This is a genomic window from Kitasatospora sp. NBC_00458 (assembly GCF_036013975.1).
Classification (GTDB): domain Bacteria; phylum Actinomycetota; class Actinomycetes; order Streptomycetales; family Streptomycetaceae; genus Kitasatospora.
In genome coordinates, this window is record NZ_CP107904.1 from 6474384 (window position 1) to 6586688 (window position 112305).

The window sequence follows — 112305 nt, forward strand, 5'->3', positions numbered from 1 at the left end:
GTGTGGACTCGGTGGAGGTGCTCACGCCCGGCCCGTTCGGCGTGGGGACCCGCTGGCGGGAGACCCGGCGGATGCTCGGGAAGTCGGCCACCGAGGAGATGTGGGTGACGGTCTGCGACGCCCCGGCGCGGTACGTCACCGAGGCGGACAACTCGGGCATGCGCTACGTGGCGGAGTTCCGGCTCGCGGAGCACACCCCGGGGCGGACGACCGTGACCATGACCTTCTCGGCCCGGCCGCAGCACGGTGACAAGCTGCCGCTCGTGGCGCGGCTGCTGGGCGGGCTGGGGGCGAAGGCGGCGGCGAAGGCGATCGCCAAGGACCTCGCGGACGTGGCGGCCTCGGTGGAGCGCTCGCCCCGGGGCGGCGGCCCGGACGGGGCCTGAGCGGAGGCCCGCGGGCCGCGCGCCCACGGGCGGGCGGTCACCCCGCGTACTGTCCCGGGGCCGTCCCGGCCGCTGCTCCGACGGCGGTCCCGAGCGCGGTGAGGAACCGGTCCGTGGTCGGCTCGTCCCGGACGGCGATCCGCAGCCAGTCCGGCCCGAGGCCGGGGAAGGTGTCGCCCCGGCGGACGGCGAAGCCGACCTCCCGCAGCCGGGCCCGGACGGCGTCGGCGCCCGGCAGTTCGATCAGGACGAAGGACGCCGCCGGCTCGCCGTGCACCCGGACGGCGGGCAGGGCGGCGAGGCCCTTGAGCAGGTGGTCGCGCCGGAGGGCCAGCTCGTGGGCCGCCTCCTCGGCCTCGGCGAGGGCGGCCGGGGCGGAGCAGGCCTCGGCGGCGGCCAGCGCGGGGGTGGAGACCGGCCAGAGCGGCTGGGCGGCGGCGAGGGCGGCGATCAGCGGGGCCGGGCCGAGGGCGTAGCCGATCCGCAGGCCGGCCAGGCCCCAGGTCTTGGTGAGGCTGCGCAGGACGACCACCCGGCCGGGCAGGTCCCGCGCCGGGGCGAGGGACTCGGTCTCGCCGGGCACGGTGTCCATGAACGCCTCGTCGATCACCAGGGTGCGGCCGGGCCGGGCGAGGGCCGCGACGTCGGCGGCCGGGTGGAGGACGGAGGTCGGGTTGGTGGGGTTGCCGATCACGACCAGGTCGGCCTCCTCCGGCACCGCGCCGGGGGTGAGCCGGAAGCCGTCGGCGGGGGAGAGCAGGACGCGGTGCACGGTGTGTCCGGCGTCCCGCAGGGCGGCTTCTGGTTCGGTGAACTGCGGCTGGACCACGGCGACGTGACGGGCCGTCAGAGTGCGGGCCAGGAGGACGAACGCCTCCGCGGCCCCCGCGGTGAGCAGCACCTCGTCGACCGGGCGCCCGTGCCGGGCCGCGACCGCCGCCCGCGCGGACGTGCCGTCGGGGTAGGCGGCGAGGTCGGCGAGCGTGGCGGTGAGGCGGTCGCGCAGCCACTGCGGGGGCGTGCCGGTGCGGACGTTGACGGCGAGGTCGGTCAGGCCGGCCCCGTCGGCGCGCACCTCGGCGTCCCCGTGGTGGCGGAGATCGGGCTCGCCGGCCCCGGTCGCCCCGGCGGGGGAGCCCTGCGGGGCGGGGGAGGCGGGGGAGACGGGGCGCGCGGGGGTCATGGGAGGTCTCCTGCGGGGGCGGACGAGGCGGACGGGGAGGACGGGGAGGACGGGGTGGCGGGGTGGTGCGGCAGCCGGGCGACGGCGACGGTCGCGGCCGGGGACTTCCGCTTGGGTACGACGAGCTCCCCGCCGGGTGCGCTCGCCAGTGCGGCCGCCTCGGCCACGCCGGCCGCCCCGACCGCCGCGCCGACGAGGGCGGACGGATGCGGCACGGGGACGGCCGCCAGTGCGTCGGCCGGGTGCTCGGCCACCGGAACGCCGAGTTCGGCGGCGGCCGCGCGGACGGCGGGGTGGGAGGCCTTGCCGGCGAGGGTGGCGATCAGGGCGACGGTAGTGCCGGTAGTGCCGGGAGCGCCGGGCGGGTCGGCCTCGGCCAGTGCCCGGCGGATCAGCCCGAGCAGTTCGGGTGCCGTGGCCGAGCCGCGGGCGCCCACCCCGACGACCAGGAACCCGGCGCCGTCCGCGCCCGTACGGCCGACGCCGGAGCCGCCGACGCCGGTACCGCCGACGCCGGAGCGGTCCGCGTCCGCGCGATCCGCGTCCGCGCGGTCCGCGCCCGAACCGCCCGCCCCGGGACCGTCCACGCCCGAACCGTTCCCGACCGGACCGCTCACGCCCAGCTCACGTCCATCCCACGCCCTGCTCACGTCCGACTTCTCCGTGTCACCTGCCCGACATCCGGCCGCGGGCCCGGGCGGGCCGAACCGGGCCCGTCCGCACCGGTCCGCGCCGGCCACGGTCGGCGACCGTCCGTGGCGGTCGGTGAACGTCCGGCCGGCGGCGGCGCGAACGCCCACGTCAGAGCGGTCAGGGCTGCGGAAATCCCACCACGGTCGTCACGGACGGGTCAATCGGAGGGGCTGTGACCTGCGCTTGACTTTCGGCCGGGGGCTGCGGGCGCTGTTCGCCTTCTCTTCATGTCGCGGCCGGGGCCCGCGCCACCGTTCGGCTCCTACTGTTTGCGGCGCTCCGCCCCGGTGGTTCCGCACCGGGCAGTTCCCCGCCGGCAGTTCCCCCTCGCGGCCGGGCCGCCTCCCCGGCCCGGCCGCTCCCGACGCACGGAGGACACCCATGTCCGAGACGCCCCTGCCCCCCGAGTCGATTGACATGAGCGCGACCGGGTCGAAGCCCCGCCGCCGCACCCTGACCGCCCTGGCCGCCGGCCTCGGCCTGGTCGCCGGCTCGCTCGGCCAGTGGGCCGCCACCGGCACCGCCGCGCAGGCCGCCGCCCTCCCGGCGCCGGACCACGTGGTCGTCGTCGTCCTGGAGAACCACGCCTACTCGCAGATCATCGGCAGCTCCAGCGCGCCGTACATCAACAACACCCTGAAGGCCGGCGGCGCCACCCTCACCCAGTCGTTCGGGCTCACCCACCCCAGCGAGCCCAACTACTACCAGCTGTTCTCCGGCTCCAACCAGGGCCGCACGGACGACAGCTGCGTGCCGGTCGGCTCGATCAACAAGCCGAACCTCGCCTCCGAGCTGATCGCCGCCGGCAAGACCTGGGGCAGCTACAACGAGGGCCTGCCGAGCCAGGGTTCGACCGTCTGCTCCAGCGGCAAGTACGCGCAGAAGCACAACCCGTGGTTCGGCTTCACCAACGTGCCGACCAACACCGCGTACACCATGACGCAGTTCCCGACGGACTTCGCGAGCCTGCCGAAGGTCTCCTTCGTCGTGCCGGACCTCTGCAACGACATGCACGACTGCTCGGTCTCCACCGGCGACACCTGGATCAAGAACAAGCTCGGCGCGTACGCCACCTGGGCCAAGGCCAACAACAGCATCCTCGTCGTCACCTTCGACGAGGACAACCGGCTCTCCGGCAACCGCATCCCCACCGTCTTCTACGGCGCCCACGTGACGCCGGGCGCCACCACCGCCACCACCTACAACCACTACAACGTGCTGCGCACGCTGGAGGACCTCGCCGGGCTGACCGCCCACGCGGGCAACGCCGCCACCGCCACCACCATCACCGGCATCTGGAACTGACACCCGTGTACGTCGCGGACTCCCGCAGCTCCAAGGCCCCCGCCGCCCCGGCCGCCTCCCGGCCGGGGCGGCGGGAGGCCGCCGCCGAACCGGCACCCGGCACCCGCGCGGCCCGCGCCGCCGTGCCCGGCACCGTCCTGGCGCTGGGCACCGTCAGCCTGGTCACCGACGTCTCCTCCGAGATGGTCAGCGCCGTCCTGCCGCTCTACCTCCTCACCGGGCTCGGCCTCTCCCCGCTCGGCTTCGGACTGCTGGACGGCATCCAGAACGGCTTCAGCGCCCTCGTCCGGCTGGCCGGCGGCCACCTCGCCGACCGCCGCGGCCGGGACGGCGCACCGCGGCACAAGGCGGTCGCCGCGATCGGCTACGGCCTGTCGGCGCTCTGCAAGCCGCTCCTGCTGCTCGTCCACACCGTGCCGCTGATCGGCGCGGTGCTCGCCGTGGACCGCACCGGCAAGGGCCTGCGCACCGCGCCGCGCGACGCGATGATCTCGCTCGCCACCGAACCGGCCCACCGGGGGAGGGCGTTCGGCGTCCACCGGGCGATGGACACGGCCGGCGCGCTGCTCGGACCGCTCACCGCCTTCCTGGTGCTCCGGACGGCGGGCGGCCCGCTGCTCGCCGACGGGGGCCAGCAGCACGGCTACCAGGCGGTGTTCGCGGTCAGTGCCTGCGTCGCGGTGATGGGCGTGCTGGTGCTGCTGCTCTTCGTACCGAACCGCCGGGCCGCCGACGACCCGGGGACCGCCCACGACCCGGGGGCCGCCGACGGGCCGGGGACCGCAGCCGCTCCGCACACCGCCGACGGCCCCCCGCGCCTGCGGGACGGACTCGCGCTGCTCCGCCTGCCCAATCTGCGGCGCCTCACCCTCTGCGCCGTCCTGCTCGGCTTCACCACCGTCAGCGACTCCTTCCTCTACCTGCTCGTGCAGCGCCGGCTCGGCCTCGGGACGGAGTACTTCCCGCTGCTCCCGCTCGGCACCGCCGCCGCCTTCCTGCTCCTCGCCGTCCCGCTCGGCGCCCTCGCGGACCGGATCGGCCGGCGCCGGCTCTTCCTGGCGGGCCACGGGCTCCTGCTGCTCGCCTACGGGCTGCTGCTCTCGCCGTTCGGCGGGCTGCCGGCGGTGGTCTGCGTGCTGGTGCTGCACGGCGCCTTCTACGCCTCGACGGACGGGGTCCTCGCCGCCGCCGCGGCCGACGCCGTCCCCGCCGGGCAGCGCGGCGCCGGGCTCGCGCTCGTCGGCACCGGTCAGGCGCTCGCCCGGTTCGCCTGCTCGCTGGCGTTCGGCGCGCTGTGGAGCGCGGTCGGCGGCACCGCCGCGCTGGCCTGGTCGGCGGCTGCGCTGGCCTGCTGCGCGGCCGGGGCGGCGTACGTCCTCCGCGAGCAGCCGACTGCACCGGCCGCACCGGCCGCACCGGCCGCCACCCGCACTGCCGAAGCCGCCACCGCCCCCGCCACCCCCGGACCGACCGACCCCGAGGTGCCCTCGTGACCACCGCCCCCCTCCGGAACCGCACCCGGGTGCTGATCCTGCTGGCCGCCGTCGTCCTCCTCGGCGCCGTCGGCACCGGCGCCGTCCGCTACGCCGCCGACCGCTCCGCCGACCGCGACCGGGCGCGGCCCGGCGGTCCGGTCGTCACCCGCGGCGCGGTGTCGCTGCGGGCGCCCGCCTCCCGGGAGCTCGTCTTCCGCAACATGGCCTGGGGCCCGCACCGGGACGAGATCGCCACCGTCCCCGCCGAGCACCCGGACGGCCCGCGCACCGCCTCCGGCGTCCACTGCCTGCGCTTCCACGCCGCCGCCGGCACCGGCATCTGCCTCCAGGCCGAGCGCGGCGCCCTCCAGGACACCTACCGCGCCGTCGTCCTCGACGACCACCTCCGCGAGCTGCGCTCCTACCCCGCCGCCGGGATCCCGACCCGCTCCCGGGTCTCGCCGTCCGGCCACCTCGCCGCCTGGACGGTCTTCGTCAGCGGCGACTCCTACGCGGGCACCGACTTCTCCACCCGCACGTCGATCGTCGACGTCCGCGACGGGAACCTCAGGGACAACCTGGAGACCTTCGACCTGGTCAAGGACGGCAGGCCGTACCGCGCACCCGACGTCAACATCTGGGGTGTGACCTTCGCCGACGACGACGTCTTCTACGCGACCGCGGCCACCGGGGGCCGGACGTACCTGGTCCGCGGCGACCTCGGCGCCCGCACCCTCACCACGCTCCACCAGAACGTCGAGTGCCCGTCGCTGTCCCCGGACGGCACCCGGATCGCCTACAAGAAGCGCGTCCCCGGCGCCTCCGAGGACGCCCCCTGGCGGCTCTACGTCCTCGATCTCGCGACCATGGCCGAGACCGCCACCGCCGAGCAGCGCAACATCGACGACCAGGCCGTCTGGTCCGGCGGCGCCGACCTCCTCTACGCCCTGCCCGGCGACTTCGGCGCCGACCTGTGGACCGTTCCCGCCGACGGCACGGGCGCCGCCCGGCGGCTCCTGGACGCGGCGGTGGCCCCGGCCTATCTGGGCTGATCAGGCTGGTTGGTCCGACCCGGAACTTCAAGCGTAGGGTCCACGTCGAGCACTAGGAGTGGCGGTGCGACGCCGCGCCGCCACGTCGACGGACCGGGGGAGCAGGAAAAGTGAGCCAACGAGGGCCCGACGGCGGGCTGTCGCCGGAGCAGCGCATGTCCAGCGACTCCTGGCCGGCCCTGCACGGCCGTCCCGTGCTGCGCCGGACGATCGCGATGGGGCTCGTCCTGTTCGTCGCCGTCATGGCGGCCCTCGCCGTGCGCGGCGTCAACGCCCTCACCGTCGGCCGCGGGGTCGTCGAGACCGACCGCGACCGGGCCGAGCTGCTGGCCGGCCTGCACCCCTCCCAGCATCCGGGCGCCGGGCGCTACTACGTGCCGGTCGGCGCCGTGTACACGCGCACGCCGGAGGGCGTTCCCGTCGCGTACCTGCACTACCGGCTCGGCGGGGGGCGCGAGGTCGGCGTCGGCGACTTCCTGCGGACGTACGACCTGCCCGCGCCCGGGGCCACCACGGAGCTGCCCCCGGACCTCGTGGAGGCGCTGGGCGGTGACGAGCCGGATTCGGCGGTCGAGCTCTCGGAGCCCCTCGCCTGGCCGTCCGCGGGGCCCGTCCCGGAGCCGGGTGCCGGTCCGACGGCGACCCGCACCCCCGAGGGCGCGGAACCGGCCCCCGCGCCCTCGCCGACGCCCACCGGCACGGTGGCGCCCGAGGCCACGGGGACGGTCCTGCCGGAGGCCACCGCCGACCCGGCCGCTCCCGGTGGCTCCGCCGGTCCCGGCGGCTCCGGTGATCCGGGCGGTCCTGGTGATCCGGGCGGCTCCGTCGACTCGGACGGCTCCGCCGGTTCCGGGGCGGCCATCGGTCCGGAGGAGGACGAGGAGGACTACGGACCGGCCTTCCCGGGCGACGTCCCCGGCCCGGACCGGGCGTCCACCACCACCTCCGAACCGTCCCCGACGCCCGAGCCGTCGCCGACCCCGGTGCCCGAGCAGCCCCCGACGAGCCCCGCCGCGACCGCCACCCCGGCGCGCCCGTCGACGGTCCGCCGCATCTACGTGGCGACGGTGCCGGGCGGGCTCCCCGGCGCGGCCGACATCTACGTCCGCGCCACGGGCTGAGCCCGCCCCGCCCGACCGGCCCTCGGCCCCGACCGCCCCGCCCGACCGGCCCTCGGCCCGGACCGCCCCGCCCGACCGGCCCGACCGGGCTCGGCCCCTGCGCCCCGCCGTGCTCAGTCCGGGATGCGGCGGCTGGTGTCACCCGGGCCGTCGGGGCGGTCGGGGGAGCCGCTGATCAGCAGGTCCCCGCCGTGGGCGCTGCGCGGGGTCAGGGTGAACGACACCCGGTGCGTGCGGCCGCGCGACACCCCGGCCTCGGTCTCCGCGCCGACCGCCCACAGCTTGAAACCGGCCTTCGCCTTGGCGTCGGCCCTCAGCTCGACCTCGAACTCCATCTCCACGGGGCCGACGGCGAACACCACGTCCTGTCCCGCCCCGCGCGCCGCCGCCGCCATCAGTTCGTCGCGCACCGCCGCGACCGCGTCCACCAGCGGAATGTCCATCGGGCCCCCTCGTTCCACGTGTCCGGTGCCGGATCAACGCGCCCGCCGGGGAGCGGAGTTCCCGACCGGAACCCCGCCCGCCGCGAATCCGCCGGGGCGGCCCCGTGCGGCCCCGTGCCCCGTGCGGCCCGCGCCTGCCCCGCCCCGCCCCGCGCCCCTGGGCTCAGGACCCCTGGAGGACGACCACGACCCCGATCACGAGCCCGACGACGACCGTGAGGACGACCGAGAGGAGGAGCCCGGCCACCGCCGGAGTCAGCCGGTCCCGGGGGCGCTTCGGCGGCTGCACCCGCGAGGCCTCGTCGGTGCTCAGCTCCCACCAGTTGACGACGCGCCGGAAGTCGACGTCGAAGTCGGGGTCCGGGTACATCTCGCTGTGCTGGAGACCGGGGAGCGCGCGGCGCCGCCCGTCGGCGAGGAAGATCCTGGCCGCGAGCACGTCGCCGGACTGGCCCTCGGTCCTGCGCACGTCGATCCACCGGATCTCGTGCCACGGGTGGGTGCGGCCGCGCCCGAGGCCCCAGCAGACGGTGATCCCGGCGGCTCCGACCCTGGACCAGCTCCGGGACGCGATGTACACGACCGGGGCCAGCAGGACGGCGGTGCCCGCGATCAGCGCGCAGGTCCACGACGGGCCCAGGACGGTGACGGAGAGGGCACCCTCGACGACGAGGATGAGGAGCGCCAGGAAGAGGCGCGACTTCGACGTGCGGTGCCGGTCTTTCCCCCGGAAGATCAATTCGTCCACCGCGCGCACACTACGCTGCGGGCCGGCGGCCGTGAGAGCCGGGGCGGGGCGGCAGGCGACCCGGCGGTGCACGCGGCGCAGGGCGGCTCGGTGCGGCTCGGTGCGGCGCGGTCAGTGCAGTACGACGATGTCGACCCAGGCGGCGGCCGCGACGACGGCCGTCACGAGGACCGCGAGCACCGTGGGCGTCAGCCGGTCCCGGAGGCTTCTCGGCGGTCGCACCCGCGAGGCCTCGTCGGTGTTCAGCTCCCACCAGTTGACGACGCGCCGGAAGTCGACGTCGAAGTCCGGGTCGGGGTACAGGTCGCTGTGCTGGAGCCCGGGGAGCGCACGGCGCCGCCCGCTGGTGAGGAACATCCGGGCCGCGAGCGATTCGCTGCCCCGGTTCGTGGTCGTGCGCACGTCGATCCACCGGATCTCGTGCCACGGGTAGGTGCGGCCGCGCCCGAAGCCCCAGCAGACGGTGATCCCGGCCGGTCCGACCGCGGACCAGCACCGGACCGTCGAGTAGGCGAAGGGGGCCAGGAGCGCGATCGTGCCGCCGATCAGCCAGGCGCCCCCGACGGGACCGAGGCGGTAGGCGGCGAAGGCGCCCTGGGCGACGAAGACGGCGAGCAGCAGCACGAAGAGCGCCTTGGACGGACGGTACCGGTCTCTCCCGCGGAAGATCAGTTCGTTCACGGTCGCACACTACGTCTCCGGCCCCGTCCGGCACAGGGGGGTGCGCCGTTCCCTCTTCCTCAACGGCCTTGCGGGGCACCGCCCCGAGCGCCGGACCGGCGGACCCGCAGGGCACCCGCCAGCCTGGTGAGGCCGTAGCCGAGCAGCCAGGGGAGCACGGTGAGGCCGCCGACGTAGACGGCGAGGTAGCCGAGGAGGTCGCCCAGCCTGCCGGGTTCGTTCCAGGTGTCGGTGGGCAGGATCATCGCGGTGGCCGAGACCGAGACCGGGAGCACCGGGAGCAGCAGCGACCAGAGCCGCGGCGCCCGCTGCCCGGGCCGGCGGGCGCACCAGGTGCCCGTGGCCGCCATGACGAGGGGTCCGAACGGCACCCACAGCAGTACGGGGATGAACAGCACCGTCCACCACTCGCTCGAATACCCGAACATCATCGGCGCCCCCCGCGGCCGTCGCCCGCTCCTCCCGGCTTCCTGCCCGGCCGTGGCCGTCCGCGAAACGGGTCCGCCGCCGGAGCGGGAAGTCGGCCGGTCCGACTTCCCGTGCACCCTGGCTCCGGCCGCGCCGCCCGCTCCGTGCCCCGCTGCGCCGCCCGCTCCGTGCCCCGCTGCGCCGCCGGCTCCGCGCACCGGCGCACGGCCCGCTCCAGGAAGTCCGCGGCGCCCGGGGGCGGAGGGCCCCCGGGGGGCCGGGAACTGATCCGTCATCCGCTTGTGCTGTACTACCTCCTCGCCGCACCCGGGCAGTCCGCCCGCGCATCTGCCCGCCCGTCCGCACCAGGCTTGGAGAGAACCGCCCGATGACTGCCACCTGTCCCCAGTGCACCGCCTCCGACGAGGCCGTCGCCGTGCCGGAAGCCCTGGCCGACGCCCGGCGGCCGCTCGACGAGCCGGTCCGCGCGCAGCTCGCCGCGCCGCTCCTGCTGCCGCCGGAGCCGGAGGGGGTGGGCGGGGGCGCGATCACCTGCTACGTCCTGGCGGGGCTCGTCGGACTGCTGCAGCTGCGCTCGCTGGTGGCGGAGAAGAGCCGGGACGAGGAGGTGCGCGACGCGGCCTACCAGGCGGGCGCGGTGCTGGGCCCGTGGATCGTGGTGGCGCTGCTGCTCGGCATCGGTGTGGCCGTGCAGGTCGCGCGTCGCCGGCGCCGGGCCGCGAAGGCCCGGGCGGCCGGGCTTCCGACGCGGGAGGAGTGGTCGCCGGAGCTGCGGGACCAGCGGAAGCGGCAGTTCCGGGTGTGGGAGGCGGCGTGGCTGTGCCGTCGCTGCCTGGTGGCGTTCTTCCCGGACGGGGCGGTCCGCCCCGACTTCCCGGCCTCGCCCGCGATACCGGTGGGGGAGTTCCCGCTGTGGGTGGTGACCGCGGCCGAGCGCGCCTTCGGCCCGGAGGCGATGGCACCCCGGACCTGACGTCGACCGTCCCGCGCCCGCCCCTCCGTCCCGCGCCCGCGCTGGGCCGCTCCTCCGCGCCCGCGCTCTCCGTGCCGCGCCCCTCCGGTCAGGGGGCGGTGCCGAGTTCGCCGTTCCGGAGGGCGGTGACGAAGGCCCGCCAGGCCTCGGCGGGGAAGGCGAGCGCGGGGCCGTCGGGGTCCTTGGAGTCGCGGACGGGCACGGTGCCGGGGAGGTTGAGGGCGGCCTCGACACACTGGCCGCCGTTGTCGCTGTGGGTGCTCTTGCGCCACTCGGCGCGGGCCGGGTCGACGGGCATGGTTCCGAGGTCCCTTCTCTGCAACGGGCGGGTGGGCGTCAGGGGTGGTGTGCGGCGGTCCGCCGTTCGGCGACGGCCGACCAGACCCGGCGCGCGAGCGCGTCCGGGGCCAGCGCGCCGTCGACGACGAGGTGGCAGGTGTGCCGGGCCGGTTCGATGTGGCGCTCGTGCGCGTCGCGCCGGTGGTCGAGGTAGTTGCGGAGCAGGATCTCGACGGGGAAGCCGTCCCGGACGCACTTGCGCTGGATCTTGCGTGCGAGCCGGAGGTCGGCCGGCAGGTCGACGAAGACGTCGAGCCGGGTGCCCGCAGTCCGGGGCGCCACCCGGTGGGCGAACAGGCCGTCGACGATGACGACGGCCGCGGCCGCGAGGGCGGCGTCCGTGTCGCGGGCGAGGCGTTCGGCGTCGATGGACCGGGGGTCGCCGACGTCGAGGCGCGGGATCCCGGACTCGTCGGGCGCCCAGACGCCCCGGTCCTGCGCGGTGACGTAGTAGTGGTCGCCGTGCAGCACCGCGACCGGAGCGGTGGCGGTGGCGGCCAGGGCGGCGGCGAGGGTGGTCTTCCCCGCGCCGGCCCCTCCTGTCAGGGTGAGGAGCACCCGATCCCTCCCGGCCGCCGTCGGACGATGGACTGACGAGTCCTCATGGTGCCACGGATGCCGTCGTGTTCGGGGCGTTCGGGCGGGTCCGGGGCGGCCGGGCGAGGTCTCAGGCGGTGCCGACGCGGTCGGGGAGCGGGGCGGCGGGGCCGGGCCGGGCGGCGGCCGGGCGCACGGCCAGGACGAGCACGGCCAGCCCGGCGAAGACGGCCGCCGCGATGGCGCCGTTGACGTGCAGGCTCGCCGTGAACGCCTCCCGCGCGGTGTGCAGCAGTTCGGCGCCCCGGTCGGCGGGCAGGTCCCGGGCGGCGGCGACCGCGGCGGCGAGGGAGTCCGGGGTGCCGTCCGTCCGGCTGCGGTAGACCACCGCGGCCACCGCGCCGAGCAGGGCGAAGCCGAGCGAGCCGCCGAGGTAGTTGCCGGTCTCCGACATCGACGCCGCCGAGCCGGCCCGTTCCGGCGGCACGGATCCGATGACCAGCCCGGTGCCGAGGGCGAACAGCGGGCCGGTGCCCAGGGCGAGGACGGCGATGCCGGCCATCACGAGCGGCAGGCCGCCCGGGCGGCCGCTGTCGGCGGCGGTCAGCAGCAGGCCGCCCAGTGCCGACACGGCCAGTCCGGCGGCGATCGCGGTCGTCTGCCGCATCCGCCGGGCCAGCGCGGGTGCCGTCATGGTGCCGACCGCGACGCCCAGGCCCATGGGTGCGAACAGCAGCGCCGAGGCGACCGGCGAGAAGTCCAGCACGCCCTGGAGGTACTGGGTGACGAGGAGGCCGGTGCCGGCCATGGCGAAGCCGGCGAGGACGAGCGCGACGAGGACGGCGGTGAACGGGCGGTTGCGCAGCAGTCGCAGGTCCAGCAGCGGTGCCTCCACCCGCAGTTGCCGCCGCACGAACAGGAGGCCGAGGGCCGCGCCGAGGACGAGGGCCGCGACGGGCCCGGCGGACGCGCCCCCGCCGGACACGCTCCCGACGGCGAGCTGCTTGGCGCCGTGGAGGGTCAGCAGCACCGCGGCGAGCGAGAGCCCGACGCCGGGCAGGTCGAGCCGTCCGGTCCGTTCGCCGCGGGACTCCGGCAGCAGCACCGGCCCGGCGAGCACCAGCAGCGCCATCGCCGGCACGGCGGCCAGGAAGACCGAGCCCCACCAGAAGTACCGGAGCAGGAGGCCGGCGAGGACGGGCCCGAGCGCGCCGCCGGTGAACTGGCAGGTCGCCCAGACCGCGACGGCCTTCCCGCGCTGCCGCTCGTCGTGGAACATGCCGGTGATCAGGGCGAGGGTGGACGGTGCCAGGGTCGCCCCGGCGGCGCCCAGCAGTGCCCGCGCGACGATCAGCGTCAGCGGGTCGGTCGCGAGGGCCGCCGCGACCGACAGCACCGCGAACGCCGCGGCCCCGGCGGTCAGCAGCCGTCGGCGGCCGATCCGGTCGCCGAGCGTGCCCATCGTGATGACCAGCCCGGCCACCGCGAGTCCGTAGCCGTCGCTGATCCACAGCTGCTGCACGTCGGTGGCGCCGAGGTCGGCGCTCAGCCGGGGGAGTGCGAGGAGGAGGGCCGTGGTGTCCATCGCCACGATCAGTGTCGGCAGCATGAGGACGGCCAGTCCCAGCCGCGCCCGGGTCACCCGCATGGTCGAAACTCCCTGTTCTGTCGGTTCGTTCGGTGGTCCGCCGGGTGGTCGGAGCGGTCGCGGGGTTCTTGACACCGGTCGGTGGCGAGGTTGCGCGACGGATCGGCGGATCGGGGGCGCGGGGGCGCGGTGGCCGGCGAGTGGCGGGAGAATCGTGCGGGTTCTCCGGCGGAGGACGTCAAGAAGGCGCCGTCGGCTCCGACCGAGTGGTCGACGGGCCCCGCCGGGGTCCGCGAACCGCAGGGGAGTACGCGATGAAGTTCCTGATCAGCATGCACATCAACCCGGCCGTGATGGACGCGCTCACGGACGAGGAGAAGGCGGCGATCGGCGCCGGGCACGGCACGTTCATCGAGGAGTTGAAGGCCTCCGGGGAGCTGATCATCACGCAGGCGCTGGTCGACCCGTCGCAGGCCGCCGTGGTGTCGGTGCGCAACGGGCAGCCGGTGGTGACCGACGGGCCGTTCCTGGAGTCCAAGGAGTACCTGGGCGGCTTCTACCTGGTGGACTGCGAGGACCGGGACCGGGCGGTCGAGCTGGCGGCGCGGATCCCGGACGCCGCACTCGACGGCTTCGGCATCGAGGTGCGGCAGGTGATGTTCTCCGACGGACACTTGGAGGCATGACGGCACCCGGATTCGAGGACCTGCTGCGCGAACTCGTGCCGCAGGTCCTCGGCACGCTGGTCCGCCGGTACGACCGGTTCGAGGGGTGTGAGGACGCCGTCCAGGAGGCCGTCCTGGCCGCCACCCTGCAGTGGCCGGCCGAGGGCGTGCCGGACAGCCCGCGCGGCTGGCTGGTGACGGTCGCCCACCGGCGGCTCGTCGACCGGCTGCGCAGCGACCGGGCGCGCCGCGAGCGGGAGTGGGCGACGGCCGCCGAGGTGCTGCCGGAGGAGGTGCCGGGCACCGACGACACGCTCCTCCTGCTGTTCCTGTGCTGCCATCCGGCGCTGACCGGCGCCTCGCAGACCGCCCTGACGCTGCGGGCGGTCGGCGGCCTGACCACGGCCGAGATCGCCCGCGCGTTCCTGGTGCCGGAGGGCACCATGGCGGCCAGGATCAGCCGGGCCAAGCAGCGGATCAGGGCCGCGGGGAGTTCGTTCGTCCCGCCGGACGGCGCGGAGCGCGAGGAGCGGCTGAGGGTCGTGCTGCACGTGCTCTACCTGATCTTCAACGAGGGCTACACCGCCTCCTCGGGCAGCGAGTTGCACCGGGCGGACCTCGCGCGCGAGGCGATCCGGCTGACCAGGGCGGTCCACGCGCAGCTGCCCGGGGACGGCGAGGTGACGGGGCTGCTGGCGCTGATGCTGCTGACCCACGCGCGCCGGGAGGCGCGGACGACGCCGGGCGGCGACCTGGTGCCGCTGGACGAGCAGGACCGGACGGTGTGGGACGGCGCGCTGATCGAGGAGGGCACCGGACTGGCCAAGGCGGCCCTGGCCGCGCCGGTGCTGGGGCCGTACCAGTTGCAGGCGGCGATAGCGGCGACGCACGCCGACGCGGTGAAGGCGGAGGAGACGGACTGGCAGCAGGTGCACACCCTGTACCTGATCCTGGAGCGGATCGCGCCGAACCCGGTGGTCACCCTGAACCGGGCGATCGCGCTGGCCGAGACGGAGGGCCCGGGGGCGGGACTGGCGCTGCTGGCGACCCTGGACGGTGACGTGCGGATGGCGGGGCACCACCGGCTGCTGTCCGTGCGGGCGCACCTGCTGGAGCGGGCCGGCGACGCGGCGGGGGCGTACGGGCACTACCGGCGCGCGGCGAGGGCGACGGCGAGCATCGCCGAGCAGCGCTACCTGGAGTCCCGGGCGGAGCGGGTGCGACCCGACGGCTCCGACCGGTCCGCCGGGGACGCCCGGTCCGGTGGGGACGGCGCTCCCCGAGGCACTCTGGTGCCGCCGGAACGGCTCTGACACCATTTCAGCCGAGCTGAACGGACGGGGGCGAACGGTTCATCTCAGCTGCACCACCGTAGCCGTAGCGCGTCGAGAGGATCTGAGGCCGACAATGAAGACCATACGCAAGCACGTCCCGCATCTGGTGACGGTCGTGCTGATGCTGCTGGGCATGATGACCGCCGCGACCGCGCAGGCGCAGGCGGCCCCGCAACGGCTCACCGCCAGCGCGACCGTGTGCTCCAACTCCCCCATCCCGACCGGGTGGGTCATCACCAGCTCGTACAGCAGCAGCGGCTGTCCGGGCACCGGCGTCGCGTACACCATCGCCGACACGACCGGGCTGACCTACGCCACGGTGTGCTCCATGTCGCCGATCCCGGCGGGCTGGGCCGTGACCAGCTCGTACAGCAGCGGCGGGTGCATCGGCACCGGCTACGCCTACTCGATCGCCAACCTCGCCAACCAGAGGAACGCCACCGTGTGTTCGTTCTCGCCGATCCCGGCGGGCTGGGTCATCACGAGCTCGTACAGCAGCGGCGGGTGCGCGGGCACGGGCTACGCGTACTCGCTGGCCAACACGGCCGGGCTGTCGTACGCCACGGTGTGCTCGATGTCGCCGATCCCGGCGGGCTGGGTGATCACGAGCTCGTACAGCAGCGGTGGCTGCGCGGGCACGGGCTACGCGTACTCGCTGGCCAACACCGCCAACCTGACCAACGCCACGGTGTGCTCGATGTCGCCGATCCCGGCGGGCTGGGTGATCACGAGCTCGTACAGCAGCGGTGGCTGCGCCGGCACCGGCTACGCCTACACCATCGCCAAGCTCACCACGCAGACCTACGCCACCGTGTGCTCGTTCTCGCCGATCCCGGCGGGCTGGGTCGTCTCCGGCTCCGTCAGCACCGGCGGCTGCGCCGGCAGCGGCATCGCCTACAACATCCGCAAGGTCTGATCGTCCGCCGTCGAGGTCCTGCGCGAAGCCGACGGCCCGCACCGCACGGTGCGGGCCGTCACCCTTTTCCGGATTCCGGATTCCGGATTCCGGATTCCGGCTTCCGCCGCTTCGAGGGCGCGGAAATGAGGGAGACAGGGGTTCGCGGCGCGGGGTAGAAAGGCCGCGTCCTCCGGAAGGGGCCGGGGGCGGGAGCGTCGGAGGACGAATGCGGGCTGCGCGGTGAAGGTGAGGACCACGGTCCACCGGGTCAGGACGGGCCGGGGGGAGTACCGGGTGGTGTCCGTCAGCCCTCGGGAGGGCCGGGCCGCGCTGTACGAGAGCCAGTTCACGATGGAGATGTACGTCGACCGCGCGGGGGCCGGGGTCCTGGCCACGGCCTGGGCGCTGGCCGCACGATCACGGCGCTCGCTGGTCCACCTGCCGCTGCGGACCTGGGCCCGCGGACCGGCCGGCATGTCGGAGTGGGTGCACAGCGGGCTCGGGCTGGACCTCGTCCTGCTCCAGCGCGACCTGGGCTTCCCGCCCTCGCGGTGGAAGGAGGTCCGGGCCCGGCTGGGAGCGGGGGCGCCGCACACCGTCGACATCCCGGAGACGGACTTCCCGGCGGAGGACGCGATCGACTACGAGAGCCACCGGCACGCCGGGTGGCGGGACGGGCTGCGTTTCGCCCTCACCGCGCGGACGTTGTTCGTCTCGGGTACCGCCGAGGCGTTCCGCTGGTCGGGATCGCGGGTCAGGTCGCTCAGCACCGAGGCGCCCTCGGTGGCGGCTGGCCGCCCGGGGGCGGCCGGGCACGCGGGGGGCGTCCACTACTGCGTCGAGCTGGACCACGAGCCCGGTCAGGGCCGGGGCAAGGGGTTCTGGACGCCGGCGAAGACGGATCCCGGCATGCTCCACATCGAGTACGCCCCCGGCTGGCGGGCGGCCTGACGGGCGGACGGCGCCCGGGTGTTCTCGATTCGCCCCGCGGTGCCGGTGCACCGGTGTGGCACCCCGGCGCTCGCGGTGCCCTTCCTCAGGCCACCGGTCTCGTCCACCACCGGGACGGCGTCCTGGTTCCACCGGGCCCGGTCCACCTGCCGGCGGCCGGCGGAAGCCGACCTGCCGCCCCGAGGCGCCGTCCGCCCACGGGCCGAGACCGAGATCCGCAGCTGGTACTAGGTTCACCATGAGATCGGGTACAGGTTTCATGGCACCGTCTCCTGCGGTGCCCTAGCGTCGTGCCATGACGATTCCAGCCGGACTGAGACGCACGGTCCTCCGGGCACAGCGGGACACCGGCTTTCTTGCCGCCGGTGTGCTCCCGCACCTGGCGCTGGTGCCCGTGTGGGCCTGGGCGGCGGCGACCACCGCCAGGACGGGGGACTGGCTCCTCACGGTTTCCGTGTCGGCCGCCCTGGTCCTGCTCGGCACCCCGGTGCTGACGGCCGTTCAGCGGGTGCGCTACCGGGCGCTCATCGGTGTGGACGTCCCCCGGCTCACCCCCGCCGCGCAGGAACGGCGGACGTGGGCCTCGACCGCCCGGTGGCTCGCGGCGGCGCGGCCTTGGCGCAAGATCGGCTACCACCTCCTGCTGGGCCCGCTGCTCGCGCTGCTGGAGCTGCTGGTGCTCGCGGCGGCGGCGGCGTGCCTGGCGGGCGCCCTCGCCTGCGCCTGGTCGTGGGCGCTGCCGACCGGAATCCGCCGGGACTGGTTCGGCTACCTGACCCAGCTGCCGGTTTACACGGCGGCCGGACTCCTCCTCCTGTGCGCCCTGCCCTGGACCGCGCGGGCAGTGGCCCGGGCCGAGGCGCGGCTGGCGTCGGGCCTGCTCGGGCCCAGCCGGGCGCAGCGGCTCCAGAAGCGGGTCGATCAGCTGGCCGTGAGCCGGACCGACCTGATCGAGGCCGTCGACGCGGAGCGCCGCCGGATCGAGCGCGACCTGCACGACGGCACCCAGCAGCGGTTGGTGTCTCTCGCGGTCAACCTGGGTCTGGCCATCGCCACCCGCCCGGACTTGTCGAGCGATGCCCGCGAGGTGATCGCGAATGCGCACCTGGAGGCGAAGGAGGCGATCGCCGAACTCAACGACCTGGTGCGGGGGCTGCACCCGGCCGTGCTCGAAGACCGGGGTCTGGACGCGGCGTTGTCCGGGCTGGCCGCCCGCACGCCCCTGCCGGTGCGGCTGCGGGTCGATCTGGAGGAGCGGGTGGCGCCCAGCGTGGAGTCGGTCGCGTACTTCGTGATCTCCGAGGCGCTGACCAATGCGACGAAGCACGCCAACGCGATGCGTGCGGAGGTGATGGTCAGCCAGGTCGGCGAGGTGCTGCGAGTACGCGTGACCGACGACGGGCTGGGCGGTGCCGACGCCGCCGCCGGCACGGGGCTGACCGGGCTGGCCAAGCGGGTCTGCTCCCTCGACGGGGCCTTCCACGTCAGCAGCCCCGTCGGCGGGCCCACCACCATCACCGCGGAGCTGCCGTGCGCGCGGTGATCGCCGAGGATTCGGTGTTGTTGCGGGTCGGCCTGATCAAGGTGCTGGAGATGGGCGGCTTCCAGGTCGCCGCGGAAGCCGGCGACGCGGAGGGGCTGTTGGCGGCGGTGGCGGAGCACCGGCCCGAACTCGCCTTGATCGACGTCCGGATGCCGCCCGGCTTCACCGACGAGGGGGTGCGGGCGGCGATGGAGATCCGTCGGCGCTGGCCGGGGACGCCGGTGGTGCTGCTTTCGCAGTACGTGGAGGAGCGGTACGCGGCCGACCTGCTGTCCGCGAACACCAGCGGTGTGGGCTACCTGCTCAAGCAGCGGGTCGCCGACGTCGCCGACTTCGTGGCGGCGGTCCGGCGAGTGGCGGACGGGGGCACGGCGCTGGACCCGCAGGTCGTCGCCCAGTTGCTGCTGCGGCGCGACAGCGACCCGCTCGCGCGGCTGACCCCCCGCGAACGGGAGGTGCTGGGATTGATGGCCGAGGGGCGCTCCAACGCCGGCATCGCGCAGGCGCTGGTGGTCAGCGAGAGCGCCGTGGCGAAGCACATCAACAACATCTTCGCCAAGCTCGACCTGCCCGTGGTCGACGCGGACCACCGCCGCGTCCTGGCCGTGCTGCGGTTCCTCGGAGCGTCCCGGGCCTGACCCTCCCAGCCGTGATCACGGTCTACGGCCGGAGTGCCGGCTCCCTTCGGGCCTTCCGGGTCAGTGCCAGGGAGGCTTTCTGGGACAGCACTTCAGCCACTCGCGCAGGTCGGGGCGGGCGGGGGAGCGGGTGTCAGACGGTGCCGAACTCGTCGTCCTGGAGGGCGGTGACGAAGGAGTGCCACGCGTCGGCGGGGAAGACGAGGGCCGGGCCCTGGGGGTCCTTGGAGTCGCGCACGGGAACGGCGCCGGGGAAGCTCGCGGAGACCTCCACGCAGTTGCCGCCGTTGTTGGAGTGCGACGACTTGTACCAGGCCGCGTGGGACAGCTCGGGGTTCATGGGGCCAGCTCCTTTCGGGCCTTCCGGATCAGTGCCAGGGAGGCTTTCTCGGACAGCACTTCAACCACTCGCGCAGGTCGGGGCGGGCGGGGGAGCGGGTGTCAGACGGTGCCGAACTCGCCGTCCTGGAGGGCGGTGACGAAGGAGTGCCACGCGTCGGCGGGGAAGACGAGGGCCGGGCCCTGGGGGTCCTTGGAGTCGCGCACGGGAACGGCACCGGGGAAGCTCGCGGAGACCTCCACGCATTCACCGCCGTTGGTGGAGTACGACGACTTGAACCAGGCCGCGTGGGACAGATCGGGGTTCATGGGGCCAGCTCCTTTCGAGCCTTCTGGATCAGTGCCAGTGACGCCGCCTTGGGCAGCGCTTCAACCACCAACTGATCGTACTGCCTCTCCCATGCCGTGACCGTTTCGCGAGCGCGCTCAAGATGGCCACGTGCGTGCGACTCGGCGTAGCCAACGACTGAACCATCCGGAAGGTCCAGCAACGTCACCGGAAGTGCGAAGGGAAGGTTCTCACCCATCGAGAACGGCGCTACCTGAATGGTGATGTTCGGACGGGCGGCCAGTTCCTCGATGCGGTCCAGCTGTCTCAGCATGACGCCATGCCCGCCGACGGAACGAGCAATGCAGCTCTCGTCCAACACCGCATGGATGATGGGAGGCTTCTGGCGCTCAAGTAGGCGCTGGCGAGCAGCCAGCACGTCGACTCGCTCCTCAGCCTCGGCTTGCGTGATCGCCCCACGTTCAACGGATGCGCGAGCCAGCGCCTCGGCGTAGTCAGGTACTTGAAGAAGGCCTGTGACCACTGTCAAGGCGAACGTCCGTAGCCGTCGGCATCGCGCCTCGGCATCGGCGAACTCTGGGAAACCCTCCAGCAGACTTGCTTTGGCGTATCTGCGCCACAACTCGTAGAACGTGCCGCCTGTTTCGAACACGTCGTCGGCTTTAACCGCGAAGGCAGAGGTTACAGACTTCTTCGCTCGTTCTACGTACGAGACCATGGCGTTGGAGTACCCCATCCGCCGCCCGAGTTCGGTCTGCGACCAGCGCATGGCCCGCCTTGACCTGCGTAGTTCTATGCCGAAGCGGATGAGTGGAGTTGATGTCGCGTCAAGGTCGATGTGGTTCATGAGCGTTGCCACCAGATAACCCGTCGGAACGGTCAAGGTTAGACCCTGGTCATCGTAAGCACGGCCGGGCCACCATGGCTACACCCCGTGAGAGATCCGGGACCCTGCGCAACCAATGGAGCCAACATGTCCAGCTGCCGCCGTATGCCCGTTTACGCCCCCGTCGTCGGCGAAGTGGTGCGCGACCTCGGCCACCGCGCCCCCACCGGCGGGGTCGTCGAAGGGGTCTACATGGACACCCTCAACGGCCTCGCCTACCTCCGGCACGAGGCCGGCGGGTGTGAGTGGACCACCAAGCCCGAGCACGTCCAGGCCCTCCCCCAGCCCCGCTACCTCTCCGTCCAGCAGCCCAGCCGGCCGCGCGCCAACGACCGGGCATGAACCGGGCGTTCAAGCTGGTCGCCACCGCCGTCGGCGTCCCCGCCCTGAGCGCCCTCGCCGCCACCGCCGTCTGCTGGCCGATCCACGACGGGCCGCTCGGACCCCAGCTCCTGATCTTCGGCCTCATCCTCGCCACCGGCATCAGCGCGGGCCTGCCCGCCTGCTTCGCCTGGCTCTCGCCCGACGAAGCCGACGGCACCGACGCCGACCCCACCCCCTGAACTCCCGCGCGCCGGTGTGGTGCGGCGCACGGGAACCCCGGCCCGGCTCGCGACCCCAGCGCGAGCCGGGCCGGAACCACCATCACCACCCCCCGCCCCCAACTCCCCGAAGCCCCGGAGGCCCCCTTGCTGCACCAACTCCCCGACATCCTGACCAACCCGCCCCGCCGCCGCCACGGCCACCAGGCGCTCATCCTCAACCGCGACGGCGCCCTCCTCCTCATCGGCCGCTCCCACACCTCCGGCCTCCACCTTCCCGGCGGCGACGCCGAACGCGACGAACTCCCCCACCTCGCCGCCCGCCGACACACCGAGACCCAGACCGGCCTCGTCCTCCCCCTCCGCTCGATCCTCGCCACCGACCACACCGAAGCCGCCCTTCTCCCCGAAGCCCTCACCTTCATCCACTGGGGCGGCCGCCTCACCTCCGCACAGGAAGGCATCGTCGCCCGCCACCGCCCACCCCACACCGTCACCGCCGTCCACTGGCTCCACCGCGCCCAACTCCTCGACGCCATGCCCCCCGACCACTACCGCCGCACCACCCAGGCCCTCGACGCCCTCACCAGAGGCGCCCACCTCCCCTTCCTCCTCCGCGGCACCCCCGCCGACTGATCCCGAAGTGTCGGCCGGTGCCCCGCCGGCGCCGAGGGCGCGCGGCCGTCGCGGGGGAGCATCGGCCGGAAAGCGCTGGATATACGGCCGTTCGTCTGGACTATTCATCGGTCGTCATCACCTCGTATCGATGACGGCTGCGGCAGGTCGAATTCCGGGCACTTCTCCGGCCCCGGGAAATCGCCAGGTGAATCGCCGGCGGACGGTTCGTGTTCCGGTCCTCTGCGATCCTGGGGGGCCACCGTGGTCGAGACCGGCTTTCCGGTGTGACTTTCCGTCAACCCTTCGCGCACGCCCGCTGTTGTCGGCGGTGTCGGGTTAGCTTTGTTCTGCTCGCCGAGTGAACGCGTGACGGGGTTTCGAAAGCGTCGGCTCGTGCCTCGTTCTTCGTCGCGTCCTCGTTCACCCGGACCATGGTCGACCGAAGGAGATGTCTTGTCCGTCACGCGCAGGATTCTGCTCACGGCCGCTGTCCTGGCCAGCGCCGTCGTCATCGCCCCTCCGGCATCCGCCCAGCCTGCGGCGGCGCCCGCCGGGTCCGCCGGTGTCGCCCTGGCGCCCGGCTTCCACGCGTTCGCCTCCACGGGATTCTCGGGCCTGGACCGGTGGTTCAACGGCGCCGAGGGGGCGTGTAACTACGTCGGCGACAGCTGGAACGACAAGATCCGATCCGCCCGCACCGAGAGCAGCAACCGGGTGGAGCTGTGGGACAACGCCGACTGCACCGGTGGAGCGATCGTCATCGACGGCTCCGGCTACAACAGCATCGGCGCCTGGGTCAGCGCCTACCGCGCCTACAGCAGCTAGGGCCTCTCTTTCGGATCTTGTCGGGCGCCCGACGCCGGAGCACGCACCTCGCCGGCTTGTCGTCAGTCGCCGATGCTCCGCATGGACTCCATCCTCCGCACCGCCGATGCACGCACTCCAACGCCGCGCGCTGATCCGACAACATCCGAAAGAGAGGCCCTAGGCCTTTTCCGTCGGTCATCGGATCCGCCGGTCCGTTCGGTCCGTTCAGTCCATTCGGCTCGTTCGGTTCGTCGACTGACTTCCAAGGTGCGCACCGGGTGCGTCGGCCGTCCGTGGACGGCCGACGCACCCGATCGCGTTCGAGGAGGTCCCGGTGGCGGTGTGAGCGGTGCCGTCCGGGCGGCGGGGCGGAATTCCGGCGGGCCGGTTCCGGTGGATGGGACACGCGCGCTCGGCCGTGCCGCGCGAACGCCGCGAACCGTCGCTCCGGGGTCAGCCGGTGGAGCCGACGGCGTGCTCCCTGAGGAAGGCGCCCGCATGGGCGGCGGCCTCCTCGGTGGTCGCGTACCGGGTGCCTTCCCCGGCCGCGCCGGCCGACCCGTCGGCGCCGGTGGCGGCCCACCGCCAGCCGCCGGACTGCTCCTGCACCAACTCGGCCGTTCCCCCGAAGAGTTCGAGGACCCCCGGGGGCGTGGCGGAGGGCGCCGGGCGGCTGACGGCCTCGGGCCACTTCTTGCGGGCGCCCTGCCGGGTGATGCCCCAGACGGCGCCCAGCTGTTCGTAGCTCGCGCCGTACGATCCGGCGGTCGCCGCCGCGTGGGCGGTCAGCCGCTTGACCTCGGCGTCGACCACCTTCCAGGCGGCGAGGACGGACAGGGCCGTGTCGACGGGCTCGGCCGCCCACATCCGTTCCGGGGGGAGCCCGGTCTCCCGGGAGCGGATGGCCGTGGCGAGCGGGTTCAGGGCGTCGTACAGGGCCTTGTCGAGTTCGATCTGCTCTTCGTGCGTGATCTCAGGCGACGTCATGCGACAACCATAGTTCACGTCACCCTTTCGGCAACTGAAGTTACCGAAGAAAGTCCGGTTGTCGTCGCCGTGAGGGCGCCCGCACAGCCGCCCTCACGGTCGCCCGCACAGCCGCCCGCACAGTCGGCCGACCGGTGGGCGATGACCGGGACCGTCCGGAGCGAACCGGCACTCGCGATCGGGACCTCGGCGCAACCCGCCCCCGTCCCCGCCGGGTCTCAGGCCCGGCGCTCCCGCTCCGCCGCATGCTCGGCGGCCTGCGCGGCGTGCACGGCGGCGACCAGTGAGTCCTCGGACGCGATCCGCCGCAGGCGCCAGCCGGTCGCGCTCCAGGCGCCGAGGATCGGCAGCGTCAGCAGGCCCACGCCGACCGCGCTGCGGATGCGCTGGTCCACCACGGGGACGCATGCGTTGTCGCGGAGGTTCTCGATGGCGGCGTCGAAGTACACCGGCGAACCGCAGTTCAGCGGCCCGCTGCGGAGGTCGGCGGAGACGGGCAGGAAGGCCAGGCCGAGGGCCCACAGCCACCCGGCGGCCGCCAGGAGTCCGAAGATGTACAGGGGCCAGTGCCCGGCCCGCCACCGCGCGCGGTCGTCCTGGTCCTGTAAGTACTGGGCGATGTCCATGTGCTTCCCCGTCCTCTCGTCGACCGATGTCGGGGCCGAGCATGCCACCCCGGCCACGACTCGCCAACAACCCCACGCCCGAAGGAAGTTCGCGGGAGAAGCGGTCGGGATACGGGCCTCGGCGTGGTCTACACCAGGTCGGCGACGACGGGGTGGTCCGGAGAGGTCGGACAGGTGAACACCCGCATGGTCTCGTGGTGCCCCAGTGCGACGTCCGTCGGCTCCCGGCGCCGCCCGACGGCGCCCGGTCCCCCTGCGAGGGAGCCCTCGGGCGCCCGGCTCCCGGTGCCGCCGTCCCACTCCAGGCTCGCCGATGCCGCGACGAAGCGCATCGGAGTGGCGTAGGCGCGGCACCGCACCGGCCCGAAGCACCCCTGGTGGTTCCAGGGTTCGTGGCCGCCCAGCTTCCGGCCCGGGGCGACCGAGAGGTCCCAGGAGTAGCGGGGCTCGAACTCCTCCGGGTCCTCGGTATCGGCGAAGGCCACGCTCTCCCACTCCTCGACCCGGCCCTCGAACTCCTCGCCCGGCGCTCCCGGGTGCGGGTACTCGGCCACCGGCTCCGGCCGCAGGGCGCACGGGGTCGGCAGGTAGCCGGGCCCGCCGACGGCCACCGGCTCGGGCGGGGTCGGGAAACGTCGCCCAGATCGGCGGCGCGGCGGTGGCGTACCTCGACCCACGGCCCGGCGATGCCGTTGTCCGGCGCAGCCGGGTCCTCGTAGGAGTGCTGGAACGGGCACCACAGGATCTGGAGGAGGTCCGTGCCCTCCGGAAAGCCGCCGTACCAGGGCACGTCACGCGCGTACACCTGGAGCACGGGCAGCAGGGGCCACGACGTGACGGCCCCGAACTCCTCCGGGCTGATCCCGCCGTGGCACGCGAACGCCGTCGACCGCTCGCCCCGGATGTCGGCGGGCCGGTGGGGCCGGTCGTGCACCAGGTGGCGGCCGGCCGGGCAGGTCGGCCACGGCTCGGGAGCCGGCCAGGCGGGCGGCCCGGCGACCGAGCCGTCCCCCGGCCCGGGAGCCGCCGGGGCCGGGTGGAGGCGGACCGCCGTCCGCGCGTGGTCGGCCGGTTCGGGGAAGACGGCGGTGACGTCCATCGGCCGCGGGGGAGTGACGACGGGCTTCATCGCCGCCCCCGGTGGTCGGCCCGGTGGGCGATCCGGCCTGCGGCCCGGTCGGTGATCCGGTCGGGCCGGAGGCGCTTCGGACGGTCCGGCGGTCCGCCCCGGGCGGGGCGGCGTTCCCTCGATCACACGCGGCATCGTAGGGCGGCCGTTCCGGCGCGGAACCGGGGGCCACCACGCTTCCTCCGGCCCCCCGGGGGAACTCCGCCGGGGCTCCGGACGGACTGCCGTAGAGCCGGAACGCGGGAGCGCCACCGGCCCGGCACTCCGACGGTCCGGCGGGCGTCATGACGGCGGACGATCCGGTCCGGGGCCCCTGGTCCGCCCCCGGCCCGCGGGCGGGACCCTGCTCCCGGGCGCGATCCCCTCCCCGAGGCTGGACCCCACCGGCAGCCGCCGCTGTCGGCGCTGCCGCACCGGACGGCTGTGCGAGTCTGTCCCGTGGCCGAGAGGCCGGACGCAAGGGGAACAGACATGGCCAGCAGCCGACACGCCGGACCGGACGACGCCGAGGAGTCGCCGCACATCGGCGACGCCGAGCTGCCGTGGTCCCGCAACGACGCACTCGTGACCGCCGGGGCCTGCGGGCTGAACCTGCTCAGCTACGCGTTCTTCCAGGCCCCCGACGAGGCGCACGAGGTGAGCGTCGTCGGATTCGCCCTCGTCGCGCTCGCGGCGATGCCCCTGCTCGTCCGGCGCCGGTACCCGGTGGCGGCGCTCGCCGGTGTGCTGGTGCTCGACGCGGCGGCGTCCGTGGCGCTGTCGCTGCCCGTCCACTTCGGCGCCGTCCTGGTGGTCGCCCTGTACTCGGCCGCGAGGGTGTGTTCCGGCCGGGTGACGGCGGCCGCTGCCGTCGCGACCGCGTCGCTGACGCTGCTGAGCCAGAGCGGCGGCGGGGTCCCGTCCTGGGGGGACGCCGTCAGCCCGCCCCTCTCCACCCTGATCGTGGTCGGCGCCGCCCTGGCGGTCAACCGCTGGCAGCAGGAGGTGGAGGCCAACCGGCGGCTCCTCGCCGACCGTGCGGTGGCCGAGGAACGGCGCCGCATCGCACGGGAGTTGCACGACATCGTCGCGCACCACATCACCACCATGCAGCTGATGGCCGGGGGAGCCCGGGCCAACATCGGCAGGCCGGAGGTGGTCCGGGAGGCCCTCGTCACGCTGGAGTCCTCCGGGCGGCTCGCGCTGCGCGAGATGCGCCAGCTCCTCGACGTGCTGCGGGCCGACGACGAACCGGAGGGCACCCCCGCGCTGCCCCAGCCCGGCATCGAGGACCTCGGCCGCCTGGTGGACGAGTCGCGCCTCGCCGGACTGCCGACCGAGTTCACCGTCCGAGGGCCGGAGCGCCCGCTGCCGCCGACCGCCGGCCTCACGGTGTTCCGGATCGTGCAGGAGGCCCTCACCAACGCCCGCAAGTATGCGGGGAACGCCAGGGCGTTCGTCCGGCTGACGTACGGGCGGGACCGGATCACCGTCGAGGTGTGGGACGACGGCGGGGGCGTACCGCCGCGGACGGAGGCTCCGGCGACCGGATCCGGCGGATCCGGAGGCTACGGCCTGATCGGTATGCGCGAACGCGTCGCCCTGCACGGCGGCACCCTCGCCGTCGGCCCGCAGGCCGGCGGGGGGTTCGCCGTGCTGGCCGAGCTGCCGCTGGCGGCGGCCGAAGCGGTCGATGCGGTCGAGGCAGCAGGGGCAGCAGGGGCGGTCGAGGCGGCCGAGCCGATCGGGACGGCCGGACCGGCCGGACCGGCCGTTCCGGAGGACGCCGTGCGCCGGTGACCGGCAGCCGTCCCGGACCCGGCCGTCCCCGTCCCCGTGCCCGTGCCCGTGCCCGTGCCTGCGGAGCAGGAAGTCGGACCCGCCGACTTCCTGCTCCGCTGACACACCGCTCGCGAGCGCGGACCGGGACGCCGCCGTGCCTCAGCGCTGGGCGCGGACGTCCGGCGGCGGGGTGATGCCGAACTCGGACTCCAGCAGCTCCCTCACGCCGTCCGTGCCGTCGATCTCCTCGACGGCGGTCGTGCCGTCGGGCCCGGTCCGGGTGAGGGTCGTCGCGTCGAGGCTGAGGTGGCCGGTGGGGAGGGTGCGCTGGACGAACAGGCGGCGGAACGGCGAGCGCGGGTGCGTCGCCACGTGCCAGTTGGCGATCCCGACGTCGACGGCGGGCGCGCGGTCCAGGGTGAAGGAGACCAGCTCCTCCCAGGCGTCCGCCGCGTCCGCAGGGCCCGTCCTCGCCTGGAGCACCCAGACGGGTGCCGGGCCGTCCGCCTCCTCGACGACCAGGCGGTTGAACCGCCCGAGGCCCTCCCGCACCAGGCCGGGGATCATCGGCAGCGGCTCCAGCAGGGAACGGGCCGATCCGAAGCCGACGTCGGCCAGGTGGCGGCCGCTCTCGCCGGGCACCCGGACCTCCAGCACCATGTGGGTCCGCGGACGGACCTCCCCGGGGCCCGCACCGAGCCGGACCCGGCCGGTCAGCCGGGTGACCCCGAAGCCCAACTGCTCCAGGACGGCGGCGAACAGGGTGTTGTGCTCGAAGCAGTAACCGCCCCGGGAGCCTTCGACGAGCTTGGCCTGCAGGTCGGCGAGGTCCAGCGACGGGACCGTGCCGACGACCACGTCGATGTTCTCGAACGGGATGCCGAGGACGTGCGCGTGGTGCAGGGACCGGAGGGTCGCGACGGTCGGAGCCCGCTCACCGTCCCATCCGATGCGTGCGAAGTACTTCTCCAGATCAACGGTCATAGGGCCACGGTACGGACCGGCCCGGGAGTCGGGCCTCGGTCTCCGGTAGCGATCTTGGTGGACCGTGGGACCTAGGGCCTCTCTTTCGGATCTTGTCGGGCGCCCGGCTGGGCGTGCGCCCGGATCGTCCTCGTACCGGACGTACTCGGGCGAACGACTCGTGCAGGTCGGCCGTCCCGTCGGCTTCGCCCGCCCCGCACCACCCCGCCCTGTCCCGCCCCGCCCTGTCCCGCCCCGGGCCCGCCATCCCGGGGTCGGAACCGCCCGGCTTTCGAACCGCCGTGACACCTGGTCAGCTGGCCGCCCGGCCCGGTCGTGACACGGCCCGGACGCCGTTACACAGACGATGGGCGGCCGTGACACGACCGGCCGGGGACCGCGACACGGCGCTCCTAACGTCACTCACGACGCACCGGCCGCACCGGCCGGGACCCGCGTCACGATGAAGGAGCGAACCGAATGACCAGCCGTACCCGTCGTGCACCCGCCCGTCGCGTGCTCGCCGTCTGCGCCCTGACCGGGGCCGCCCTCCTGACCTCCCTCTCGGCCGGTCAGGCGTGGGCCGACGGCTCCCCCGCGCCCGCCACCCCCACCGCGGTCGCCCCGTCAACGCCCGCCGCGCCCGCCCCGGCGGCCCCGCACGTCCAGGTCACGCCCACCGTCGTCCCCTCGGGGGCCCCGGCCCCGGGCACCACGCCCAGCGGTGCCCCCGCGGTGAAGCCCGGCGGCGGCCAGGTCACCCCGGCCCACCCGGCCAAGGACGCGGGCGGCGGCCCGCCGCAGGTCCGTGAGGTGCCCAAGGGTGCCGCCCAGGCCGGCGACGGCTCCGGCTCGACCGGCTCCTCCGGCCTGATGCTGGCCGGCGGCGGCACCGTCGCGGCCGTCGGCGCCGCCGCACTGGGCTTCGCCGTCCTGCGCCGCCGGTCCGGTGCGCGCGGCTGACAACGGCCCCGGGCCCTCAGGGCGTCCCGTCGTCCCGGCTCCGGACACGACCGTCCGCAGTGGGGGCGACGGGGCCCCGTCGCCGAGCGGGCGGCCCGGGGTCGACGACGCGGCCGACGACGCGGCCGACGGCCGACGGCACGCCGGCCGGGCCGCCTCCCGCGGTGGCGGGCGCGGTGGCGGGCGCGGCCGGAGCAGCGGGGGGCACCGGCGCCCGCGCGCCGACGGACCGGGCGCGGCAGGGCTTCGCCGCACCGCCTTCGGCGCGGCGGGCCTGCTCTGCGTGGTGCTCGGCACCTCGATGGCGCTCAACAGCAGCCGCACCCCGGTGGTGCGGGTGGAGACCTCGGTCCGCGAGGCCACCGGCCCGGCGGCCACCGCCGGGAGCGCCGGGACAGCCGGGGCCGGGACCGCCCCGACCGGGGCCGTCACCGGGGCGGCGGCCACCTCCCCGGCCGCCGCCCCGGGCAGCTCCGCGTCCGCCGCGCCGCGGAAGTCCTTCGCGGCGTCCGCCCCGACCCGCCTCGTCGTCCCGGCGGCGGGCATCGACGCCCCGGTGACCGGCCTCGGCCTCAACGCGGACGGGACGGTCGAGGTGCCGGCGGCCGCCCGCGCCGACGAGACCGGCTGGTACCGCAACGGACCGACGCCGGGGGAGACCGGCCCGGCCGTCTTGATCGGGCACTACGACACCGCGCACGGCCCGGCGGTCTTCCACGGCCTGCCGAAGCTGCGGCCCGGCGACCCGATCCAGGTGCGGCGGGAGGACGGCAGCACGGTGGAGTTCCGGGTCCGTTCGATGCTCCAGGCCGCCAAGGACCGGTTCCCGACGGAGGCGGTCTACGGCGACACGGAGGCCCCCGAGCTGAGGCTGATCACCTGCGGCGGCACGATCGGCGCGGACGGCCACTGGACGGACAACATCATCGTCGTGGCGGACCTGGCCGACCCGGCGGGCGCCGCCGGCTGACCGCGCCGTCCGGGACGCCGGTCGCACCGGCGGCCCCGGCGGCCCCGGCGGCACCCGCGGCACCGGCGACGCCTGCGGCACCGCGACAATGATCACCAGGACGAACCTGCCCGACCTGCCCGACCTGCCCGACCTGCCCGACCTGCCCGACCGGGACGGCGACCGGTGGGGTGCCGGCCCCGCCCGGCGGCCTTCGAGCCGCCGGGCGGAACCGCCGACCGGCGTCGCGGCGACCTAGCTCCGGGGACGAACCGGTGCTCCGCCGCAGACCGGAGCAGACGCACGACCGCACGAGCAGACCGCACCGACAGACCGCACCAGCCGGGACCGGACCGGACCAGGAGGACGAGAACCGACCGTGGCAACACCGCCTCCACCCCGCCGCGGCCGGTCCGGCGCCGCGCCACGGGCGGCCGTGGCCGCCCTCCTCGCCGTTCTCGCCCTCGCCCTGCCGGTCGGCTGCGCCGCCCCCGGCGGCCTGCGCGACCACGGCGAGGCCCAGCCGGTGACGCCGCCCCCGGTGCCGCACCCGCTCTGGCCCGGCCTGGCGACCTTGCCGCCGCCGACCGCGCCCGCGGCCGGCACGGGCCAGGCCTCGGAGCCGCCGCCCCAGCCCGTCCCGGGCGTCACCGTCACCGGGCAGGACATCACGTCCGCCGACGTCCGCGACCTGCTCGCGAAGGACCCCGGGCTGGGCCAGGACGAGCGGAGGGCCCTCGACGCCTGTCCGGCCTGCGAGCTCCGCACCCCCGAGTACCGCGACCTCACCGGTGACGGCCGCCCCGAGCTGATCCTCGCCGTCGGCACGGCGGGCACCGCAGGACCGGTCGTCCTGCACGTCTACACCCTGACCGGCGACGGCCTCGTGCCCGTCCTGCGGGTGCAGGCGCTGGCGAGGTTCAGCGCGGAGACCGTCGGGACGGACCTGCGGCTGCACGAGTCGACCAGCGTGTGGGTCCGGACCACCAGCCGCTACCACTGGGACGGCGTGCGCCTCGTCCTGGTGGAGCAGACGAGCCAGGACCTCGGCCCCGTGCCGACGCCGCCCAGGCAGACCGCCCCGGACAAGCCGGTGCAACCGACGGGTGGGCCGGTCGTCAGACCTCCCGTGACGCCCTCCGGTCCGGGCCCGGCCCCCGCGGCGCCCACGCCGACCGTGCGGCCCACGACGGATCCCGGTGCGGTGGCCCCCTCGCGCCCCGGGGGCGCTCCGCCCGTGTCGACGCCACTCCCGCCCGCCCAGCCCACCCGTCCGTCCACCGTGGCTCCCTCGGAGGCCAAGCCGTGAACCGCGCAGCGCCCACCCACCCGCACATCCTGATCGTCGAGGACGACGAGGTGATCCGGGAGGCGACCAGGATGGCCCTGGAGCGCTACGGCTTCACCGTCTCCACGGCCGCGGACGGGCTGGAGGGGCTGGAGGTGTTCCACGCCGTCCGCCCCGACCTGCTGCTGCTGGACGTGATGCTGCCGCTGCTCGACGGCGTCGGCCTCTGCCGGCGGATCCGCGAGGAGAGCCAGCTGCCGATCCTGATGATGTCGGCGCGCACCGATCCGGTGGACGTGGTGTCCGGCCTGGAGGCGGGGGCGGACGACTACGTGGTCAAGCCGTTCGAGAGCGCCGTGCTGGTGGCGCGGATCCGTACCGTGCTGCGCCGGATCCGGATCGTCCCGGCCGCGGAGGCCCCGGTCGCGGAGGCCCCCGTGCCGGAGGCCCCGGCGGCGCCGACCGCCCCGGCCGGGCCCGGCGCCGCCCCCGCCCTCGCGCCCGCACCCGCACCCGCCGCCCCCGTGCCCGCCGCCGCGCCGTCGCCGAGGGCGGTCGTCCGCAGCTTCGACGGCATGGAGGTGGACACCGACTCCATGGAGGTCCGGGTGAACGGCCGGCTCGTCCCGCTGACCCCGACCGAACTGCGGCTGCTGCTGGAGTTCACCGCCGCGCCCGGCATCGTGCTGGAGCGGTCGAGCCTGCTGGAGCGGGTGTGGGACTACGAGTGGGGCGCCGACACCCGCGTGGTCGACGTCCACGTGCAGCGGCTGCGCGCCAAGATCGGCGGCGGGCGGATCGAGACGGTCCGCGGCTTCGGCTACAAGTTCCGGCGTCCCGAATGACGCTGCGCCGGCAGATCGCGACCGCCGTCGCCGCCATCTCCGTCCTGGTCGCGGTGGCGGTCGGGCTGCTGGTCCACCAGGCGATGGTCCGCCAGCACGTCGACCAGGCCCGCCGTTCGGCGCTCACCGCGCTCGACTCGGCACTCGCGTCCTACAAGCGCGGCGAGCCGGTCGGGGGCGGCACCGCACTGGACGACCCCGCGATGCCGGACCGGCTGCGCGCCCTCGCGGCGTCCGGCCGGCACGGCTCGCTGCTGGCGACCGGCCTGCGGGGCGGCGAGGCGATGTGGGCGGCGGGCGGCGTCCACGACGGCGTGCTCTCCGTCCGGGTCGACTTCGCGCAGGACCGGCGGGCGATCGCCGACCTGGACCGGATCATCCTGATCGCCGTCGTCGCCTCGGTCTTCACGACGGTGCTGGTCGGGGTGCTGGTCGCGGACCGGATCAGCCGGCGGCTGCGGACGGCGGCGACGGCCGCCCGGGGCATCGCCGCCGGGCGCACCGACACCCGGATCGGCGAACTGGTCGACGGCCGGGACGAGGTCGCGGACCTGGCGGCGGCCGTCGACCTGATGTCACGGGCCCTGCACCGCCGGCTGGAGGACGAGCAGCGGTTCACCGCGGACGTCGCCCACGAGCTGCGGACCCCGCTGACCGGGCTGATCACCGCCGCCGAGCTGCTGCCGCCCGGCCGCCCGACCCAGATGGTGCAGAACCGGGTGCAGGCGCTGCGCTCGCTGGTCGAGGACCTGCTGGAGGTGTCCCGGCTGGACGCCGACGCCGAGACGCCGGACCTGTCGGCCGTGCCGCTGGAACGGGCCGTGCGCCGCACCGTCACGCTCACCGGCCTGGACGTGACGGTCGACCTGACGGGCACGGCGGCGGCCGCGTCGGTGCGCACCGACCTGCGCCGCCTGGACCGCATCCTGGGCAACCTGCTGGTCAACGCCGACCGCCACGGCGGCGGCTCCGTCCTGCTGCACGTCGACGGCTCGCGGATCACCGTCCGGGACCACGGGCCGGGCTTCCCGGACGAACTGCTCAGGGACGGGCCCCAGCGCTTCCGCACCAGCGTGCGCGAGCGGGGGAAGGGGCACGGCCTCGGCCTCACCATCGCGCGGGGCCACGCCCGAGTGATCGGCGCGGAGCTGACCTTCGCCAACCATCCCGACGGCGGCGCGGTGGCCACCCTGCTGCTGCCGCCCTCGGCGACCCCCGACCCGGAGGGGTACGGGGACGGGGGCGGCGAGGGGCCCGCCGACGACGGGGCCGCGCGTGGAGCGGCGGAGCCGACGGCGAGCTGATCCCCCCCCCGGGGGGCGGGGCGCCCGCGTTCGGCGCCCGCGGCCCCAGGCGCCCCAGACGCCCCAGGGGTGGCCGGCGGAAGGGTCGGTAGAGTGCGCCGGGTTTCGGTGGACGATCGACGACGGGGTGGACCATGGACGGCACGGCGGTGCGAAGAACCGTGTACGCGGGGGTCGGCGGGGCACTGATCGGCGTGGCCGGCGTGGCGCACACCCTCGGGTGGAGCCTGGTCGCGGACGTCGGGGGCGGGTGCGGGGGGCGCAGGTACGGCCCGTGCCCGGAGGGGATGTCGCTGACCATCGTGCTCGCGTTCCTCTGCACGTTCGCAGGACCGGCGGTGCTCGCACTCGGGTTGAGGGGGTCCGGGGGGAAGGTGCGCGGCGTCGTCGCGGCCGTCCTCTGCGCCACCCTCGCGCTGCCCGTCGGCTGGCAGGGGTTCCGGAGTGTGCTGGGCCCGTCGGCCGTGCGACCGGTCTGGTCGGCGCCGGTCGACCGCCCGGCCGACAGCAGGGCGCGGGCGGTCTGGCAGGACGGCGAGACCGTCGTCCGGGCCCGCGGCGACCGGCTCGACGCCTACCGTGCGCAGGACGGGACGGTCGCCTGGAGTCTGCCCGCGCCGACCAGGCAGTCGCTGTGCGCCGCCTCTCCGGACTCGGTGGACGGCGTGGCCGTGGTGGGCCACGGGCGCTCCGGAGGCCCGTGCGAGCGGCTCTCGGCGGTCGATCTGAGGACGGGGCGGGAGCTGTGGCACAGGGAGGGGGTGCAGCCGCGGGTGCTCGCCCCGGCCGGTCCGCTGCTGGTGGTCCTCGACGGGGAGCGGCTCAGCGCCTTCGCCCTGCGGGACGGCGCCCCGGCCTGGTCGGCCTCGCCGACCGAGGGGTGCCGGATCCGTTCGCTGCGGGCCGTCGCCGCGCGGGTCATGGTCGTCGAGTACTGCCCGGCCCCCGGCGGTGACGCGAGGCTCGGGCGCACCTGGGCACGGGCCTACGACGCGTCCGGCCGGGACCTGTGGCGCACCGACCTCGGGGCGGAGACCGAACCGGCCCGGGCCGAACTGCTGCTGACCGACCTCCCGGTCGTCCGCCTCGCGGAGTCGGACGACCGGGGCGTCGACGCGGTGATCGCCCTCGGTGCGGACGGCGCGCTCCGGGCCACCGTTCCGATCGGCGCGGCCGACCTCGACCTGACCGGTCTCGCGCGGGGCGAGGCCAGGCGGTTCACCCTCGTGCCGGTGGGCCGGTTCACGGTGGTCGGCGATCTGCTGGTCGTCGCCGCCAAGCGGCCGGGCGACTCCGCCGCCCGCGACGTGGTGGCCCACTCGCTGACCGACGGCTCCCGCCGGTGGACCCGTCGGCTTCCCGGCAAGGTGGCCGCCATCGCCGGAACGCCGGACGGCCCGCTGGTGGTGGTCGACCACGGCCTGGAGACCGTCTACCGCCTGGACCCCGCGACCGGGGGCGAGGCCGAGCGGACCGCGGGCCGCAGCACCGACTTCGCCGCCGGCTTCTGGCTCGGTCGCACCGACACCCGCTACGTGGTCGTCCACGAGGACGGCACCCGCCTGTTCGCTCCCGCGATCGGCATTCCCCGCCGCTGAGCCGCCGCGGCCCGTGAGCGCGGCCGCGCCCGGCGCCGGATCCGCCCCGCTCCCGGCCACCGTCGCCGCGGCCCTCGTCATCGTCGGGGACGGGTCCGGTTGCGGGCGTCGTCGCGCCCGCAACCGTCTGGAATCCGGGGGAGTCGACGGCGCACCTCGCCGAGCTGCCCGTCGGGGGGCGGGGCGGGGCAGGCGGCAGTGCGGGCGGAACGGCGCCGCGGCTGCCGCCGGAGCCGTCAGGCGGGGTCGAGTGCCGGGGCGAGGACGGCGAAGGCCTTCTCGGTCAGCGCGGTCGGGTCCGCCGTGCCGTCGCTCTCGCTCCAGCGCTCCAGTACGGCGCTGAAGGCGGTGAGCGCCATGCCGGCGGCGAGGCGCGGGTAGAGGTCGGTGCGGGCGTCGAGCCCCACCCGGCCGGCCAGTTCCTCCGTCAGCTCGTCGCGCCACTGCGCCTGGTGCGCGAGGAAGCGGGCGTTCAGCGGCGGGGTGCGCAGGATCAGCTGCACGACCCGGAGCGGGCGGTCCCCGTGGTCGCCGCAGGCGGCGAGCGGGGCGCGGACCGCCTCGCGCAGCGCGGTCGACGGCCGCTCGTCGGCGGGGCGGGCCGCCAGTCCCTCGCGGATCCCGGTGCCGAGGTCGGCCAGGAACTGCACCACCACGTCCTCCTTGGACGCGAAGTACCGGAAGAACGTCCGCTTGGACACGCCTGCGGTGGCGGCGATCTCGTCCACGGTGACGGCGTCGAACCCCTGGGTCGTCAGCAGCTGGAACGCGGCCTCGGTGAGCTCGTCCACGACGAGTTGCCGTTTGCGCTGGGCCAGGCTGACCGCGGGTGTGGAGCTCATTCGGCGATGGTATGCCATGTCGCCGTCGACACCAAGGGGCATAGTGGCATAGAGGTTCTCCATGGCATCAAGTTTCGCCTTGACACCGAGTGACACGCTCGGCAGCATGTGTCGCATGACAGTGGAACCGGAACGGCGACCAGAGTCAGGGCGGCAGGGGCGGAAGAGGCGGTGGGGGAGCGGCGACATCCCGGACCAGACCGGTCGGGTGTTCGTGGTCACCGGGGCCAACAGCGGTCTCGGGCTGGCGACCACGAGAGCACTGGTCCGGCGGGGCGCGCACGTCGTCCTCGCCGTGCGCGACGAGGAGAAGGGCCGTCGGGCGGCGGCCGACCTCGTCGCCGGACTCCCCACCGGCACCGGCCGGGGCGCCGCGGCCACCGCGGACACGGCCTGGTCCGCCGCCCCCGCCCCCACCGCCGAAGCCCGGGCGCCGCTGGCGGAGCGCCTGGAGGTCCGCCGGCTCGACCTGGCCGACCTGGACTCCGTCCGCGCCTTCGCCGACCGGCTGCGCGCCGACCACCCGAGGCTGGACGCGCTCGTCAACAACGCGGGCGTGATGGCCCCGCCCCGGACGCTCAGCCCGCAGGGCCACGAGCTCCAGTTCGCCGCCAACCACCTCGGCCACTTCGCGCTCACCGGACTCCTGCTCGGCACGCTGGCGGCCGCGCCCGATCCCCGCGTGGTCACCGTCAGCTCGGTCAACCACCGCAAGGGGAGCATCCGCTTCGACGACCTCACCGGCGCGCGCGGCTACTCCCCGATGACGTTCTACGACCGGTCGAAGTTCGCCAACGCCGTCCACGGCCACGAGCTGCACCGGCGGCTGACCGCCGCCGGAAGCCCGGTGCGCAGCCTGCTCGCCCATCCCGGCTACGCCGCGACCGGCCTCCAGACCGGTGCGCCGACGGGCCTGGTCCGCCTGCTCTTCGGCTACGTCCTGCGGCCGCTCGCCCAGACGGCGGAGGACGGCGCGCTGCCGCAGCTGTACGCGGCGACCGCGCCCGGGGTGCAGGGCGGCGCGTTCATCGGACCGGACGGGCGCGGCGAACTGCGCGGCTCGCCGACCGGCGTGCGGATCGCCCCGGAGGCGGCCGATCCGGACACCGGCCGCCGCCTCTGGGACGTGTCGGAGGAGCTGACCGGCGTGCGGTACGGGCTCCCGGCCTGACCGGGGCCCGCCCCGCCACCCATGCCGCCGCCCGCCGCCCGCCGGATGGTCAGCCCGCCGGATGGTCCGTCAGGCGGGACGCGCCACCGCCACCACCGGCTCGTGCCGGACCGGGAAGTTCACCGAACTCGCGATGAAGCAGGCCCGGTGCGCGTCCGCGTGCAGGGCGAGGGCCTTCTCCGTCATCCCCGCGTCGGAGACCTCGACCTGCGGGTGCAGCACCGCCTCGGTGAAGCGGCCGCCCTCCGCGGTCTCGGCCATCGTGCCGGTCGGACGGTCGGTGTACGCGGTGACCACGACGCCGTTCACGGCGCACAGGTGCAGGTACCAGAGCAGGTGGCACTGGGAGATCGAGGCGAGGAGCAGCTGCTCGGGGTTCCACCGGGTCGGGTCGCCCCGGAAGGCGGGGTCGGAGGAGCCGGGGATGGCCGGCCGGCCCTCCGCCGCGACCTCGTGGTCCCGGCGGTACGAGCGGTAGTCGCTGGTGCCGGTGCCCTGGTTGCCGGTCCAGGTGATCTCGGCGGTGTAGGTGTGCAGCCTGGTCATCGGGTGCCTCTCCGCGGGTCGGTGGGGGAGCTCGGACACCAAGTCAACAGCAGCCCCCGGCGGCCTGGTGCCGCCCCCCGCCCGCCCGGTGCCGCTCAGCCCGCCCGGTGCGCGGCCGCGGCCGCCGCGAACGAGGCGGCGAGCTGCGGGGACCCGGCCCAGTGCAGGTGCAGGTACGAGGCGTGGACGTTGCCGGCCGCGAACCCCTCGGTACGCGGGCCGGTCGGCAGCCGCCAGCCCCAGGCGGGCCGTTCACCGGCCCCCGGCTCGCAGACCGTCCGGTGGAACTCGTGCCCGCGCACCCGGGTGCCGACCGGCGCCAGCGGCGACTCGTGCAGCGCCACCGCCTCCCGGTACCCGAGGGTCAGCCGCTCGGTCATCCGGGCCGAGGTGTCCAGCACGCCGCACATCGGCAGGCCGTCCAGCTCCCGCCCGAGGTAGAGCAGTCCGGCGCACTCGGCGGAGACCGGCCCGCCCGAGGCGGCGAACGCGGCGATCGCCGAACGCAGCGGCCCGTTGGCACTGAGCTCGCGGACGTACAGCTCGGGGAAGCCGCCGCCGATCACCAGGCCCGCCGTGCCCTCCGGCAGCCCGTCGGCGTGCAGCGGGTCGAACGGGACCACCTCGGCGCCGGCGGCGGTCAGCAGCTCCGCGTTCTCGGCGTACGAGAAGGAGAACGCCGCGCCGCCGGCCACCGCGATCCGCGGCGCCGCGCCCCCGGCGGCCGGGAAGCCGTCGGCAGCCGGGAGGCCCCCGCCGGCCTCCCGCACCGCCGCGATCTCCGCGGCCGGGTCCCACGGCTCGGCGTCCAGCGGCGGCGCGGTCCGCGCCAGCGCCAGCACCGCGTCCAGGTCCACCGAGGCGGCGACCAGCTCACCCATGTCGGCGACCGCCCGCAGCGCCTCCGCCGAGCGCTCCACCGCCGGGATCAGGCCGAGGTGGCGGGACGGCGTGGCGACCGCCGCCGAGCGCCGGACCGAGCCCAGTACCGGCACGCCGGAGCCCTCCTCCAGCGCCTCGCGCAGCAGCTGCTCGTGCCGGTCCGAGGCGACCCGGTTGAGGATCACCCCGGCCAGCCGGACCTCCGGGTCCCAGGACGCGAAGCCGTGCACCAGCGCGGCCACCGACCGGGACTGCGAGGAGGCGTCCACCACCAGCACCACCGGCGCCCGCAGCAGCTTGGCGACGTGCGCGGTGGACGCCAGCTCGCCGCGCCCGGACGCGCCGTCGTACAGGCCCATCACGCCCTCGACCACCGCCACGTCCGCCCCGGCCGCGCCGTGCAGGAAGAGCGGTGCGATCCGCTCCGGCCCGCACATGAACGCGTCCAGGTTGCGGCCCGGCCGGCCGGCGGCCAGCCCGTGGTAGCCCGGGTCGATGTAGTCCGGGCCGACCTTGTGCGGCGAGACGGCCAGCCCGCGCGCGGCGAGCGCCGCGATCAGGCCGGTGGCGACGGTGGTCTTGCCGGCGCCGGAGGACGGCGCCGCGACGACGAGACGGGGGATGTTCACGTTCAGGGGTTCCGGTCTACCACTCGATACCGCGCTGGCCCTTGCGGCCGGCGTCCATGGGGTGCTTGACCTTGGTCATCTCGGTGACCAGGTCGGCGAACTCGGTGAGCGCCTCGGGCGCGTACCGGCCGGTGACGACGACGTGCTGGCTGCCCGGACGGTCCTTCAGGACGGCCACCACCTCCTCCGGGTCGACCCAGCCCCAGTGCATCGGGTAGGTGAACTCGTCCAGCACGTAGAAGCGGTAGGTCTCGGCGGCGAGGTCGCGCTTGACCTGCTCCCAGCCCTCCTTGGCCGCCGCCTCGCTGTCCATCTCCATCTCGGACGAGCGCTGGATCCAGGACCAGCCGGAGCCCATCTTGTGCCAGTCGACCGTGCCGCCCTCGCCGGAGGCGCCGAGCACGCGCAGCGCGTTCTCCTCGCCGACCTTCCACTTGGCGGACTTCACGAACTGGAACACCCCGACCGGCCAGCCCTGGTTCCAGGCCCGCAGGGCCATGCCGAAGGCGGCGGTGGACTTGCCCTTGCCGGGGCCGGTGTGCACGGCCGTGATCGGCATCGTGCGTCGCTGGCGGGTCGTCAGACCGTCGTCGGGGACACTCTCGGGAACACCCTTGGGCATGTCGGCTCAGGCCGCCTTTCGCGTCGTGGTGGTGGGGCGTCCGCCTGTGGGGCGTCCGCCGGTGGGACGTCCGCCGGTGGGGCGGTCGGCGGTGCCGGGGATGCGTCGTTCGGAGCCGGCGGCCGGGCGCCCGCCGGCCGGCCGGCTGTCGCGGACGAGCGAGGCCACGCCCTCGGGCCGCAGCTCGTCCAGGGTCACGGCGGTGGCGCGGAGCCGGGTGGCCAGCGTGCGGGCCAGCCCGAGCCGGACCGGGCCGGACTCGCAGTCCAGCACCACGCTCGCCACGCCCTGCCCGGCCAGCAGCCCGGCCGCCCGGTGCGACTGCGCGACGGCGTCGCGGGCGCCGGTGGCCCGGCCGTCGGTCACCACGACCAGCAGCGGGCGGCGGTCCGGGTCGCGCATCCGCTCGACCCGCAGCACCTCGTGGGCGCGCAGCAGTCCGGCGGCCAGCGGGGTCCGGCCGCCGGTGGGCAGCGACTCCAGCCGGGCCGCGCCGACCTCGACCGAGGAGGTGGGCGGCAGTGCCAGGTCGGCGGCGCCGCCCCGGAAGGTGATCATGCCGATCTTGTCCCGGCGCTGGTAGGCGTCCATCAGCAGGGACAGCACCGCGCCCTTGACGGCGGTCATCCGCTGCCGGGCCGCCATCGAACCGGAGGCGTCCACCACGAACAGCACCAGGTTGGACTCCCGCCCCTGGCGCACCTGCTCGCGGAAGTCGTCCTTGTGCAGCACCAGCGCGCGGGACGCCCGCCCGCGGGCCACCTGGTGCGGCGCGGCGGCCCGCAGGGTGGCGCTCAGGTGCAGCCGGGCGAGCCGGCCCTGCGGGCGGCGGGCCCGGATGGTGTGGCCGCTGTCGGTCTCGGCGGGGGAGCGGCGGCCCTGCGCGCCGCGCCCGGTGCCGTCGACCGCGAACAGCCTGGTCCGGTACGGGTCGCCGGCCGCCACCGGCGCCGACTCCCGGGCGGGGGAGGGGTGCTGGGCCGGGACGGGCTGCGGGCCGGCGGGCTCCTCCTCGGGGGCGGTGCCCTCGGCCCCGGCGGGCGGGCCGTCCGGACCGGCCGGCTCGGGGGCTCCGCCACCGCCGCCGTCGGGGCCGTCGCCCTCGGGGCCGTCCGGGCCGTCGGGGCCGCCGTCCGGGTCCTCGTCCGGCTCCTCGGCCCGGCCCTCCGCCGCGGCCTCCTCCTGCTCTGCCTGCTCCTGGCGGGCCTGCTCCTCCAGGGCCTCTTCCTCCTCCTGGCGGGCCTGCTCCTCCAGCGTGCGGTCCAGCAGGTCCTCGTCCAGCCCGGGCGCGTCGAAGGGGTTGCGCCGGCGGCGGTGCGGCAGGGCCAGCTGCGCGGCCTTGCGGACGTCCTCCTCCAGCACCCCGGTGCGGCCCGCCCACGCGGCCAGCGCGACGGCGGTGCGCGCCATCACGATGTCCGCGCGCAGCCCGTCCACCTCGAAGGCGGCGCAGACGGCGGTGATCCGGCGCAGCGCCGCGTCGTCCAGCTCCACCTTCGGCAGCAGCTCCCGGGCGGCGGTGATCCGCTGCGCCAGCGCCCGCTCGTCCGCGGCGAACCGGTCGGCGAAGCCCGCCGGGTCGGCGTCGTAGGCGAGCCGGCGGCGGACCACCTCGGCCCGCTCCACCGGCTCCCGGGTGGCGGCGATCTCGACGGTCAGGCCGAACCGGTCGAGCAGCTGCGGGCGCAGCTCGCCCTCCTCCGGGTTCATCGTGCCGACCAGCAGGAACCGCGCCGCGTGCCGCACCGAGACGCCCTCGCGCTCCACGTACGAGCGGCCCATCGCGGCGGCGTCCAGCAGCAGGTCCACCACGTGGTCCTGGAGCAGGTTCACCTCGTCGATGTAGAGCACGCCGCGGTGCGCCTGTGCCAGCAGCCCGGGCTCGTACGCCTTGACGCCCTCGGCGAGCGCCCGCTCCAGGTCCAGCGAGCCGACGATCCGGTCCTCGGAGACGCCGACCGGCAGCTCGACCAGCCGGGCCGGGCGCTCGGACGCCCCGGCGCCGGCGTGCGCGCCGTCCGGGCACTGCGGGTCGGGCGCGGCCGGGTCGCAGGCGAAGCGGCAGCCGTCGACGGCGGCGATGGACGGCAGCAGGCCGGCCAGCGCGCGCACCATGGTCGACTTGGCGGTGCCCTTCTCGCCGCGCACGAGCACCCCGCCGACCGCCGGGGAGACCGCGTTGAGCAGCAGCCCGAGCCGCAGGTCGGCCATGCCGACGATCGCGGTGAACGGGTATCGGGCGTCACTCATGGTTCTCACTCACGATTCTCCCTTGGGGGCCTGTCCGGTCGGTCTTGGCGGATCAGCGCGCGGCGTCGGGCGCCCGGCTGGGCGTGCGGCCGGATCGTCCTCGTACTGGACGTACTTGGGTGATCCGGGCGTGCGTCCAGGCGGGATGCCCGGCGTCGCGCGCCCGTCAAGATCGGCCGGACAGGCCCCAGGGGCCCCGGGCGGCAGGAACGGCAGCGATCCGGCCGCCGGCACCCCGCCCTCGATCAGCTTCCACAGCGCGTCGGTGTCCGCGTGCTCCTCGATCAGCTCTCCCAGCCGGTCCAGCCGGGCCTCGCGCGCCTCGGCGAACGACACGTCCGGCGCGGGGACGAACGCCCGGCCCGCCAGCGCGGCGACGTCGCGCAGCAGTGCGCGCCGGAAGCCGTCGTTCTCCAGCGCCCCGTGCCAGGTCGTCCCCCAGACCGCGCCCACCCGGCAGCCGTCCAGGAAGGGCGTGCCGCCCTCCACGGCGACCACGCCGTGGTGGATCTCGTAGCCCTCGACCCGCTGCCCGTAGGCCTCGCCGACGGGGCGGCCGAGCACCTTCTCCACGCCGAACCGCACGTGCGTCGGCAGCAGGCCGAGCCCGTCCACGGCCCCGGCCTTCGACTCGACCTCGTCGACGATCGTCCGCGCCAGCATCTGGTAGCCGCCGCAGACCCCGAGGACCGGCAGTCCGGCCGCCGCCCGGGCCTTCAGCGCCTGCTCCAGGCCGCGCTCGCGCAGCCAGGCCAGGTCGGAGACGGTGGCCCGGGTGCCGGGCAGGACGACGAGGTCGGCGTCGGCGAGCTCCTCCGGCCGGGTGGCCCAGCGGACCAGCACCCCGGGCTCCTGGGCCAGCGCGTCGAGGTCGGTGAAGTTGGACAGCCGGGGGAAGCGCAGCACGGCCACCCGCAGCACGTCCGCGCCGAGCGGCCCGCGCCCGGCGGTGCGGTCGACCACGGTGGAGAGGTCCAGCGAGTCCTCGGCGTCCAGCCAGAGGTCCGGCAGCATCGGCAGGGTGCCGAGCACCGGGCGGCCGGTCAGCTCGCGCAGCATCTCCAGGCCGGGCGCCAGCAGCCGCGCGTCGCCGCGGAACTTGTTGACGAACCAGCCGGCCACGTGCCGCTGGTCCTCGGCGGAGAGCAGCGCCAGCGTCCCGTACATCGCGGCGAACACGCCGCCCCGGTCGATGTCCCCGACCACGACGACCGGCAGCGCGGCGGCGGTGGCCAGGCCCATGTTGGCGATGTCGCGGTCCCGCAGGTTGATCTCGGCGGGCGAGCCGGCGCCCTCGCAGACCACCACGTCGTACCGGCGGCGCAGGTCCGCCAGGCACTCCAGGGCCCGCTCCAGCAGCAGCGGCTTGCGCTCGCGGTAGTCCAGTGCGCCGACCTCGGCGACCGGCCTGCCGAGCAGCACCACCTGGCTGCGGCCGTCCGCCCCGGGCTTGAGCAGCACCGGGTTCATCGCCGCCTCGGGCTCCACCCGGGCCGCCTGCGCCTGCATCGCCTGCGCGCGGCCGATCTCGGCGCCGTCGGCGGTGACGAAGGAGTTCAACGACATGTTCTGCGCCTTGAACGGCGCGACGTGGACGCCCTGTCGGGCCAGCCAGCGGCAGATGCCCGCGGTGACCACGCTCTTCCCGGCGTCCGAGGTCGTCCCGGCGACCAGCAGTGCGTTGCTCATGCCCTTCCCCTCCTCCTGCCCAGGGCCGCGCGGAGCAGCAGGTGCCCGGCGACCGTCGTGCCCAGCGCCAGTGCGCCCACCCGCCGGGAGAGCACGCAGGCCCGCTCGATGTCGTCCACGCCGACCGGCCGCAGCCCCTCGCCGAGCACCGGGCGGTGCTCGGTGCGCTCGCCGTACTGCAGCGTCCCGCCCAGCCGGACGCCGACCGCGCCGGCGAAGGCCGACTCGGCCTGGCCCGCGTTCGGGCTGGGGTGCGCGGAGCCGTCGCGCCGCCAGACCCGCCAGGCGGTGCGCGGCTCGGGCGCGGCGGCCACCGTCAGCAGCGCGGTCAGCCGGGCGCCCGGCCAGCCCGCCACGTCGTCCAGCCGTGCCGAGGCCCAGCCGAACCGGGCGTACCGGGGCGAGCGGTGGCCGACCATCGCGTCCAGGGTGTTGACGGCGCGGAAGGCCAGCAGTCCGGGGGTGCCCGCCAGGCCGCCCCAGACCAGCGCGTTGACCACGGCGTCGGCGGTGTTCTCGGCGACCGACTCGACCACCGCGCGGGCCAGCTGGTGCTCGTCCAGCGCGCTCGGGTCGCGCCCGCACAGGTGCGGCAGCCGCTCCCGGGCGGCCGCGAGGTCGCCCGCGGCGAGCGAGCGGCCGACGGTCCGGGCCTCCCGGGTGAGCGAGGTGCCGCCGAGGACCGTCCAGGTCGCGGCGGCGGCCAGCGCGGCCCGGCCGAGCGGCCCGCGGCCGAGCAGCCGGTCGGCGGCCAGCGCGCCCGCGGCGACGGTGCCCACGCAGAGCGCGGTGTACGCGGTGCCGGCGGCGCGGTCGTCGCGCCAGATCCGCCGCTCCAGCCGGCCGGCGGCGGAGCCGAAGACGGCGACCGGGTGGCCGCGGCGCGGGTCGCCGAACCGGGAGTCGGCGAGGTACCCGGTGACGGCGCCCGCGGCGAACGCGGCGGCGCGGGTCAGCGGACGCACGGTCGGGGGCGCTGGCGGGTGGTCGAGGCCGGGGCAGCCTGCATCGCGTGCGTGTCCTCACTCAGGGTCCGCGCCCTGGATCGACGTACCGGGGGCGAGAGTCTCCTGGCTTCCGGGTCGAACGCACCTCCGGGCCTTCCAGCGGCTTCTGACGGCTCGCAGTGACCTCTTCCGGACGTGCTCCCCGGTGACAGTGGCGGGACCGCGCCGGACTCGCACCGGCTTCCTCTGCTTGCCTCCGTATTGGCTGAAGGATCCCATCACGCCCCGGAAGCGGGAGTCAACCGAGGTCACGGAGCGTTTGGTCACACCGCCGGGCCCCGCTCCGGCGCCCGCTCCCGGCGGCTCCGGAGCGTCCCGGCCCGGTGTGACCTTGCTCCCGAAGTGACCCGGACGGCCGTGTCCTACTGGCCACCGGCCGCCGCCGCTAGTGGACTGGGGCCAGAACACCGGCCGGCACCGGGACTTAACTGCGGGACTTAACTGCGGGGAGCGAGTATGCGTTGGGGAATCGCGGCCACCGTGGCCGCAGCCGCCGTCGGTACCGGGGCGGCCGTGCTGGTGATCGGCCGCCGGGCGTCCGAGCGGCTGGTGCACCCGGCCGCCGCCGTCCGGGCGCGGTCCGGCCCGGTGCAGGTGCTGGCCCTCGGCGCCGGGCGGGTCACCTTCACCCCGGGCCCGGCGGCCGGGCGGCCGGGCCGGTGGGCCGTCGAGTGGGGCGAGGACGGGCACGCGGTGGTCGGCGAGGTCCTGCACCGCGACGGGAAGGGCGTCACCCGCCGGCTGCTCCGCGCCGACCGGGGCACCCTGGCGGCCGGCACCGAGGTCCGCTTCACCCCCCGGGTCCACACCGGCGACCCGACGACCGCGCTCGGCCTGCCGTTCACCGCGACCGCCGTCGAGGGCGAGCTGGGCGCGCTGCCCGCCTGGCGGCTGGACGGCAAGCGGGGGACGTGGGTGATCCTGGTGCACGGCCCCGGCGCCGACCGGCAGCAGGGCCTCGCGGTGCTCCCGCTGCTGCAGCGACTGGGCCTCCCGGTGCTCGTGGTCGACTACCGCGGAGACGAGGGCGCGCCGGCTTCCCCGGACGGCCTGGGCCACTTCGGCGAGACCGAGTGGCGGGACGTCGAGGCGGCGGTCCGGCGGGCCCTGGACAGCGGGGCGGGCCAGGTGATCCTGTACGGCTGGTCGCTCGGCGCCACGACGGTGCTGCAGACCGCCGCCCGTTCCGGCTGGGCGTCCTCGATCAGCAGCCTGGTCCTGGACTCGCCGGTGCTGGACTGGCCGGCCGGCGCGCGGCGCAGCGCGGCCCGGGCCGGCTACCGGGGTGCGGCCGCCGAACTGGGCGCGCTCGCCGCCGAGGGGCGGACCGGAGTGGATCTGGCCGACTTCGCGCGCCTCGCGGAGGGCACCGACCTGCGCGTCCCCACCCTGGTGCTGCACGGCCCGGACGACCCGGTGGCGCCGTTCCGCGCCGCCGAGCGGCTCGCCGGGCTCCGCCCGGACGTGGTCAGCCTCCAGGCCTTCCCCGGTGGTGACCACGCCGCTCTCTGGAACACCGACCCGGACCGCTACGAGGAGACGCTCCGCCGCTGGCTCACCCCTTTCCTCTGAGCCCGCCCCGTCCGGGCCGCGGCGTCCCGCCGGTCGCCGCGGCAGGCTCCCTTCCCGCTTCCGCCCCGCTTCCCCTCGCTCCCCTCCCCGGCGCTCACCTGGCATGGACCCGCCACTAAGATCAAGCCAGTCGGTTTGGCCTCTGTTGCCCGATCTTGTGGAGGCCCCGCGCCCGCCGCCCGGCCCGCGCGTGCAACCGGATGTGACAGATGGCCGGTACAAGGGGAAGACTGCTCGACGTGACGTCTCGGAACCCGCGCGACCGTGATGCCCCGCTCCCGCCGACGATCGGTACCGGTGCGACGGTGACCCGTCTCCCGGGAACCGCCCACCGCCCCGCCGGCGCCAGGCCGGGCACAACCCCCGGCGTACCCCGCCGACGAGGCCCCGCCCCCGCACCCGGCCGCGGCCGGGTCCCCGTGCCGGAGGGCTTCCCCGCTCCCGCCGAACTCGCCCCGCTGGCCCGCCGCATGCTGGTCGACGCCGTCCGGATCGCCCGCTGGGCCGGCGACCTCGACGAGGTCGACAAGCGCGGCGAGCTGCTGCCCGACGACGCCCGCGCCGCCGGCCTCGCCCTCGCCATGACGGTGGGCGCCGCCGCCAAGGCGTGGGGCCAGGCCCTGCTGGTCGGCCTGGTCGAGGCCCGGGACGGCGGCTCCGTGCCGGGCTGGCGCCTGCACGCCTGGGAGCACGACGACGAGGCCGTGGTCCGCGGCTGGTCGGCGCTGTTCGACGCCTGGACCCTGCTCGCCCCGGTGCCGCCCGCCGCCCTGCGCGGCGTCTTCGCGCTGCTCGCCGGGCAGGCCGTCGACCAGGCCCCGCAACTGCTCTCCTTCCTGCACCTGGTGGACGGCCCGGTCGCCGACGTGGAGCTGCTGGAGCTGCTCCGCCGGGGCCTGGACGAGCGCCGGGTCGGCGGCGGCGAGGCCACCTTCGGCCTCTCGCCCGTCCCGCACGCGGCCTCGGCGATCTCGGCGGTCCGCGGCACCTGCCGCGAGCCCCAGATCGACACCCCGGCCTCGCCCGCCGACGTGGCCGCCGTCCTCGACTGGATGCTGGACGGCCTGGCCGCCGTCGGCGCGCTGGTCCGCCGGGACAACGCCGCCGAACTGTCGCCGCTCGGGCACTGGGCGGTGCGGGCCAAGCTGGAGGAGATCTGCACCGTCGCGCAGACCGCCGCCGGCCACATCGAGCAGAGCGCGACGGAGCTGCTGAGCGCCTGCGCCGACTACTCGCCGGGCCCGGCCCGCGCCGAGTACCGGGCCTGGGTGGCCGCCCGCCCGGCCGACCGGGCGGTGGCCGAACTCCTGGAGGCCGCGCAGGGCGAGGACGCGCTGCTGCGCGGCCTGGCCTTCGAGGCGCTGCGGGTGGCCGGCTCCACCGCCGAGCAGGCCGTCCGGGCCGCCGTCGACGAGCCGGTGCTGCGCCCCTACGCGCTGCTCTGGCTGGCCGAGCGCTCGGACGAGGGGGTCTCCCCGGCCGACGTGCTGGGCGCGGAGGACGCCGCCTGGCTCTGGGTGGACACCGCCGCCGCCGTCCTGGACCACGGGGAGACGGAGCTGCTGGTCGGCCACGTCGAGGGGGCCTCGGCCGGCGACCCGGTGCGGCTGTTCGCCCGCGCCCGGCAGTCCGGCCACCCCCGGGCGGCCTCGGTGCTGACCGCCGTCTCCGGGGTCCACCCGGACCCGGGCGTGGCCCGGGCGGCCCGCCGCTCGGCGTTCAGCGTCCACCGCGGCGGCGCCTGAGCACCCGCCCCACCCCGCCCCTCCGGGGGCACCCGCCCGGCAACGCGCGGCACGCACGGCGAAGGGCCCGGATCCCCTGCTTGGGTTCTAACGGTCCTCGCAACACCCGTGATCGATGGGAGTTGCGGGGACCGTGGGCGTTGGACGCGATGATCTTTCGGGGTTGAGGGAGCGTTTCCTTGCGCGGCTGGATGCCGTGGGGAACGTGACCGTGGTGGCGCGTGAGCTGGGGATGAACCGGAACACCGCCTTCGGCTGGGCCCGGAAGGCCGGACAGAGCTCGGTGCGCCTGCCACGGCGGCACCCCGGGCGCGACGAGTACGAGCGGCTCCGGGCCGGGGGTGTCGCGCGTCAGGAGGCGGCCCGGCGGGTCGGTGTGAGCGAGCGCACGGCCAGGGACTGGGACCAGGGCGTCAAGAAGAGTGCCATGACGCGGACCTATCCCGACGGCCGCCGTGTCGACTACGCCACCGGGACCGTCACGATGTGCGGTGTGACCACGGCACCAGTGGGCCTGACGGCCCTGGAACAGCAACTGCACCCGAGGTTCCTGACACTGGCCGAGCGCGAACGGATACGGGATCTCCAGGCACTCGGTCAGTCGTTGCGGGCGATCGGACGTGCCCTGGGGCGGCCGGCGAGCACGGTCAAGCGGGAGATCGACGCGAACTCGGGCAGCAAGGGATACCAGCCCTACGCGGCCCACCGGGCGGCCGCCGCACGCAGGCCCCGGCCCAAGGAGCGCAAGCTGCTGCGCGAGGGACGACTGCGCGGCTTCGTGCAGGACAGACTGCGCGTCCGGTGGTCACCGGAACAGATCTGCCACGCTCTACCGACGGAGCATCCCGACGACGAGAGCATGCGGGTGAGCGTGGAAACGATCTACCAGGCGCTGTACTTCCAGGCCCGTGGCGGCCTGAAACGGGAAGTACAGGCAGCCGTCCGCTCCGGCCGGACCCGCCGCAAACCCCGCCGCGACCCCGAGCGGCGCACCCCGCGGTTCATCGACCCGATGGTGATGATCAGCGACCGACCCGCCGACGTCGAGGACCGGGCCGTGCCCGGTCACTGGGAAGGGGACCTGATCATCGGCGCGGGCGGCCGCTCCGCGATCGCCACCCTGGTCGAGCGCAGCACCCGTTACACCATGCTGGTCCACCTGCCGGGCGGTGCCCACGACGCCGAGACCGTCCGCGACGGCCTCGTCCGCACCATCCAGACCCTGCCCGCCCACCTGCGCGGCTCCCTCACCTGGGACCAGGGCAGCGAGATGGCACGCCACAGGCAGTTCACCATGGCCACCGGCATGCCCGTCTACTTCTGCGACCCCGCCTCACCCTGGCAACGCGGTTCGAACGAGAACACGAACGGGCTCCTGCGGCAGTACTTCCCGAAGGGAACCGACCTCAGCCCGCACAGCCCCGAAGACCTCGAACACGTCGCCCAAGAACTCAACGGCCGCCCACGCAAGACGCTCGGCTGGGATACCCCAGCCGAGCGTCTACGTGATCTACTCACCACCTAAAACCAAGTGGTGTTGCGACGACCCCTTGAACCCAAGCTGGGGGAACCGGGCCCTTCCGCATGCCGTGTGCTCGTGCCGCCGGGGCGGACCGTCAGCCGATCCGGGACTCCGCGCGGCGGGCCCGCACGTCCCCGACCTTCTGGCCCACCTTGCGGCGGATGACCAGCAGCGGGGCCATCGCGGCCAGCGCGATCTGGCCGTAGGCGCCGATGTGCAGCAGGTAGTCGCCGCCCTTCAGGCCGGTCGCCCAGGCCGCCAGGCAGCCGATGGAGAGCACGATCCAGCAGAGCGTCGCGGTGGCGAGCAGCCCCTGCGGCTTCGGGTACTCGATCCGGCTCATCATCAGGTACGCGGTGCCCGCGATGGCCAGCAGACCCGGCAGGAACGGCGGGTCGAGCAGCACGATGGCGATCACCGTCATCGCGCCCATCGGGCAGGGCATGCCCTGGAAGACCCCCGGCCGCATCTTCACGGCCGAGAAGCGGGCCAGCCGCAGCACCACCGACAGCAGGACCGTCAGCGCGATCAGTGCCGAGAGCCGGCTGTCGGAGCCCGGCGAGACCATGCCCCAGACCGCGACGAAGTAGGCCGGCGCGATGCCGAAGCTGATCAGGTCGGCGAGGTTGTCGAGCTCCGCCCCGAGGGCGGAGGAGCGCAGCTTGCGCGCCACCAGCCCGTCGAAGAGGTCGCACATCGAGCCGATCAGCAGCAGCGTCACCGCGGTGGCGGCGCTGTGCTTGTCCGGAGCGGCGTCCGGGTTGGTGATGTGCGGGACGAGGACCCCGGTGGTGATCGAGTAGATCGCCAGGAAGCCGCAGACGGCGTTCCCCAGGGTCAGGAAGTCGGCGGTGGAGAGGTGCTGCGGCGAACGCGGAGCACGCAGCTCGCGGTCACGCGCCCAGCGGCGGCGGCGCAGGGCCGTCTCCTCGTCCTCCAGGCCGACGATCGTCTCAGGATCAGTCACGGTCAAGGCGCGTCACCCCGGCTGTGGTCTTCTGGCCGACCTCGACGCCGACCTCGACGCCGGCCGGCAGGTAGGTGTCGACCCGGGAGCCGAAGCGGATCAGACCGATCCGCTCGCCCTGCTCGACCTTGGTACCGGCGTCGACGTACGGCACGATGCGACGGGCCACGGCCCCCGCGATCTGCACCATCTCGATGTCGCCGAGCTCGGTGTCGAAGTGCCAGACGACCCGCTCGTTCTGGTCGCTGTCCTTGTTGAAGGCGGGCACGAAGCCGCCGGGCACGTGCTCCACGGACGTCACCGAGCCGGGCAGCGGCGCCCGGTTGACGTGGACGTTGAGCGGGCTCATGAAGATCGCGACGCGGGTGCGGCCGTCCGGCCACGCGTCGATGCTCTGGACCACGCCGTCGGCGGGGGAGATCACTCTGCCCGGGCCGATCTCACGCTCGGGGTCGCGGAAGAACCACAGCATGCCGGCGCCGAGCGCACAGGCGGGCACCGCCGCCAGGGCCCACTTGCCGCTGCGCCGGGTGAGGGCGGTGGTCACGGCGGCCGTGGCGAGGGTGGGGACGAACCAGGGGGTGGCTCCGCGCGCGACGGTCACGCGGGGTCGCCGACCGGCCGCCGGGGCTGCGAGGGCATCGCGGTCCGTGACGGAGGTGTGAGGGGACGGGCTGATGGGCATCGAAGACCTTTGTCGCGGGGGATCATGGCCGCTGGACGGGGGCCACCGCGGGATCGGGTAAGAGAGGGACGTCTGCTGTCCCGGTGGATGCTATCGGGAGCACACGGTGGGTGGGCAACCCGCCTGCTCGTTCATGTGTCCTGCCAGCGGCGCCGGTGCGCCTCTGTGTATACGACCGTAGCTCGACCCCGTCCGGTTCCCAAGGGACCTGGCAGAGCTGGTGACACTTGTCTCAGAGGTCCGCCCGGACGGGCATGCCGGAGCGGCCGCGGGGCGCGTGACAGCACCTGTACGCCCCGCGGCCGCTCAGGGGGCCGTGCAGGCCCCGGGCGGACCAGGCCCGGGACCCCCGCACGGCCCGGTGCCGGGACGGGCCCGCACGCCCGTCGACCGGCCGTCACCGGACCGCCGACCCGCCCTGCCGCAGGTCGCGCGGCACGGGTCGGGTGCGACGGGATCGGTCGGATCACTCCGCGATGCGGTACTCCTCCAGCAGCCGGCGTCCGACGATCATCTTCTGGATCTCCGCAGTACCTTCACCGATCAGCAGCATCGGGGCCTCCCGGTAGAGCCGCTCGATCTCGTACTCCTTGGAGAAGCCGTAGCCGCCGTGGATGCGGAAGGCGTCCTCGACGACCTCCTTGCAGTACTCGGAGGCGAGGTACTTGGCCATCCCGGCCTCCAGGTCGTTGCGCTCGCCGCCGTCCTTCTTGCGGGCGGCCATCACCATCATCTGGTGCGCGGCCTCGACCTTGGTGGCCATCTCGGCGAGCTTGAACTGGATCGCCTGGTGCTCGGCGATCTTCTTGCCGAAGGTGGTCCGCTGCTGGGCGTAGGAGATGCCGAGCTCGAAGGCGCGCCGGGCGACGCCGCAGCCGCGCGCGGCCACGTTGACCCGGCCGACCTCGACGCCGTCCATCATCTGGTAGAAGCCCTTGCCGGGGACGCCGCCGAGGACCCGGTCGGCCGGGATCCGGACGTCCTGGAGCACCAGCTCGGTGGTGTCGACGCCCTTGTAGCCCATCTTCTCGATCTTCCCGGGCACGGTGAGGCCGGGGACGGTCGGGTTCGGGCCGAAGCCCGCCGTCTTCTCGACCAGGAAGGTGGTCATGTTCTTGTACGGGGTGGAGCCGCCCTCGTCGGTCTTGCAGAGCACCGCGACCAGGGTGGAGGTGCCGCCGTTGGTCAGCCACATCTTCTGGCCGTTGAGGACGTAGTGGTCGCCGTCCCGCACGCCCTTGGTGGAGATCGCGGCGACGTCGGAGCCGAGGCCCGGCTCGGACATCGAGAAGGCGCCGCGGATCTCGCCGGCCGCCATCCTCGGCAGGAAGTGGTCCTTCTGCTCCTGGGTGCCGTGCGCGTTGATCATGTGCGCCACGATGAAGTGGGTGTTGACGATGCCGGACACCGACATCCAGCCGCGGGCGATCTCCTCGACCACCAGGGCGTAGGTGAGCAGCGACTCGCCGAGGCCCCCGTACTCCTCGGGGATGGTCAGGCCGAAGAGCCCGAGCTGCTTCATGCCCTCCACGATGGCGGTCGGGTACTCGTCCCGGTGCTCCAGCTCGGTCGCGACCGGGATGATCTCCTTGTCGACGAAATCCCGCACGGTGGCGAGGATGTCCCGCTGGATCTCGGTGAGGCCGTCGGTCTGTGCGAGGCGTCCCATCGTGCGGCTCCTGTCATGCCTGAGGAAGAAGGGGGTGGGGGTACGGGGGCTCCGCGGGCGTGGCTTCCGCGGAGCCCCCGTGTACCGGGTGGGGCAACGGCCGATGACGGCGGCCGGCCCGTCCGGGGTCCTGGGGGCGGGGTCAGGCCAGGGGGGTGGGACGGCCGGGCTGCTCGCCGCCGCGCGCGTCGGTGTACGTCGCGGTCGGCACCATCACCTTGCGGCGGAAGACGCAGACGACCGTGCCGTCCTGCTTGTAGCCCTTGGTCTCGACGTACACGATGCCGCGGTCGTCCTTGGACTTGGACGGCCACTTGTCGAGCACGGTCGTCTCGCCGTAGATCGTGTCGCCGTGGAAGGTCGGCGCGATGTGCCGCAGCGACTCGACCTCCAGGTTGGCGATCGCCTTGCCGGAGACGTCCGGGACGGACATGCCCAGCAGCAGCGAGTAGACGTAGTTGCCCACCACGACGTTGCGGCCGAAGTCGGTCGTCCGCTCCGCGTAGTTCGCGTCCATGTGGAGCGGGTGGTGGTTCATGGTGAGGAGGCAGAAGAGGTGGTCGTCGTACTCGGTGACCGTCTTGCCGGGCCAGTGCTTGTAGACCGCCCCGACCTCGAACTCCTCGTAGGTGCGTCCGAACTGCATGATCGATGCTTCCTTACCGGTCTCAGGCCTGCGGGGGCTCGAACTTGGAGGTGCGCCTGAAGCCCGCGGCGCGGCCCTTGCCGGCGATGACCAGCGCCATCTTGCGGCTGGCCTCGTCGATCATCTCGTCGCCGAGCATCGCGGAGCCCTTGGCGCCGCCCGCCTCGGAGGTGCACCAGTCGTAGGCGTCGAGGATCAGCTCGGCGTGGTCGTAGTCCTCCTGCGAGGGCGAGAAGATCTCGTTCGCGGCGGCGACCTGGTCCGGGTGGAGCACCCACTTGCCGTCGAAGCCGAGCGCGGCGGCGCGGCCGGCCACCTCGCGGTAGCCCTCCTGGTTGCGGATCTGCAGGTACGGGCCGTCGATCGCCTGGAGGTCGTTGGCGCGCGCGGCCATCAGGATGCGCATCAGGATGTAGTGGTAGGCGTCGGCCGGGTAGCCGGGCGGCTGCTCGCCGACCACCAGGGACTTCATGTTGATCGAGGCCATGAAGTCGGCCGGGCCGAAGATGATGGTCTCCAGCCGGGGCGAGGCCTGGGCGATCGTGTCGACGTTGATCAGGCCCTTGGCGTTCTCGATCTGCGCCTCGATGCCGATCCGGCCGACCTCGAAGCCCATGGTCTTCTCGATCTGGGTGAGCAGCAGGTCGAGCGCCCGGACCTGCTCGGCGTCCTGGACCTTCGGCAGCATGATGCAGTCGAGGTTGGGGCCCGCGCCCTCGACCACGGTGATCACGTCGCGGTAGGTCCAGTGGGTGGTCCAGTCGTTGACCCGGACGACCCTGGTCTTCTTGCCCCAGTCGCCGTTGTTCAGGGCGTCGACGATGGAGTGCCGCGCGCTCTCCTTGACCAGCGGGGCGCAGGCGTCCTCCAGGTCGAGGAAGACCTGGTCGGCGTCGAGGCCCTGGGCCTTCTCCAGGAACCGCGGGTTGGAGCCGGGCACGGCCAGGCAGGAGCGGCGCGGGCGCAGCCGGTCGAGGGGCGCGGCGGGAGACGGGTGGGAGTTGCTCATGACGGGTGGTCGGTTCCTTCCGGGGTCAGCTGCTGGACGCGGCGGTGCAGGACGTCCAGGGCTGGAGCCTGTTGGCCAGCCGGATCTCGTCCACGATCCGGCCGATGATGGTCGTGATGCCGAAGTCCTTCGGGGTGAACACGGCGGCGACGCCGGCGGCCTTGAGGGCCTCGCCGTCCGCTGCCGGGATGATGCCACCCACGATCACCGGGACATCCTCCACCCCGGCCCGGCGGAGCCGGTGCAGGACGTCGGGCACCAGCTCGGAGTGGGCGCCGGAGAGGATCGACAGGCCCACGCAGTGCACGTCCTCGGCGACGGCCGCCGAGACGATCTGCTCCGGGGTCAGCCGGATGCCCTGGTAGACCACCTCGAACCCGGCGTCGCGGGCCCGGACGGCGATCTGCTCGGCGCCGTTGGAGTGCCCGTCCAGGCCGGGCTTGCCGACCAGCAGGCGCAGCTTGCCGGTGCCCAGCTCGGCGGCGGTCGCGGCGACCGCCTCGCGGACCGCGGCCAGTTCGCCGCCGGGCTCGGCGGCCACCGCGACCGGGGCGCCGCCGACGCCGGTGGGGGCGCGGTACTCGCCGAAGACCTCGCGCAGGGCGAAGGCCCACTCGCCGGTGGTGACGCCGGCGCGGGCGCAGGCCAGGGTGGCCGGCATCAGGTTGGCGTCGGTCGCGGCGACCGCCTTGAGCTCCTCCAGCGCGCGCAGCGCCGCGGGCTCGTCGCGCTGCCCGCGCCAGGCCTCCAGGGCGGTCAGCACGGACTGCTCGGAGGCCGGGTCGACGACCATGATCGCGGTGTCGAGGTCGGCCGTGAGCGGGCTCTCCTCGGTGGTGTCGAAGCAGTTCACCCCGATGATCCGGTCCTCGCCGGACTCGATCCGGGCCCGGCGGGCGGCGTGCGAGGCGACCAGGTTGGACTTGAGGTAGCCGGACTCGACGGCCGGGATGACCCCGCCCATCTCCAGCACCTTGGCGATCTCGGCCTCGGCGCCGGCCAGCAGCTCGGCGGTCTTGGCCTCGATGACCTCGGAGCCGTTGAAGATGTCCCCGTACTCCAGCAGGTCGGACTCGTAGGCGAGCACCTGCTGGATCCGCAGCGACCACTGCTGGTCCCAGGGGCGGGGCAGGCCGAGCGCCTCGTTCCAGGCGGGCAGCTGGACGGCGCGGGCGCGGGCGTCCTTGGAGAGCGTGACGGCGAGCATCTCCAGCACGATCCGCTGGACGTTGTTCTCCGGCTGGGCCTCGGTCAGGCCGAGCGAGTTGACCTGGACGCCGTAGCGGAACCGGCGCTGCTTGGCGTCCTCGATCCCGTACCGCTCCCGGGTGACCTTCTCCCAGAGCCGGCCGAAGGCGCGCATCTTGCACATCTCCTCGACGAACCGCACGCCGGCGTTCACGAAGAAGGAGATCCGGGCGACCACCTCGCCCATCCGCTCGGCCGGCACCTGGCCGGAGTCGCGGACGGCGTCCAGCACCTCGATCGCCGTGCACATCGCGTAGGCGATCTCCTGGACCGGGGTGGCCCCGGCCTCCTGGAGGTGGTAGCTGCAGATGTTGATCGGGTTCCACTTCGGGATGTTCCCGACCGTGTAGGCGATCATGTCGGTGATCAGGCGCACCGAGGGCCCGGGCGGGAAGACGTGCGTCCCGCGCGACAGGTACTCCTTGACGATGTCGTTCTGGGTGGTGCCGGTGAGCCTGGCGATGTCGGCGCCCTGCTCCTCGGCGACCACCTGGTAGAGCGCCAGCAGCCACATCGCGGTGGCGTTGATCGTCATCGAGGTGTTGGTCTGTTCGAGCGGGATGCCGTCGAACAGGGTGCGCATGTCGCCGACGTGGCCCACCGGCACGCCGACCCGGCCGACCTCGCCGCGGGCGAGGATGTGGTCGGAGTCGTAGCCGGTCTGGGTCGGCAGGTCGAAGGCGACGGAGAGGCCGGTCTGCCCCTTGGCGAGGTTCTTCCGGTAGAGCGCGTTGGAGTCGCTCGCGGTCGAGTGGCCGGCGTAGGTGCGCATCAGCCAGGGCCGGTCGCGCTGCACGCGCCCGTCCGGCGCCGGCACGCCGGTGCGGCCCGTCATCAGACGTTCCGGAAGCGGTTGATGGCCGGCAGGTGCTTCTCGCGCAGTTCGCCGTTGCGCACGCCCAGGCCCTCCTGCGGGGCCAGGCAGAGCACGCCGACCTTGCCCTGGTGCTTGTTCTGGTGGACGTCGAGGGCGGCCTGGCCGGTCTGCTCCAGGGAGTACACCTTGGAGAGGGTCGGGTGGATCCTGCCCTTGGCCACCAGGCGGTTGGCCTCCCAGGCCTCCCGGTAGTTGGCGAAGTGCGAGCCGACGATCCGCTTGAGCGACATCCACAGGTAGCGATTGTCGTACTGGTGCATGTAACCGGAGGTCGAGGCGCAGGTGACGATGGTGCCGCCCTTGCGGGTGACGTACACCGAGGCGCCGAAGGTCTCGCGGCCCGGGTGCTCGAAGACGATGTCCACGTCCTCGCCGCCGGTCAGCTCGCGGATCCGCGAGCCCAGGCGCTTCCACTCGCGCTGGTCCTGGGTGTGCTCGTCCTTCCAGAACCGGTAGCCCTCGGCGGAGCGGTCGATGATCGCCTCGGCGCCCATCGCCCGGCAGATGTCGGCCTTCTGGTCGCTGGAGACCACGCAGATCGGGGTGGCGCCGCCGGCCAGCGCGTACTGGGTGGCGTACGAGCCGAGGCCGCCGCTGGCGCCCCAGATCAGCACGTTGTCGCCCTGCTTCATGCCCGCGCCGTTCTGCGAGACCAGCTGGCGGTAGGCGGTGGAGTTGACCAGGCCGGGGGAGGCGGCCTCCTCCCAGGTCAGGTGGGCGGGCTTGGGCATCAGCTGGTTGGTCTTCACCAGGGCCAGCTGGGCCAGGCCGCCGAAGTTGGTCTCGAAGCCCCAGATCCGCTGCTCCGGGTCCATCATCGTGTCGTTGTGGCCGTCCGAGGACTCCAGCTCGACCGAGAGGCAGTGCGCGACGACCTCGTCGCCGGGCTTCCAGGCGTTGACCCCGGCACCGGTGCGCAGCACCACCCCCGCGAGGTCCGAGCCGAGCACGTGGTACGGCAGGTCGTGGCGCTTGGCGAGCGGCGACAGTCGGCCGTAGCGCTCCAGGAACCCGAAGGTGGAGACCGGCTCGTAGATCGAGCTCCACACCGTGTTGTAGTTCACCGCGCTCGCCATGACGGCGACCAGCGCCTCGCCCGGCCCGAGCTCGGGCAGGGCGACGTCGTCGAGGTGGAGGGACTTCCGGGGGTCCTTGTCGCGGCTGTCGAGGCCGGCGAACATCTGCTCCTCGTCCTTGTGGAGCGTCACGGCCCGGTAGGACTCCGGCAGCTTCAGCGCGGCGAAGTCCGCCGGGGTGCTGTCGGAGCTGAGGATCGCGTCGAGGATTTCCTTCATGGCTGCCTCCGAAGGCGTACCTGTGTGAGGGGCACAGGGCGTCTGGGGGAGCCGGGAGCGGACACCGGCTTCGCTGGGACGGATGGTGGGTGGGACGTGGCTGATGGGCCTGGCACGCAGGGCGTCGCCCCCGGGGTGTGGGGGCGCCGGTACGACGGCGCGCCGAGGTGGGAGCCGCGGCGCCGCGACTGGTGGGTAACAAGGTAGTGGCACCCTGTGCCACTCGTAAAGACACCGGGTGTCATCATTCCGCTGGGCCGGACCCCTCCCGGGGGGCCTCGCGCGGGCGCGGAAAGGGCCCGCACCGGCACTCCGGTGCGGGCCCTCGAATCCACCGTGGCCTGCGGAAACCCAAGCCCTCAAGGCCGATTGACGGCCTCCAGGGCGGCTCTGATCGAGTCCACCACCACGTCCAGCGGGGCATCGGTGCGGGCCACTGTGATGAGTACCTCACCTCCGGGGCTGGCACTCAGGGTGCTGGCGGCCACCGCCTCCGGCACCGCCCCGCTGGCACCGGGTGCCACCAGCGTCCCGCGCCGGCGCACCCCCGGCTCGCTGGCGGCCCAGAAGGTCCGCCGGATCACCTCGAAGGAGTGGTCCAGCTGCGCCTCCACGTCCCCCCGGCCGCCGGCCCGCAGCCAGCGCCGCAGCACGTGGTTGTGCGCCGCGACGACCGCCGCCGCCGACACCTCGGCCAGCATCGAGTCGTCCTCGCCGCCGCGCTGCCAGCCCGTCGGGATCTCCTGGCCCGTGTCGAACCGGCCCAGCAGGTAGCGGGTGAACAGCCGCTCGTACCGGGCCACCACCGCGATCTCCCGCTCGCGCAGCGCCGGCACCTGACGGATCAACTGGTACCGGGCCACCGAGACCGCGGGCGTGGAGGCGTACATCCGCAGCACCTCCTTGATGCCCCGGCAGACCACGTCCAGCGGGTGCTCCTCCGGCTCGGCGCTGGCCAGCAGGTCGGCCACCCGGACCAGGGTGTCGTCGTGGTCCGGGAAGATCGCCTCCTCCTTGGACCGGAAGTACCGGAAGAAGGTCCGCCGGGCCACCCCGGCGGCCGCGGCGATCTGGTCGACCGTGGTCTCCTCGTACCCCTGGGAGGCGAACAGCTCCATGGCGGCGGTGGCCAGGTCCTGGCGCATCTGCTGCCGCTGGGCCGCCGCGCGGCGGTTGCCCGGGCCGCCCTCCTGGCCCGCCTGACCGGCCGAACGGGCGTCGCGCGGGAGGACGGACTGCTGCGGCGAGACTGACTGAACCCGATCCATGGCCGGAACGCTACACGTCCCGGGGGCCGGGGCAGCGGGCCTTCCCCGGCGCACCGGCGCGACCGGGCCGGTCACCGCCGGTCTGGGCCAGCGGGCGGACACCGCACCCGGTGTCCGGGCCGACCGGTCCGGTCCGGGCGGCGGCTGGCCGGGTTGCCCGTAGGACGGTTGCGTGGTCACCGGCGCGCGTGGTCGCGGAAGCCGCGGCCGGTCTTGCGGCCCAGGCAGCCGGCCGCCACGAGGTGCTCCAGCAGCGGCGCCGCCGCCAGGCCCGGCTCGCGGAACTCCTGGTGCAGCACCTGCTCGATGGTCAGCGACACGTCCAGGCCGACCACGTCCAGCAGCTCGAACGGGCCCATCGGGTAGCCGCAGCCCAGCTTCATCGCGGTGTCGATGTCGTCCACCGTCGCGTAGTGCTCCTGCAGCATCCGCACCGCGTCGTTCAGGTACGGGAAGAGCAGCGCGTTCACGATGAACCCGGCCCGGTCCCCGCACTCCACCGGGTGCTTGCGCACCTTCGCGCACAGCTCCAGCACGGTCGCCGTGACGTCCGGCGCGGTCAGCACCGTCGACACCACCTCGACCAGCCTCATCGCCGGCGCCGGGTTGAAGAAGTGCATCCCGACCACGTCCTGCGGCCGCGAGGTGGCCGTGGCGCAGCTGATCACCGGCAGCGAGGAGGTGGTGGTGGCGAGCACCGCGCCCGGCCTGACGACCTTGTCCAGGGTGGCGAACAGCTCGCGCTTGACCGCCAGGTCCTCGGCCACCGCCTCGACCACCAGGTCGACCTCGGCCAGCTCGCCGTACCGGTCGACCGGCGTGACCAGCGCGAGCGCCGCGTCCCGCTGCTCCGTGCTCAGCCGGCCCCGGGTCACCGAGCGCTCCAGCGACCGCGCCAGCTGCGCCTTGGCCTTCTCCGCCTTCTCCTGGCTGCGGGCCGCCAGCAGCACCGGGTACCCGGCCTTGGCGAACACCTCGGCGATGCCGGTGGCCATGGTGCCCGAGCCGCAGACGCCGACCGTGCGCACCTCCCGGCCCGGCACCGCGGGCTGCGCCGGTCCGGTGGCCGCGTCGACCGCCCGGGACGAACCGGGGGCCTCGTAGGTGTAGAAGCCGCGACCGCTCTTGCGGCCCAGGAGTCCGGCCGAGACCAGCTGGCCGAGGATCGGCGCGGGCGCGTGCAGCCGGTCCCGGGACTGCTCGTACATGGCCTCCAGGACGGTCCGGGCGGTGTCCACGCCGATCAGGTCGAGCAGGGCCAGTGGGCCCATCGGCAGGCCGCAGCCGAGCCGCATCGCGGCGTCGATGTCCTCCCGGGTGGCGTACTTGGACTCGTACATCGCGGCGGCCTGGTTCAGGTACGCGAAGAGCAGGCCGTTGACCACGAAGCCGGCCCGGTCGCCGGCGGCCACCGGCTCCTTGCCGAGGTCCCGGGCGAGGGCGGCGGCGTCCTCGGCGATCCGGGGGTCGGTCAGCACGGTGCGGACCACCTCGACCAGCTTCATGGTGTGCACCGGGTTGAAGAAGTGCAGGCCGAGCACCCGCTCCGGGCGGGCGGTGGCGGCGGCGATCCGGGTCACCGAGAGCGCGGTGGTGCCGGTGGCCAGCACCGTGTCCGGCGGGCATATCCGGTCCAGCTCGGCGAAGAGCTCCCGCTTCAGCTCCAGCTGCTCGGGCACCTCCTCGATCACCAGGTCGGCCCCGGCGGCCGCCTCCAGCGCGTGGCCCACCGAGATCAGGGCGAGCAGCGCGGTGCGCTCGTCGGAGGTGAGCCGCTCGCGGGTCACCGCGTACGCGGTGGCCTCCTCGATCCGGGCCAGGGCCCGGGCGGCCTGCTCCTCGCCGGCCTCGATGCCGATCACCCGGCGGCCGCTCCTGGCGACCGCCACCGCGACGCCGGCACCCATCGTGCCGAGGCCGACCACGGCGACCGTGGGAAAGGGACGCTCCATCTGTCCTGACTCCTTGTCATGGGTGGCCCGCGCGCGCTCCGGCGGACGCGCCGACGGAGGAGGGTCCGTGCGCGGGGCGGGGGAGAAGACGGTTGCGGCCACCGCGCAGCCGCCGGTCCGCTCCGGCGGTGCTGCGGGTGTGCCGTGGTACTCAGGCGCTCGGGGTGAAGGAAGCGACTCTGAAGCAGGGAGGCGAAGAAGAGAGAAACCCCGGTCTTCGTCCGCGATCCGCGGAAACGACCGGTGGGTGAACACACAGTCCGGGCGCCGACCGCTCCGTGCGGTCCCGCACGACGGTCGGCACCCCCCGCCGGTGCGGCTCCCGAAGCCCGGCGGTGGTGCGTGCCGACACTGTAGCGAAGCTACTAGCAGGTAGGAAGGGGGTGGGGGCGACGGATCCGAAGCCGTCCGCACGCCACGGGGCTCCGGGGGCGCGCCGGAGGGGATCCGCCACCCGGACCGGGCGGACCGGATCCTCCGGGTGCCGCGGTCCGGGACGCGCACCGCCGGGGCCGGGATTCACGTCGCTGGAACGGGTGACGGAGTGGACGGACGTCCGTTCGGACCACTCGATAGGGGAGTTACGCGGGCCGGCCCGGCCGGGGAGCATGGGGACATGAGCACCGGAACCGTGGCCACGGGGCGTGGCGAGTCCTCCGCCGAGCGGGCGGCCGCCGCCGCCGAGGAGGCCGGCCGCCCGGCGGGCGTCACACTGCCGCCGCGGGCCGACCGGGCGGAGCGCGGCGAGCGGGCCCGGGCCGCCGCCGAGCGGCTCGGCGCCGCCGGCGTCGAGGCGGTGGCCGTCACCTGGGTGGACAACGCGGGCATCGCCCGGGTCAAGGCCGTGCCGCTGACCGGGCTGGTGCACGCGGCGCAGTGGGGGGTCGGCACGGCGCCGTGCTTCGACGTCTTCCTGGCCGACGACACCATCGTCTCCAGCCCGCTGGCCGGCGGCCCCACCGGCGACCTCAGGCTCTACCCCGACGTCGACCGGCTCGTCCCGCTGGCCGCCCAGCCCGGCTGGGCCTGGGCGCCGGGCGACCGGTACACCCAGGGCGGCGCCCCGCACCCGGGCTGCCAGCGGCTCTTCGCCCGCCGGATGGTCGCGGCGGCGGCCGAGCGCGGGCTGGGCCTGAAGGCCGGGATCGAGGTCGAGTGGGTGGTCGCGCTGGACGGCCCCGCGGAGGAGGAGCCCCGCTTCCCGACGGCCGGCCCCGCCTACGGCATGCAGCGGCTCACCGACCTCTCCGGGTACCTGCGCGACCTGCTCCGCGCGCTCGCCGGCCAGGGGCTGAGCGTGCTCCAGATCCACCCCGAGTACGCGGCGGGCCAGTTCGAGGTCTCGGTCGCCCCCGAGGGCCCGGTCGAGGCCGCCGACACCTCGGTGCTGGTCCGGCAGACCGTCCGCGCCGTCTCCGCCCGGCACGGACTGCGGGTCTCCTTCGCCCCGGTGGTCGTGGCCGGCTCGGTCGGCAACGGCGGCCACCTCCACCTCAGCCTCTGGCGCGACGGCCGGAACCTCGCCCGCGGCGGCCCCGGCCCGCACGGGCTGACCGCCGAGGCCGAGGGCTTCCTGGCCGGCGTGCTCGGCGCGCTGCCCGAGCTGCTGGTGCTCGGCTCCTCCAGCCCGGCCGGCTACCTCCGGCTGGTCCCCTCCCACTGGGCCGGCGCCTACCAGTGCTGGGGGCTGGAGAACCGGGAGGCCGCGCTCCGGCTGGTCACCGGCTCCACCGGCGAGCGCTCCACCGCCGCCAACGCCGAGGTCAAGTGCTTCGACGCCACCGCCAACCCCTACCTGGCGGTCGGCGGGGTGCTCGCCGCGGGCCTCGCCGGGCTCGACCGCGGGCTCGCGCTGCCACCGGAGTCCACCGGCGACCCGGCGCAGGCCGAGCCCGGCAGCGTCCCCCGGCTGCCGAGCGCCCCGGCCGCGGCGCTCGCCGCGTACCAGCGCTCGGCGCTGCTCCGCGAGGCGCTCGGCGAGCCGCTGTACGAGGCCGTCCTGGCCGTCCGCCGGGCCGAGGGCGAGCAGTTCGCCGACGCCACCCCCGAGCAGCTGGTGGCGGCCACCCGCTGGCGGTACTGACCGGTGCCCCCGCCGGACGCCCCCGCCCTGCCCGGCCGCCGTCGCAGCGGCGCGCCGGCTGCCGGGGCGGTCCGCCCCGGGACCGGCGGGCGGAGCCGTGGCGTGCTGCCGGTCGCTCCGCGGGCCGGGGGCCTGCGCCGCACCGGTGCCGCCTGCCGGCCGCGGCGGCGGGGGTGCTGACCGGTGCTCCCGTCCGACCTCCCCGCCCTGGTCGACCACCACTGCCACAGCGTGCTGGCGGTCGACCTCGACGACGACGAGCTGGCGGGGCTGCTCACCGAGTCCGACCGACCGCCCGCGCCGGGCACCTCGCCGTTCGACAGTGCGCTCGGCCTCGCCGTCCGCCGCTGGTGCCCACCCGCGCTCGGCCTGCCCGCGCACGCCCCGGCCGCCGAGTACCTGGCCCGGCGCCGTGAGCTCGGCGCCCCGGAGGCGACCCGCCGCCTGCTGGCGGCGGCCGGGATCGGCACCTGCCTGGTCGACACCGGCCTGACCGCCGCCGCGGGCCGTCCGCTGCTGCCGCTCGCCGGGTTCGCCGAGGCCTCCGGCGCCCGCGTACGCGAGGTGGTCCGGCTGGAGCGGGTCGCCGAGGGGGTCGACGCCCCGGCCGGCGACTGGTCCCGGGCGGTGCGCGAGGCGCTGGCCGCCGCCGCCTCCGAGGCGGTCGCGGTCAAGTCGGTGGTGGCCTACCGGACCGGCCTGGCGGTGCCCGCCGAGCGCCCCGGCCCGGCCGCGGTGACGGCCGCCGCGGGGGAGCGGCTGCGCACCGGGGGCGGGCGGCTTTCCGACCCGGTGCTGCTGCACCACCTGCTCTGGACGGCCCTGGACGTCTGCGCCGAACTCGGCCGCCTGCCGCTCCAGTTCCACACGGGCTTCGGCGACCCGGACCTCACCCTGCACCGGGCCGACCCGTCGCTGCTGGCCGGCTTCGTCCGGGCCGCCGAGCCGTCGGGCGTCCCGCTGGTCCTGCTGCACGGCTATCCGTACCACCGGCAGGCGGCTTGGCTGTCGCACGTCTTCCCCCTCGTCCACACCGATCTCGGGTTGTCCGCCTCCTACACCGGCCCCCGGGTGGCGGCGGTGCTCGGCGAGATGCTGGAGCTGGCGCCGTTCGGCAAACTGCTGTTCTCCACGGACGCCTACGGCCTGCCGGAGCTGTACCTGGTCGGCGCGGCCCAGTTCCGGCACGGCCTGGGCACCCTGCTGGACGGCTGGCGGGCCGACGGCGCCTGTACGGCGGCCGACGCGGAGCGCCTCGCCCGGCAGGTGGCCGCCGGGAACGCCGGTCGGCTGTACGGGCTCTGACGGCTACCAGGGCGTGAGGTTGGCCATGTCGTTCCCGAAGGGGCGGAGCTCGGGCATCCCCTGCTTCTCGACGTCCATCCGCCAGTCGCCGTCGACCCAGCGCAGGTCCACCTGCACCGCCCCGTACATGGCGGGCAGCCCGCCGGGGAAGCGCACCAGCAGCATCACGTGGGACTGCTCAGGCGTGTAGGTCATCACCGAGAACGCGGCGACCTTGACCTCGCCGACGCCCTCCGGGTTGATCGGGTCCTTGAGCCGCTTGTCGGCGTAGCTCTTGGCGGCGCTCGGCGGGTGGATCTGGGCCCGGGCGGCGACCTCCCAGTCCTCGTGGCCGGTGTCGATGGCGGCGAACACGGCGGCGGCCCGCGCGGCGCCCTCGGGGGTGCGGGCGAAGCAGTGCCAGTGGCCGCCCTCGCGGATCAGCGGCCCGGCGGTGCGGGAGGTGGGTACCTGCAGCGAGCCGAGCGGCTTGAACTCCGTCCCGGGCGGGGTCCGCTCCAGCCGCTCCTGGTTGCCGTCGTCGGTCCGGCACCCCGGTGCCCGGTCCCCGGCGGGCCGAGGCGCCTCGGCCGGAGGGGCGGTCACGGCGGGTGCCGTCGACGAGGGCGCGGCCGGGGCGGCAACGGCCGGCGGGGTCGTCGCGCCGGGTGCGGCCGAAGCGGGCGCCGTCGGGGCGGGCGCCGTCGACGCGGGCGCCGTCGGGGCGGGTGCGGCGGGGGCGGGTGCGGCGGTCTCCACGGCGGCGGCGGACGGAGCGGTCGCCGAGGTCGTCGAGGACGCGCACGCGGTGCTCAGGGCGAGGAGGGCGCCCGCGGTGGCGGTGGCTGCCCTGGATCTGCTGGACATGGCTGAAGTGGTCCCCCCGTGATGGCACGTCAGTACGAGTTGATCATGCCAGTCCGCGCCGGGCTCTGATGGTCGTTCGGGCCGAATCGACCGCCGCCCGCCCCCCTCGGCGAAGGGCGTCCATTCACCGTATGGATTGGTGAAGTGCCGGTTTCCTCGGAAGTGCCGCCTTCAGAAGTGGCCGAACGGTGTCGATTAGATGACTACCCCTTGCGGATTGCGACACATGTTCACTAGCGTCCCGATCATTCCAGTGCACCTGCCACACGCAGTTGCATGACGACTCGGGAGGGCCAACCCCTATGAGTGTTCCTCGGATCAGCCGGACCCGGTTCGCGGCGGTGGGCGTCGTCCTCGCCACCGCCGGCGCCCTCGCGCTGCCGGCCGGCACCGCCTTCGCCGCCGGTGCGGAGTCGACGACCGGTCCGCTGCTCAGCTACGTCGTCAACACCAAGGCCAACCACGGCCAGGTGCAGAAGGTCGAGAGCGCCGTCAAGGGCCTCGGCGGCACCGTGGTGTACTCCTACGAGCAGATCGGCGTGGTGATCGCCCGCTCGACCGACACCCAGTTCGCCGCCAAGCTGCGCAAGGCCAAGGGCGTCGAGTCGGTCGGTGCGAGCCGCACCAAGGGCATCACGGCCTCCGAGGACCGGACCGCCGAGGTCGCCGCGGCCCCGTCCGCCGCCCCCGCCGCCGGCGAGGAGCCCTACTGGGCCAACCAGTGGGACATGCGTCAGATCGGTGTCGACAAGGCCCACAAGCTGTCGCTCGGCAGCCGCAACGTCACCGTGGGCGTCCTGGACTCCGGCATCGACGGCACCCACGAGGACCTCGCGGCCAACGTCGACGCCTCCAAGTCGGTCTCCTGCATCGACGGCGGCAAGCCGAACACCGCCTGGGACGCCTGGCAGCCCGGTGTGGACGGCGCCCACGGCACCCACGTGGCCGGCACCATCGCCGCCGCCAAGAACGGCAAGGGCATCGAGGGCATCGCCCCGAACGTCAAGCTGGCCGCGGTCAAGGTCGTCGACGACGGCGGCTTCATCTACCCGGAGTACGCCATCTGCGGCTTCGTCTGGGCCGGTGAGCACAAGTTCGAGGTCACGAACAACAGCTACTTCGTCGACCCGTGGATGTTCAACTGCCAGGAGGACGCGGACCAGGCGGCGATCACCACCGCCGTCCGCCGCGCCGTCGAGTTCTCGCAGCGCAAGGGCGTCCTCAACGTCGCCGCCGCGGGCAACGAGAACATCGACCTCGCCCACAAGACCAAGGACGTCGCCAGCCCGGACGACACCACGCCGGGTGAGCGCCCGATCAACCAGAACTGCCTCAACCTGCCGACCGAGCTGGACGGCGTCGTCTCGGTGTCCTCGGTGGGCGTCAACGGCGACAAGTCGTACTACTCCAGCTACGGCAAGAACAAGGTGACCGTCGCCGCCCCCGGTGGCGACCGCCGGTACCAGATCCCGGACACCCCGGACAAGAACGGCCGCGTGCTGTCCACCATCCCGGGTGGCGGGTACGGCTACATGCAGGGCACCTCGATGGCCTCCCCGCACGCCGCGGGTGTCCTCGCCCTGCTGGCGAGCACCTTCCCGTGGGCGAGCCCGGAGGAGCTGACCGAGCTGCTCACCAACCAGGCCGAGTCGCACGCCTGCCCGTCCGGCCCGTACAACCCGGGCGGCGCCGGCGAGTTCGCCGCCACCTGTGAGGGCGGCGTGGACGACAACGGCTTCTACGGCGCCGGCATCATCAACGCCGAGAAGGCGGTCCAGTGGTGGCGCTGAGCAGCTGACACGCTGATCGGCCGCTGAACCCACGACGGGGGCGGGACGCGAGTCCCGCCCCCGTTCCGCGTGTCCGGCCCCGTCCGTCGGGCCGGGGCGTCCTGCGCGGGCCCGCCGTCCGACCGCCGGCCCGCCGTCCGATCGCCAGCCGTTCGACCGCCGGCCCGCCGTCCGACCGCCAGCCGTTCGACCGCCCGTCACCGGCGGCCCGGCGCCGGGCCGCTCACTCGACGTGCTGCCCCCAGGCCGTCTCCACCGAGGGCTTGCCGTGCAGGTCCGGCACGTCCTGGAGCCAGGCCGGCCGGCCCGCCCTGGTCCGGTCCGCCCGCCGGCGCTCGGCCTCGCGCAGCTGCTCCGGAGTGGAGAACCCCTCCGGCAGCCATTCGGCGGAGCGCGCCGCCCGGGCGGCCAGGTGCGCGACGTAGGCGCGGCGCACCGCCGCCACCGAATCGAAGCCGGGCTCGTCGGCCAGCCACTCGTCCGGGACGAGCGCCAGCACCTCCTCCAGCACCGCGGCGGTGACCAGCGGCCCGAGCTCCTCGTCGGCGCGCCGGACGTCCGGACGGTACCCGCCGAGGGCGTGGGCGCTCAGGTCGTACCGCTTGCCGACGGCCGCCGCGGCGGCGGACCAGCGGTGGTGGAAGATCAGTGCGGCGCCGTTGTCGATCAGCCAGAGCCGGCCGTGCCAGACCATCAGGTTGGGGTTGTGCACGGTCCGGTCGACGTTGCCGGTGAGCGCGTCCAGCCAGACGACCCGCCCGGCCAGGACCGGGTCGACGTCGATCATGCCGGGCCTGAAGTCGCGGGCGCCGGGCAGCAGGTCCATGCCGAGGTTGAGCCCGCCGCTGGACCGCAGGATGTCCTGGACCTCGGGGTCCGGCTCCCCGTCGGCCACCGCCGGGTCGAAGTCGACCAGCCGCAGCTCCGGCACCGGCAGGCCGAGCCGCCGGGCCAGCTCGCCGACGATCACCTCGGCCACCACCGCCTTGCGGCCCTGCGCGGCCCCGGTGAACTTGACCACGTAGGTCCCCAGGTCGTCGGTCTCCACCACGCCCGGGACGGACCCGCCGGCCCGCAGCGGGTCGACGTAGCGCACTGCTGTCACCTGATCGAGCACACCTGCCACCCTAATGCCCGCCCCCGGCACGCAGGCCACCCGCGGGTGCGCCGGACGTCCTGTGGTTGGCTTGCCGGTGGCCCCGAACGATCGCGCGCCACCGGAGACCGTCCAGGCCGGTCGGCCGCGGACGCCGGGAGACCTCACCACACCGGACGACCTGACGAGGAGAGCACGACCATGGGACAGGTGCAGGCCACCACCGAGCGGGTCTACGACGCGGCCCCCGAGCGGGTGTACGAGGCGCTGGCCGACTACCAGGTGACCCGCCCCAAGCTGCTGCCCGAGCAGTACAGCGAGTACGAGGTCCGGGTCGGCGGCACGGGCGCGGGCACCCAGGTGCACTGGAAGCTGCAGGCCACCGAGAAGCGGATCCGCGACTGCCTGTTCACCGTCTCGGCGCCGCAGCCGGACCAGCTGGTGGAGCGGGACGCGAACTCCTCCATGGTGATCACCTGGACCGTGTCGGCGGTCGGCGAGGGCCGGTCGAAGGTCACCGTCTCGGCCGCCTGGCAGGGCGCGACCGGCATCGGCGGCTTCTTCGAGCGGACCTTCGCCCCCAAGGGCCTGAACCGGATCCACGACCAGGTGCTGGCCAACCTGGCCGCCGAGGTCCGCTGACCGTCCGGCCCGCCGACCGGCCGGGCCGAGCCGGGTCCGGCCGACCGCCGGCCGGTCGGCCGACCGGCGCCGACCGCCCGGGCGCGTCGGCGCCGGTCCCGGAGCGCCGCCCCGCCGGGGCGACCCCCGCCCGCCGGAACCGCCCCTCCGCTCGCTCGGGGATTCGACGGATCCGTCCACCCGTGCGAGCCGGAAGCCGTACGGGTGGACGGCCGCCACGTGCGGGTGACGACGGCCCCGCGGCACGGTGCGGCCACCCTAGGCTCGCCGCCGTGCATATGACGATCCTTCACATTTCGCAACCCGTCGACGGCGGCGTCGCCCGCGTCGTGGTCGACCTCGTCCGGGGCCAGCGCGAGGCCGGCCACCGGGTGCTGGTCGCCTGTCCGCGCGGCGGCCGGCTGGCCGAGGAGGCCGCCGCCGTCGGCGCGCTGGTCCAGGACTGGCCGGCCCGGCGCTCGCCCGGCCCGGCCACCGCCGCCGAGGCGTGGCGGCTGCGCCGGATCGTCCGGGCGGCCGCGCCCGACATGGTCCACCTGCACAGCGCCAAGGCCGGACTGGCCGGCCGGCTGGCCGTCCGGGGCGCCGCGCCGACCGTCTTCCAGCCGCACGCCTGGTCCTTCGCCGCCGTGGACGGCGCGCTGGCCGCCGCCACCCTGCGCTGGGAGCGCTACGCGACCCGCTGGGCGCACCGGCTGCTCTGCGTCTCCGTCCAGGAGCGGGCCGACGGCGTCGCGGCGGGCCTGCACGCCGACTGGGCGGTGGTGCCCAACGGCGTGGACGTCCGCCACTACGCGCCGGCCGACCGCCGGGCCGCCCGGATCGCGCTCGGCCTGGAGCCGGACGGTCCGCTCGCGGTCTGCGTGGGCCGGCTCTGCCGCCAGAAGGGGCAGGACGTGCTGCTCGACGCCTGGCCCGAGGTGCAGCGCCGGGTGCCGTCGGCCCGGCTGGCGCTGGTCGGCGGGGGGCCGGAGGAGGCCCGGCTGGCCGCGGTGGTCCGGGGGTCGGCCGAGCCGGCCCGGGTCCGGCTGGCCGGGGACGTCGCGGACCCGCGCCCGTGGCTGGCCGCGGCCGACCTGGTGGTGCTGCCCTCGCGCTGGGAGGGCATGGCGCTGGCCCCGCTGGAGGCGATGGCGTCCGGCCGCCCGGTGCTGCTGACCGACGTCCCCGGGGCCCGCGAATGCCTGCCGCCGGGGGAGCGGAAATCCGCCGTGGTGCCGCCGGAGGACGCCGCCGCGCTCGCCACCCGAATGGCCGAAGCGTTGTCCGATCCGATCGAGTGCGAGCGACGCGGTGCGCGCCTGCGCGAGCACGCGGCGGCCCGCCATGATGTTCGCTCGGTCGTCGAACAGGTGGACGCGCTCTACCGGGATCTGCTGGGGGCCGGTCCGGCGGCCGGACGCCGCCGCGCCCGTGTCCCGCAGCGGATCTGATCGTTTCACATGCCGTGAATGCCCCGCCGCTCCGGCGCTGTCGTATTCGCACCCTCAACCGGTTGTGGGCGAGGCGTGAAATCGGAAATACCTATTAATGGGCGGCTGGAATGAAATGGCAAGTCGACTTCCGGCATTCCAGGCAGCGTTCGGTATTGTCTGATTTTGCCTGCTCCATTTCGATTTCGCGCCGGGAATTCGCGAGAAAGCCGAAAGCCGCCAGCGGCAGCAGGTGCAGTCAGGACCGCGCCCACCGGGCCGGGACGGCCGCCCCGGGCCAACCGGTGCCGGACCGCCGTCACCCCGGGCACACAGCAGGGGAGTTCGTGCGCTGATGACCATTGACCACGACAGCGTGCCACGGCCCGGCCGGCCCCTCTCCGGCACGAGCCGGCCCGCCACCGGGCTGCTCGACCGCCCGGCAGGGTCCGCCCAGACCCGCAGCGCCCCGACGGCCCGGCGCCACCGCCGCCCGGTCCGCTCCCGGATCGCCCTGCCCGTCGCCCTGGTCGTCGTCGACGCCTTCGCCCTGTGCACCGCCACCGGGATCGCCAACCGCGCCCTCGACCCGGCCGTCCGGGTCGCACCACTGCTCGGCGTGGCCGCCCTGCTGCCACTGCTGATCCTCGTCAACCTGGCCGGCGGCCTCTACCGCACCCGGCTCACCCTGTCCGTCCTCGACGAACTGCCCGCGCTCACCGTCCGGGCGGGCGTCGCCACCGCCTTCGCCGTCACCCTGGCCGGCTGCCTCGAAGGCCGCTGGCCCGACTCCGGCCCGGCCACCCCGGCCCGGCTGACCGTCCTGCTCGGCACCCAGCTGGTGCTCGCCGTCCTCGCCCGCGCGGTGCTCTACCACCTGGTCCGCCGGATCCGCCGCAGCCGCCCCAGCCCCGTCCTGGTGCTCGGCGCCGGCCGGCTCGGCCGCCGGGTCGCCGCCGCCCTCAGCGAGCGCGGCGAGTACGGGATGCGCCCGGTCGGCTTCCTCGACCCCGACCCGCCGCTGCTCACCGGCGACACCGACCTCCCGGTGCTCGGCGGCCGCGAGGCCCTCGAACGCGAGGTCCGCCGCCACCGCGTCCACCACGTGGTCGCCACCGCCGGCGCCGCCGACGAGGCCGAGACCGCCGCCGCCCTGCGCGACGCCGCCCGGCTCGGCTGCCAGGTCTGGCTGGTGCCCGCGCTGCGCGAGTACGGCTCCCTCGGCGCCGGCCGGCTGGCCGGCGCCGACCACCTCTGGGGGTTCCCCTGTCTGCGCGTCGGCCGCGCGGCGATGCGCCGCCCCGGCTGGACCGCCAAGCGGGCCCTGGACGTCACCGCCGCCGGCCTCGGCCTGCTGCTGCTCGCCCCCGTCCTCGCCCTCTGCGCACTCGCCGTCCGCTTCGACACCGGCCCCGGCGTGCTCTTCCGCCAGCAGCGCACCGGGCTCGACGGCCGGGTCTTCACCGTCCTCAAGTTCCGCACCCTGCGCCCCAGCAACGAGCACGAGTCCGCGACCCGCTGGAACATCTCCCAGGACCACCGGATGGGCGCCGTCGGCCGGCTGCTGCGCCGCAGCTCCCTGGACGAGCTCCCGCAGCTGTGGAACGTCCTGCGCGGCGACATGAGCCTGGTCGGCCCGCGCCCCGAGCGCCCCTACTTCGTCATGCGGTTCAGCCAGGCCTACCCCGAGTACGCCGACCGTCACCGCGTCCCGGTCGGCCTCACCGGCCTCGCCCAGGTCAACGGCCTGCGCGGGGACACCTCGATCGAGGACCGGGCCCGCTTCGACAACCGCTACATCGAGAGCTGGAGCCTCTGGCAGGACGTCAAGATCCTGTGCCGCACCGCGGCGCTGATGCTCCACCCGGACGGGAGCTGACCCAGCGTGGCCCTGACCCTTCCCGCGCCCCCGCGCCCCGCGCACCTCTTACGGCGCGCGGGGGCGCTCCTCCGGGACCGCCCCGCCCTGCTCGCCGCCGCCACCGTCCTGCTGGTCTGCGTCCCCACCGGGGAGAAGGACGTCGCGGCCGCCGTCCACGTCACCGCCGCCGACCTCGCCTCGCTCGCCCTGGTCGCCCTCACCGCCGTCAACCTGCTGCGCGGCCGGACCCCGGCGATCGCCCGCGCCGACGCCGTCCGGTTCGGTGCGGTGGTGGCCGCCGCCGCCGTCGCCACCATCGGCTCGATCGACCCGGCCACCAGCCTCACCGGCTTCGTCCGGCTCACCCAGGTCTTCGTGCTCGTCCCCGCCGCCGTGCTCTGCGCCCTGCGCGACCGCACCGACCAGCGCCTCGTCCTCGGCTCCTTCGTGGCCGCCGCGCTGATCCAGGGCGTCGTCGGCGTCCACCAGTTCCTCACCGGTACCGGCGCCTCCTACACCGGCCGGCCGATCCGCGCCGTCGGCACCTTCGGCGCGCTGGACATCATGGCGATGTCCACCGTGGTCGGCTTCGGCCTGCTCGCCGCCCTCGCCCTCGCCCTCGGCGAACGCGGCCCGGCCGGCGACCCCCGGCTGCGGCGGGCGCTGTTCGCGGCCGCCGCCTTCCTCGCCCTCCCGCTCGCCGTCTCCTTCAGCCGCGGCAGCTGGATCGCCACCGCCGCCGGAGCCGCCGTCCTGCTGCTGCGCGCCGACGCCCGGCTCGCCGTGCGCAGCACCGTCCTGGGCCTGGCCGCCGCCGTCGTGCTGGTCGGCGGCCTCGGTCTCGGCGGCTCCGGCGTGACCGCCCGGCTCAGCTCGATCGGCTCCGTCTCCGAGGCCCCCGACCAGTCGGTCTCCGACCGGTACGACCTGTGGGCCACCGCCGGGCGGATCTGGCAGGACCACCCGGTCTCCGGCGCCGGCCCCAAGGCCTTCCAGCAACTGCGCGACGGCCACGCCCCGTTGCGGCTCTCCTCCGGCAGCGACGCCGCGGACGCCACCATCGGGTTCCAGCGCGAGCCGCTGCTCTCCCCGCACAACATGTACTTCCTGGTGCTCAGCGAGCAGGGGCTGGTCGGCATCGTCGCCTACGGCGTGCTCTTCCTCGGCCTGCTCCTCGGCTGCCTCCGGCACGCCCGCGGGCCCGGCCTCGCGGCGCTGGCCCTGCTCACCTGGGTCCTGGTCGACTTCCTCTACGCCGACATCGGCGGCACCACCACCGTGCTGACCTCGGTGGTCCTCGGACTCGCCGCCGCGGCCTCCCGCCCCACCGGCCCGCGGGCGGCCGCCCGATGAGCACCGACCAGCCCACCGCGCTCACCCCGGCACTGCCCGCCCCGCGGCCCGCGCCGGCCGACCCCGCCACCGGGGGCCCGGCCGCGGCACCCCGGCGCGGCTTCCTCGCCAAGGCCTTCGGCGTCACGGCCGTCCTCAGCGCCGCCGGCTCCGCGCTCGGCCTGCTCCGCGACCTCCTGCTGGCCCGCTACTTCGGCGCCAACCAGGGCACCGACGCCTTCCTGGTCGCCTGGACCGTCCCCGAGACCGCCGCGCCGCTGCTGATCGAGGACGCCATGTCCTTCCTCATGGTGCCCGCCTTCGCCCTCGCCCTGGTGCTCCGCGAGGAGCGCCCCGACGGCCCCGACCCGGTCCGCCAGCTGGTCCGCGCCACCCTGCCCTGGCTGCTGCTCGCGCTCTCCACGCTCTCCCTCGGCGCGGCGCTCGGCGCCCCCTGGCTCGTCGACCTGCTGGCCCCCGGCCTGGCCAACCCCGGACTCGCCGTCACCTGCACCCGGATCACCGCGATCACCGTGCTGCCGTTCGGCGTGGCCGGCTACCTCGCCGCCGCCCTGCGCGCCCACCACCGGTTCACCGCCCCGGCCGGCATCTACGTCGCCTACAACCTCGGCATCCTCGGCGTCCTGCTCAGCTGCCACGCGATCTGGGGCGTCCGCTCCGCCGCGGTCGGCGTCGCCCTCGGAAGCCTGCTGATGGCCGGCCTGCTGGTGGTCCCGTTCCTGCGCGGGCTGCGCGCCGGCGCCGGGAGCGGCCGCGCAGGCCGCGGCCGGCGCTCCCGCAACGCGCTGGTGCTGATCCCGTTCGCACTGCTGCCGGTGGCCGCCTTCACCCTGACCCGGCAGTCCCAGGTCTTCATCGAACGGTTCCTGGGCTCCGAACTGCCGCCCGGCACCATCTCGCACCTCAACTACGCCGCCAAGGTCTCCCAGCTGGCGATGACCGCCGGCATCCTGATCTGCACCGTCACCTTCCCGCTGGTCGCCCGGGCGCTCGCCGCCGGCGACCTCACCGCCGCCCGCGACCGGGTGGAGAAGGACCTCGGCCAGGCGGCCGCCGTCGTCCTGCTCGGCACCGCCTTCCTGCTCGCCTGCGCGCCGTCGGTGGTGGCCCTGCTCTTCGAACGCGGCGCCTTCGGCGCCCGGGACACCGCCGCCACCGCCGCCATCATCCGGGTCTACAGCTTCGGCCTGCCCGCCCAGGCGCTGATCGGCGTGATGATCCGCCCCTACTTCTCGCTCCGCCCGGTGGTCCGCCGGGCCGGCGACCCGCGCCCGGACGACGGCGGACGCCGGCTGCTCGACTGGTACCCGGCCGCCGCCATGGCGCTCGGCCTGGTCGTCACCGTCGTCGGGGGGCTGCTCGCCACCCCCAGGTTCGGCGCCCCCGGCCTGGCCGCCGCGAACGCGGTCGGCATCACCGCCACCGCCGCGCTGCTGCTGCACGGCCTGGTCCTGCGCGGCATCCCGCTGCGCCTGCGCCGCGTCCTCGGCGGCCACGCCCGGCTGCTGGCCGCCGCCGCGGGCGCCGTCGCACTCGGCACCCCCGCCGCCGGCCTCACCGCCGACCCCCTGCTCTCGACCGTGTTCGGGGGCCTCACCGTGGCGCTGGTCTTCGCCGCCCTGGGCACCGGCCTCGGCGCCCGTGAGGTGCGCGGACCGGTCCGCGCCGCAGCCCGGGCCCTGGGCCCGTCACCTGTCGCCGATGAAGGGAAGCCTCCCCATGGACGCTGAACGGGGATTCGTCCGGCCGGTCCTGTCGGGCGTCCGCCGCCCCGCCGCACCGGCGGCCGCAGGCCCGCACCCCGACGCCCGGCGCACCGACGCACCGCGCACCGGCACCCGCCGGCCGGCGGCACAGCTGCCCCGGAGCCGCCGCCCGCTCGCCGAGGCGCCCGTGCCGGAGACCTCCTCGCCGTGGATCCTGATGTACCACTCGGTGGCCGTCGAGGACGAGGACCCGTACAAGCTGACCGTCAGCCCCGAGCGGTTCGCCGAGCAGATCGCCTGGCTGCACCGGCGCGGCCGACGCGGCGTCTCGGTCCGCGAGCTGATGCGGGCCAGGGCCGCGGGCCGCGACGACGGACTGGTCGGCCTCACCTTCGACGACGGCTACGCCGACTTCGGCCGCTACGCCGTACCGATCCTGCAGGCCTACGGCTTCACCGCCACCGCCTACGTGGTCGCCGACCTGCTCGGCCGCGCCAACGACTGGGACACCGAGGGCCCGCGGAAGAAGCTGCTCACCGTCCAGGAGGTCACCGACCTCGCCGCGGCCGGCTGGGAGATCGGCTCGCACGGCCTCGGCCACCGCGCCCTGCCCGGCCTGCCCGCCGACGTGCTCGCCACCCAGACCAGGGAGAGCCGCCGAGCCCTGGAGGAGGTGGTCGGCGGCCCCGTCACCGGCTTCTGCTACCCGTACGGAGCCGTCGACCTGGCCGCCACCCACGCCGTCCGGGACGCCGGGTACGACTACGCCTGCGCCATCGCGCACTCCCCGCTCACCGGCCGGTACGCCCTGCCGCGCTGCTACGTCGGCGACCGCGACGGCGCCTGGCGGCTGCGCGCCAAGCGCGGCCGGCACCGCCTGCGCGACACCGTCACCGAACTGCGCCGTTCCCGCCTGGCCGCCCGCGCCCGCCCCGAACCGGCCGGACGCCCGGAGCCCAAGGGCCGCACGGCCGAGGGCGAGGGGCGCACCGGGGGCGACCCGGGCGCCCCCGCCCGGAGGCCGGGCGAGGGCGGCGGGGCGCGGGGACGCCACCCCGCCGCCGGACCGGCCGACGGCGCAGGCCGCGGGGCCGAGCGCCCCGGCGGCGGGCGGGCCGGCCACGGCAGGGCCGCCCGATGAGGGTGCTGCACGTCGTCACCGGCCTCGCCTCCGGCGGCGCCGAGCGCCAGCTCCAACTGCTGCTCCGGCACCTGCCGGCGCACCAGCACTGCGAGGTGGTCGCGATGACCAACCCCGGCACGGTGGCCGAGGCCCTGCGCGCCGAGGGCGTCACCGTCCACCACCTCGGCATGCGGGGCAACCGGGACCTCGGCGCGCTGCCCCGGCTGGCCCGTCTGATCCGGGCCGGCCGGTACGACGTGGTGCACACCCACCTCTACCGGGCCGGACTGTACGGCCGGCTGGCCGCCCGGCTGGCCGGGGTCCGGGCGGTGGTCTCCACCGAGCACTCGCTGCACGCCGGGGTGATCGAGGGCCGCCCGGTCACCCGCGGCGTCAAGGGCCTCTACCTGGCCGCCGAGCGGCTCGGCACCACCACCGTCGCGGTCTCCCGGCAGGTCGCCCAGACCCTGCACTCCTGGGGCGTCCCGCCGGCCCGGGTGGAGCTGATCCCCAACGGCATCGACTCCGCCCGCTACGCCGGCCCGGACGCCGACCGGGCCGCCACCCGCGCCCGGCTGCGCGCCGAACTCGGCCTGCCGCAGGGCAGCTGGGTGGTCGGCGGGGTCGGCCGGCTGGTCCCCGGCAAGCGCTTCCCGGTGCTGGTCCGGGCGCTCGCCGAACTGGACGGCGCGGCCCGGCTGGTGCTGGTCGGCGAGGGGCCCGAGCGCGCCGCGCTGGAACGCCTGGCCGTCGAACTCGGGGTCCGCGAACGCCTGCTGCTCACCGGCGAGCGCGACGACGTCCCCGAGCTGCTGACCGCCCTGGACGTGCTGGCCGCCCCCTCCACCGAGGAGACCTTCGGGCTCGGCGTGCTGGAAGGGCTGGCGGCCGGCCTCCCGGTCCGCCACAGCGCCTGTCCGGCCCTGGACGAACTGCCGCCCAGCGCCGCCCCGCAGGCCCGCCGGATCCCCTCCGAGGCCGCCGCGTACGCCGCCGCGCTGCGCGAGCTGCGCCACCTCGACGACCACAGCACCGACCCGCTGCCCCGGCCCCCCGCGGTCGGCCACTACGACATCGTCCGGGTGGCCGCCGACCTCGGCGCCCTCTACGACCGCCTGGCCCCCGCTTGAGCGGGCGGCTCCCCAGTCGCCGGGCCGCCGGCCGGGTGGCCCCCATACCCAAGGAGTCTCGATGACCGAACCGCGCCGAAGCGCCCGCCGCCTGGTCCGCCGCTGGTGGCCGGTGGCCCTCGCGGTGCCGCTGGGTGCCGCCGCCGGCGCCGGGTACGCCGCCGTCGCCCACCCCTCGTACGCCGCCGACTCCTACGTGATCGTGGTGGCGCAGAACCCGGGGGAGAGCGCCACGGCAGTCAACTTCGCCCAGGCGTACGGCCGGCTGGCCGGCCGGCCGCAGGTGCTCGCGGCGGCCGCCGCCGAGACCGGGCACGGCCGGTCCGAGCTGGAGGCCATGGTGCACGGCACCACCTCGCCGGACGCCCCCATGATCGAGATCACCGGCACCGGGGCGGACCCGCAGGAGGCCGTCCTGGCGGCCGACGCGGTGGCCCGCTCGCTGGTCGCCTTCGCCAACGGCAGCAGCAAGGAGACCGGCGTCCGGCTGGTCCCGCTCGCGGCCGCCGCCGAGCCCGACAAGCCGACCACCCCCTCGGCCGAGCTGGACGTGGCGGTCGGCGGCGCGGCCGGCGTCCTGATCGGCGCGCTGGTGATGATGACCCGCCGCCGGCCCGGGTCCGCGGCGGACACCGGGTCCGGGACGGAGTCCGCCGCCGGGGCGGGCCCCGCCCCGGCCGCCCCGCGCCCGCGCGCCGCGGAGCCCCTGCCGGAGCCGGATCCGGCGCCCGCGGCCGCCGCGGAGGCCCGGCCCGAGGGCGGGGAGAAGGGCAGGGGCGGCGACAAGGCCGCGACCGGGGCCGGGGCCGAGGACGACCGCAAGGCCGGGGCCGGGGCGTCCCCGGCGTCCGGGCCCGCCGCCGGGGAGACCCCGGGCAAGTCGGAGAACAGGACCAAGACCGCCGCCGGGAGTGGACGATGAGCACCGAGGCCGCCGCCCCGACCACCGGGTTCCCCGCCCAGGCCTGCGCCCCGCGCTGGACCACCGAGCTCCGCCGCGAGGACGACGCGCTCGACACCCTCGCCGAGGAGTGGGACGACCTGGTCACCCGCTGCCGGACCGCCACCTTCTTCCAGGCCGCCGTCTGGCAGCGCTCCTGGTGGCGCAACTACGGACGCCCCGGCGCCCTGCTGGTGGTCCTGGTCCGCCGGGACGGCCGGCTGGTCGGCGCGGGCGCGTTCCAGCGGCGCGGCGGCCCGCTGGGCGGCCTGACCGGGCTCGGCGCCGGACTGATCGACTTCACCGACGTCCTGCTCGACGACTCCTGCGCCGACCGGGCCGCCGCCGAGTTCGCCGCCGCGCTGCCGCTCACCCGGCCCTGGCACAGCCTGGACCTGCGCGAGGTCCACCCGGAGGCGGCCGTCCAGCGGGTCTTCGCGCACTGGCGCGGCCGGCGCAGGCGCTTCACCGACTCGCTCTGCCAGTACCTGCCGGCCGTCCCGATGGAGCAGCTGCTCAAGCGGGTGCCCGGCAAGACCGCCCAGCGCAGCCGGGTGAAGCTGCGGAAGATCGCCGAATCGGGCGTGGAGGTGCGGTCGACGCCGCCGGAGGAGGTGCCCGAGGCGCTGGCCGGGCTGCTGCGGCTGCACTTCCTGCAGTGGGCCGAGCGCGGCGTCACCGCGGAGCACCGCACCGAGCGGTTCGCCCGCCACCTGGACGAGTCGACCACCGGCCTGGTGGCGACCGGCCGGGCCGCGGTCCACCAGTACTGGCTGGACGGCGAGCTGGTCGCCGTCAACCTGCTGCTGCTCTGCCCGTCCTTCGGCGGCCTCTACCTGTACGGCGCGCACCCGAAGCTGCGCGAGCGGCTGGACATCGCCGGCCTGCTGTTCGGCGCGGCGCTGGACGAGACGCTCGACGCGGGCATCCCGGTGCTCGGCCTGCTGCGCGGCCAGGAGCCGTACAAGCAGCGCTGGCGGCCGGACGGGCTGCCCAACCAGCGGCTGCTGTTCGGCCCGCGGGGCCCGGCCCCGGCCGCGGCCGCCCGGGGCGGCGCGGTCCGTTCCCGGCAGGCCGCGGTGCGGGTGCTCAGCACTCGGATGCCGAAGCTGAAGGAGGCCCTGCTCGCCCGTCGCCGGCGCTGAACCGGACACCCGCTCAGCGCCGTGCCGGTGCGGCGGCCGGTGACGGGCTCGGCGACGGTACCGCCGTGGCGGAGGGTCCCGCGGTCGCCGCCGCGGTCGCGGGAGCCGTCGCCGTCGCGGACGCCGTCGCGCCGGCCGTTCCGGAGGCCGCAGCGGTGGGGGAGGCCGGAGCGGTGGGGGAGCCGGCGGCGGTGGCCGAGGGGGCGGACGGGGCCGGCGGTGCGGACGGCATCGCCGGCGCCTCCGGTGCCGGGGGCGCGGCCGCCGCCGGGGCCGGGGCCGGCGCCCCCTGGGAGCCGGCCATCAGCTGACGGAACCGGGCGCTGGAGCGCGGGTTCCGGTCGCACTGCCAGAAGCCGTGCGGGCAGTAGTCGGTGACGGTCTGGTACGCGGTGTCGTGGGTGCGGATCCACTCCACCATCCGCTGCACGAACTCCGGGTTGTCGCCGTTGCGGAACAGCCCCCACTCCGGGTACGAGACCGGCTTGCCGCGCTTGGCCGCGAACTCCACCTGGTCCTGCAGCCCGTAGGGCTCGTGCACGTAGTCGTCGAAGGAGCCGCCGGCGGGCTGGTCGTAGCTGTCCATGCCGATGATGTCGACCACGTCGTCGCCCGGGTAGCACTTGGTCCACGGGATCGCGTCGAGCCCCCGGTTGGGCGTGAAGTCGAAGCGGAACCGCTGCCCGGGCACCGACCGCATCACCGTGACGATCCGCCGCCAGTAGGTCTTCCAGGCGGCCGGGTCGGGCTTGCAGCGGTGGGTGTAGGTGACGCCGTTCATCTCCCAGCCGAGGGTGAGCACGGTGTCCGCGCCGCCGAGCGCCACCAGCCGGCGGGCCAGCTTGAGGAAGTGCCGGTCGAAGTCCCCGCGCGCGCCCTGGGCGAGCAGCTTCGCCACCTCGCCGTCCGGCACGTTCGCCTCGTTGGGGACCAGCATCGGCACCCCGAGGATGAGCATCCGGGACGGGTCGGCCAGCCGCCACTGCGACCACATGCCGAGCACCATCGGCTCGCCCTCGACGTCCGCCCAGCCGTTGCCCGCCAGGTAGGTGTGGCCGACCTGGAGGTTCGCGTTGTTCAGCCACTGGGCGTAGCGCCCGATCTGCGGGATGTACCGGTCCCAGGAGCCGACGAAGGCGCCGAACGGCGGCTCGTGCTTCGGCCGCTGGACGACCGGTCGCGGGGCGGCGCCGCGGGGCGAGATGGCGTCGGAGGAGAGCGCGTGCCGTTCGGTCTGGCTCAGCGGCGTGCCGGCGGGAACGCTGGCGGTGGTGAGCAGCAGCAGGGCGGCGGCGGCCAGCGCCAGGCGGCCGAATCGCATGGTCTCTCCTCGGGCGGGGGCCTCGGGCAGGGCGGGGCGGGAGGGCGACGCAGCGTGGTGCCCCCATCGCCGACAGTAGGCCCGCGAGGCGGAGGAAAAGCCGAATGTCACCCTAAAGTGGGCGGTATTCGAACGCCGTCCGGCGGTGTGCCGTGTATCACCTCTGTAACAGTCCCGGTGCGCCGGGGAGCCCTACCGCCGCGGCCCGCCCGGGCGGTGGCGGGGGCGTCACCGGGCCCGACGGCGCAGGTCGGTGGGCGGCGCCCGCCGGACGGCGCGAAACCGGCCGGCGGGGTTCCGCCGTCCGGCCCTACGGGGAAGTCCGGCTGACTCGCGCGGGCGGTGAAAGGTACGCTCCGCCCGTGTCCTGGAAGTCGCGCGCCCTCAGCCCCCGATCGATCCTGCCTGCCCTGGCGGTGCTGCTGGTCCTTGTGGCGGGTGCGGCCGCGCACGCCAACAAGCCCGTCCCGTTCGGCGACCGGGTGGCCGCGCCGGGAGCCACCGGCGCCCCGGACGCGAGCCCGGACGCCGTGCGGACGCTGGACGCGGCGGACCTCGAACTGAAGGTCGGGCCGGGCCTGGAGGCGTACCACAAGGCCACCGGGGAGCACGCCTGGTCCTACCAGCGGGAGGGCGCCACCGCGCTCTACCTGTCGATGGCGGGGGAGAGCGCCGTGGTCGTCTGGGACGACGGCCTGGTGACCTCCGTGCGCCCCGGCGACCACGCGGTGCGCTGGCACCGCGCGGTGCCCGGCCTGGCCGACTGGCTGCGCGGCGACGGCGAGCCGGGCGCCGACAAGCGCACCGAGGAGCAGCGCAAGCAGCTCGCGACCGAGCGGGCGGCCGCCTCGCTGCGCACGGTCCAGCAGTCCGCGCCCTGGGTCGCGGTGGTCACGCCCAACCTGACGATGGGCTTCCGGGACGCCGACGGCGACCTGCGCTACAACTCCAAGCCGGCCGGCAACTGCGTCTACGACCCGACCCGCACGGTGGCCACCGACTTCGCGGTGCTGGTTCCGCGCAGCTGCTCCAACAGCACCGGCCAGCCGGTCTCGGGCGGGATCTCCGGCTACCGCCTGGACAGCACCGGCTGGCAGCTCAACGCCGGCCCGGGCGCCTCGATGAAGGCGCTGGACGGCCACCGGGTGCTGATCTCGGACGGACCGATCGTCGCGCCCAAGGTCTTCGACACCCGGGCGGCCGCCCCCGAGGCGGCCTGCGGCAGCCCGGCCGAGCCGTTCGCCGCCGTCCGCCCGGAGGGCAGCTGTGCGGCTCCGGCGGACGGGCGGCAGCCCCGGTAGCCGGGCTTCCGGTTACCCCCGGCCGGTAATCCTCCGGGCCCGCTCGCGCGGCCCGGTAGACTTGCCGCCATGGCTGTTCTCTCCGGGCACTAGCGGGCGAGCGGCGCCGCGCCCGCGCGGTCCGCCGACCCTCCGCCGACGCCCCTTCCCCGCCGTCCCGGCCCGTGCCCCGTCCGGGCGCCCGCCCACGTCCCAGGAGTAGTCCCCAGCCATGATTTCCGTCAACGCCCTAGAGCTGCGCGCCGGTGCCCGGATCCTGATCGAGTCCGCGAGCTTCAAGGTCGCCCCCGGTGACCGGATCGGTCTGGTCGGGCGCAACGGTGCCGGAAAGACCACGCTCACCAAGGTGCTGGCCGGTGAGGGCATCCCCGCCTCCGGCACGGTGACCCGCTCCGGCGAGGTCGGCTACCTGCCGCAGGACCCGCGCACCGGCGACCTCGACGTCCTCGCGAAGGACCGCATCCTCTCCGCCCGCGGCCTCGACACCGTGCTGAAGAAGATGCGCGAGAACGAGGACCGGATGGCGAACGGCAAGGGCGCCACCCAGGAGAACGCGATGAAGAAGTACGCGCGCCTGGAGACGGAGTTCCTGACCAAGGGCGGGTACGCCGCCGAGGCCGAGGCCGCCACCATCGCCGCCGCGCTGGGCCTGCCGGACCGCATCCTCGGCCAGCCGCTGCACACCCTGTCCGGTGGTCAGCGCCGACGGGTCGAGCTGGCCCGGATCCTCTTCTCCGACTCCGACGTGCTGCTGCTCGACGAGCCCACCAACCACCTCGACGCCGACTCGATCGTCTGGCTGCGGGACTTCCTGAAGACCTACAAGGGCGGCTTCATCGTCATCTCGCACGATGTCGAGCTGGTCGAGACGGTCGTCAACAAGGTCTTCTACCTGGACGCCAACCGCTCCGCGATCGACGTCTACAACATGGGCTGGAAGCAGTACCAGCAGCAGCGCGAGGACGACGAGAAGCGCCGCAAGCGCGAGCGGGCCAACGCGGAGAAGAAGGCCGCGACGCTGAACGCGCAGGCGGACAAGATGCGGGCCAAGGCGACCAAGACGGTGGCCGCGCAGAACATGGCCCGCCGCGCCGAGAAGCTGCTCTCCGGCCTGGACCAGGTCCGGCAGAGCGACAAGGTCGCCAAGCTGCGCTTCCCGGACCCGGCGCCCTGCGGCAAGACCCCGCTGACCGCGAGCGACCTGTCCAAGTCCTACGGTTCGCTGGAGATCTTCGCGGGCGTCGACCTGGCCATCGACCGCGGTTCGCGGGTCGTCGTGCTCGGCCTCAACGGCGCGGGCAAGACCACGCTGCTGCGGATGCTGGCCGGGGTGGAGCGGCCGGACACCGGCGAGGTGATCCCGGGCCACGGCCTGAAGATCGGCTACTACGCCCAGGAGCACGAGACCCTGGACCCGGAGCGCACGGTGCTGGAGAACATGCGCTCCTCCGCGCCCGACACCGACCTGGTCCAGATCCGCAAGATCCTCGGCTCGTTCCTGTTCTCCGGCGACGACGTCGACAAGCCGGCCGGGGTGCTCTCCGGCGGTGAGAAGACCCGGCTGGCGCTGGCCTCGCTGGTGGTCTCCAGCGCCAACGTGCTGCTGCTCGACGAGCCCACCAACAACCTCGACCCGGCCAGCCGCGAGGAGATCCTCGGCGCGCTGCGCGAGTTCAGCGGCGCGGTCGTGCTGGTCACCCACGACGAGGGCGCGGTCGACGCGCTCCACCCGGAGCGGATCATCCTGCTGCCGGACGGCGTGGAGGACCTCTGGAGCCCGGCCTACCACGACCTGGTCTCGCTGGCCTGATCCGCCGGCGCGGTCCTTCGGCCGGATTCGCCGGCCCGATTCGCCGACCCGATCCTTCGGCCTGATCCCGCAGGCCCCCCCGTTGCCCGGTCGCCCGTACGGACGGCCGGGCATCGCTTTGTTCGTCCGGCCGGAACTAGACGTTCCATCCGCTTTCTGGACCAGGAAAACTAGTCCCTTCGGCGTGTCCGGGAATGAAGAGGTCCTGTATTCCGTTTGAGGAGCTCCCGTTAGCCCATCGCTCGATCGTGGCCGGGGCGACGCTGCTGATCAGCTCTTTCTCGCCGGACGGCGGTATCCGACCGGGGGCGTGCACTCTGCGTGAGCGCCCTTGTGCGCTCGGATCACCACCGAAGGACCGCGCATTCCCGACATGGACCTTGTCGAATGGGTGGCCAGGACGCGGTGGATGGGTGATCATGGGAATCTGACCGAGCAACGCTACGAGGAGGCACGGGTGGCCGAGACTCTGAAAAAGGGCAGCCGGGTGACCGGTGCCGCGCGTGAGAAGCTCGCGGCCGATCTCAAGAAGAAGTACGACTCCGGGGCGAGCATTCGCGCTCTCGCGGAGGAGACCGGTCGCTCGTACGGCTTCGTGCACCGGATGCTGAGCGAGTCCGGAGTGATCCTCCGGGGCCGCGGCGGTGCCACGCGGGGCAAGAACAAAGCTACTGCCGGGGCAGGTTCCTGACGCTCCGTCAGTCAACGGACGGATGACTCGGCGGCAGGGCGCCGACCGGGGAGACGACTGAGGATCGTCCTCCCCCGGTCAGGGCGGACCGGCCGCCGATCGTCATGTCCGCGACCGGCGCGCGGCGCGCTCGTCCACCCCCTTCGCGCAGCCCCCTGCCGCCGTCCCGCCAGTTTTGTTACTCTCCGGTAGCCAAGCACTCTCGCCACCGGAGGTCCCCTCATGACCGCGCCCGCCGCCGATCCGCAGACCCCGAGCCGGGAGCAGGACGGCGTCCGCCTGGAGATCGACGGCGCCCTCGCCGTCGTCACCCTCTGTCAGCCCAAACGGCGCAACGCCCAGTCGCCCGCCCTGTGGCGCGCCCTGGCCGCCGTCGGCCGCGACCTGCCCGGCACCGTCCGCGTGGTGCTGCTCCGCGCCGAGGGCGTTTCCTTCTCGGCCGGCCTCGACCGCGCGATGTTCACCCCCGAGGGGATCCCCGGCGAACCCAGCTTCCTCCAGCTGGCGGCCTCGGAGCCCGAGGAGCTCGACGGGACCATCGCCGGCTACCAGGAGGCCTTCACCTGGTGGCGCCGCCCCGACCTGGTCACCATCGCCGCCGTCCAGGGCCACGCCGTCGGCGCCGGCTTCCAACTGGCCCTCGGCTGTGACCTGCGGGTGGTCGCCGACGACGTCCAGTTCTCCATGAAGGAGACCTCGCTCGGCCTCGTCCCCGACCTCGCCGGCACCAAGCCGCTCACCGAACTCGTCGGCTACGCCCGGGCGCTGGAGATCTGCGCGACCGGACGCTGGGTCGGGGCCGAGGAGGCCACCGCGACCGGCCTGGCCAACCTGGCCGTCCCCGCCGACGAGCTGGAGGCCGCCGCCCGCGACCTCGCCGCCGCGCTGCTCGCCGCGCCGCGCAGCGCCGTGATCGAGACCAAGGCCCTGCTCCAGGGCGCCGGCGGCCGCTCCTACGACGAGCAGCGCTCGGCCGAACGGGCGGCCCAGGCCCGCCGGCTGCGGGACCTCGCGGGCATCGGCGACTGACCACCGTCGGGTACGACGAGGGCCCGGTCCCAGGGGACTCCCCCCTTGGGTTCTAACGGTCCTCGCAACACCCGTGATCGATGGGAGTTGCGGGGACCGTGGGCGTTGGACGCGATGATCTTTCGGGGTTGAGGGAGCGTTTCCTTGCGCGGCTGGATGCCGTGGGGAACGTGACCGTGGTGGCGCGTGAGCTGGGGATGAACCGGAACACCGCCTTCGGCTGGGCCCGGAAGGCCGGACAGAGCTCGGTGCGCCTGCCACGGCGGCACCCCGGGCGCGACGAGTACGAGCGGCTCCGGGCCGGGGGTGTCGCGCGTCAGGAGGCGGCCCGGCGGGTCGGTGTGAGCGAGCGCACGGCCAGGGACTGGGACCAGGGCGTCAAGAAGAGTGCCATGACGCGGACCTATCCCGACGGCCGCCGTGTCGACTACGCCACCGGGACCGTCACGATGTGCGGTGTGACCACGGCACCAGTGGGCCTGACGGCCCTGGAACAGCAACTGCACCCGAGGTTCCTGACACTGGCCGAGCGCGAACGGATACGGGATCTCCAGGCACTCGGTCAGTCGTTGCGGGCGATCGGACGTGCCCTGGGGAGGCCGGCGAGCACGGTCAAGCGGGAGATCGACGCGAACTCGGGCAGCAAGGGATACCAGCCCTACGCGGCCCACCGGGCGGCCGCCGCACGCAGGCCCCGGCCCAAGGAGCGCAAGCTGCTGCGCGAGGGACGACTGCGCGGCTTCGTGCAGGACAGACTGCGCGTCCGGTGGTCACCGGAACAGATCTGCCACGCTCTACCGACGGAGCATCCCGACGACGAGAGCATGCGGGTGAGCGTGGAAACGATCTACCAGGCGCTGTACTTCCAGGCCCGTGGCGGCCTGAAACGGGAAGTACAGGCAGCCGTCCGCTCCGGCCGGACCCGCCGCAAACCCCGCCGCGACCCCGAGCGGCGCACCCCGCGGTTCATCGACCCGATGGTGATGATCAGCGACCGACCCGCCGACGTCGAGGACCGGGCCGTGCCCGGTCACTGGGAAGGGGACCTGATCATCGGCGCGGGCGGCCGCTCCGCGATCGCCACCCTGGTCGAGCGCAGCACCCGTTACACCATGCTGGTCCACCTGCCGGGCGGTGCCCACGACGCCGAGACCGTCCGCGACGGCCTCGTCCGCACCATCCAGACCCTGCCCGCCCACCTGCGCGGCTCCCTCACCTGGGACCAGGGCGGCGAGATGGCACGCCACAGGCAGTTCACCATGGCCACCGGCATGCCCGTCTACTTCTGCGACCCCGCCTCACCCTGGCAACGCGGTTCGAACGAGAACACGAACGGGCTCCTGCGGCAGTACTTCCCGAAGGGAACCGACCTCAGCCCGCACAGCCCCGAAGACCTCGAACACGTCGCCCAAGAACTCAACGGCCGCCCACGCAAGACGCTCGGCTGGGATACCCCAGCCGAGCGTCTACGTGATCTACTCACCACCTAAAACCAAGTGGTGTTGCGACGACCCCTTGAACCCAAGCCCGGGGCCGGGCCCTCGTCGTACCGGACGGCTCCGGGAGCGGGAATCGTGGCGAAATGCCAGAGTTGGAGCGATTTGCGATATAGCTGGAGCCGTACGACGGGAGATGAGCCCATGCCTGACACTCCGACGCCCGCCACCCTGCACAAGAACCTCTCCGCCGGTCCCCACGCCGGAGCCTCCTCGGCCGCCGCCGGAACCGAGCAGGTCGGCGAGCGCGGCCGTACCGCGCTCGCCGTCGGCGTGGTCGAGAAGATCGCCGGGATGGCGGCCCGCGAGGTCAGCGGCATCCACTCGCTCGGCTCCGGCATCTCCCGGACCTTCGCCGCGATGCGCGACCGGGTCCCCGGCGGGCGGGCCAACGTCGGACGCGGCATCAAGGCCGAGGTCGGGGAGAAGCAGACCGCCATCGACATCGCGCTGGTCGTCGAGTACGGCGTCGTCATCCCCGACCTCGCCCGCCAGGTGCGGGAGAACATCATCGACGCGGTCGAGCGGATGACCGGACTGGAAGTCGTCGAGGTCAACATCGCCGTCAACGACGTTCACCTGCCCGACGAGCCGGACGTCGAGGAGGAGGAAGAGGAACTCCCCTCCTCCGGCCAGCGGCCCAAGCTGAAGTAGTCCCTGCGCGGCGGCCCGCCCGGAACGGCGGGCGGCGGAAGACGAGGTGGAGCGGATGAGCCTGGCCATCGTCGGCCTGGTGGTGGGAATGGCCCTCGGCTTCGCCGGTTACTTCGGCGGGTTCGCGGCGTTCCTGCTGGTGGCGGCCCTCGGGGTGGTCGGATTCGTGGTCGGGCGCCTGCTGGAGGGCGACATCGAACTCGGGGACCTCGGCGACCTGCTGCGCGGCCGCGACCGGCGCCGCTGATGGCGGCCGTCGTCCCCGTCCCCGCGCCCGCGGCCCGGGAGCCCGCCGCGCGCGGCCGGCTGCGCCTCGCCGACCGCGTCTACGCGCGGATCGCCGCCCGGGCGGCCCGGGAGGCGCTCACCGAGGCCCGGCGGGGCCGGGACGGGCCGGGCGAACCGCCGAGGGTCTCGGTCACCTCGACCGCCGCGTCCGTCTCGGCGGCGGTGTCCCCGGCCGCCGTCACCGTCCGGGTCGCCGTCGACCTGCCGTTCCCCGCCGACCTCGCCGCCCTGGCCCGGGCCGTCCGCGACCGGATCTCCGCGCAGCTCGGCGCGCTGACCGGCACCAGGGTCACCGAGGTGGTGGTCGTCGTCGAGCGGCTGGTCACCGAGGGCGCGGGATGACGCAGGAGGAGCCGGAGACGCCGTCGGCGGACCTCGTGGGCACCGCGGAGCCCGAGGACCCCGGCGCGTCCGGCGGGCCCGGCGCCGCCGCCAGGGCGCCGCGGCTGCGGGCGCCCCGGACCACGGCCGCGGTGGTGGTCGCCACGGTGGTGCTGATCGCCGCCGTGGCGCTGCTCTACGACGTGATCGCCGTCCGCACCGGGCACGCCGCCCGCCGCTGGCGCACCGAGGCCGCCGAGGCCCTCGCCACCCGGCACCTCGACGACACCTGGGTGCTGGTCGGGTCCGGCGCGGCCGTGCTGCTCGGCGGCTGGCTGCTCTGGCTCGCCCTCGCCCCCGGGCTGCGCCGCTGGCTCCCGCTCCGCCCGCACGGGGGCACCTCCGCCGCCATCGACCGGTCCGGCGTGAGCGCGCTGCTGACCGACCGCGCGGCCGGTCTGCCGGGCGTCGAGCACCTGAGGATCCGGACCGGCCGCCGCCGGGTCCGGATCGCCCTCACCGGCCCGGCCGACCCGGCCTCGGTGCAGCGGCAGCTGCGGGACGAGCTGGAACTCGTCACCCTGGCCCGGCCGCTGCAGCTGGACGTGCGGACCAGGCGCCGGAGCCGGCGCGGCTCCGGCGGGGCAACGGAGGGCACCGTCGTGGAGGGTGGTGGGCACGCGTGAGCCGGAGCACCGTCAACCGGGTGCTGGTGGGCGTGGCGGGGGCGGTCCTGCTGGCCGCCGGGCTGCTGGTGCTGGCCGGGGGCCTCGACCTGTACCGGCGGCTGGGCACCGACCCGCCGCACTGGTGGCCGCTCACCTCGCCGGACCGGCCGGTGGTCGGCGCCCGCTCGCGGACCCGCTGGGTGGACCAGGCCTGGTGGTGGCCGACGGTGATCGCCGGACTGGCCGTGCTGGTCGTCGGAACCGCCTGGTGGCTGGCCGCCCAGCTGCGCCGGAGCGGGCCGGCGACCGTCGTAGTGCCCACCCCCGGCACGCCGGGGCTGCGGCTGCGGCTGCGGACCGGGGCCCTGGAGGACGCGCTGGAGACCGGTACGGTCGCGCTCCCCGAGGTCGAGCGGGTGGGCGTCCGGCTGCTGCGCGGGACCGGGCACCTTCGGCTGCGGGCGGCCGTCCGGATGACGCCCGGCGGCGACCCGGCCGCGCTCGCCGAGCACTTCGAGACCGGCCCGCGCACCGACGCGCGGGTCAGCCTCGGCCTGCCCGACCTCCCCGCCGACCTGCGGATCCACGTGGTGGCGGCCAGGCCGGAGGTCACCAGGCGGCGGCGCCGCGGGCGCCGCCGCCAGCCCCGCGTGGTCTGACCGGCCGGCGGAGCCGGTCGGAGCAGGCCGGGCCTGCCCCGACCCGCCGGAGGCCCTCAGAGCCCGGGCAAAGCGCCGCCGTCGACCGGGACCATCACACCGGTCAGGTAGGAGGCGGCGGGGGAGAGCAGGAACGCGGCGACCCTGCCGAACTCCTCCGGAGTGCCGTAGCGGCCGAGCGGGATGGCGGCGCTGTGGTGGGCGCGGGCGGCGTCCGCGTCGCCGCCGAGCGCGTCCAGCTCGCGCACCCGGTCGGTGTCGATCCGGGCCGGGAGCAGGCCGACCACCCGGATCCCGCGCGGCCCGAACTCGGCGGCGAGCGACTTCGCGGCCATCGCCAGGCCGGGGCGCAGCCCGTTGGAGATGCCGAGGCCCGGGATGGGCTGGCGGACCGACCCGGAGAGCACGAAGCCGATCACCCCGCCCTCGCCGAGCGTCCCGGCGGCGGTGCGGGCGAGCCGCAGGGCGCCGAGGAAGACCGACTCGAAGGCGTCGCGCCAGGCCTCCTCGGGGACGGTGCTCACCGGGCCCGCCTGCGGTCCGCCGACGCTGATCAGCACGCCGTCCAGCCGGCCGAACCGTTCGACGGCCCCGGCGACCAGCCGCTCGGCGGTCTCCGGGGCGGAGTTGTCGGCCACCAGGCCGTGCACCGCGTCCGCACCGCGGGCGAGGGCGGCGAGCCCGGCGACGGCCGCGTCGACCGACTCCCGGCTCCGGCCGCTGACCAGCACCCGGGCGCCGTCGGCGACCAGCTCGCGGGCGGTCGCGAGGCCCAGGCCCCGGGTGGCGCCGGTGACCACGTACACCTTGTCCTGCAGTCCGAGATCCATGGGGCCATCCTGCCCGGTGGGGACGGGCGGGAGGTAGTGCGGACACGGCGGCGCGGACCGGCCGGGCGCAGGCGGCCCTGGCGTTGACGCGGACGTCAAGGTCTACCGTCGTTCCCGGCGGCCCCCGGACAGCGGCCGGAAGGGCGAGGATTCGGTCATGCGCATCGGTGAGCTGGCGGAGCGGGCGGGGACGACCCCCCGGGCACTGCGGTACTACGAGCAGCTCGGGCTGCTCCCGGCCAGGCGGGCCGGCAACGGCTACCGCGCGTACGGCGAGGAGGACCTGAGGCTGCTGCGGCAGATCCGCACCCTCCAGGACTTCGGGTTCGGCCTGGAGGAGACCAGGCCGTTCGTGGAGTGCCTGCAGGCGGGTCACCCGCACGGCGACTCCTGCCCGGCCTCGCTGGAGGTCTACCGGAGGAAGCTGGCCGAGCTGGACGAGTGCATCACCCGGCTCCAGGAGGTCCGCACCCAGGTGGCCGGGCAGTTCGCCCGGGCCGAGCGGGAGCGGGACGAACTGGCGGCGGGCGCCGGGGCCGGCGGGGAGCCGCCGCAGTGCGAGTGGGCCGCCCGGTCCGCAGTCGAGTGGGAGGAGAGCTAGGCCATGGTGCAGATCGCGGGAGTGGCGCAGGTCACGGACGAGACGTTCGCCGCCGAGGTGCTGGCGGCCGAGGGGCCGGTGCTGGTGGACTTCACGGCGGACTGGTGCCCGCCGTGCCGGCAGATGGTGCCGGTGCTGGCGGAGATCGCCCGGGAGGAGGCGGACCGGCTCACCGTGGTGAGCCTGGACGTCGACCGCAACCCGGAGACCCAGGCGGCGTACGGGGTGCTCTCGATGCCGACGCTGATGGTGTTCCGGGGCGGTGAGCCGGTGAAGTCCGTGGTCGGGGCCCGGGCCAAGGCCCGGCTGCTGCGCGACCTCGCGGACGTCCTGTAGGGCCCGTCGGGCCCGCGCGGGCGGCGGAGGTGACGGGGGCGGCGGCGGGTGCCCCGGCTCAGGCCGGGACGGCGACCGCGGCCACCTCGGCCTCGGCGGCCTCCTTGCGCCGGTCCTTCGCCTCGCGCCGGACCATCACCCAGAACCCGACCGGGATCATCGCGGTGAACAGCCACCACTGGATCGCGTACGCCATGTGCGGGCCGATGTCGGAGTGGTTGGGCTCGGGCAGCAGCTCGGGCTGGTCGGCCGGGGCCGGTGCGGTGGCGGTGAGCTCCAGGTAGCCGCCGAGCAGGGTCGCTCCGGTCTCCTTGGCCTGCTGGACGGTGCTGATCAGGTTGAACTGCCGGTCCGGCAGGCCGCCCCGGTCCTTGAGGCTGCCGCCGGCTGCCTCGTCGGCGCGCAGCCGGCCGGTCAGGGTGACCTCGCCGGTCGGCACGGCCGGGACGGACGGGTAGGCGGCGGCGGAGGCGCCGGACTCCACCCAGCCGCGGTTGACCAGCACGGTGCCCCTGCCGTCGGCCAGCACCAGCGGGGTGATCACGAAGTAGCCGATCTTGTCACCGCTGGAGTCGGTCCGCTTGCGGACCACGAACTCGTGCGCCGGGTCGTACTGCCCGGTGGCCGTCACGGTGCGCCAGGTGAGTGCCTTGGGAACCGCGAAACCGGGTGCCGCGGACAGGCTGTCGTACGGCACCGGCGGGTCGGTGAGGGAGCGGGCGATCAGCTCGTTGCGGTCCACCCGCGCCTCGTGGCGGTGCAGCTGCCAGAACCCCAGCCGGATGGTGGCGGGGATCAGCAGCACGGCGATCAGCAGGGTGACCAGCCAGCGCCGGGAGAGCAGAAAACGGTACACATGGGCACGGTACGCCCACCTCACAACCCGCTCACGCACCGGGGTGCGGGGCGACCTCGCGCAGCAGCTGGAGGAAGGCGTCCTCGCCGACTACGGGGGTGCCGACCTCGCGGGCCTTGCGGGCCTTGCCGCTCCAGCTGCCCGGCTCGTTGGTGACCAGCAGGCTGGTGAGCCGGCTCACGGAGGTGGCGATGTGCAGTCCGGCCTCGGCGGCGCGGTCCTCCAGCAGCTCGCGGTCGGTGGAGGTGTCGCCGGTGAACGCCACCCGCATCCCCTGGACCAGCGGCTTGCCGTCCTCCCAGCGCCCGGGGTTCGGGTACGGGCAGGCGGGGCGCTTGCGGGCCTGGCGGTAGGCGGCGCCGGTCCAGTTGCCGCGGGCGGGGGAGGCGGGCTGGTCGTCGCCGAGGTCGGTGACGGCCACGCAGGCCTGCAGCGGCAGCGGGACGCCGCCCTGGCGGGCCAGGTGCAGGCTGGGGCGGAACGCCTCGGCGAGCACCCGGGCGTCGTCCAGCGCGTTGTGCGCCTGCTGCTGGAGGACGCCGAAGTACTGGGCGAGCGAGGACAGCTTGCCGTTGGGCAGCGGCAGCCGCAGGTCGCGGGCCAGCACCATGGTGCAGATCCGCTGGTCGACCGGGGCGCGCAGACCGGCCCGGGAGAACTCGCGGGAGATCATGTTCCAGTCGAAGAGCGCGTTGTGGGCGACCATGACCCGGCCGCGCAGCCGCTCGGCGAACTCCTCGGCGATCTCCGGGAAGGTGGGCGCGGCGGTCAGCAGGTCGCTGGTGAGGCCGTGGATCCAGACCGGCCCGGGGTCGCGCTCCGGGTTGACCAGCGTGTACCAGTGGTCGGTGACGGTGCCGTCCTCGTCCAGCTGGTAGACGCCCGCCGAGATGACGCGGTCCGTGCGGCCGAGGCCGGTGGTCTCGACGTCCACCACCGCGAAGCCCTCGGCGGGGGCGGCGGAGCGCTGGGCCGGGACGGGAGCCGTCCGCGGTACCGCGCCGGGCGTCTCGGGCTGGATCGCGTACATGGTCCAACAGAATAAGGCCCGCGGGCGGTGGTGGACCGCGATACGGGTGGGGCCGGGGCGCTCGGAATGATGGACGGGGCCGGTCGGAATAGAGTGGGCGGAGTATTCGTCGTACATCTGGTCGAATATCTGCCGGCCGCCCGCAGCACCCCCGCGGGCGCCTCTCCGAAGGACGAACCCTCATGCGCGCCACCGTGATCCACGGCCCCAACGACATCCGGATCGAGCAGGTGCCGGACCCGGTCGTCCAGCAGCCGACCGACGCCGTGGTGCGGGTGGTGAACGCCTGCATCTGCGGCAGCGACCTGTGGGCGTACCGCGGTGTCGCGGCGCGGGTCGCCGGGCAGCGGATCGGGCACGAGTTCCTGGGCGTGGTCGAGGAGACGGGCGCCGAGGTGCGCGGCTTCAAGGCCGGAGACCTGGTGCTGGCGCCGTTCGTCTGGTCGGACGGCACCTGTGACTTCTGTCGCGAAGGGCTGCAGACCTCCTGCCCGCACGGCGGCTTCTGGGGCCAGGTCGGCTCGGACGGCGGGCAGGGCGAGGCGGTGCGCGTCCCGTTCGCGGACGGCACGCTGGTGCAGCTGCCCAAGGAGGCGCAGGGTGACGAGAAGCTGCTGCCGGGCCTGCTGGCGCTCTCCGACGTGATGGCGACCGGGCACCACGCCGCCGTCTCCGCGCGGGTCCGGCCGGGCTCCACGGTGGCGGTGGTCGGCGACGGCGCGGTGGGCCTGTGCGGCGTGCTGGCCGCGCACCGGCTCGGCGCCGGGCGGATCATCGCGCTCGGCCGGCACACCGCCCGGACCGACCTGGCCCGGCGGTTCGGGGCCACCGACGTGGTGGCGGAGCGCGGCGAGGCGGCGATCGAGGCGGTCCGGGAGCTGACCGGCGGGCAGGGCGCGCACGCCGTGCTAGAGGCGGTCGGCACCGAGGAGTCGATGCGCACCGCCGTCTCGATCGCCCGGGACGGCGGCGCGGTCGGCTACGTGGGTGTGCCGCACGGGGGCAGCGCCGGCGTCGACATCGGTCAGATGTTCGGCCGAAACGTTTCGCTGAACGGCGGGGTCGCGCCGGCCCGCGCGTACATCCCGGAGCTGCTGCCGGACGTCCTCTCCGGCGCCATCGAGCCCGGTCTGGTGTTCGATCGCACGGTGGACCTGGACGGCGTTCCGGATGGTTACCGGGCGATGGACGACCGTTCGGCGCTGAAGGTGCGTATCGCCTTCTGACGGCGCCTTGTTGACGACTTCCGAGGGGCGGCACCGCAGGTCGGTGCCGCCCTTCGGCATGTCCGGATACGTCGGTTTTCGGCCAATCGGCTAGTGCAACGGGGTGAACGGATGGCTGATCACGGTCAACCTCTTTCGGCCTGCGCGCCACCCTCCTAGCATTGCGCGGCGCGCATCCGGACTGTGACGCCGCTCACGTCCGATCGTTCCACTGGTGCGACCACTACGCCGAAGGAGTGAGGAGTCAGAGTGGAATCGCCGCCGATCACCACCACCGCTACGGAAACCCAACTCATCGAGGAGGGCGCGGAGTTCCGCGCCCTCCGGCGCTCGTTCCGGAACTTCGCGTTCCCGGTCACCATCGGCTTCGTGCTCTGGTACCTGCTCTACGTCCTGCTCTCCAGCTACGCCCCCGGCCTGATGGGCACCAAGGTCGTCGGGCACGTCAACATCGCCCTCGTGCTCGGACTGCTCCAGTTCGTCACCACCTTCGCCATCGCGGCCTGGTACGCGCGCTACGCGGACCGGAGGCTCGACCCACCCGCCGCCGCCATCCGCGAGGCGCGCGGCGCGGTGGTCCACGCCCCTCGGGAGGCCGCCGAATGACCCTGTCCGACAGTCATGCCGCGAGCACCGCGCTCGTCCACCCCGTCCACCACCTCGCCACCGCCGCCACCCAGCACCGCGGCCTCACGATGACCCTGTTCGGGCTCTTCGTGCTCACCACCCTCGGCATCACCGTCTGGGCCGGACGCCAGACCAAGGACGCCGCCGACTTCTACGCCGGCGGCCGCAGCTTCTCCGGCTTCCAGAACGGCCTGGCCATCTCCGGCGACTACATGTCGGCGGCGTCCTTCCTCGGCATCGCCGGAGCCATCGCGCTCTTCGGCTACGACGGCTTCCTCTACTCGATCGGCTTCCTGGTCGCCTGGCTGGTCGCCCTGCTGCTGGTCGCCGAACCGCTGCGCAACTCCGGCCGCTACACCATGGCCGACGTGCTGGCCTTCCGGATGCGCCAGCGGCCCGTCCGCACCGCCGCCGGCATCTCCACCATCGTGGTGTCGATCTTCTACCTGCTCGCCCAGATGGTCGGCGCGGGCACCCTGGTCGCCCTGCTGCTCGGCGTCAGCGGGGACGCCGCCAAGCGCTGGACCATCGTCGCGGTCGGCGCGCTGATGGTCGTCTACGTCGCCATAGGGGGCATGAAGGGCACCACCTGGGTGCAGATCGTCAAGGCCGTGCTGCTGATCGCCGGCACCGCCCTGATGACCGTCCTGGTACTGGCCAAGTACCACTTCAACGTCTCCGCGCTGCTCGGCGCCGCCGCCGACGCCAGCGGCAAGGCCAACGCCTTTCTCGAACCAGGACTCAAGTACGGCGTCACCGGCACCAGCAAGCTCGACTTCATCAGCCTCGGCCTGGCGCTCGTGCTGGGCACCGCCGGCCTGCCGCACATCCTGGTCCGCTTCTACACGGTCCCCACCGCCAAGGCCGCCCGGAAGTCGGTGCTCTGGGCCATCGGGATCATCGGCGGCTTCTACCTGATGACCCTGGCGCTCGGCTTCGGGGCGGCCGCGCTGGTCGGCCCCAAGGCGATCAAGGCGGCCAACGCCGCCGGCAACACCGCCGCCCCGCAGCTCGCCGAGACGCTCGGCGGCGGCGCGGGCACCACCGGCGGCGCGATCCTGCTGGCGGTGATCTCCGCGGTCGCCTTCGCCACCATCCTCGCCGTGGTGGCCGGGCTCACCCTCGCCTCCTCCGCCTCCTTCGCCCACGACCTCTACGCCAACGTCATCCGGCGGGGCAGGGCCACCGAACGCGAGGAGGTCAACACGGCCAAGTGGGCCGCCGCCGCGATCGGCGCGGTGGCGATCGTGCTGAGCCTCTTCGCCGACAAGCTCAACACCGCCGCCCTGGTCGCGCTGGCCTTCGCGGTGGCCGCCTCGGCGAACCTGCCCACGCTGCTGTTCTCGCTGTTCTGGAAGCGGTTCAACACCGTCGGCGCGGTCAGCTCGGTCTACGCCGGGCTGGTCTCGTCGGTGGTGCTGGTCGCCTTCTCCCCGGTGGTCTCGGGCGGCAAGAACTCGCTCTTCCCGCACTCCGACTTCCACTGGTTCCCGCTGGAGAACCCCGGCCTGGTCTCCATCCCGGTCGGCTTCCTGGCCGGCTGGATCGGCACCCTGCTCTCCCGCGAGCAAGCCGACCCGGCGAAGTACGCTGAACTGGAGGTCCGCTCGCTGACCGGACTGGGCGCACACTGACGGACGGCCGATGACTAAGCTGGCCCGGCCCGCCGAGACGGCGGGCCGGGCCGCCGCTTTCACGGGCCGCCACTCTCGGGAAGGGACCGCCGTGCTGCTGGACACCTTCGGCCGCCGCGCCGTCGACCTGCGGGTCTCCCTCACCGACCGGTGCAACCTGCGCTGCACCTACTGCATGCCGGAGGAGGGCCTGCAGTGGCTGGCCAAGCCGGAGCTGCTCACCGACGAGGAGATCGTCCGGCTGGTGACCGTCGCCGTCCGCGACCTCGGCGTCCGGGAGGTCCGCTTCACCGGCGGGGAGCCGCTGCTGCGGCCGGGGCTGGTCGGCGTCGTCGCCGCCTGCGCCGGGCTGGAGCCGCGCCCGGAGCTCTCGCTCACCACCAACGGCATCGGCCTGGCCCGGACGGCGGCCGCGCTGCGCGCCGCCGGGCTCGACCGGGTCAACGTCTCGCTCGACACCCTCGACCCGGACACCTTCCACACCCTCACCCGTCGCCGGCGCCACCAGGACGTGCTGGACGGCCTGGCCGCCGCCGAGGACGCCGGGCTGACCCCGGTGAAGCTCAACGCGGTGCTGATGCGCGGGGTCAACGACCACGAGGCGCCCGGGCTGCTCGCCTGGTGCCTGGAGCGCGGCTACGAGCTGCGGTTCATCGAGCAGATGCCGCTGGACGCCCAGCACGGCTGGGACCGCTCCGCGATGATCACCGCCGAGGAGATCCTGGAGCGGCTGGCCACCCGGTTCGCGCTCACCCCCGAACCCTCCGCCCGCCGGGGCGCCGCGCCCGCCGAGCGCTGGGTGGTGGACGGCGGCCCGGGCCGGGTCGGGGTGATCGCCTCCGTGACCCGCCCGTTCTGCCGGGCCTGCGACCGCACCCGGCTGACCGCCGACGGGCAGGTGCGCAACTGCCTCTTCGCGACCGGCGAGACCGACCTGCGGACGGCACTGCGCTCGGGGGCCGACGACGCCGAGCTGGCCGCGCTGTGGCGGGCGGCGATGTGGGGCAAGAAGGCCGGCGCCGGGATCGACGCCCCGGAGTTCCACCAGCCCGACCGCCCGATGTCGGCGATCGGCGGGTAGGGGGTCCCTTCGGCCCTCAGGTCCTCAGGCCCTCAGGCCCTCAGGCCCCGTCCTCGGGGGTCCAGTCGGCGAAGGCGACGACCTCCTTGAGGAAGCCGCGCACGCCCAGGAACTGGGAGAGGTGCTCGCGGTGCTCGGGGCAGGCGAGCCAGGTCTTGCGGCGGTCCGGGGTGTGCAGCTTGGGGTTGTTCCACACCAGCACCCACGCGGCGTCGGACCGGCAGCCCTTGGCGGAGCAGATCGGGGTCTGCGGCTGGGAGGCGTCCGGGAACAGCATCGGGGTGGTCCTCAGGCGGTCGGCGGGTGTCGTCACCGCCAGTCTGTCACGCGTCCGGACGCCGCCCGTACGCCGTCCGTACGCGGTCCGGAGGAGGGAGCCTCGTCGGGGCCGCGGTGTGCGTGCGGGCATGGCGACGCCGGGCAGCCACGGGGGGAGCCGCCCGGCGTCGGTCCGTCGCTCCGACGGGGGATGCGGAGCGCGTACGCAGTATGTCACGGTCCGACCCGTGCATGGGGAGGTCTTGCATGATTAATCTGAGCTTCTTCTGAGCTTTCCGTCGATCGAAAGGGTGGAGAACTACCCAAAACGGACAGTCAGTTCGACGTCTGTGAAGAATCGGTGGGCATGCGCTCCGCCACATCAGTACCGTGCGTCACATTCGACCCGCCCCCCGCGCCCCCGCCGCCGCTCCCTCCGGGGCCGAGCATCAGCGGAGTGGTGGGCGGCACGTCGAAGGTGGACGGCAGGCCCGGAGCCCGCTCCCGGCCGGCGTTGGCGATCAGCACCGCGAAGTAGGGCAGCAGCACCGCGCCCGCGAGGGCCGCGAACGCCACCCAGCGCTGGACGTCCCACAGCGCCACCGCGAGCAGCACGCAGACCGTCCGCAGCAGCATCGAGGCCACGTAGCGGCGCTGCCGCCCGCGGACGTCCTCGGAGAGGCTGCTGCGGGCCCCCGTGATCCGGTAGACCTCGCCATCACCGGCGCTCTTGCCCATGTCCAACCGCCCTCGTCCGTGCACCCGCGCGCCTCGCCGCGCGGCCTCCTCACGGTACGCCGCGGAGGCACCGGCGACGAGACCGGGGCGGGCCGGACACGCGTTCCTACGGCTGGGAGAGGTACTCCGGAGGCACCGCGTCGGTCAGCCAGACGCCGTTGGCGCTGATCCGGAACTCGTGGCCGGCCGCCGCCATCGAGGCCGCGTCGACCGTCAGCACCACCGGGCGGCCGTGCCGGGCGCCCACCCGGGTGGCCGTCTCCGTGTCGGCGGACAGGTGGACGTCCTGCCGGGCCATCGGCCGCAGGCCCTCGCTGAGGATCGCGCCGAGGCTCCGGGTGGCGGTGCCGTGGAACAGAACCGCCGGGGGCACGGCGGCGGCCAGACCGAGGTCGACCGCCACCGTGTGCCCCTGACTGGCCCGGATCGAGAGGCCGTCCTCCGAGTAGGCGAAGCGGCGCTTGTTGTTGGTCGCCACCACGTGGTCCAGCTCGGGCCTGGTCAGCCGGTTGCCCCTGGCCGCCAGTGCGGCCAGCAGCACGTCGACCCGGACCCAGCCGGCCGCGTCCAGCACCACCCCCACCCGCTCCGGCTCGTGCCGCAGGATGCGGGACAGCATCTTGCTCGTTCTGACCGTGCGCTTCTCGTCCATCTCCGTGATCCTTCCCCCCCGGGCCGCCCTGCTACGAGGCCTGGCTGACCGAACTCATGTTGAAGCCCTCGACCCGTACCGGCGGCATCGCCGTCCGGGTGAACCAGTCGCTCCACTCGCGCGGCAGGCAGCGCTCGGTGCGGCCCACCTCGGTGATCCGGCCGAGCAGCTCCACCGGCGACTCGTTGAACCGGAAGTTGTTCACCGCGCCGACCACCCGGCCGTTCTCCACCAGGTAGACGCCGTCCCGGGTGAGGCCGGTGAGCAGCAGCGTCGCCGGGTCCACCCCCCGGATGTACCAGAGGCAGGTGAGCAGCAGCCCGCGCTCGGTCCGGGCGATCATCTCGTCCAGGGTCGGCGCGGTCTCCTGGTCGGCCGTCTCCAGGACCAGGTTGTCCACCGCAGGGCGCAGCGCCAGCCCGGTCAGGCCGGCCGAGTGGCGGCTGGTGACCAGTCCGGCCAGCTCGCCGCGGCGGATCCACTCGGTCGCGGACAGCGGCAGGCCGTTGTCGAAGACCGAGGACTCGTCCTCGGTGGCGTGCGCCAGCACGAACGGCGCGGCCTCCAGGCCGGGCTCGGCCGGGTCGGAGCGCAGGGTCAGCGGCAGGGCGCTGAGCTCGTCGCCGATCCGGGTGCCGCCGCCGGGCCTGGAGAAGACCGTCCGGCCCTCGAAGGCGTCCCGGCCGCCGGTGGACCAGCTCAGGTACACCATCAGGTCGGCGACGGCGGAGGGCGGCAGCAGCGTCTCGTACCGGCCGGCCGGCAGGTCGATCCGCCGCGCGCCCCAGCCGAGCCGGGTGGTCAGCCCGGCGTGCAGGGCGGTGACGTCCACGTCCGAGAAGTCCCGGGTGGCGGCGCCCGCCCAGGCGGAGCCCGACAGGTCGGCGGTCTTGGCGTTCAGGTCGACCGTGCCGGTCGGCTGGTCGTGGCGCAGCCGCAGGCCGGTGGAGGTGCCCAGGTAGCTGGAGACCAGCTCGTGCCGGGCGAAGCCGTACAGCAGCTCGCCCTGCGCGGCGGCCCGGGCGAAGGCCGCGCCGAGGGCGGGTGCGAACTCCTCGAAGACCGCGATCGAGGTCTCCGCCGGCGGCTCGGTGAAGTCCGGTGACGCCTTCTGCTCGGCGGCCGCGACCAGCGGCCGGGCGTCCTCGGCGGGCCCGGCCGCCCGGGCGGCGTCCTCGGCGGCCCGGACCAGGCCGGCCACGTCGTCCGGCGTGACGGCCTCGCGGGAGACCACGCCGGAGGCGGTGCCCTCGGCACCGGCCACGGTGGCGATCACGGTGAGCCGGCGGCCCCGGGTGACGCCGTTGGTGGTGAGCGCGTTGCCCGCCCAGCGGAGGTTGGCGGTGGACTCCTCGTCGGCGATCACCACGCAGCCGTCGGCGCGGGAGAGGCCGAGCGCCAGCTCGACGAGTTCGTGGGGCTGCATCGCGGTCATCAGTGACCCGCCTCCTGCTGGGTGTTGAGCACGTTGACGTTCCGGAACAGGGCCGAGGGGCAGCCGTGGCTGACCGCCGCGACCTGTCCGGGCTGCGCCTTGCCGCAGTTGAACGCGCCGCCCAGGACGTAGGTCTGCGGTCCGCCGACGGCCGCCATCGAGCCCCAGAAGTCGGTGGTGGTCGCCTGGTAGGCGAAGTCCTTGACCTGGCCGGCGAGTTCGCCGTTCCGGATGGCGTACGCGCGCTGCCCCGTGAACTGGAAGTTGTACCGCTGCATGTCGATCGACCAGGACCGGTCCCCGACGATGTACAGGCCGTTCTCGACGCCCGCGAACAGGCCCTCGGTGGACGGGCCGTCCGCGACCGGCTGCAGGGAGACGTTGGCCATCCGCTGGACCGGGACGTGCGCGGGCGAGTCCGCGAAGGCGCAGCCGTTGGACCGCTCGAAGCCCTTCAGCTTCGCCATGCCGCGGTCGAGCTGGTAGCCGGTCAGGACGCCGTCCTTCACCAGGTCCCAGGACTGCGTGGCGACGCCCTCGTCGTCGTAGCCGATGGTGGAGAGGCCGTGCTCGGCGGTGCGGTCGCCGGTGACGTGCATCAGCTCGGAGCCGTACTGCAGCGAGCCGAGCTTGTCGAAGGTGGCGAAGGAGGTGCCGGCGTACGCGGCCTCGTAGCCGAGCGCGCGGTCCAGCTCGGTGGCGTGGCCGATCGACTCGTGGATGGTCAGCCAGAGGTTGGACGGGTCGATGACCAGGTCGTAGCGGCCCGGCTCGACGCCCGGCGCCTTCATCTTCTCGGCCAGCAGGACCGGCAGGGCGGCCAGTTCGGCGTCCCAGTCCCAGCCGGTGCCGGTCAGGTACTCGAAGCCGCGTCCGACCGGCGGGGCCAGGGTGCGCATCGAGTCGAAGGCGCCGGTGCGCTCGTCCACCGAGGTGGCCTCCACCACCGGGTGCAGGCGGATCCGCTGCTGGGTGGTGACGGTGCCCGCGGTGTCCGCGTAGAACTTGTTCTCCTGGACGGTCAGCAGGGTGGCCAGGACGTGCGAGACGCCGTCGGCGGCCAGCAGCCGGGAGCTCCAGTCGGCGAGCAGCGCCGTCTTCTCGGTGTCCGGCACCTCGAAGGGGTTCACGTCGTACGCGGAGACCCAGGTGGCGTCCGGGTACACCGGCTCGTCGGCCAGCTCGACCCGCTCGGCCGACCCGGCCGCGCGGCTGATCCCGCTGGAGAGCCGGGCCACCGCGACGGCCTGCTCGGCGACGTGCGCGGCCGCCTCCGGGGTGAGGTCGACCCCGGCGGCGAAGCCCCAGGCGCCGTCCAGCAGCACCCGGACGGCGAAGCCGAGCCGGACGCTGTCGGAGGTGCCCGCCGGGCGGGCGTCGCGCAGCCGCCACGAGGCGCTGCGGACCCGCTCCAGGCGGAAGTCGGCGTGCGAGGCGCCGAGTCGGCGGGCACGGTCGAGCGCGGCGTCGGCGAGGGTGCGCAGCGGGTAGCCGAGGAAGAGCGGGTCGACGGCGCGCGGGGCGCCGGAACTGCTGGTCGGGGGCAGCGGAGGCAATCGGGCTCCCTGGTCGGGGGGCGGGAAGGGCGGTGCGGGTACCCCGGGACACAGGGGTACCCGCACGGCATCATTTCCCGTCAAAGTGGTTTCGGCCAGCGCATTTCCCCCGGGACACGCGGTACCGGCCGCGTCACCGACCGTGCCGCCCGCCGCCCGGTCCGAGGCCCGGTCCGGCGTGCGCTACCCGACCGCCTCCCACCAGCCGTCCAGCTCCGGCGGGTTGTCGACGTCCACCCGCTCGCCCGGGCGCGGCACCGCGAGCCGCACGCCCTGCTCCTTCGCCTCGACCAGCAGCCGCTCGATCGGTTCGGCCCACGGGTGCAGGCCCAGGTTGAAGGTGCACCAGTGGACCGGCACCAGCAGGTCCGCGTCCAGCTCGCGGTGGGCGAGGACGGCGTCCTCCGGGGTCATGTGGATGTCCGCCCAGGCCGGGTCGTAGGCGCCGACCTGGACCAGCGCGGCGTCGAACGGGCCGTGCTCGGCGCCGATCCGCCGGTAGCCCTCGAAGTAGCCGGAGTCGCCGGTGTAGAAGACCCGGCGGGTCGGCCCGGCGACCACCCAGGAACCCCAGAGGGTGGTGTTGCGGGTCAGCCCGCGCCCGGAGAAGTGGTGGGCGGCGGTCAGCGTGAGGGTCAGCTCGCCGAGCGTGCAGGTCTCGTCCCAGTCCAGCTCGATGATCCGGTGCTCCGGCACCCCCCAGCGGCGCAGGTGGGCGCCGATGCCGAGCGGCACCGCGAACGGCGCGGACTGGCTGCGGACCAGCCGGCGGACGGTCGCCATGTCCAGGTGGTCGTAGTGGTCGTGGGAGATCAGCACCGCGTCGACCTGCGGCAGCTCCTCCAGCTCCACCGGCACCGGGTGCAGCCGGCGCGGGCCCACCTGGGCGGCGGGGGAGCAGCGCTCGCTCCAGATCGGGTCGAGCAGCACCCTCGACCCCTCGACCTCGACCAGCGCCGAGGCGTGTCCGTACCAGGTGATCGCGACGCCCTCGGCGGCCGGGCCGGCGCCGCCGGCCGGGCGGACGGTCGGCACCGGGCGGCGCGGCGTCCGGCCCTCGCGCTGGAACAGCATCCGGCGCACGGTGTCCCGGTCGACGGACGGCGCGCCGGCCGGCCTGGCCAGCTCGGAGGGCGCGTTGTGGAAGACGCCGTCGCGGTACTGCGGCGAGTTGCGCAGCCGCTCCTCCCGCTCGCCGTCCGGCCGCCGGCCGAACGCGGCCGGAAGGTCGCGCAGCGCCCAGGCCACCGCTCCCGCCCCGGCCGCCAGGGCGGTCAGGGCCAGCAGTCGTCCGCGCCGGTGGGTGCTCCCCGGCTGTGCCTCGCTCATCCGCGCTCTGCCTCCGCTCGTCGCCGGGGCCTTGTCCGGCGTCTGCGGTGCGGCGGCCCCGGCTCGTGCCACACCACGGGGGCAACGGGTTCACCCCGTCGCGGGGTTCCCGGGCCGGGACGCACCGGACACCACAATCCGGCCCGGACCTGCGGGTGGACCGGGCGAAAATGGCATGGCACGGATTGTCGGGTACCGACAGTTCCTTTGGTGAGGCGCTGTGGGAGACCGATTCGCCGCCGTGCCGGGCCGACCGATAGCGTCACACCGCGTACATGATTGCGACGTACGCGGACATCACGACGTACGCACACCACGGAGAGAGGTGGATCGTTGAGCCGCTCGGTTCTCGTCACCGGAGGTAACCGGGGCATCGGCCTCGCGATCGCCCTGGCCTTCGCCGAGGCTGGCGACAAGGTCGCCATCACCAGCCGGTCGGGAGAGGTGCCCGAGCAGCTGGCCAAGTACGACGTGCTCGCGGTCCGCTGCGACATCACCGACACCGCCCAGGTCGACGCGGCGCTGACCGCGGTCGAGGGCGCGCACGGCGCGGTCGAGGTCCTGGTCGCCAACGCCGGGATCACCCACGACACGCTGCTGCTGCGCATGTCGGAGGAGGACTTCACGTCGGTCCTGGACACCAACCTCACCGGCACGTTCCGCGTGGTCAAGCGCGCCTCCCGGCTGATGATGCGCGCCCGCAAGGGCCGCATCGTGCTGATCTCCTCGGTGGTCGGTCTCTCCGGTTCCCCCGGCCAGTCCAACTACGCCGCCTCCAAGGCCGGTCTGGTCGGATTCGCCCGCTCGCTCGCGCGTGAGCTCGGGCCGCGCAACATCACCGTCAACGTGGTCGCCCCCGGCTTCGTGGACACCGACATGACCGCGGTGCTCAGCGACGAGCGCCGCGCGGAGATCGTCGCCGGCGTGCCGCTGGGCCGCTACGCGGCGCCCGCCGAGGTCGCTTCCACCGTGCGGTTCCTCGGTTCGGACGAGGCCGCGTACATCACCGGAGCCGTCATTCCCGTCGACGGCGGATTGGGCATGGGTCACTGACATGAGCGGAATCCTTGAGGGCAAGCGGATCCTGGTCACCGGTGTGCTGATGGAGTCCTCCATCGCGTTCCACACGGCCAGGCTGGCCCAGGAGCAGGGCGCCGAGGTCATCCTCACCGCCTTCCCGCGGCCGAGCCTGACCGAGCGCATCGCCAAGAAGCTGCCGAACCCGGTGAAGGTCCTGGAGCTGGACGTCTCCAGCGAGGAGCAGCTGGCCGGCATCGCCGACCAGGTCCGCGAGCACCTGCCGAGCCTGGACGGCATCGTCCACTCGATCGGCTTCGCCCCGCAGGACGCCCTGGGCGGCAACTTCCTCAACACGCCGTGGGAGTCCGTGGCGACCGCCATGCACGTCTCGGCGTTCTCGCTGAAGTCGCTCACCATGGCGCTGCTGCCGCTGATGCAGGACGGCGGCTCGGTCGTCGGCCTCACCTTCGACGCCCAGTTCGCCTGGCCGAAGTACGACTGGATGGGCCCGGCCAAGGCCGCGCTGGAGGCCACCTCCCGCTACCTGGCCCGCGACCTCGGCCCGCGCGACATCCGCGTCAACCTGGTCTCGGCCGGCCCGATCGGCTCGATGGCCGCCAAGTCCATCCCCGGCTTCGGCGACCTGGCCGCCACCTGGGACAACCGCTCGCCGCTGAAGTGGGACGTCAGCGACCCGGAGCCGGCCGGCCGCGGCGTCGTCGCCCTGCTGTCGGACTGGTTCCCGAAGACCACCGGCGAGATCGTCCACGTGGACGGCGGTCTGCACGCCATCGGCGCCTGACGCACCCGTACGCCGCTGCCCGGCCCCCGCTCACGCGGCGGGGCCGGGCAGCGGCGTCTGCGCGGGGCGGGGCTCACGGCTGGCCGTTCCGCCCGAGGGCGCTCATGGCGTTCGCGTGGCCGGTGGTGTGGCCGGTCCCGAGTTCGGCCGCGACCAGGTTGCCCGCCCTCTCGTCCGCGTGCCCGGCCTCGGCCCAGCCCGCCGCCATGGCCTTGCTCTGGGTCAGGGCGGCGTGGTGGGCGTCGGCGGAGCGGGTGTCGCCCGCGTGCCGGGCGTCCTCCCTGACGTTCTCCGCCCACTCGCCGATGCCGGCGTCGACGATGGCGCCCGCCACGTCCCCGATCTCCGGGACGAAGCCGGTCGCGGTGCCGCCCACCACGGAGGCGAACCCGCCGGTCCGCTCGGCCCACTCCATCCGGTCGTCCTTCTCGTCCAGGACGACGTCCGACCGGATGGCGTCGAAGGCCCCGAGCGCGGTGCCGATCTGCCGGGCGGGGATCTGCCGGTCCTCCGCGTCGTCCCGCGGACCGGGCGGGATCGCCGCCAGCGCCTCGGCGGCCACGGCCCGTTCGGCTCCGTAGAGCGCGGCGTACGCCTCCGGGTCCCCGGAGGCGCCGCGCATCACCCGGACGACGTGGTCGGCGCTCCCGCCGAGCCGGCCGGCGCCGTCCTTCTCCCAGGCGCCGTCGTGCCCGGCGGTCGAGACGTGCTCGCCGAGGATCAGGTGGGTGTCGTGCGCGTAGTCGGACAGCGCGTTCGCCAGCGGTACGCGCAGGTCCCGGTGGACCTCGCTGCCCCTGCCGTCGGCGTCCAGGGCGTCGATCGCGCCCTGCATGACGCGCGCCTGCACCGGGGTGTGCGGGCCGCCGTCGTGACCGGCCCGGCCGGCGGGGTCGCCGGTGGCGGCGGCCTCCAGGGCGGCGGCGAGGCCGGTCCGGTGGGTGCTGGTGTCCCGCATCGGCGGGCCGACCAGGGTGGTGACGTAGCTGGTGGGCCAGGCGCGCTCGCGCAGCAGGTAGCCGAGGCGGTCCTCCGCCCCGGGGCGCTCCGGGTCGAGGAACAGGGCGGCGGCCCCGGGGTTGCGGCCCATCAGCGCGAGCACGCCGTCCACCGGGTCGTGCACCAGGCCCGGGCGCGGGCCGTCGAACTGGTGGAGCGGCCAGGGGCGGTCCCGGCGCTCGGCCGCGAGGACGTCGGTGCCGAGGTCGTCCAGGAACCGGGCGCCGTACTCGGCGCCGCCCTCCCGCAGCAGCGTGGCGAGCACCTGGTAGCCGTGGACGGGCGCCGGGCCCCGCTCGTCGGTGCTCCTGGTGCCCGCCTCCCGGAGGCCGGCGCGGAAGTCCCGGTAGAACCGGGTGCCGGTGTCGCGGGTGGCGGCGGCGACGGTGTCGGCGAGGCCGGTCCGCAACCCGGCGTACGCGTCCTTGTGCCTGCCGCCGCGGTCGTTGATCCGCAGGTCCAGCTCGTCGGCGAGCCGCAGGGTCCCCCCGGCCCCGAGGGCGGCGAGCAGGGTCCGGCCGTACACCGGGCTCCCGGCACCGGACTTCATCAGGTCGCCGAGTTCGGCGAGCTCCTCGGGGGAGAGTGTCCTGCCGTCCTTGAGGCGTGCGGCGAGTTCGGCGGCGCGGCTGCCGTCCGCCTCGTCCCCGCCGCCGAGGGCCTGCCCGTTGAACTCGTTCACGAAGTCGCCGACCCCGGCGGCGCGGCGGAGCCTGAGGGCGGCCCGGCCGTCGGCGGCGGTCGCCTCCTCCAGGTGGGCCCTGATCCGCTGCGCCCACCGGGCCGCCGCCTCGTCGCGCTCGCGCCGGTGGTCCGGCCCGTGGTGGCGGGCGGCCGGGTCCGCCGGGCCGGGGGCCGCGGCCTCGGGCACGACGGTGCCGGTCCCGGTGACCCGCATGCCGTCGGCCCCGGCCTCCGCGACGGTCCGCCTCAGCTTCTGCCGCGCCGCCTCGAAGTCGTTCCTCGCGTCGGCGATGACCGAGGCGACGGCCGCGGCCTCGGTCTGCGCGTCGGCGGCCTGCTGCCGGGTGCGGTCGACGTGCCGGTCGGCGGCGTGGGCGGTGGAGCCCAGCCAGAGGCCGCCGCCGGTGACGGAGAGCACCTCGTTCTCCAGCCGGTGCCGGACGAGCCGGTACCTGTGCGCCATCTCGGCCCAGTCGGCGGCGGCCTTCGCCATGGCGGACGGGTCCGCGTTCATGACGTCCTCGAAGCCGAGCACGCTCACGCCCCGCCCGTGAACGTGGCGGCGATGCCGTGCTCGACGTCCAGGTAGTTGGTGTGGGTCTGCCGCATCATCCCGGCCTCCTGGTTGAGCCGGCCGTTCAGCTGCGACACCTGCTCGTGCCATTCGCGGAGTGCCGCGCGCAGGGCGGCGGCGGTGTCCCACCCGCTGAGCTTCGTCGCGGCCGCCGCGGTCGACTCGTCGGCCGCCCGCCCGGCCGCGGTGCTGTCGTCGGCGATGCCGCCGAGCGCGGTGGCGGCCTTGTCGAGTGCCCGGGGCGACACCTTGGTCGGGGCCCCGCCGGCCGGTCCCGGAACCGGGCCGGGTGTTCCGGGGCCGGTCGCTCCCGGGCGGACGGGGCCGGTTCCGGCCGGTCCCGCGGTGAGCGGTCCGGTGCCGCCGGGGCGTGCGGTGGGCGGCCCCGTTCCGACGGGGCCCGCGCCGGGTGCCGGGTCCGGATCCGCCATCGCCACTCCCTGCCGTGAGCACATCCCGGCCGGGCACCGGCCGTCCTCGAATCGTCACGGGACGTTAGCATGCGGAGGACCGCCCCCCGGCGCGAGCGGGGTGCGGCAACGGCGTTTTGCGCGCGCGGTGTTGACGGTGCGGCAGGGTGTTGACGCTGCGGTGGGTGGGTGGGTGGGTGGTTCGGGGTCGCGGCCCGGTCAGGCCTGCTGGCGGTCGGCGCAGGCGCCGATGGCGCGGCCGGCCTCGTGGGAGGCGCGCTGGGGGTCGCGGGCGCGGATGGCGTCGACGATCTTGTCGTGGCCGAGGTAGCGCTCGGCGATGAGTTCGGGGCCGACGTCGTGGCGCAGGTGGGCGCGGGTGACCTCGCCGAGGTCGGCGTAGACGGCGGCGAGGACGTCGTTGTGGGCGGCGGCGACGACGGCCTGGTGGAAGGCGGCGTCGGCCTGGATGAAGTCCTCGGCGTCGCCGGAGCGCCAGGCGTCCTCGCGGCGGGCCAGGGCGGCGTCGAGGAGGACGAGGTCGCGGTCGGTGCGGCGGGTGGCGGCGAGGCCGGCGGCGGAGGTCTCCAGGGTGACCCGCAGTTCGGCGACCTGGGCCTGGTCGGCGTCGGCGAAGCGGCGGTGCATGACGCCGGCGAGCTCGCTGGTGGCGAGGACGTAGGTGCCGGAGCCCTGGCGGATGTCGAGCAGCCCGTTGTGCGCGAGGGCCCGGACGGCCTCGCGGACCGTGTTCCGCGCCACACCCAACTGGTCGACCAGGGCGGCCTCGGTGGGGATGCGGGAGCCGACGGGCCACTCGCCGGAGGTGATCTGGGCCCGCAACTGGGAGATCACCTGGTCGGACAGCGGGGTGCGCCTCGGCGAGGACAGCGCCACGGGGGACTCCTTGGGGTCGGGTGGGTCGGGCCATCATGCCAACTCAGGGGTGCGCTAATTCATCCCATCATTCTATGATGGCCCGCATGTCGTCCGCAGCAGACACCGCCGCCTCCCCCCGTGCCGGGACCCGACCGCAGGCCGAGCGGTCCGCCCCGCCCCGCCGCAGCCACCTCGGCTGGCTCTTCGCCGTCGCGATCGCCGCCGCCGCCTTCAACCTCCGTCCGGTGGTGACCAGCCTCGGGCCGCTGCTCGACCAGGTCCGGGCCGACCTCGGGATGAACCCGACGGTGGCCGGCCTGCTCACCGCCGTCCCCTCGCTCTGCTTCGCCCTGTTCGGCTTCGCCGCACCCGGACTGGCCCGCCGGTTCGGCCCCGTCGCGGTGGTCACCGCCGGGCTCGGCGCGATCACCGCCGGGGTGCTGGCCCGCTCCTTCGCCGGCGGCACCGCGGTCTTCCTGCTGCTCACCGCGCTGGCGCTGGCCGGCGTCGCGGTCGCCAACGTGCTGATCCCGGTGGTGATCAAGCGCTACTTCCCGGACAGGGTCGGGCCGATGATCGGCCTCTACTCGATGGCGCTGTCGGCCGGCACCGCGCTCGCCGCCGCCGTCACCGTGCCGCTGACCAGCGCGCTCGGCGGTGACTGGCGGTTCGGCCTGGGGGTCTGGGCCGCGCTCGGCGCGGTCGCCCTGCTGCTCTGGCTGCCCGTCCTGGTGTCCCGGCGGCGGGAGGCCGGCGGACAGGCCGCCGCCGGGGCGGCGGTGAAGCTGCCGATCACCCGCAGCCGCACCGCCTGGGCGCTGGCCTGCTTCTTCGGCTGCCAGGCCACCGGCGCGTACGTGGTGATGGGCTGGCTGCCGACGATCTTCCAGGACGCCGGCGTCTCCGAGGGCACCTCGGGCGTGCTGCTGGCGCTGACCATGGTGATCGGCGTGCCGGTCTCCTTCGTCCTGCCGAACCTGGCCGCCCGCCGCGGCGACCAGCGGCTCTTCGTGGTGGTCCTGGCCGCGTTCGGCATCGCCGGGTACTCCGGGCTGGCGCTCTCCCCGTCCGCCGCGCCGTGGGTGTGGGCGGTTTTGGTCGGCCTCTCCAACTGCGCGTTCCCGCTGGTGCTGACCATGATCGGGCTGCGCGCCCGGTCGGCCGGCGGCGTGGCCCAGCTCTCCGCCTTCGCCCAGGGCGTCGGCTACCTGATCTCGATCCCCGGGCCGATCCTGATCGGCCGGCTCTACCAGGCCACCGGCGAGTGGTACCTGCCGCTGGGCTTCCTGGCGCTGCTGCTGGTGCCGCAGATGCTGTTCGGCCTGCGGGCCGCGCGGGCCCGGCACATCGAGGACGAGGCGGTCCTGCCGGCGGTCCCGGCCGGGACCTGAGCGGCCGGGATCCGAGCGGTCGGGGCTCTGAGCGGTCGGGGGCCTGAGCGGCCGGTCCGGGGCTTTCCGTGCCCCGGCCGGCCACGGGCGGGACCCGCCCGGGCGGTCCGGGCCCGCCGCCCGGGTGCGCCGCCCGCGGCCCGTGCGTCCGCCGGCGTGGGGCCGGTGGCGGGCGGACGCGTCCGGGGTGGGAGAATCCGGTCATGCCCGTACTCGACCCGAACCCCACCGACGGCCACAAGAAGCTGGGCCAGCTCGCCGCCGTGATCGGCGGCATCGTCGTGCTCCTGGCGATCGTGGCGATCGTCGCCCGCAACCTGGGCTGACGCCCCGGCCACGTCCGGGTGAACCACGCATGATGGCACTCCCCACCCCTGAGGGTGGCGGCATCCGGCAGCGCCGCGCTCCCGCGCGGCTTTTCTGCCAAGCTTGCTGGGTATGAGCGCCGACACGCCCCGCAGGATCATCGTTCTCCGCCACGCCAAGGCCGACTGGCCGAACGGCGTCGACGACCACGAGCGGCCGCTGGCCGACCGGGGCCGCCACCAGGCCCCCGAGGCCGGACGCTGGCTCGCCGATTCCGGCATCAACCCCGACTACGTGCTCTGCTCCACCGCCCTGCGCACCCGCGAGACGTGGAAGCTCGCCGCCCACGAGCTGCCCAAGCGCTCCCGCAGGACGGTGTACGAGGACCGGGTCTACGAGGCCAGTCCCGGCGAGATCATCGCCGTCCTCCAGGAAACCCCGGAGGACCACGCCGACCTGGTGCTGGTCGGCCACAACCCCGGCGTGCTCGGCCTGACCCAGGTGCTGGCCGGCGACGAGGGCGACCGCGACGCGCTGGAGCGGCTGCGGCTCGGGGGCTTCCCGACGGCCGCCGTCGCGGTGCTCAGCTTCAGCGGCTCCTGGAAGAACGTCGAGCCGGGCGTGGCCGCCCTGGTCTCGTACTACACGCCCCAGGACTGAGCCGACGGATGCAGGAAGGGGCGCGCGGACCATGTCCGCGCGCCCCTTCCTGTTCCTACGCGTACGGGCCGCTGCGCGTACGGCCCCCGTGGCCGCGCGGGCTAGTCGGTCGGCAGGCCGTCCAGGACGTCGGCCGCCTCGACCTCCTCGCGGGTGATCCCGAGCAGGTACAGCACGGTGTCCAGGAACGGCACGTTCACCGCGGTGTCCGCCGCCTCCCGGACCACCGGCTTGGCGTTGAACGCCACGCCCAGCCCGGCCGCGTTCAGCATGTCGAGGTCGTTGGCGCCGTCGCCGATCGCCACCGTCTGGGACAGCGGCACCTTGGCCTGCTCGGCGAACCGGGCCAGCCAGCGGGCCTTCCCCGCCCGGTCGACGATGTCGCCGACCACCCGGCCGGTGAACCTGCCGTCCTCCACCTCCAGGGTGTTGGCCGCCGCGTAGTCCAGCCCCAGCTGCTCCACCAGGTGGTCGGTGACCTGGGTGAACCCGCCGGAGACCACCGCGACCTGGTAGCCCAGTCGCTGGAGCGTCCGGATCAGGGTGCGCGCCCCCGGCGTGAACCGGACCTCCGCGCGCACCTTCTCGGTCACCCCGGCGTCCAGGCCGGCCAGCAGGGCCACCCGGGCGCGCAGCGACTCGGCGAAGTCCAGCTCGCCGCGCATCGCCGCCGCCGTCACCTCGGCGACCTCCTGCTCGCAGCCCGCGTGGGCGGCGAACAGCTCGATCACCTCGTCCTGGATCAGCGTCGA

Annotated in this window: 109 protein-coding genes and 1 riboswitch (2 of these 110 running past the window's edge); of the genes, 61 read left to right on the plus strand and 48 right to left on the minus strand. The window is 74.7% G+C overall.

The window, feature by feature from the left end; genetic code table 11:
* Positions 1-386, plus strand: the 3' portion of a protein-coding gene (locus OG550_RS27045) for an SRPBCC family protein (protein ID WP_327681802.1). The gene continues 103 nt to the left of window position 1, outside the view; 386 of the gene's 489 nt are visible here — the last part of the coding sequence; its start codon lies beyond the left edge, outside the window; the stop codon is at positions 384-386.
* A 37-nt stretch (positions 387-423) separates the two neighbouring features.
* On the opposite strand, the gene cobC is transcribed toward OG550_RS27045, so the two are convergent.
* Complete coding sequence (gene cobC / locus OG550_RS27050) at positions 424-1569, minus strand: Rv2231c family pyridoxal phosphate-dependent protein CobC (RefSeq protein ID WP_327681804.1); 1146 nt, start codon at positions 1567-1569, stop codon at positions 424-426.
* On the minus strand, positions 1566-2156 hold the full coding sequence (locus OG550_RS27055) for a cobalamin biosynthesis protein (protein WP_327681806.1): 591 nt from the start codon (positions 2154-2156) through the stop codon (positions 1566-1568). Before OG550_RS27055 ends, cobC begins: the two co-directional genes overlap by 4 nt.
* 523 nt (positions 2157-2679) lie before the next feature.
* Here OG550_RS27055 and OG550_RS27060 point away from each other — a divergent pair.
* The 4 genes from OG550_RS27060 (at position 2680) to OG550_RS27075 (ending at position 7215) form a co-directional block, all read left to right on the plus strand.
* Entirely contained in the window at positions 2680-3567 is an 888-nt protein-coding gene (locus OG550_RS27060) for an alkaline phosphatase family protein (protein ID WP_327684174.1), read from the plus strand.
* A gap of 5 nt (positions 3568-3572) precedes the next feature.
* A complete protein-coding gene (locus tag OG550_RS27065; protein WP_327681808.1) occupies positions 3573-5060 on the plus strand; it encodes an MFS transporter in 1488 nt (495 codons plus the stop codon).
* Positions 5057-6094 (plus strand): TolB family protein, encoded by a 1038-nt coding sequence (locus tag OG550_RS27070; RefSeq protein WP_327681810.1) that lies wholly within the window; start codon positions 5057-5059, stop codon positions 6092-6094. Before OG550_RS27065 ends, OG550_RS27070 begins: the two co-directional genes overlap by 4 nt.
* Before the next feature lie 155 nt (positions 6095-6249).
* Positions 6250-7215, plus strand: coding sequence for a hypothetical protein (locus OG550_RS27075; RefSeq protein ID WP_327681812.1), 966 nt, complete (start codon positions 6250-6252; stop codon positions 7213-7215).
* A 113-nt stretch (positions 7216-7328) separates the two neighbouring features.
* Here the strand turns inward: OG550_RS27075 and OG550_RS27080 are convergent, their stop codons facing one another.
* From OG550_RS27080 to OG550_RS27095, 4 genes are all read right to left on the minus strand, one after another.
* Positions 7329-7658, minus strand: coding sequence for a trypco2 family protein (locus OG550_RS27080; RefSeq protein ID WP_327681814.1), 330 nt, complete (start codon positions 7656-7658; stop codon positions 7329-7331).
* 163 nt (positions 7659-7821) lie between these two features.
* Positions 7822-8406 (minus strand): hypothetical protein, encoded by a 585-nt coding sequence (locus tag OG550_RS27085; protein WP_327681816.1) that lies wholly within the window; start codon positions 8404-8406, stop codon positions 7822-7824.
* Between the two features lie 111 nt (positions 8407-8517).
* The gene (locus tag OG550_RS27090) at positions 8518-9087 is read right to left on the minus strand and encodes a hypothetical protein (protein WP_327681818.1); all 570 of its coding nucleotides are present in this window, start codon (positions 9085-9087) and stop codon (positions 8518-8520) included.
* A 59-nt stretch (positions 9088-9146) separates the two neighbouring features.
* Positions 9147-9518, minus strand: a complete 372-nt coding sequence (locus OG550_RS27095; protein WP_327681820.1) for a hypothetical protein — start codon at positions 9516-9518, stop codon at positions 9147-9149.
* A gap of 365 nt (positions 9519-9883) precedes the next feature.
* Here OG550_RS27095 and OG550_RS27100 point away from each other — a divergent pair, with 365 nt between their 5' ends.
* Positions 9884-10489: a hypothetical protein gene (locus OG550_RS27100; RefSeq protein WP_327681822.1), complete on the plus strand. Its 606-nt coding sequence runs from the start codon at positions 9884-9886 to the stop codon at positions 10487-10489.
* Between the two features lie 88 nt (positions 10490-10577).
* Here the strand turns inward: OG550_RS27100 and OG550_RS27105 are convergent, their stop codons facing one another.
* The 3 genes from OG550_RS27105 to OG550_RS27115 form a co-directional block, all read right to left on the minus strand.
* Positions 10578-10787, minus strand: a complete 210-nt coding sequence (locus tag OG550_RS27105) for a DUF397 domain-containing protein (RefSeq protein ID WP_327681823.1) — start codon at positions 10785-10787, stop codon at positions 10578-10580.
* 38 nt (positions 10788-10825) lie between these two features.
* Positions 10826-11386 carry a hypothetical protein gene (locus OG550_RS27110; RefSeq protein ID WP_327681825.1) on the minus strand — a complete coding sequence of 187 codons (561 nt, stop codon included), beginning with the start codon at positions 11384-11386 and terminating at the stop codon, positions 10826-10828.
* 109 nt (positions 11387-11495) lie between these two features.
* The gene (locus tag OG550_RS27115; protein WP_327681827.1) at positions 11496-13013 is read right to left on the minus strand and encodes an MFS transporter; all 1518 of its coding nucleotides are present in this window, start codon (positions 13011-13013) and stop codon (positions 11496-11498) included.
* A gap of 254 nt (positions 13014-13267) precedes the next feature.
* Between OG550_RS27115 and OG550_RS27120 the strand changes: the two genes are divergently transcribed.
* The 6 genes from OG550_RS27120 to OG550_RS27145 all read left to right on the plus strand — a co-directional run bounded on the left by OG550_RS27120 (position 13268) and on the right by OG550_RS27145 (position 18982).
* Positions 13268-13639 (plus strand): YciI family protein, encoded by a 372-nt coding sequence (locus OG550_RS27120; RefSeq protein ID WP_327681829.1) that lies wholly within the window; start codon positions 13268-13270, stop codon positions 13637-13639.
* Positions 13636-14931 (plus strand): RNA polymerase sigma factor, encoded by a 1296-nt coding sequence (locus OG550_RS27125; protein WP_327681831.1) that lies wholly within the window; start codon positions 13636-13638, stop codon positions 14929-14931. The genes OG550_RS27120 and OG550_RS27125 overlap by 4 nt, the downstream gene beginning before the upstream one ends.
* 94 nt (positions 14932-15025) lie before the next feature.
* On the plus strand, positions 15026-15868 hold the full coding sequence (locus OG550_RS27130) for a hypothetical protein (RefSeq protein WP_327681832.1): 843 nt from the start codon (positions 15026-15028) through the stop codon (positions 15866-15868).
* A gap of 279 nt (positions 15869-16147) precedes the next feature.
* Positions 16148-16801, plus strand: coding sequence for a hypothetical protein (locus OG550_RS27135; RefSeq protein WP_327681833.1), 654 nt, complete (start codon positions 16148-16150; stop codon positions 16799-16801).
* A gap of 295 nt (positions 16802-17096) precedes the next feature.
* Positions 17097-18344, plus strand: coding sequence for a sensor histidine kinase (locus OG550_RS27140; RefSeq protein ID WP_327681835.1), 1248 nt, complete (start codon positions 17097-17099; stop codon positions 18342-18344).
* Positions 18332-18982, plus strand: a complete 651-nt coding sequence (locus OG550_RS27145; protein ID WP_143600460.1) for a response regulator — start codon at positions 18332-18334, stop codon at positions 18980-18982. Before OG550_RS27140 ends, OG550_RS27145 begins: the two co-directional genes overlap by 13 nt.
* A gap of 133 nt (positions 18983-19115) precedes the next feature.
* On the opposite strand, the gene OG550_RS27150 is transcribed toward OG550_RS27145, so the two are convergent.
* From OG550_RS27150 to OG550_RS27160, 3 genes are all read right to left on the minus strand, one after another.
* Positions 19116-19322, minus strand: a complete 207-nt coding sequence (locus tag OG550_RS27150; protein WP_327681837.1) for a DUF397 domain-containing protein — start codon at positions 19320-19322, stop codon at positions 19116-19118.
* Positions 19323-19423: 101 nt separating this feature from the next.
* The gene (locus tag OG550_RS27155) at positions 19424-19630 is read right to left on the minus strand and encodes a DUF397 domain-containing protein (protein WP_327681839.1); all 207 of its coding nucleotides are present in this window, start codon (positions 19628-19630) and stop codon (positions 19424-19426) included.
* Entirely contained in the window at positions 19627-20493 is an 867-nt protein-coding gene (locus OG550_RS27160; protein ID WP_327681841.1) for a helix-turn-helix domain-containing protein, read from the minus strand. The genes OG550_RS27155 and OG550_RS27160 overlap by 4 nt, the downstream gene beginning before the upstream one ends.
* A 108-nt stretch (positions 20494-20601) precedes the next feature.
* Here OG550_RS27160 and OG550_RS27165 point away from each other — a divergent pair, with 108 nt between their 5' ends.
* From OG550_RS27165 to OG550_RS27180, 4 genes are all read left to right on the plus strand, one after another.
* The gene (locus tag OG550_RS27165) at positions 20602-20838 is read left to right on the plus strand and encodes a hypothetical protein (RefSeq protein ID WP_327681843.1); all 237 of its coding nucleotides are present in this window, start codon (positions 20602-20604) and stop codon (positions 20836-20838) included.
* On the plus strand, positions 20835-21059 hold the full coding sequence (locus tag OG550_RS27170) for a hypothetical protein (RefSeq protein WP_327675235.1): 225 nt from the start codon (positions 20835-20837) through the stop codon (positions 21057-21059). Before OG550_RS27165 ends, OG550_RS27170 begins: the two co-directional genes overlap by 4 nt.
* A gap of 126 nt (positions 21060-21185) precedes the next feature.
* The gene (locus OG550_RS27175; RefSeq protein WP_327681845.1) at positions 21186-21674 is read left to right on the plus strand and encodes an NUDIX hydrolase; all 489 of its coding nucleotides are present in this window, start codon (positions 21186-21188) and stop codon (positions 21672-21674) included.
* Between the two features lie 435 nt (positions 21675-22109).
* On the plus strand, positions 22110-22481 hold the full coding sequence (locus OG550_RS27180; protein WP_327681846.1) for a peptidase inhibitor family I36 protein: 372 nt from the start codon (positions 22110-22112) through the stop codon (positions 22479-22481).
* 435 nt (positions 22482-22916) lie between these two features.
* Here OG550_RS27180 and OG550_RS27185 read toward each other — a convergent pair whose 3' ends face one another.
* From OG550_RS27185 to OG550_RS27195, 3 genes are all read right to left on the minus strand, one after another.
* The gene (locus OG550_RS27185) at positions 22917-23450 is read right to left on the minus strand and encodes a hypothetical protein (RefSeq protein ID WP_327681848.1); all 534 of its coding nucleotides are present in this window, start codon (positions 23448-23450) and stop codon (positions 22917-22919) included.
* A gap of 218 nt (positions 23451-23668) precedes the next feature.
* Positions 23669-24076, minus strand: coding sequence for a hypothetical protein (locus OG550_RS27190; RefSeq protein ID WP_327681850.1), 408 nt, complete (start codon positions 24074-24076; stop codon positions 23669-23671).
* A 128-nt stretch (positions 24077-24204) separates the two neighbouring features.
* On the minus strand, positions 24205-24687 hold the full coding sequence (locus OG550_RS27195) for a hypothetical protein (RefSeq protein WP_327681852.1): 483 nt from the start codon (positions 24685-24687) through the stop codon (positions 24205-24207).
* A gap of 989 nt (positions 24688-25676) precedes the next feature.
* On the opposite strand from OG550_RS27195, the gene OG550_RS27200 reads away from it, so the two are divergent.
* The gene (locus OG550_RS27200) at positions 25677-26984 is read left to right on the plus strand and encodes a sensor histidine kinase (protein WP_327681854.1); all 1308 of its coding nucleotides are present in this window, start codon (positions 25677-25679) and stop codon (positions 26982-26984) included.
* A 141-nt stretch (positions 26985-27125) separates the two neighbouring features.
* On the opposite strand, the gene OG550_RS27205 is transcribed toward OG550_RS27200, so the two are convergent.
* Positions 27126-27950 carry an arylamine N-acetyltransferase family protein gene (locus OG550_RS27205; RefSeq protein ID WP_327681855.1) on the minus strand — a complete coding sequence of 275 codons (825 nt, stop codon included), beginning with the start codon at positions 27948-27950 and terminating at the stop codon, positions 27126-27128.
* 459 nt (positions 27951-28409) lie between these two features.
* Between OG550_RS27205 and OG550_RS27210 the strand changes: the two genes are divergently transcribed.
* From OG550_RS27210 to OG550_RS27240, 7 genes are all read left to right on the plus strand, one after another.
* Positions 28410-28892, plus strand: coding sequence for a hypothetical protein (locus OG550_RS27210; RefSeq protein ID WP_327681857.1), 483 nt, complete (start codon positions 28410-28412; stop codon positions 28890-28892).
* 286 nt (positions 28893-29178) lie between these two features.
* Positions 29179-29862: a class F sortase gene (locus OG550_RS27215; RefSeq protein ID WP_327681859.1), complete on the plus strand. Its 684-nt coding sequence runs from the start codon at positions 29179-29181 to the stop codon at positions 29860-29862.
* 88 nt (positions 29863-29950) lie between these two features.
* Positions 29951-30100, plus strand: a complete 150-nt coding sequence (locus OG550_RS27220) for a hypothetical protein (RefSeq protein ID WP_327681861.1) — start codon at positions 29951-29953, stop codon at positions 30098-30100.
* Positions 30101-30220: 120 nt separating this feature from the next.
* Complete coding sequence (locus OG550_RS27225) at positions 30221-31150, plus strand: hypothetical protein (protein ID WP_327681863.1); 930 nt, start codon at positions 30221-30223, stop codon at positions 31148-31150.
* A gap of 71 nt (positions 31151-31221) precedes the next feature.
* On the plus strand, positions 31222-31974 hold the full coding sequence (locus tag OG550_RS27230) for a response regulator (RefSeq protein WP_442906181.1): 753 nt from the start codon (positions 31222-31224) through the stop codon (positions 31972-31974).
* Positions 31971-33278, plus strand: a complete 1308-nt coding sequence (locus OG550_RS27235; protein ID WP_327681867.1) for a sensor histidine kinase — start codon at positions 31971-31973, stop codon at positions 33276-33278. The genes OG550_RS27230 and OG550_RS27235 overlap by 4 nt, the downstream gene beginning before the upstream one ends.
* A 134-nt stretch (positions 33279-33412) precedes the next feature.
* Entirely contained in the window at positions 33413-34876 is a 1464-nt protein-coding gene (locus OG550_RS27240) for an outer membrane protein assembly factor BamB family protein (RefSeq protein ID WP_327681868.1), read from the plus strand.
* A 236-nt stretch (positions 34877-35112) separates the two neighbouring features.
* On the opposite strand, the gene OG550_RS27245 is transcribed toward OG550_RS27240, so the two are convergent.
* Positions 35113-35718 carry an acyl-CoA-like ligand-binding transcription factor gene (locus tag OG550_RS27245; protein WP_327681870.1) on the minus strand — a complete coding sequence of 202 codons (606 nt, stop codon included), beginning with the start codon at positions 35716-35718 and terminating at the stop codon, positions 35113-35115.
* A gap of 115 nt (positions 35719-35833) precedes the next feature.
* Between OG550_RS27245 and OG550_RS27250 the strand changes: the two genes are divergently transcribed.
* On the plus strand, positions 35834-36889 hold the full coding sequence (locus tag OG550_RS27250; protein WP_327681872.1) for an SDR family NAD(P)-dependent oxidoreductase: 1056 nt from the start codon (positions 35834-35836) through the stop codon (positions 36887-36889).
* Between the two features lie 69 nt (positions 36890-36958).
* Here the strand turns inward: OG550_RS27250 and OG550_RS27255 are convergent, their stop codons facing one another.
* From OG550_RS27255 to OG550_RS27280, 6 genes are all read right to left on the minus strand, one after another.
* On the minus strand, positions 36959-37435 hold the full coding sequence (locus OG550_RS27255) for an OsmC family protein (RefSeq protein ID WP_327681874.1): 477 nt from the start codon (positions 37433-37435) through the stop codon (positions 36959-36961).
* A gap of 95 nt (positions 37436-37530) precedes the next feature.
* Positions 37531-38946: a cobyrinate a,c-diamide synthase gene (locus OG550_RS27260; protein ID WP_327681876.1), complete on the minus strand. Its 1416-nt coding sequence runs from the start codon at positions 38944-38946 to the stop codon at positions 37531-37533.
* Positions 38947-38962: 16 nt separating this feature from the next.
* Positions 38963-39568, minus strand: a complete 606-nt coding sequence (cobO, locus tag OG550_RS27265; protein ID WP_327681878.1) for a cob(I)yrinic acid a,c-diamide adenosyltransferase — start codon at positions 39566-39568, stop codon at positions 38963-38965.
* Positions 39569-39574: 6 nt separating this feature from the next.
* Positions 39575-41818 (minus strand): putative cobaltochelatase, encoded by a 2244-nt coding sequence (locus tag OG550_RS27270; protein WP_327681880.1) that lies wholly within the window; start codon positions 41816-41818, stop codon positions 39575-39577.
* A gap of 9 nt (positions 41819-41827) precedes the next feature.
* Positions 41828-43507, minus strand: coding sequence for a cobyric acid synthase (locus OG550_RS27275; RefSeq protein ID WP_327681881.1), 1680 nt, complete (start codon positions 43505-43507; stop codon positions 41828-41830).
* Positions 43504-44472, minus strand: a complete 969-nt coding sequence (locus tag OG550_RS27280; RefSeq protein WP_327681883.1) for a cobalamin biosynthesis protein — start codon at positions 44470-44472, stop codon at positions 43504-43506. Before OG550_RS27280 ends, OG550_RS27275 begins: the two co-directional genes overlap by 4 nt.
* A 78-nt stretch (positions 44473-44550) precedes the next feature.
* A riboswitch (cobalamin riboswitch) is annotated at positions 44551-44753 on the minus strand.
* 217 nt (positions 44754-44970) lie between these two features.
* Here OG550_RS27280 and OG550_RS27285 point away from each other — a divergent pair.
* The 3 genes from OG550_RS27285 to OG550_RS27295 all read left to right on the plus strand — a co-directional run bounded on the left by OG550_RS27285 (position 44971) and on the right by OG550_RS27295 (position 49356).
* Entirely contained in the window at positions 44971-46086 is a 1116-nt protein-coding gene (locus tag OG550_RS27285) for an alpha/beta hydrolase family protein (RefSeq protein ID WP_327681885.1), read from the plus strand.
* Positions 46087-46295: 209 nt separating this feature from the next.
* The gene (locus OG550_RS27290) at positions 46296-47831 is read left to right on the plus strand and encodes a hypothetical protein (RefSeq protein WP_442906080.1); all 1536 of its coding nucleotides are present in this window, start codon (positions 46296-46298) and stop codon (positions 47829-47831) included.
* A gap of 289 nt (positions 47832-48120) precedes the next feature.
* Positions 48121-49356 (plus strand): IS30 family transposase, encoded by a 1236-nt coding sequence (locus OG550_RS27295; protein ID WP_442906122.1) that lies wholly within the window; start codon positions 48121-48123, stop codon positions 49354-49356.
* A gap of 91 nt (positions 49357-49447) precedes the next feature.
* On the opposite strand, the gene OG550_RS27300 is transcribed toward OG550_RS27295, so the two are convergent.
* The 9 genes from OG550_RS27300 to OG550_RS27340 all read right to left on the minus strand — a co-directional run bounded on the left by OG550_RS27300 (position 49448) and on the right by OG550_RS27340 (position 60969).
* On the minus strand, positions 49448-50326 hold the full coding sequence (locus OG550_RS27300; protein ID WP_442906081.1) for a CDP-alcohol phosphatidyltransferase family protein: 879 nt from the start codon (positions 50324-50326) through the stop codon (positions 49448-49450).
* Positions 50313-51005, minus strand: a complete 693-nt coding sequence (locus tag OG550_RS27305) for a phosphatidylserine decarboxylase (protein WP_327681889.1) — start codon at positions 51003-51005, stop codon at positions 50313-50315. Before OG550_RS27305 ends, OG550_RS27300 begins: the two co-directional genes overlap by 14 nt.
* A gap of 466 nt (positions 51006-51471) precedes the next feature.
* Positions 51472-52674: an acyl-CoA dehydrogenase family protein gene (locus OG550_RS27310; protein WP_327681890.1), complete on the minus strand. Its 1203-nt coding sequence runs from the start codon at positions 52672-52674 to the stop codon at positions 51472-51474.
* Positions 52675-52816: 142 nt separating this feature from the next.
* A complete protein-coding gene (locus OG550_RS27315; RefSeq protein WP_327681893.1) occupies positions 52817-53320 on the minus strand; it encodes a MaoC family dehydratase in 504 nt (167 codons plus the stop codon).
* A gap of 22 nt (positions 53321-53342) precedes the next feature.
* The gene (locus tag OG550_RS27320) at positions 53343-54329 is read right to left on the minus strand and encodes an HpcH/HpaI aldolase/citrate lyase family protein (RefSeq protein WP_327681895.1); all 987 of its coding nucleotides are present in this window, start codon (positions 54327-54329) and stop codon (positions 53343-53345) included.
* 25 nt (positions 54330-54354) lie between these two features.
* The gene (locus OG550_RS27325; protein WP_327681897.1) at positions 54355-56412 is read right to left on the minus strand and encodes a protein meaA; all 2058 of its coding nucleotides are present in this window, start codon (positions 56410-56412) and stop codon (positions 54355-54357) included.
* Positions 56412-57749, minus strand: coding sequence for a crotonyl-CoA carboxylase/reductase (ccrA, locus tag OG550_RS27330; protein WP_327681899.1), 1338 nt, complete (start codon positions 57747-57749; stop codon positions 56412-56414). Before ccrA ends, OG550_RS27325 begins: the two co-directional genes overlap by 1 nt.
* A 359-nt stretch (positions 57750-58108) precedes the next feature.
* Positions 58109-59017 carry a TetR family transcriptional regulator gene (locus tag OG550_RS27335; protein WP_327681901.1) on the minus strand — a complete coding sequence of 303 codons (909 nt, stop codon included), beginning with the start codon at positions 59015-59017 and terminating at the stop codon, positions 58109-58111.
* A 176-nt stretch (positions 59018-59193) separates the two neighbouring features.
* Positions 59194-60969 (minus strand): 3-hydroxyacyl-CoA dehydrogenase family protein, encoded by a 1776-nt coding sequence (locus tag OG550_RS27340; RefSeq protein ID WP_327681903.1) that lies wholly within the window; start codon positions 60967-60969, stop codon positions 59194-59196.
* Between the two features lie 616 nt (positions 60970-61585).
* Between OG550_RS27340 and OG550_RS27345 the strand changes: the two genes are divergently transcribed.
* On the plus strand, positions 61586-63052 hold the full coding sequence (locus OG550_RS27345; protein ID WP_327681906.1) for a glutamine synthetase family protein: 1467 nt from the start codon (positions 61586-61588) through the stop codon (positions 63050-63052).
* Between the two features lie 183 nt (positions 63053-63235).
* Positions 63236-64357 carry an amidohydrolase family protein gene (locus tag OG550_RS27350; protein WP_327681908.1) on the plus strand — a complete coding sequence of 374 codons (1122 nt, stop codon included), beginning with the start codon at positions 63236-63238 and terminating at the stop codon, positions 64355-64357.
* A 3-nt stretch (positions 64358-64360) separates the two neighbouring features.
* Here OG550_RS27350 and OG550_RS27355 read toward each other — a convergent pair whose 3' ends face one another.
* Positions 64361-65203, minus strand: coding sequence for a hypothetical protein (locus tag OG550_RS27355; RefSeq protein ID WP_327681910.1), 843 nt, complete (start codon positions 65201-65203; stop codon positions 64361-64363).
* Between the two features lie 302 nt (positions 65204-65505).
* Between OG550_RS27355 and OG550_RS27360 the strand changes: the two genes are divergently transcribed.
* Positions 65506-66993 carry a S8 family peptidase gene (locus OG550_RS27360; protein WP_327681913.1) on the plus strand — a complete coding sequence of 496 codons (1488 nt, stop codon included), beginning with the start codon at positions 65506-65508 and terminating at the stop codon, positions 66991-66993.
* Between the two features lie 223 nt (positions 66994-67216).
* Here OG550_RS27360 and OG550_RS27365 read toward each other — a convergent pair whose 3' ends face one another.
* Positions 67217-68110 carry a HipA family kinase gene (locus OG550_RS27365; RefSeq protein WP_327681915.1) on the minus strand — a complete coding sequence of 298 codons (894 nt, stop codon included), beginning with the start codon at positions 68108-68110 and terminating at the stop codon, positions 67217-67219.
* Positions 68111-68290: 180 nt separating this feature from the next.
* Between OG550_RS27365 and OG550_RS27370 the strand changes: the two genes are divergently transcribed.
* The 9 genes from OG550_RS27370 to OG550_RS27410 all read left to right on the plus strand — a co-directional run bounded on the left by OG550_RS27370 (position 68291) and on the right by OG550_RS27410 (position 79401).
* The gene (locus OG550_RS27370; RefSeq protein ID WP_327681918.1) at positions 68291-68731 is read left to right on the plus strand and encodes an SRPBCC family protein; all 441 of its coding nucleotides are present in this window, start codon (positions 68291-68293) and stop codon (positions 68729-68731) included.
* 278 nt (positions 68732-69009) lie between these two features.
* Entirely contained in the window at positions 69010-70164 is a 1155-nt protein-coding gene (locus OG550_RS27375) for a glycosyltransferase (RefSeq protein ID WP_327681920.1), read from the plus strand.
* 334 nt (positions 70165-70498) lie between these two features.
* Positions 70499-72022, plus strand: a complete 1524-nt coding sequence (locus tag OG550_RS27380; RefSeq protein WP_327681923.1) for an exopolysaccharide biosynthesis polyprenyl glycosylphosphotransferase — start codon at positions 70499-70501, stop codon at positions 72020-72022.
* Between the two features lie 6 nt (positions 72023-72028).
* The gene (locus OG550_RS27385; RefSeq protein ID WP_327681925.1) at positions 72029-73357 is read left to right on the plus strand and encodes an O-antigen ligase family protein; all 1329 of its coding nucleotides are present in this window, start codon (positions 72029-72031) and stop codon (positions 73355-73357) included.
* Complete coding sequence (locus tag OG550_RS27390; protein WP_327681927.1) at positions 73354-75087, plus strand: lipid II flippase MurJ; 1734 nt, start codon at positions 73354-73356, stop codon at positions 75085-75087. Before OG550_RS27385 ends, OG550_RS27390 begins: the two co-directional genes overlap by 4 nt.
* Positions 75077-76204 (plus strand): polysaccharide deacetylase family protein, encoded by a 1128-nt coding sequence (locus tag OG550_RS27395; RefSeq protein WP_327681929.1) that lies wholly within the window; start codon positions 75077-75079, stop codon positions 76202-76204. The genes OG550_RS27390 and OG550_RS27395 overlap by 11 nt, the downstream gene beginning before the upstream one ends.
* The gene (locus OG550_RS27400; RefSeq protein WP_327681931.1) at positions 76201-77316 is read left to right on the plus strand and encodes a glycosyltransferase; all 1116 of its coding nucleotides are present in this window, start codon (positions 76201-76203) and stop codon (positions 77314-77316) included. The genes OG550_RS27395 and OG550_RS27400 overlap by 4 nt, the downstream gene beginning before the upstream one ends.
* Before the next feature lie 61 nt (positions 77317-77377).
* On the plus strand, positions 77378-78238 hold the full coding sequence (locus OG550_RS27405) for a hypothetical protein (RefSeq protein WP_327681933.1): 861 nt from the start codon (positions 77378-77380) through the stop codon (positions 78236-78238).
* A complete protein-coding gene (locus OG550_RS27410) occupies positions 78235-79401 on the plus strand; it encodes a GNAT family N-acetyltransferase (RefSeq protein WP_327681935.1) in 1167 nt (388 codons plus the stop codon). The genes OG550_RS27405 and OG550_RS27410 overlap by 4 nt, the downstream gene beginning before the upstream one ends.
* Positions 79402-79414: 13 nt before the next feature.
* Here OG550_RS27410 and OG550_RS27415 read toward each other — a convergent pair whose 3' ends face one another.
* Positions 79415-80722, minus strand: a complete 1308-nt coding sequence (locus OG550_RS27415) for a glycoside hydrolase family 26 protein (protein WP_327681937.1) — start codon at positions 80720-80722, stop codon at positions 79415-79417.
* A gap of 362 nt (positions 80723-81084) precedes the next feature.
* Between OG550_RS27415 and OG550_RS27420 the strand changes: the two genes are divergently transcribed.
* The 10 genes from OG550_RS27420 to OG550_RS27465 all read left to right on the plus strand — a co-directional run bounded on the left by OG550_RS27420 (position 81085) and on the right by OG550_RS27465 (position 89639).
* Positions 81085-82023: a hypothetical protein gene (locus OG550_RS27420; RefSeq protein ID WP_327681939.1), complete on the plus strand. Its 939-nt coding sequence runs from the start codon at positions 81085-81087 to the stop codon at positions 82021-82023.
* Positions 82024-82234: 211 nt separating this feature from the next.
* Positions 82235-83833: an ABC-F family ATP-binding cassette domain-containing protein gene (locus OG550_RS27425; protein ID WP_327681941.1), complete on the plus strand. Its 1599-nt coding sequence runs from the start codon at positions 82235-82237 to the stop codon at positions 83831-83833.
* 457 nt (positions 83834-84290) lie between these two features.
* Positions 84291-84524: a helix-turn-helix domain-containing protein gene (locus OG550_RS27430; RefSeq protein ID WP_030059940.1), complete on the plus strand. Its 234-nt coding sequence runs from the start codon at positions 84291-84293 to the stop codon at positions 84522-84524.
* 222 nt (positions 84525-84746) lie between these two features.
* On the plus strand, positions 84747-85553 hold the full coding sequence (locus OG550_RS27435; protein WP_327681943.1) for an enoyl-CoA hydratase/isomerase family protein: 807 nt from the start codon (positions 84747-84749) through the stop codon (positions 85551-85553).
* Between the two features lie 254 nt (positions 85554-85807).
* Entirely contained in the window at positions 85808-87043 is a 1236-nt protein-coding gene (locus tag OG550_RS27440) for an IS30 family transposase (protein ID WP_442906182.1), read from the plus strand.
* A gap of 150 nt (positions 87044-87193) precedes the next feature.
* Positions 87194-87703 carry an Asp23/Gls24 family envelope stress response protein gene (locus OG550_RS27445; RefSeq protein ID WP_327681945.1) on the plus strand — a complete coding sequence of 170 codons (510 nt, stop codon included), beginning with the start codon at positions 87194-87196 and terminating at the stop codon, positions 87701-87703.
* A 55-nt stretch (positions 87704-87758) separates the two neighbouring features.
* Positions 87759-87950, plus strand: coding sequence for a hypothetical protein (locus tag OG550_RS27450; RefSeq protein ID WP_327681948.1), 192 nt, complete (start codon positions 87759-87761; stop codon positions 87948-87950).
* Positions 87950-88333, plus strand: a complete 384-nt coding sequence (locus OG550_RS27455; protein WP_327681949.1) for a hypothetical protein — start codon at positions 87950-87952, stop codon at positions 88331-88333. The genes OG550_RS27450 and OG550_RS27455 overlap by 1 nt, the downstream gene beginning before the upstream one ends.
* A complete protein-coding gene (locus tag OG550_RS27460) occupies positions 88330-88998 on the plus strand; it encodes a DUF6286 domain-containing protein (protein WP_327681951.1) in 669 nt (222 codons plus the stop codon). Before OG550_RS27455 ends, OG550_RS27460 begins: the two co-directional genes overlap by 4 nt.
* Entirely contained in the window at positions 88995-89639 is a 645-nt protein-coding gene (locus OG550_RS27465; protein WP_327681952.1) for an alkaline shock response membrane anchor protein AmaP, read from the plus strand. Before OG550_RS27460 ends, OG550_RS27465 begins: the two co-directional genes overlap by 4 nt.
* Positions 89640-89695: 56 nt before the next feature.
* On the opposite strand, the gene OG550_RS27470 is transcribed toward OG550_RS27465, so the two are convergent.
* Positions 89696-90469, minus strand: coding sequence for an SDR family oxidoreductase (locus OG550_RS27470; RefSeq protein ID WP_327681954.1), 774 nt, complete (start codon positions 90467-90469; stop codon positions 89696-89698).
* A 157-nt stretch (positions 90470-90626) separates the two neighbouring features.
* On the opposite strand from OG550_RS27470, the gene OG550_RS27475 reads away from it, so the two are divergent.
* A complete protein-coding gene (locus tag OG550_RS27475; protein ID WP_327681956.1) occupies positions 90627-91070 on the plus strand; it encodes a MerR family transcriptional regulator in 444 nt (147 codons plus the stop codon).
* Between the two features lie 3 nt (positions 91071-91073).
* Entirely contained in the window at positions 91074-91406 is a 333-nt protein-coding gene (gene trxA / locus OG550_RS27480; RefSeq protein WP_327681957.1) for a thioredoxin, read from the plus strand.
* A 58-nt stretch (positions 91407-91464) separates the two neighbouring features.
* Here the strand turns inward: trxA and OG550_RS27485 are convergent, their stop codons facing one another.
* Positions 91465-92262, minus strand: coding sequence for an SURF1 family cytochrome oxidase biogenesis protein (locus tag OG550_RS27485; RefSeq protein ID WP_327681959.1), 798 nt, complete (start codon positions 92260-92262; stop codon positions 91465-91467).
* Between the two features lie 31 nt (positions 92263-92293).
* Entirely contained in the window at positions 92294-93292 is a 999-nt protein-coding gene (locus tag OG550_RS27490; RefSeq protein WP_327681961.1) for a DEDDh family exonuclease, read from the minus strand.
* Positions 93293-93474: 182 nt separating this feature from the next.
* Here OG550_RS27490 and OG550_RS27495 point away from each other — a divergent pair, with 182 nt between their 5' ends.
* The 4 genes from OG550_RS27495 (at position 93475) to moaA (ending at position 97860) form a co-directional block, all read left to right on the plus strand.
* Entirely contained in the window at positions 93475-94518 is a 1044-nt protein-coding gene (locus OG550_RS27495) for a zinc-dependent alcohol dehydrogenase family protein (protein WP_327681963.1), read from the plus strand.
* A 249-nt stretch (positions 94519-94767) separates the two neighbouring features.
* Complete coding sequence (locus tag OG550_RS27500; protein WP_327681965.1) at positions 94768-95124, plus strand: DUF485 domain-containing protein; 357 nt, start codon at positions 94768-94770, stop codon at positions 95122-95124.
* A complete protein-coding gene (locus tag OG550_RS27505) occupies positions 95121-96779 on the plus strand; it encodes a solute symporter family protein (RefSeq protein ID WP_327681967.1) in 1659 nt (552 codons plus the stop codon). Before OG550_RS27500 ends, OG550_RS27505 begins: the two co-directional genes overlap by 4 nt.
* Before the next feature lie 91 nt (positions 96780-96870).
* Positions 96871-97860: a GTP 3',8-cyclase MoaA gene (gene moaA / locus OG550_RS27510; RefSeq protein ID WP_327684185.1), complete on the plus strand. Its 990-nt coding sequence runs from the start codon at positions 96871-96873 to the stop codon at positions 97858-97860.
* A 40-nt stretch (positions 97861-97900) separates the two neighbouring features.
* Here the strand turns inward: moaA and OG550_RS27515 are convergent, their stop codons facing one another.
* The 6 genes from OG550_RS27515 to OG550_RS27540 all read right to left on the minus strand — a co-directional run bounded on the left by OG550_RS27515 (position 97901) and on the right by OG550_RS27540 (position 103828).
* Positions 97901-98137, minus strand: coding sequence for a hypothetical protein (locus tag OG550_RS27515; RefSeq protein WP_327684187.1), 237 nt, complete (start codon positions 98135-98137; stop codon positions 97901-97903).
* A 317-nt stretch (positions 98138-98454) separates the two neighbouring features.
* Positions 98455-98856, minus strand: coding sequence for a DUF3099 domain-containing protein (locus OG550_RS27520; protein WP_327681969.1), 402 nt, complete (start codon positions 98854-98856; stop codon positions 98455-98457).
* Between the two features lie 106 nt (positions 98857-98962).
* Positions 98963-99508, minus strand: a complete 546-nt coding sequence (locus tag OG550_RS27525; RefSeq protein WP_327681972.1) for an RNA 2'-phosphotransferase — start codon at positions 99506-99508, stop codon at positions 98963-98965.
* Between the two features lie 31 nt (positions 99509-99539).
* Positions 99540-100943, minus strand: a complete 1404-nt coding sequence (locus OG550_RS27530) for a metallopeptidase TldD-related protein (RefSeq protein ID WP_327681974.1) — start codon at positions 100941-100943, stop codon at positions 99540-99542.
* The gene (locus OG550_RS27535) at positions 100943-102490 is read right to left on the minus strand and encodes a TldD/PmbA family protein (protein ID WP_327684189.1); all 1548 of its coding nucleotides are present in this window, start codon (positions 102488-102490) and stop codon (positions 100943-100945) included. The genes OG550_RS27530 and OG550_RS27535 overlap by 1 nt, the downstream gene beginning before the upstream one ends.
* A 192-nt stretch (positions 102491-102682) precedes the next feature.
* On the minus strand, positions 102683-103828 hold the full coding sequence (locus OG550_RS27540; protein ID WP_327681976.1) for an MBL fold metallo-hydrolase: 1146 nt from the start codon (positions 103826-103828) through the stop codon (positions 102683-102685).
* A gap of 333 nt (positions 103829-104161) precedes the next feature.
* Here OG550_RS27540 and fabG point away from each other — a divergent pair, with 333 nt between their 5' ends.
* Together fabG and fabI are read left to right on the plus strand one after the other, a co-directional pair.
* Entirely contained in the window at positions 104162-104881 is a 720-nt protein-coding gene (gene fabG, locus OG550_RS27545) for a 3-oxoacyl-[acyl-carrier-protein] reductase (RefSeq protein WP_327681978.1), read from the plus strand.
* Between the two features lies 1 nt (position 104882).
* On the plus strand, positions 104883-105650 hold the full coding sequence (gene fabI, locus OG550_RS27550) for an enoyl-ACP reductase FabI (protein ID WP_327681979.1): 768 nt from the start codon (positions 104883-104885) through the stop codon (positions 105648-105650).
* Positions 105651-105723: 73 nt separating this feature from the next.
* Here the strand turns inward: fabI and OG550_RS27555 are convergent, their stop codons facing one another.
* The 3 genes from OG550_RS27555 to OG550_RS27565 form a co-directional block, all read right to left on the minus strand.
* Positions 105724-107874, minus strand: a complete 2151-nt coding sequence (locus OG550_RS27555) for a hypothetical protein (RefSeq protein ID WP_327681981.1) — start codon at positions 107872-107874, stop codon at positions 105724-105726.
* Positions 107871-108155 (minus strand): hypothetical protein, encoded by a 285-nt coding sequence (locus tag OG550_RS27560; RefSeq protein ID WP_327681983.1) that lies wholly within the window; start codon positions 108153-108155, stop codon positions 107871-107873. Before OG550_RS27560 ends, OG550_RS27555 begins: the two co-directional genes overlap by 4 nt.
* Positions 108156-108536: 381 nt before the next feature.
* Positions 108537-109214, minus strand: coding sequence for a FadR/GntR family transcriptional regulator (locus OG550_RS27565; RefSeq protein WP_327681985.1), 678 nt, complete (start codon positions 109212-109214; stop codon positions 108537-108539).
* 86 nt (positions 109215-109300) lie between these two features.
* Between OG550_RS27565 and OG550_RS27570 the strand changes: the two genes are divergently transcribed.
* The 3 genes from OG550_RS27570 (at position 109301) to OG550_RS27580 (ending at position 111553) form a co-directional block, all read left to right on the plus strand.
* Positions 109301-110587 (plus strand): CynX/NimT family MFS transporter, encoded by a 1287-nt coding sequence (locus tag OG550_RS27570; RefSeq protein WP_327681987.1) that lies wholly within the window; start codon positions 109301-109303, stop codon positions 110585-110587.
* A gap of 203 nt (positions 110588-110790) precedes the next feature.
* Positions 110791-110913 carry an SGM_5486 family transporter-associated protein gene (locus OG550_RS27575; RefSeq protein WP_327681989.1) on the plus strand — a complete coding sequence of 41 codons (123 nt, stop codon included), beginning with the start codon at positions 110791-110793 and terminating at the stop codon, positions 110911-110913.
* A 112-nt stretch (positions 110914-111025) separates the two neighbouring features.
* Positions 111026-111553, plus strand: coding sequence for a SixA phosphatase family protein (locus tag OG550_RS27580; protein WP_327681991.1), 528 nt, complete (start codon positions 111026-111028; stop codon positions 111551-111553).
* A 101-nt stretch (positions 111554-111654) separates the two neighbouring features.
* On the opposite strand, the gene serB is transcribed toward OG550_RS27580, so the two are convergent.
* Positions 111655-112305, minus strand: partial view of a phosphoserine phosphatase SerB gene (gene serB, locus OG550_RS27585; protein ID WP_327681993.1) — the 3' portion only. Its footprint extends 606 nt past the window's final position; the window shows 651 of its 1257 coding nt (coding positions 607-1257); the start codon falls outside the window, past its right edge — the gene reads right to left on this strand; its stop codon occupies positions 111655-111657.

What these genes read in the sequence shown, in the direction of transcription:
- cobC (WP_327681804.1), bottom strand. Translation starts at nt 1,569, where the DNA reads ATGACCCCCGCGCGCCCCGTCTCCCCCGCCTCCCCCGCCCCGCAGGGC.
- OG550_RS27060 (WP_327684174.1), top strand. Translation starts at nt 2,680, where the DNA reads ATGAGCGCGACCGGGTCGAAGCCCCGCCGCCGCACCCTGACCGCCCTG.
- OG550_RS27075 (WP_327681812.1), top strand. Translation starts at nt 6,250, where the DNA reads ATGTCCAGCGACTCCTGGCCGGCCCTGCACGGCCGTCCCGTGCTGCGC.
- OG550_RS27080 (WP_327681814.1), bottom strand. Translation starts at nt 7,658, where the DNA reads ATGGACATTCCGCTGGTGGACGCGGTCGCGGCGGTGCGCGACGAACTG.
- OG550_RS27095 (WP_327681820.1), bottom strand. Translation starts at nt 9,518, where the DNA reads ATGATGTTCGGGTATTCGAGCGAGTGGTGGACGGTGCTGTTCATCCCC.
- OG550_RS27100 (WP_327681822.1), top strand. Translation starts at nt 9,884, where the DNA reads ATGACTGCCACCTGTCCCCAGTGCACCGCCTCCGACGAGGCCGTCGCC.
- OG550_RS27105 (WP_327681823.1), bottom strand. Translation starts at nt 10,787, where the DNA reads ATGCCCGTCGACCCGGCCCGCGCCGAGTGGCGCAAGAGCACCCACAGC.
- OG550_RS27115 (WP_327681827.1), bottom strand. Translation starts at nt 13,013, where the DNA reads ATGCGGGTGACCCGGGCGCGGCTGGGACTGGCCGTCCTCATGCTGCCG.
- OG550_RS27120 (WP_327681829.1), top strand. Translation starts at nt 13,268, where the DNA reads ATGAAGTTCCTGATCAGCATGCACATCAACCCGGCCGTGATGGACGCG.
- OG550_RS27125 (WP_327681831.1), top strand. Translation starts at nt 13,636, where the DNA reads ATGACGGCACCCGGATTCGAGGACCTGCTGCGCGAACTCGTGCCGCAG.
- OG550_RS27130 (WP_327681832.1), top strand. Translation starts at nt 15,026, where the DNA reads ATGAAGACCATACGCAAGCACGTCCCGCATCTGGTGACGGTCGTGCTG.
- OG550_RS27140 (WP_327681835.1), top strand. Translation starts at nt 17,097, where the DNA reads ATGACGATTCCAGCCGGACTGAGACGCACGGTCCTCCGGGCACAGCGG.
- OG550_RS27150 (WP_327681837.1), bottom strand. Translation starts at nt 19,322, where the DNA reads ATGAACCCCGAGCTGTCCCACGCGGCCTGGTACAAGTCGTCGCACTCC.
- OG550_RS27155 (WP_327681839.1), bottom strand. Translation starts at nt 19,630, where the DNA reads ATGAACCCCGATCTGTCCCACGCGGCCTGGTTCAAGTCGTCGTACTCC.
- OG550_RS27165 (WP_327681843.1), top strand. Translation starts at nt 20,602, where the DNA reads ATGCCCGTTTACGCCCCCGTCGTCGGCGAAGTGGTGCGCGACCTCGGC.
- OG550_RS27170 (WP_327675235.1), top strand. Translation starts at nt 20,835, where the DNA reads ATGAACCGGGCGTTCAAGCTGGTCGCCACCGCCGTCGGCGTCCCCGCC.
- OG550_RS27185 (WP_327681848.1), bottom strand. Translation starts at nt 23,450, where the DNA reads ATGACGTCGCCTGAGATCACGCACGAAGAGCAGATCGAACTCGACAAG.
- OG550_RS27190 (WP_327681850.1), bottom strand. Translation starts at nt 24,076, where the DNA reads ATGGACATCGCCCAGTACTTACAGGACCAGGACGACCGCGCGCGGTGG.
- OG550_RS27200 (WP_327681854.1), top strand. Translation starts at nt 25,677, where the DNA reads ATGGCCAGCAGCCGACACGCCGGACCGGACGACGCCGAGGAGTCGCCG.
- OG550_RS27205 (WP_327681855.1), bottom strand. Translation starts at nt 27,950, where the DNA reads ATGACCGTTGATCTGGAGAAGTACTTCGCACGCATCGGATGGGACGGT.
- OG550_RS27210 (WP_327681857.1), top strand. Translation starts at nt 28,410, where the DNA reads ATGACCAGCCGTACCCGTCGTGCACCCGCCCGTCGCGTGCTCGCCGTC.
- OG550_RS27220 (WP_327681861.1), top strand. Translation starts at nt 29,951, where the DNA reads ATGATCACCAGGACGAACCTGCCCGACCTGCCCGACCTGCCCGACCTG.
- OG550_RS27230 (WP_442906181.1), top strand. Translation starts at nt 31,222, where the DNA reads ATGGCCCTGGAGCGCTACGGCTTCACCGTCTCCACGGCCGCGGACGGG.
- OG550_RS27235 (WP_327681867.1), top strand. Translation starts at nt 31,971, where the DNA reads ATGACGCTGCGCCGGCAGATCGCGACCGCCGTCGCCGCCATCTCCGTC.
- OG550_RS27240 (WP_327681868.1), top strand. Translation starts at nt 33,413, where the DNA reads ATGGACGGCACGGCGGTGCGAAGAACCGTGTACGCGGGGGTCGGCGGG.
- OG550_RS27245 (WP_327681870.1), bottom strand. Translation starts at nt 35,718, where the DNA reads ATGAGCTCCACACCCGCGGTCAGCCTGGCCCAGCGCAAACGGCAACTC.
- OG550_RS27250 (WP_327681872.1), top strand. Translation starts at nt 35,834, where the DNA reads ATGACAGTGGAACCGGAACGGCGACCAGAGTCAGGGCGGCAGGGGCGG.
- OG550_RS27255 (WP_327681874.1), bottom strand. Translation starts at nt 37,435, where the DNA reads ATGACCAGGCTGCACACCTACACCGCCGAGATCACCTGGACCGGCAAC.
- cobO (WP_327681878.1), bottom strand. Translation starts at nt 39,568, where the DNA reads ATGCCCAAGGGTGTTCCCGAGAGTGTCCCCGACGACGGTCTGACGACC.
- OG550_RS27270 (WP_327681880.1), bottom strand. Translation starts at nt 41,818, where the DNA reads ATGAGTGACGCCCGATACCCGTTCACCGCGATCGTCGGCATGGCCGAC.
- OG550_RS27275 (WP_327681881.1), bottom strand. Translation starts at nt 43,507, where the DNA reads ATGAGCAACGCACTGCTGGTCGCCGGGACGACCTCGGACGCCGGGAAG.
- OG550_RS27285 (WP_327681885.1), top strand. Translation starts at nt 44,971, where the DNA reads ATGCGTTGGGGAATCGCGGCCACCGTGGCCGCAGCCGCCGTCGGTACC.
- OG550_RS27290 (WP_442906080.1), top strand. Translation starts at nt 46,296, where the DNA reads ATGGCCGGTACAAGGGGAAGACTGCTCGACGTGACGTCTCGGAACCCG.
- OG550_RS27305 (WP_327681889.1), bottom strand. Translation starts at nt 51,005, where the DNA reads ATGCCCATCAGCCCGTCCCCTCACACCTCCGTCACGGACCGCGATGCC.
- OG550_RS27310 (WP_327681890.1), bottom strand. Translation starts at nt 52,674, where the DNA reads ATGGGACGCCTCGCACAGACCGACGGCCTCACCGAGATCCAGCGGGAC.
- OG550_RS27315 (WP_327681893.1), bottom strand. Translation starts at nt 53,320, where the DNA reads ATGCAGTTCGGACGCACCTACGAGGAGTTCGAGGTCGGGGCGGTCTAC.
- OG550_RS27320 (WP_327681895.1), bottom strand. Translation starts at nt 54,329, where the DNA reads ATGAGCAACTCCCACCCGTCTCCCGCCGCGCCCCTCGACCGGCTGCGC.
- OG550_RS27325 (WP_327681897.1), bottom strand. Translation starts at nt 56,412, where the DNA reads ATGACGGGCCGCACCGGCGTGCCGGCGCCGGACGGGCGCGTGCAGCGC.
- ccrA (WP_327681899.1), bottom strand. Translation starts at nt 57,749, where the DNA reads ATGAAGGAAATCCTCGACGCGATCCTCAGCTCCGACAGCACCCCGGCG.
- OG550_RS27335 (WP_327681901.1), bottom strand. Translation starts at nt 59,017, where the DNA reads ATGGATCGGGTTCAGTCAGTCTCGCCGCAGCAGTCCGTCCTCCCGCGC.
- OG550_RS27340 (WP_327681903.1), bottom strand. Translation starts at nt 60,969, where the DNA reads ATGGAGCGTCCCTTTCCCACGGTCGCCGTGGTCGGCCTCGGCACGATG.
- OG550_RS27345 (WP_327681906.1), top strand. Translation starts at nt 61,586, where the DNA reads ATGAGCACCGGAACCGTGGCCACGGGGCGTGGCGAGTCCTCCGCCGAG.
- OG550_RS27355 (WP_327681910.1), bottom strand. Translation starts at nt 65,203, where the DNA reads ATGTCCAGCAGATCCAGGGCAGCCACCGCCACCGCGGGCGCCCTCCTC.
- OG550_RS27360 (WP_327681913.1), top strand. Translation starts at nt 65,506, where the DNA reads ATGAGTGTTCCTCGGATCAGCCGGACCCGGTTCGCGGCGGTGGGCGTC.
- OG550_RS27370 (WP_327681918.1), top strand. Translation starts at nt 68,291, where the DNA reads ATGGGACAGGTGCAGGCCACCACCGAGCGGGTCTACGACGCGGCCCCC.
- OG550_RS27375 (WP_327681920.1), top strand. Translation starts at nt 69,010, where the DNA reads ATGACGATCCTTCACATTTCGCAACCCGTCGACGGCGGCGTCGCCCGC.
- OG550_RS27380 (WP_327681923.1), top strand. Translation starts at nt 70,499, where the DNA reads ATGACCATTGACCACGACAGCGTGCCACGGCCCGGCCGGCCCCTCTCC.
- OG550_RS27390 (WP_327681927.1), top strand. Translation starts at nt 73,354, where the DNA reads ATGAGCACCGACCAGCCCACCGCGCTCACCCCGGCACTGCCCGCCCCG.
- OG550_RS27395 (WP_327681929.1), top strand. Translation starts at nt 75,077, where the DNA reads ATGGACGCTGAACGGGGATTCGTCCGGCCGGTCCTGTCGGGCGTCCGC.
- OG550_RS27400 (WP_327681931.1), top strand. Translation starts at nt 76,201, where the DNA reads ATGAGGGTGCTGCACGTCGTCACCGGCCTCGCCTCCGGCGGCGCCGAG.
- OG550_RS27405 (WP_327681933.1), top strand. Translation starts at nt 77,378, where the DNA reads ATGACCGAACCGCGCCGAAGCGCCCGCCGCCTGGTCCGCCGCTGGTGG.
- OG550_RS27410 (WP_327681935.1), top strand. Translation starts at nt 78,235, where the DNA reads ATGAGCACCGAGGCCGCCGCCCCGACCACCGGGTTCCCCGCCCAGGCC.
- OG550_RS27415 (WP_327681937.1), bottom strand. Translation starts at nt 80,722, where the DNA reads ATGCGATTCGGCCGCCTGGCGCTGGCCGCCGCCGCCCTGCTGCTGCTC.
- OG550_RS27425 (WP_327681941.1), top strand. Translation starts at nt 82,235, where the DNA reads ATGATTTCCGTCAACGCCCTAGAGCTGCGCGCCGGTGCCCGGATCCTG.
- OG550_RS27435 (WP_327681943.1), top strand. Translation starts at nt 84,747, where the DNA reads ATGACCGCGCCCGCCGCCGATCCGCAGACCCCGAGCCGGGAGCAGGAC.
- OG550_RS27445 (WP_327681945.1), top strand. Translation starts at nt 87,194, where the DNA reads ATGCCTGACACTCCGACGCCCGCCACCCTGCACAAGAACCTCTCCGCC.
- OG550_RS27450 (WP_327681948.1), top strand. Translation starts at nt 87,759, where the DNA reads ATGAGCCTGGCCATCGTCGGCCTGGTGGTGGGAATGGCCCTCGGCTTC.
- OG550_RS27455 (WP_327681949.1), top strand. Translation starts at nt 87,950, where the DNA reads ATGGCGGCCGTCGTCCCCGTCCCCGCGCCCGCGGCCCGGGAGCCCGCC.
- OG550_RS27460 (WP_327681951.1), top strand. Translation starts at nt 88,330, where the DNA reads ATGACGCAGGAGGAGCCGGAGACGCCGTCGGCGGACCTCGTGGGCACC.
- OG550_RS27470 (WP_327681954.1), bottom strand. Translation starts at nt 90,469, where the DNA reads ATGGATCTCGGACTGCAGGACAAGGTGTACGTGGTCACCGGCGCCACC.
- OG550_RS27475 (WP_327681956.1), top strand. Translation starts at nt 90,627, where the DNA reads ATGCGCATCGGTGAGCTGGCGGAGCGGGCGGGGACGACCCCCCGGGCA.
- trxA (WP_327681957.1), top strand. Translation starts at nt 91,074, where the DNA reads ATGGTGCAGATCGCGGGAGTGGCGCAGGTCACGGACGAGACGTTCGCC.
- OG550_RS27490 (WP_327681961.1), bottom strand. Translation starts at nt 93,292, where the DNA reads ATGTACGCGATCCAGCCCGAGACGCCCGGCGCGGTACCGCGGACGGCT.
- OG550_RS27495 (WP_327681963.1), top strand. Translation starts at nt 93,475, where the DNA reads ATGCGCGCCACCGTGATCCACGGCCCCAACGACATCCGGATCGAGCAG.
- OG550_RS27505 (WP_327681967.1), top strand. Translation starts at nt 95,121, where the DNA reads ATGACCCTGTCCGACAGTCATGCCGCGAGCACCGCGCTCGTCCACCCC.
- OG550_RS27515 (WP_327684187.1), bottom strand. Translation starts at nt 98,137, where the DNA reads ATGCTGTTCCCGGACGCCTCCCAGCCGCAGACCCCGATCTGCTCCGCC.
- OG550_RS27520 (WP_327681969.1), bottom strand. Translation starts at nt 98,856, where the DNA reads ATGGGCAAGAGCGCCGGTGATGGCGAGGTCTACCGGATCACGGGGGCC.
- OG550_RS27525 (WP_327681972.1), bottom strand. Translation starts at nt 99,508, where the DNA reads ATGGACGAGAAGCGCACGGTCAGAACGAGCAAGATGCTGTCCCGCATC.
- OG550_RS27530 (WP_327681974.1), bottom strand. Translation starts at nt 100,943, where the DNA reads ATGACCGCGATGCAGCCCCACGAACTCGTCGAGCTGGCGCTCGGCCTC.
- OG550_RS27540 (WP_327681976.1), bottom strand. Translation starts at nt 103,828, where the DNA reads ATGAGCGAGGCACAGCCGGGGAGCACCCACCGGCGCGGACGACTGCTG.
- fabI (WP_327681979.1), top strand. Translation starts at nt 104,883, where the DNA reads ATGAGCGGAATCCTTGAGGGCAAGCGGATCCTGGTCACCGGTGTGCTG.
- OG550_RS27570 (WP_327681987.1), top strand. Translation starts at nt 109,301, where the DNA reads ATGTCGTCCGCAGCAGACACCGCCGCCTCCCCCCGTGCCGGGACCCGA.
- OG550_RS27575 (WP_327681989.1), top strand. Translation starts at nt 110,791, where the DNA reads ATGCCCGTACTCGACCCGAACCCCACCGACGGCCACAAGAAGCTGGGC.
- OG550_RS27580 (WP_327681991.1), top strand. Translation starts at nt 111,026, where the DNA reads ATGAGCGCCGACACGCCCCGCAGGATCATCGTTCTCCGCCACGCCAAG.